The sequence below is a fragment of the Aequorivita sp. CIP111184 genome, assembly GCF_900489465.1.
Taxonomy (GTDB): Bacteria; Bacteroidota; Bacteroidia; order Flavobacteriales; family Flavobacteriaceae; genus Aequorivita.
The window spans coordinates 1-96882 of the sequence record NZ_UEFQ01000032.1; the positions used below are offsets into that span (position 1 = coordinate 1).

The following is a 96882-nucleotide window of genomic DNA, read 5'->3' on the forward strand; positions in this document are numbered from 1 at the left end:
TAATCACTATGATTAGAAACTCTTCTAACATAATTTTCGTTACGATTATTAGTATCAGATATTGATAATATGGGTTTATTAGTCCCAGAACTAAATGAGATACTTAAATATTGACCCCTGCTTATTCCGTTATATGCCTTAATCAACATGGCATCAAAAAAAGACTTAATTTCTCTATTACCTGCATTTGGTACTATTGGTATTGTACCTTGCCCAAATAGATTATTGTATGTAATAAACTCTGTTATATTACTTGGCACCCAAGAATATTGTATAGTTTGATAGTTCTGGTTTACTGGAACCATTACAAGATCATTTGGGTGGGCACTATTCCAAGCAATAACCTGATTTCTTATATATGATATTCCGCGATAATTAGTTGTATCAATGGCAATAGCAACTTTCTCATTATCTAAAAATTTATAAGCCGCATCAATATTTTTTTTCCAATTCCAAATATCTTCAGATGAAGCAACAATGAATGCTTCTGCGCTTTGTGTTTTTAATAGTATTTTCCCGTTATTTGCGATAATTGTATTGCCAAGTGGAGTACTTTGAAAATTAGGAGCTATGTTCAATATATCTCCTAAATTATCTATACTACCATAATTATCAATTTGTACCATTCCCAAACCCTTTGGAAAACCAAATGTTGGAAAGCCTGTCGCCCTTAACTGAGTAGTACCATTCTCATTAATCCATTTAACACCATAAGAAGTATTAAGATTATTTTCAGTCTCTTGAAAATTTAGAAATGGATAATCATCTCCAGTTCCTTCACCCGATCCAGATTCTTCCCTAATCAATCTTATAAAAAACCAAAATCTTTCCAAATAGCTTATTGTTTGGCCACCTTCAATTCTATCTCTGTTTAAATACCATATAACATCATCGTAACTTGGGTTTTCTCCTTGAATGTAAAAATTAAATCCATGTATTTCATTTTCATTCATTGGGATATTTTGAATTGGTCCAGGAACAAATTCAAGAATTCCCTTTCCACCTCGAATTTTAACACCAAAATCTATTTCTCTTGATTGTAAAGGATCGATTGCAATTGTATGGTCATCTTCATACGGAGTGCTTAATATTTCACCTTCTTCAGGAAAGTATTCTTGGTCTTTTCTATTGAGTCCAATAGTCTCTAATGTGCCATTTTCATTAATATCAAAACTTTCCTGAGGCCCATACTGTGAATCAGTTCTCGTAGAAAAATTTTCATATACAACTTTTAACCTCAATCTCACAGGAACATTTGAATTGTTATAAACAGTTATAGCAGGCATGATAGGGCTTCGATACTCATCCATAGTATCATCTGCTGTAGTATTAAGCATAATTGTAGAAATCCGACTGTGTTCTTTCCTTGTATTAAAAAGAATTGAAGTGTTGTCTCGGATATATTGTACTGTGATGTAATGTAGTTTTCTTAATCCTGTATCTGCAAACGCCCTAATATTGTTTGCCTTTAAAGCCCAATCATTGTCAACACTCACAAAAGCATTTCTAGCGATATCTTTAAAATTATTATAGGTGTGCAATTTGTCAATTATGCGAGTCGTGCCTATATTTAATGCATCATCCGCGATAGAAAAGGTTAATATACTCCCGTTATATTTAAATCCAATTGAAAGAAACATAGCACTAATATTTTGAACAACCTCTGCTGGTTGAAAGAAAATCGTTCCTGTTTGATCTTGAGTTTCATTAATAATCTGAATTAATAAATCCTTAAAAGCAGATGTAATTGAAGAGTTAACAAATTCACTTGCGCCAATAAGTAATTGAATTTCGGCTTCTTTAGGCAAAATAGATGGGCTGTTTTCTTCTAAAAACTCCACACCTGAATAACCGCTAGTGTCTGTTATCGCTATCATCTCAATTTATATTATTAATTAGCACTATTTTTTTTAATAGGTCATTTTCAAAAAAGAACCAGTGGTTACTTCCTCCATCTTCATCAGAAATTTCCTGTGTATCACATATTTTGGGATCAATATTGAAAGCTTTCTCAATCGTGGCTTTTAAATAACCAATTCTAATTGTGCCATCTTCTGTTTAGATTTTAAAAGGAGTCAAACCATTATTTATCCGTGTTTTTTACATTGGTGTTATTAACTCCGTTATTTTTTTGCATCCTCCTGCTATATAGGAATTTTCTAAATTTAGTTGAGCTTTCTCTGAGATAGGAATGAAAACAATATAACTACCTTCTTCAAAATCAATCTTTAATTCATAATTTAATCTGTCATCGAAACGACCCGTAATAAAAACCAACATAACTTCATTTTTTTTATTTTTTCCGGTTATTTGTAAAGCTATTGTTTCGTAAAATTGCTTGCCTTTTAATTTTATATTATTCTTATCATTTTGGAAAGAAATAAAATTTATTTTGTCATAACTCACACCTCTAATCTCCTCAGTATTCAATTTTAATTTTTCATTATTTTCTAAACTATTATTATCAATCCCATAAGCTGTAATGTCATAATGGCTTCTGTCATAGGTTAAATAGAAATTACCTCCATAGACTTGTGCCTTCACACCACAAGCCCCTCCTAAAAACCATATGAATAAAATTATTTTATAAACCTTGTATTGCATCTTCAATTATTTTTGTCATTTCAGTAATAAAAGTCACAGCTTCACTATAATCATTATTTACAGGTACAGCCAGAATAGGAACGTGTAAATGGCCTGAATTTAATGTTGTATTAAGATTTAGATAGTTTCTCATTACACAAACCCGATAGAAAATCTCATTAGATAAATAATTTGAACCAGAACCTTCAATAGCTATCTCTCCAACAGCAGGTCCAGGTAATTTAGTTATTCCTGATTCTGGGGGTGAATAGGGTAAAGATGATAAATTACTTAAATAGGATTGATTATATACAACTTTGGTATTCCCTAATGTTCCTGGTATCATTGAGGATAATGGCAAAGTGGATTCTAAAAATTCTGATAGTGAGGAGGAATCGATAACTTGAATGGTAGTATTATTTATTGGAAGATAGTATGTTGGTGCAATTCCGGAAACATTTAAATTGTCCGTCAATGTAGCTGATCTTTTTTTACCTGCAAATCTTTCTATATCAAACCTGTTTCGACCTTGACTAATAGTTATAATCATATCGACATATTGAATATGAGGATTAATATAATTCTCCACAAATCCTAAATCAAAATCTTTGAACCTGACTGGAAATATCATTGACTGTATTAAAGCATTATTTTTTATTTTTCCATGTAAAGCCAAAATAGCAATCCCGCTTGGATTCCATTGTTCTTCATTTGAGTCTAAATTAAACGGATCAAACCCAGTAATCAAAATCTTCTTGGCACCGGAAGGAGCATTGGAGAAATTAACACCTGTGTAGTTTCTACTTTTCTCTTCAAATAATGTAAGCATCTCATCAAGTTCAGAATTAACAATGACTTGAGAATTTGCATCAATATCCCCTAAAAAATAAGGGTGTTTTTTTAAGGCAACTTCCATTTTCAGACGTGCCCAATAAAGAGGTCTATCATCGGGGTTAGAATTGTTGGGAGGAGGTGCTTGAACCGTATCGACCGCATTGGTCCAAAGTAGAGATGCTGAATCTTTAATCAATGATTTTATTGCTCCTAATATATAGGTAGTAGAGGCATTGATATTATTTAAATTATCAATAAATTCATTTGCGACATATTTAATATCTGGTTGTTTTGCGATAAAATAATCTTCATATCTGATATTTCCAGATTGAAAATTTTCATAACCTATTTTCTCCTCATAATTGCGTACATACTCACTTCCTTTAATTTTAGTATCAGTATATAATACAATAGGTGTGGAAGGACTTGCCGAATGAACTTCTATTTCACCTGCATTTTCGACAAGACCTGTTAACTTGCACTCAAATTTGGAATAACTGACTCCATTATCATCAATAGCATTTTCTATATTTTCTATGGAAAGATATACTTTATAGTCTTCAGGAAATTCTTGCTGCTTTAACTGGAAAAGGGTTTGATATTGCTGGTTTGAAAGGGAAATAATAGTTACATCTTTGAATGTAAATTTTTCGATTTGTTTTTCAACTTCCTGTTCAATAAATTTTAAAAAACCATATTCTATACCTCCAATTAAAAAATTACTTCTTACTAATTTAACGGAATCTACAAGCTTATCCAGCTCTAATAAAAAGAGGCTATCAGTTGATCCCTCTAGACTGCTAAGAGTAATTTTGTCATCAATATTTGCCTTAATGTTTAAATTATATTTATTTGGATAAGCAATAAAAGTAAAAGAATTATTGTCTTTTGCAATGCCAATATTTGTGGTGTAATTGGAAGAGTTAATTCTTGCTTTATCAATAAAATTAGCGTCATAATATACTTTCAAATAACTTTTCCCCGTACTATCGTCAAATGGGATTACTAAATCAAAAAGCGGAAAAAGAGTGTCTAGATAAACCTCTTGATTCAAAGAATAACCTATTGGGTTTGGATTGTTTTCGAGTCTCAATTTTTTAAATACCCTTATTTGATAATAATTGGAGATTAATCTGTCTGAGGACTTTGGTACAATTAAATCTTCAATTCTAATAATATCCTCTTGAATAAGAGGAGTCAAAAATGAGTCAGTTCCCTCTGGAAATTCAAATCCCAATTTTTCTTTATATGCTTTTTTATAATAAAATAAGGGCGAGGTATTGTCCCCTGAAACAATAGCAAGTTTTATAATTTTTTCAGTATTTAAGGGGTCAAATTCACTATTTGGAGCTCCATCATTAATTATCAAACAAGGCCAATCAAAGTTTCTATAGTAATCTATATCTGTGAAAACATCTGTATTATCCAAGCTCCATTTAATGACATCATCATAATTTTCATAATAATTAAAGGAATCATTGGTTTCATTTCGAATATCAATATATATCTTGTTTTTATTAAAAAATTTGGAAATCACATCGGTATATAATTCATCCTCCACACGGTTTATAAAATCATTTCCATCATATACGATCAAGCCCAAGTTAAAGAATGAGCCGAAAAAAGCTGCTCCATCGATAAAACTGAGAATATCCTCTTTGTGATGCTTCCGCCTAAAAATATCTGCATTTGATGAATTGCCTGGGAGTGCAGTAAAGCTCAAAATAGAGTCCAATTCTCTAGCCAACTTAAATTTAGGTTCAAAACCTATTTTTTCGAATATAATCACTATACCAAAATCTCCACTTTTATCAAAATCCCCAATATAGTTTCCTGAATAAACTAACGGAAGTGTAACCGGATTGGTTGAATAGAATGCTTTATTTAGGCTATCGGTATTTTCTAATTTATATTCCTGCTCAGAGGCATTTGAGGCATAGATGAGACCTAAGGAAGTATCAGCCACAGGTTCCGAAGAGGGCATTGTTTCCCCCTCATTCTGATACCATAAGATTGCATTTTCGTGGATTATTCTTGTTAAGTCATTGTTGGTAGAGACGGCAACCTTAGTGCCATTTATAATGCTTTCCTTTTTAATTCCTTTATAGATAATATAATCGATTTTAGGAAGGTTTAAATCTGGTTGATTTGTAGGTTTTAAAACTATATTATATTTCTCGACCCCATCAATTTTTTGAACCAAAATTAATCCATCAGAAACTGCGAAAGCCTTTGGATCCACGCTTGCACTAGAAGTGAACATGTTGCCCAAACGAAATTGATTATCATCTATCGCCCCAAACTCCTGTCCTGAAGTTTGTGAATTTAGTTTTGAGGGTTCTGTGAAAAAATGAAAATCACTCATACGATATATGTTTAACGATTGATATGAATCAACAGTCTAAAGACTATATTATAAAACGAGATAAGAAAATATTTCCTTATCAATTTTTTGGTTGATAATAAGAAAGCTTCTGTCTTGACAAAAACTTATTAAGGGGGGAGTTATTTAGCTATACAAAATCAAATATGCTGATTTCGTACATTATAAAGAACCGAAATAAATCAATAAGTTGTATAACTCAGTACATAAAATAATTGTTAAATAAAAAACAATTTCAATTAAAATATTGAAAATCAATAAACTAAAATTTTTGTTATATGTCAAAAGACCCGGATAGTTACTAAGCATAGAGAATAATAGTCAATTGATATTGTATTAGGTAATTTCCCTACATTTGTAACAAACTAACTCTCCATCTCATTTTAATGTTTTAACCATAGATATCAATAATCTGTTGATAATAATCTCTATTGCTATGAATAAAAAATTACTAGTTGCTTTCTTTCTAATAAATATAAGTTTGAATGCACAAACCACTTTTGTCCCGGATGATATTTTTGAACAAGCATTAATAGATATGGGATATGACAATCCTCCTCTGAACAATTATGTGCCCACTGCCAATATTGAAAATATAACCACACTAAACCTTTCAAGCTTAAGTATTTTTGACCTAACAGGAATAGAGGATTTTAGTGCTCTTGAAATACTTTATGCTACGAACAATAATTTGACTAGCATAGATATATCACAGAATTTCAATTTGGAAAAAATTATTGTCAGCAATAACCTTTTAGCTTCATTGGATGTAAGTAACAATACATTGCTTGAGTATTTGATTTGCGAAAACAATTCAATTGGTTCAATAAATCTTTCACAGAATATTATATTAAAAGAGTTTTACTGTGGCCAAAATGATCTTTTTCAATTGGATGTATCAAATAATCCAGAATTACAAATTATTGATTGCTCAAGCAATGCATTAACTTCATTAGATACTTCAGCAAATAATAATTTGATAGCATTATATTGTTATGGTAATAATATAAGCAGTTTAAATGTCACACAAAATGCGGAATTGGAAATGCTTTATTGTTATGCAAATAATTTAATTGAGTTGGATGTTTCCCAAAATACGTATCTAAGATTTTTGTTAGCCCCATTTAACCAAATTTCTATTATAAATCTAACTAATAATATTAATTTGACACATTTAGATCTATCAGAGAATAATCTTAACTCAATTGATATTACAAACAATTTAAGCTTAGAATATCTCTACTTATTCTCCAATAATCTTTTGGAATTAGATGTCACTTTAAATAATCAATTGGAGGAGGTTGTCGTTTTCAACAATCAAATTGATTCTTTGGATTTTTCTAATGCATCCCAATTAATTTATCTAATGTGTGATACTAATAACTTGGAATCCCTGAATGTTAGAAATGGGAACAATACAAATATTTCTGGTTTTTTTGCTCAAAATAACCCAAATTTAGAATGTATAGAAGTGGACGATCCCCAATATAGCGAAGCAAATTGGACCGATGTGGATCCACAGGTAGTGTTTAGTGAGGATTGCAATCCACTCGCTATAATTGATAATGAAATTGACAATTTAACCATTTATCCCAATCCATTTAATGACAAAATATTTATAGAATACTCTGAAAATATTAAGATTATCCAGTTGTATGATATGTTAGGAAAGCTGGAGTTGGAAACCACACAAAAAATATTGGAATTAAATCATTTAGCGCAAGGAGTTTATATTCTAAAAGTTATTCACAAGAATGGTGCTTTTCAAAATTTTAAGATTATAAAAAATTAATGGAAGATATGGGAAGGATTTTTACAACTCTGGTATTTGTATTCTTAATTTGCAAAACTACTGCACAGACAACCTATGTACCTGATGATAATTTTGAACAAGCGCTCATTGACTTAGGGTACGATTCACCCCCTTTGGATAATTTTGTATTGACTGCAAATATTGAAAATGTGGTTATGCTAAATCTAAATGGAGCTGGAATTAATGATCTTACGGGAATTGAGGGTTTTGACGCTTTGGAGATTTTATATTGCAACGACAATAATTTATTGAGCATCAATGTTGGTCAAAATATCAACTTATTGGAGTTGTTTGTAAATCTTAATAATTTAACTGAATTAGATGTTGCTAATAATGGTGCGTTAAGAAAGCTATCGTGCAATTTTAATAATCTCCTTTCTTTAGATATGACCCAAAACCCAGATTTAAGATATTTAGCTTGTACAGAGAATAATTTGAGTTCTCTGGATGTTACAAATAATGCTCTCTTAGAAGAATTATATATTATTAATAATGAGATAACAGCGATTGATTTTTCACAGAATGTAGAGTTAATTTCTATTTTATTATCTCAAAACCAATTGAATGAATTGGATGTTTCCCATAATTCAAAATTAGAAATTTTAGGCTGCGATTTTAATTCCTTAAGTTCATTAGATATTTCACAAAATTTGAATCTAGAGCGAATGTCTTGTACAGGAAATGAAATCAATGTTCTTGATATTTCACTAAATAACAATTTGCAGTATTTGGATTTTAATTCAAATAATCTCTTAGCAATTGATGTAAGTAACAATCCTAATTTAATCTCGTTAAGATGTGGAAGTAATCAAATTTCAAGTCTTAATGTTTCACAAAATACAATGCTACAATATCTTGTTACGGACTATGGCGTCCTTGAGCAATTGGATGTATCGTTAAATCCAAACCTTAAACAACTGTCCTGCAGAGGAAATCAATTGGAATCACTAAATGTGAAAAACGGAAATAATACGAATTTCCAATATTTTAATGCACTGGAGAATCCTAGCCTAACTTGTATTGAGGTTGATGATGTAACTTATAGTGAGGCAAATTGGCCAGATGTAGATCCCCAAGCAGAATTCAGTGAAGATTGTAATCCGCTGGGTATAGTTGATAAAGAGATAGATATTGTGACTATTTATCCAAACCCTTTTAGTGACGAAATATATATGGAAACCGACCAAACATTTTCTTCTATTGAAATACGAAATGTTTTAGGGGTTATTGTGTATAGATCCAATGCGATTGTTAATTCAATCAATTTGACTGGTTTATCCCAAGGGGTTTATATTTTGAAAGTTACCTTTAAAAATAGGACAAGTCTCGTGACTCGAATTATAAAGAATTAAATTCAATTTTGATAAAATTAAGGTTAGGGCTTGAATTTTTTTAAAAAATTCACTGCATTATCCAGAGCATCATCTGCATCCTTGCGGATTAAATTTGCTTGATAATTTAAGGTCGTTTCCTACATATTTCTTCTCGGTTCAATTATTTTACTCTATAATTTAGATTGACCATTATATGGAAAATTCTTGTGTTTTTTCCGTGTTTGGAAGAGCCTACTTTAATTCCAGTTACGTTATATCCAAACCTTTTTGTTAGCTCTTTCCATTTGGTTTTTTTTAAGTCAAAATCCACGGGGTAAGATATATCCGGCAATACATCATCTTTATAGCTTATCCAGCTAGAATTAAAATTTTTATATTGTCTCTTGTCATAAATTAAGATTATGAAATTTTTTCGTTTATGATGATAATTAAAAATCTTTTTGATATGGCTCTCAGCGGTACGTCTATCTTTCCATATAAACGCTTCGCAAACAATTAAAGCATCGCTATTGGAATCACATACAATAATATCTCTCTCGCCAGGATTGTATTCTTTCTTATTAGCTGAAAAACCTCCTCTGGTTTGATCTTTGACCTGCCATCCCCATTGAGCTACTCTTGCCTCTAAAGCTAGTTGTACCAAATCATTGTATTTATCTTCTAACCCAACATCACGAACTGAGTTAATTTTATCAAGCATTTTGCTACTGGCTAGTGCCACTTCTTTAGTAATAAAACTTCCCAATTTATTTTCTGCATTTAATCTATCTGGGAATATTTGAATGAGGGTTTTGGGTTGGGATGCAAAGATTTCATTGAAGTTATTTTGAAGGAACTTAATATCTGTTTCATCATCAAGTTTAGCTTTTAACCTTCTAATAAATTTTGGAATCCTTCCAGCAGAGTCTTTGTGGTAATTGGTGGCTCTAAACAAAACTTTCTTTGCATCTTCTCGTAATTGATTCTTCAATAACATTTCTATTTTTAGCTCAACCATATCTTCTTTCATTTGATAAGGGAAAGGAATGGATAAGTAAAGTTTATCAAATTCAGTATTATCATCTAGATGATAATATGCCGTAAGTTGGTTTGTCCAGATGCTATCTTTAATGTTTTCTAAATAGGTTTCGGGTAAATTCGGTTCCATTTGTTTCCATTCATCAAGGGCTTCTTCAAAAAGTACATTTGTATGGGTTTTTGATGCCCAATTTACTTTAGCAGCGAAACGATTTAATGCAATGGTAGAATGTTCGGGAAACTGATGATGTAAATTGTCAAATATTTGATATGCCGATTCTGGATTTGTCTCAAAACGAATCAATCCTCTAAAGAATTGTTTGTAACTATCCACTTCAAATTCTTTATGTACTTTATAATAGGTATGTTCGGGGGCTTCAATGTTATCAAGGACAACTTCATTTTTATCATTATAAGCCAGCATTAACTCTACCAAGTAGGTTACCTTTTCTAAATCCTTCTTACCGTGAGTGGTCACATTCTTCTTCCAATAGTCCAAAGCTTCTTTTGTCTGTTTTACCAGTTTTTGATGATAGGTAAGCTTTGTAATGATTAACTCAATTTCTGGAATCCATCTTTTCGACTTTATGAATTCCGTGATTTTAGATTTCTTAATCTTTTTGATTAACTCTTTTTTCAGTCCTTCGGCTGTAATCCAATCTACTATTATAAGTAGCCTTGTTAAATCACTCGTTTTAGTAAGAACATTTATTATCTCTTTTTTATCTGTAAACCAATTGATGCTATTGGCTATTTGCGGGATCAATTCACTTATATTGGAACTTTTAAAACTACGTTCAAAAAATTCATCGAGAATATCTATTTTATTTTTTCCGTGCTGAATGGCGTTTTCCTTCAGAATATTCACAATTCCAGTTTCTAAACTGTTTTTAATCTTTTGGGTTTCCTTATTCAATCTGAAAAGATTTGGATTTTGATTGTTGATTGAATTTAAGGCAGATAGGTAAATAAATAAATGTGAGCGTAGTCGTTTTGCCGAATACCTGTTGAAATCGTCATAGATATCTTCTTCTGAATTAAATTCTATCAAGGGATTTAAAAATTTTGAAAACATATTATTCCGCTTTAAAAGAATAAAAGGAAAAATCCAATTGATATTTTCCAAGTGTTCATTATCCAAATACCAAGACGGAACTGCATCTTTTAATTTTAAACTAGGATAATCTGTTTTAGTAATAGAAACTTTTTCAATAGCGGACAGATATGTTTCTAAAAAAACTTCTGCAATTTGTTGGTCAATATTTTTTTCAAGTTTCTCTTTTATCAATTGGGAATTAATAGCAATCTGTGATAACCAACTTAAATAATTTAGCTTATTTAATGGTAAATGCCAAATGCCATTTGATAATTTTTGGGTGGGTTCATAGGAGTGGACACACTCTAAAAGTAATGTTAGGTGTTGTGAAATAATAGAGAGCCTTGCTTTTCTTGGATAACTGTTGACATCTTGAGAATATATCTCAATTGTGCTCAATAATATTTTTTCCCTTTCTTTTTCATCAGCAATACCTTGCTCATACCTTTCAATAGTTCTATAATTTTGTGTCAATTGAAACTTATCCCTGTTGATTTCCTTGAATAGTTGAAAAATTATTTCGGCGAACCTTCCTTTATCAAAATTATAAGTAGAAGTCATTTCATCAAAAATCAACTGAATTGCAATCTTTAGCATCTTCGTTCTTACTTGAGAGACAGTTTCATCTGTTAAAACTTCAATTTCCGTATTGTCTAATAATCTGAAGGATAAGCATGCTAAATTTTCCTCTATAAAAAGATATGGCAATCGGGTAAGACCTTTGGTTTTTAAAAAGCGGGCAGTTTTCCATAGCAGATATGGCTTGGAAAGACCTTCTAATAATAGTTGTTTTGTGATAGGGTAGTGCGGATATTGAAAATTATTTAAGTTATTATTTTTAGGATAATCGTTATCCAAGACGAGCAGCTCATTAACTAAATGGGATATATCTGCTCGACTTCCTTGCATATAGAATAGATTTCCGTTATAACTGTCTGAAATCTCAAGCATCTGGGTATAAAGCTCATAAATATCATCTGTGGATTTTAAATTGTCCTCGTTTGGTTTAATGTAGTAGTTCCAACTATTCCTAGAATGAATTTCATCTTCTAAAAACACCTTATCAAATTCCTGCTCAATGGAAGATAGGTCTGGTTCGTTTAAAACCATTTCCAACACAGCTTTTTTAAACCTGGTTTTTGCTTCCATCGAAAGATGTGAAGCAATGTCATGTCTATGGCCATCGTATTGCGAATAAGACAAGAATTTTAAAACCCGTTGAGTGTCGTTTTTAAAAGTCCTATCATCAATTAGTTTCTGCCAAATAATAGCTTTGATTGGACCCGCTAATTCAAAAATATAATTTGGATTTCCTGAACGTGTGGAGAAAACGTAACCTTTTGGCGTATCTGCGATTATCTTATTCTCAATTAAATTCTTACTATCTGGTGTTTTGGGATAGAGATCTTTGTGTTTTTTAAAAATTTTATTGAAGGCAGCCTTTTTAACTAAAATGGTATCCTTGTATTTTGTCTGCTTATATTCTAGAAGCTCATTAATAAATTTAAAAGTTGCCCAATAATCTAATAATTTCGTGTGGTATTCAATACCAGCAACTTTTATAATTAAATTATCTTTTTCTGCTTTAAAATATTGGGAATGGAATAGCCAATCTTTATCTAATTTAAGTTTATGGCTGGACTCGTAGGACTTAATTTGCTTATCAATTTCGTTAGATGTTGCCTCATCAATTTTTAATTTAGTTTTTAGATGCCTAATAAAAAGTAGTTCGTTGTACTTATCTTTTTTATCTTCATAATTCCTTCCCGTTTTTCTAACTAAACTGGGGATGTAAATATTTCCAAAAATATTACGAAGCCAAAATTTTGAAAGCAATTCTTCTAGGTCAATTGTTTCTTTATTTTGAACTTCGTATTCGGCAGTAAATTTATTTAGTTCTTTATCTGAAATATCAGGTCCGGAATAATCGCTTGCTATAATAAGGTTAGCAAAAAACAAGGATGAATTCCAGAGTTTCTCTGCATCTTCTATTGCAGAATTTCGATGGTTATAGAGTGGCTTTTTATAGTGCTGTAATAGCAGTTTTAACTTTTTTAGATTTTCTTCAATAATGTATTTCATTTATAGTTTAATGGCTATGCTTAAATAAGCTATAAAGTTACTATAAATGTTAATAAATAGGGCAAATACAGAATTTTGAAATTTCTGAAAATTAAAATTTACTGTGCTATCTAGGGTATCATCACTGTCTTTGTGGAGAAAGTTTGTAATTACTTTAATTAGTTTAGGGTTTAGGAAAATGACAATCCTTTAGAGGTTTCCCGCTCTTACAAGGACAGGGGTCATCTGGAGACATAAACATTTCCTTCACAACAAAATCAGCTTCCCCTTCAAATTTACCTTCTGTGCCAGATTCCGCAATTTTGAGAATTTCTTCTAATTCAGCTTCCTTCCTTTTTAATTCATCAGCGGATGGTTTAAGTTTTCTCGTAAGTTCCAAATTAAAGACTTTATCCCATATGAGATATGTTTCTGAATCTTTTACTGGCGGCTCATCAAATACATTCACTTCATCATTTACTGCTCTGAATTTTTGGAAATCATCTTTCAGTTCTTGTAATGTGACAAAAAAAGTATCAGCAGGTTGAACAGCGAAGAAAAGGTTTTTTAAAAATTTGTCATTCGTACTAAATACTCTCGCAAAAGGTGCGTAGAACAAGTATTCTAAATCCAAGAGATTCGTCAATCTTTTGCCACATAAAGAATTATTTATCCCAATATGGTAGAGGCAGACGACTTCATAACAATACATTGCATAACTTGCCAAGTTTTCTAAATTTGGATGAGATTCATTTTTCCATCGAGCTTGAATATTATCTCGTAAATTGGAATTTACTTTAAAGTAATCCATTACAAGATTCAATGTTTCTTCAGGTTCAAGTTCAACATATAGCCGTTCTTGTAATCTTTCTTTTAAAGCTTGAAATTTTTCTTCATTTGAAGGTTTGTGATCTTTTATTTTGATGTCTTTGAGATGGTCAAATTTTGCTTTGAATCCTTCAACTGCATTTTTATCCATGGATTCTGTCCTCCAAACTTCAGAAATGATTTCATCCATTGTATCAAACTCGCCTTTTTTCCAACGCTTTATCGATAATTCTTCTGGTGTTTCAACAAATGTCAGCCCTTTTTTGGTTGGGGTATTTATAGATTTTTTAGCGTTAAGAAAAGGTCTGTTATCAGCATTCGTAAATTCGCCAGTTAAGGATTTTTCAACCAGTACCCTAAAATCCATATTTACATAAGCATTGTAAGGGAACATTTTTTTAGCTAAGTCAGTAACTTGGTCTTTGGGTGCTTTCTTTCCTTTCTTTTCTTCTTTTGCAAGGTCGCCCAAAATTTCTGAAACCAACAGGGGTGTTATATTGACAATATAGTATTTATGAAGTTCGATTATATCTTCATAATTAAGACCTTGAAAAGTTGATTTATCTAGTACTATTGGTATTGACATAATTTTATTTTAAACCGAGATATTCCATATATTCATCGAAAGTAAACACTACATTTCTTGAATTGTTAGAAAGTGCGTTTTCAATCATTGCTTTATCAGATGTTACAAATATAATTTTTAAATTCCCAATTGAGTTTTGGCCAACGCAATACATCATTTATAAATCCCAAATAAAATTAACTCTATTTTCCTCATATAAGTTAAGCTCACTATTGACTGTATTTTCCTTAATCAAGGGGGAGTATAAGACTCTCTACTCTAATACTTACCTTGGCGCAGAAGAAGCAGAGATGTATACAGATGAGTTGATTAGAGCGATTATGAAAACTCCAACTATTTATTTTCATATAAAATTATACGCCCTCTGATGAACTAACGGTATTGGAATAACTTGCCAATTTAACTTTAAGCGCCAGCATATCATCGCTAACTTTTCTGTCTAAAATTTTAGCATAATGTTGCGTTGTCTTAAGAGATTTATGCCCCAACATTTTACTTACTGATTCTATGGGAACACCATTAGAGAGGGTTACAGTTGTTGCGAAAGTATGACGCGCTAAATGGAAGGTTAAATTTTTGTTGATTTTGCACAAATCTGCTATCTCTTTCAAATAGGCATTCATTTTTTGATTGCTTAGCACTGGCAATAGAAGTTGGTTTCTTTGAATTTCTGAATCTTCAGCGTACTTTTCTAAAATAGCTTCAGCTGTAGGCAAAATTGGAATATTGCTTCGTGTGTCGGTTTTTGATCTATTAATTTTTATCCATTTTCCACCATCAATACCGATTACAACATTATTTGCAGAGAGCTTTTTTACATCCGAGTAGGCTAAACCAGTAAAACAGCAGAATATAAAAATGTCTTTAACTTGATCCAGCCTTTCAGTGTGTAGTTCTTTTTCAACCATCGTCTGAATTTCCCCGACAGTTAAAAACTCTCTATCAACTATTTTAAGTCTAGCTTTCCAACTTGTAAATGGATCTTTGGAAATCCAATCGTTAGCAAACGCAATACGGATTATTTTTTTAAAATTAGTAATATACTTTATAGCAGTATTGTGTGAGCAATTCCGTATAGTTTTAAGATAATACTCAAATCCAGAAATAAATTTATGGTCAACATCTTTAACGGGGATGTCGCTTAACAAATATTCCAATTTTATATAATCCCTAACGTGCTTTAGGGCGGTTTTATAACGTTCTGCTGTACCAGCGGCAAAATCTTTACCAATTAGTTTTTCAACTTTATTATTGTGTTCTTGAAAAATCTCTAAAAGCATCTTGTGCTTAATAGTTTTCCCCAAGTAAGTATTTTTAATTTTTTGAGCCGTAACTAAAGTCTCTTTTTCCGATAGTTGCTCTTGAATTTTATTAATCTTGCTTCGTATTGAGGTCATATATTTGTTTAATTCACGAACATCTGAAGTGGTGCCTCTTATTTTTCCCGCATCAGAATTCCATTTAGTTAACAACACTTTACGCTTTATACTAAACTCGCTTCTCTTGCCATTTACAGTTATTCTTGCGTAAATAGGGGTGTTGCCGTTTCTATCTATATCATTTCCTCTTGGGTAAAATAGGATGGAGAATGTAGGTTGCATCGGTGCGTACTTTTTGCTATCCTTAAAGATACAAAAAATAATTATTCGAAAGCCACATAAAAGGTTATATAGCAACATTTAACAAATAATTCGGTGCGTAAATTCAACTAAAAATTTACACACCGAATCCCGCACTTTTTATTTGATATTAGATGATTTTGTTCGATATTGAAGAAAATGTAAAAACCCGATAAACATAATGTTTATCAGGTTTTGGTGAGATTTGATAATCTCTAAGCGGAGAAAGAGGGATTCGAACCCCCGGAGGTGTGACCCTCAACAGTTTTCAAGACTGCCGCATTCGACCACTCTGCCATTTCTCCAGTGGTATGCGTGCCTAAAACAAACAGATAGTTTGCGTAAGCGGGTGCAAATATATAAAGCTTTTTTTAATATTCCTTTTCTTTTTTAATGTTTTTATTCAAATATCATATCAATTAATCTGTCTAAAAACACTGTATTAGTATTGATAAAATTTCTATAGATATTTTAGTGGCTTCAACTATTAAATTTATAGTACTTTTAATTACCCAACTAATTTTTAATGAAACCTTTAAATCTACTTTTCCTTTTATTGTTTCCCTTACTTGCTTTTTCACAAACTAATAAACAGGTAGCTTTTCGGGAACTTACTGTAGCACATGGCTTATCCCAAAACAGTGTGGTGAGTATTAAACAAGACAGTACAGGTTTTATGTGGTTTGCCACCCAGGATGGTTTAAACAAATATGACGGACGGGATTTTACACATTATGATATTCAGTTTGAAGACGTAACACGCCCAACATATAGTAAATTGGGTAAAATATATTTAAGTAAATCAGGTCAACTGTGGATTGTTTCCAACTCAGGAAAGTTGCAAAAATACAATCAGGAAAATGAAAACTTCGAAACCGTTTTAAATATTAGTCCTATAAGCACGCTTATTCAAAACAAAGACTCAGACTATTATTTGGGCACGTATGAAGAAGGGATATATAAAATTCTCCATCAAAGCAAGGACACCGTACAGTTTTTAAAACCAAAAGATGCAAACCGTACAGTATATAATTTTTTTGAAACGAATGATAATGTCATTTTAGCTACAACGAATAATGGTTTTTTCGAAATTAAGAATGACAACTATAAATTTAATGAAGTTTATCAGAATACAAACTTCAGCACAATTTCGCAATCAAAAAACAATACACTCTATTTGGGAAGCTTTGGTGAAGGTCTTTTTATAAAGCATCAAAATGAAGCCAATTTTTCAAAATTTAGTGGATTTGTTTCGGCCTCTTTGCCTAAAAATTTAATTATTCAAGATCTTTTGGTTGATAAAAGAAATAATCTATGGGTTGCAACCTACGGGCAGGGAGTATATTTAATAAATTTTGAAAAACAAACAATCCAGAATTTCACAGAAAACAAAAATAACCCATATGCCCTGCACTATAACGATGTTCTTTGTTTGTTTGAAGACAATACTGGAACCATTTGGTTAGGAACTGACGGCACGGGAATCAGTTATTATGATGAATATTTGGTGAAGTTTAATGTGCTAACTAATGATCAGGTTCCGCTTAATGTAAATGTGGACGTTATCAGGGCGATAACTAAAGATGCTGATAACAATATTTGGGTGGGAACTTCCGGAAAAGGATTGACCCGTTTAAATATAGACAAGCAGAATTTTTATACCTACACCACCCAAAACTCCAATCTTTTGGGAGATAGAATAATGAGCTTATTGATTGATGGTGGCAGGCTTTGGATTGGCCATCAAACCCACGGTCTTCAGTTAATGGATTCTAAGGGGAAAATCACTTCCTTTAAAGAAACAGCTTCATTTACTATTTGGAAAATTTATAAAGATGAAAATGACATGCTTTGGTTTGGAACCAGGGATCACGGACTTATCCAATTTGATAAGAAACATGGAATTATTCAACAGTTCACAACGGAGAATTCAAATCTTACTACAAATAATATAAGAACCATTGAGAAGGGGAAAACAGGTGAGTTATGGATTGGAACAGAAACCGATGGGCTGTTTAAACTCAACATAAACAAGCATTCTGTTGAAAAAGTAAATAATATAAACAGTAATATAAAATCACTATACTTTAACGATTCGGTTCTTTTAATTGGAACAAATGGCGATGGGTTGCAAGTTTTTAATCCGATGAAAAAAACTGTTCAAAATTTCACAACCAAAGAAGGGCTGCCCAATAATGTTATTTACGGAATTCTTCCCGATAATGAAGGTTTTTTATGGATTAGCAGTAATAAGGGTATTTCTAAATTGAAATTTAAGGACAATACAATTTCTGTTATTGACAATTACAGCAATTACGATGGCCTGCAAGCATTTGAGTTCAACACGGGAGCGTATTATAAAGACAAAAATGGGATGCTCTATTTTGGTGGATTGGAAGGGATTAATTGGTTTAACCCAAACCTATTATCGTTTAACCCTATAAAACCTAAAACGGTTATTTCAGGTTTTAAAGTGTTCAATAAAGACCAAAAACTTACGCCAAACCAAAATCTTAAATACAATGAAAATACGGTGACCTTTACATTTTCATCCCTACATTTTTCACAGCCAGAACGTAATCAATACAAATATAAATTGGTAAATAATGATGTAGATTGGATTGCTGCAGGAAACAACAACGTTGCCCATTACACAAATCTACCGCCCCGCGACTATAAATTTCAGGTTATTTCCAGTAATTATGATGGCGTTTGGAATACAGAACCAGCAACGTATTCATTTACAATTTTAAAACCTTGGTACGCTACTAATTTGGCAAAAGTTTTATACTTGGTTTTGTTTCTTTTGTTGGCGTTTTATCTCTATAAATATTTAAAATGGCGGTGGGAAATAAAAAACCAGCTGAGGTTGGAGCATGAGGAAACTGCCCGTCTAAAAAAATTGGATGAATTTAAAACAAAGCTTTATACCAATATTTCACACGAATTCCGCACACCATTGACGCTCATTTTAGGGCCTATTGAGAACCAGCTTGTGAAAACTAAAATTTCCAAAGAAGATAAAAAAGAATTGTCGTTGGTAAAACAAAATGCAGATAGATTGCTGATTTTGGTTGATCAAATGCTCGATTTATCCATAATAGATTCTGGGCAACGAAAATTAGCTATAAAACAAGGAAATCTCTCTGTTGTATTAAAACAATTAATTAGTGCATTTCAATATAAGGCTTCTGATAAAAAAATAACTATTTCAAGTAGCATCAAAAATTTGAAAAGTGTTTGGTTTGATAGGGACGTTATTGAAAAAGTGACTTCAAACCTTTTGTCGAACGCTATAAAATATTCGCCTAAAGGCAGCACAATTGTTTTTGAAGCAAATAAACAAGAATCGAATTTAGTATTGTCAACAATTAATAAAAGTGATCATGTTGGGAAAAAGGATCTAAGCAAGCTCTTTCAACGATTTTATCAGGATAATAAACTCTCAGAAGGCGTAGGGGTAGGATTGGCATTGGTAAGGGAGTTGGTTACACTTTCAAAAGGAACCATTATTGCCAATAATATTGATAATGACAAAATTCAGTTTACTGTTTCGCTTCCAATCAATAAAGATGCTTTCGAAGATGAGGATTTAATTATAAATGAAGAAATTTCAATAGCTGAATTCGAAACAGAACACAAAATAGAAGGTTCAAATAAAGAAAAACCACTCTTGTTGGTAGTTGAGGACGAAGTAGATATTCGAGCCTTTATTATTTCAATTTTGAAAAATGATTATCAAATTATTGAAGCTGCAAATGGAAATATAGGAATAGAAAACGCATTAAAAGAAATGCCAGACTTAATTATAAGCGACATTATGATGCCAGAAATTAACGGTATTCAGCTTTGCAACACACTTAAAACGAACGAGCTTACCAGCCACATTCCCATAATCCTCCTCACGGCAAAAGTGGGTGATGAAAACGAAATTGAAGGGATTAAAACTGGCGCTGATGCTTATATAACAAAACCTTTCAATAGTGAAAAACTGAAAATTAGGGTTGAAAAACTTATTGAGAACAGAAGGCAACTACAAAAACATTTCAGCAAAACGTTAAGTATAAATCCAGAATTGGCTATTACTTCCACAGAAAGTGATTTTTTAAAACGTCTACAGGCAGTTTTAAACGAAAACGTTACAGATCCTGAATTTTCTAGTGACCGTTTTGGCAAAATGATGTTTATGAGCCGTACACAACTTCACCGAAAACTTAAGGCTATTACAGGAATGTCTGCCAGTGAGTTTATACGTTCACAGCGTTTAAAACTGGCTATAGGTTTGTTAAAAGAGTCTGATGCTTCAATCTCTGAAATAGCGTATCAAGTTGGTTTCAATACGCCTTCATATTTCAGTAAATGTTTTAAAGAAGTATACAATTGCACCCCCAACGAATATCTTTCAAAAAACCTTTAAAAACTCTAAATCAAATTAATTTTTATTGCTGAAACATATCTTCTATGTTTTGGAACATTGATGCTATCCATTTATCGTCTTTCCTTATAATTTCGTTAGCTGTAAAAGGTGTACCAATGAAAAATTCCCTTGATAGCAATAAAAAAGACGATGTAATTTATATGAGCATCGATCACCTGAAACAGGGGAAGTATGAATTGAAAATCCTATTGAATAACAAAGTAATGAAATCCATAAAAATTTTAAAGGAATGAAAACAGCAGAAACAAAACCAATTACACCTGAAACAAACAATTCAACAGCGGAAGGAAAAACCACTGCAACAATAGCTTATTTAACCATTATTGGTTTAATAATAGCTTTTGTGATGAACGGCGAAAAGAAAAACGAATTTGCCCAATACCACATTCGGCAATCATTGGGCCTTGCGCTAACGGGCTTAGCACTTGGAGTCATAGGAATGATACCTATTTTGGGTTGGATCATCAATATAGTTGGCTTTTTTATAATAATCTATATGTGGGTAATGGGACTTATGAACGCTATCAACGAAAAACAAAGCCCAGTACCACTCTTGGGTAAAAAATATGAAGAGTGGCTTAAGAATATTTAAAAAAAAAATAATTAATCCTACAATTTAAATTTATGAAAACTACAATGAAATTCGTCTGTTTGCTTTTTCTCTCTCTCTTTTTAAGTTGCTCCTCAGAAGACAATGATCCAGCACCACAACAGTATAGTCTTGACAATATTCAAGGAAATTGGTATAGAGTAGGAGGAAACAACCCTGATTATAATGGTATGTTAGTAAATGTAGCTAATAATATTGGTACCGTAAATATACCATCCGGATCGGCTTTTAGCATCGGAGATATTAAGTGGAAAGACATAATCGGACAAGAAGATAAATCGTTTAATTATAAAGAATTAGGAAGCGATTCTAATTATTATGATGCTTCTATGAAATTGGGGATAGATGACACACTCCGAATATCCGTAGGTAACAGTGGCGTGGGAAATGAACAGAAATGGGTTCGCGTATATACTGAATGGAACGAATGCAACCCATATCAAGTTGGAGATTTTTCTAACTTTAAGAATGGAACTTGGCAAGCTGTAAATGATTCGGATTCATACCCAGGATTGCTTACTTCAGTTACAGATGCTGGCGGTGGGTATTATACTGTAACTTTAACTAACGACAGTGGGATTATTCCTGGTTTAATAATAAAATCCTCTAATGATAATTCTGGCGCTATTTCCAGTGGCACCGCAGCAGGCACTAATACACCAACAGTAAGAAAATCAAGTTTTCTAGTATACCCAGGTGTAAGTTATGATGTTGAGGCAATTTATTCATCATACATAAACGTTAATCATCCTGTTAACTATACCATTGATTATAAATTCACGGGAAGAATGGATTGTTACGAACCAAACGATTATATAGAAGAAGCAAAAGCTATTCCTAAAAATGAAGTTATTGAAGCTTATGCAATTACTGGATATATATTGAATTCAAATCAATCGGGATCATCTCCAACTTTCGATTACTACAAAGTACAGGTTTTTGAACCAGCAAAATTAAAAATGGAACTGATGCAAGTGCCAACTTCCGTTAAATTAAGAGTAAATCTATTAAAGCCTGATGGTGTAATTTTAGGAGTAAATTATGAAGTGATTTCTGGTGATTTAAATCAAGATGGTGGTGTATTTAGTACTACTTCAAATTTAGTATTACAACCAGGAATTTATTTTGTAAAAGTTGATGTCGATGGAACGAGAGATACTGTGATAAATCAAGATGACTCTATTCCAGATCATTGGGACACTCCTTATAAATTTAAAGTGACTACAGTAAATTAATTAACTTACGGCAATTGCTTAGTGTTTCAACTTATTAAAATAAACTGTTTTAACCTAAAGCTTGGTGCCAATGAGTAATTTTTAGATGTTTAATTAGTAGCAAAAGTATAGCGATAAGAAGTTCAAACTTTTTATCGCTATTTTTGCATCTAATACTAATTTATTTTCCTAAATGCCTTCAAAAACAATTGAAAAACTACAATGGCGATACGCTACTAAAAAGTTTGACTCTTCAAAAAATCTATCAGCAGCAAAACTGAACATTTTAAAGGAAACGTTCAACCTTACCGCAACTTCTTATGGTCTGCAGCCTTTAAAGCTTGTAATTGTAAGCAATACCGATCTAAAGGCACAATTAATGCCACTTACCTACAATCAGCCACAAGTTCGCGATGCTTCGCACGTTTTGGTTTTGTGTATTGAAAAAAATATTGATGAAGATTTTATTGTAGATCATTTTAAAAGAGTGGCGAACACTCGCAATACACCGCGAAATATTTTGGAGCCATTCGAGAAAAACCTTATTGCATCTTTTACCGAAAAAGATACCTTAGAAATAAGAGATTGGATGATAAATCAACTTTACTTGACACTGGGATCCCTTTTAACCGTCTGCGCGGTTGAAAATATTGATGCCTGCCCCATAGAAGGTTTTGAACCAAAAAAATATGATGAACTTCTCGGTTTGGATGCAAAGAATTTAGCGTCTATAATTGTATTACCTGTAGGTTATCGCGACGAATCAGATTTTTTCATCAATTTAAAAAAAGTGCGTCGGGGTGTTGATGAACTTATTGTGGAGATAAACTAATTTTTTAAAATTAATCAGCAGACTTTTTAACTGTACACGCAACTCTTACCTTTGGAAACCATCTTCAGTAAAGCCCCAATAGATAATTATAAATAATAATAAACAATAAAAAATGCCTGGATTTGAAATTTTCGGCGCCGAAGAGCGCAAACAAGTAAATGAAGTATTAGAAACAGGTGTTTTGATGCGCTACGGTTTTGACGGAATGCGTAACACCCATTGGAAAGCAAAAGAATTTGAAACCGCTTTTGCTAAAAGAATGGGTGCAGAATATTGTCAATTAGTTTCCAGCGGAACAGCTGCTTTAACAGTTGCTTTGGCTTCTGCGGGAATTGGCGCAGGTGATGAGGTTATAATGCCAACTTTCACTTTCGTGGCGAGTTTTGAATCTATTTTGGCCTTGGGCGCTATTCCAATTTTGGTAGATATTGACGATACTTTAACCCTAGATCCAAAAGCGGTTGAAATAGCAATCACTCCAAAAACCAAATGTGTAATGCCAGTGCATATGTGCGGCTCTATGGCCGATTTAAGAGCGTTAAAAACAATTTGCGACAAACACGGCTTAATTCTTTTAGAAGATGCCTGCCAAGCAATAGGCGGTACTTACGAAGGAAAACCTTTGGGAAGCTATGGCGATTTGGGCTGTTTTTCATTCGATTACGTAAAAACCATTACCTGCGGGGAAGGCGGTGGCATTATTACCAATACTGAAAAATATGCACTCCATGCAGATCATTACCAAGACCATGGCCACGACCATGTGGGCAAGGATCGCGGAGCAGAAACCCATCCTTTTTTGGGCTATAATTTTAGAATTTCAGAATTGAATGCGGCTGTTGGTTTGGCACAGCTTGAAAAATTAGAAGGAATTTTAAAAACGCAAAAAGAAAACTATACAATTCTTAGAGAGGCCCTGCAAAGTCTTGAGGGTGTTACTTTCAGAAGAGTTCCAGAAGGCGGTGAGGAAAATTATTCGTTTTTAAATTTCTTTCTTCCTACCAAAGAATTGACACAAAAAGTGCACAAAGCTTTATCAGAAGCGGGCATAGATGCTTGTTTTTATTGGTACACCAATAATTGGCACTACATAAACGGCTGGGAGCACTTGCATAATTTGAAATCTTTGGGCAATCTTTCCTCCGAAGTAAAAAATCAAATGCAGGATTTAAATGCTACAGATTTCTCAAAAAGTGATGCTTGGATGAGCCGAACAATTTCTTCACTCATAAAAATTGGCTGGACCGAAAAGCAAGTTAAAGATAGGGCAAGACTAATGTCTGAAATAATTAAAAAAGTTTTAAATAAATAGTATTCAGATTTATGAGTTTTAAAAGAAGTGTTCTACTTGCTTTTACGGTAATTTGTTTTTTTCAAAATTCCTTTTGTCAGGATATAAAGGTTGCAACCCTCTCTTTAAAACCGGAAAAATCTGAAGCTATTGAAGGTGTAAATTTTTATGTTGAAAATATTATTGACAATAGATTTTCCAAAAGTTATCTTGGCATTGTTCAAATAGGTTTTAATAACACGAGAACGCCTCTTGTTTTCGAGCAAAGTTTTTCTAAAGAATTAAAAGATTATTTTGACGTTATTTTCCCAAATAAAACAACATCAAAACCTATTACAATTCGCATTGATGAACTGAAAATATCTGAAAATCCAGAGAATTTTACAGAAGAAGGAAAGGCAAAAGTGGTGCTTGAAGTTTTAAAACCAAAAGGAAACAATATGTATGAATTGCTTGGTAGGTACAGCAGTGTTTCTATAAAAACTACAATTGATGCAACAGGCAGTCACTCCAAAAGAATTCAAGATGTTCTAAAGGAAAGCTTGCTTTCTTTTTTTAAAGAAAATCCAAATTTTGAATCGAAAGGGATGTTAAATCTTCAGAGTGAACCTAATGGCACTCCAATTCTAAAGGAGCCTATTCAGAAAGGTTTTTTCTATACTTTTTTTGAATTGCAACATAATAGAGCAATAAATGACGATAAAGTTGTAATAACTAAACCTGAAGAAAGAAATAAAACGGATAAGCTTATTATAAAAAAAGAAGATGGTTTACCTTCTAATTATATGGCATATTACGACGGAAGTAATATTTATGTAAATTCTAACTTGTATTCTAGTGAAGATTATTTTGTAAAAACGTATAAAATTGACAATTTTTTATTGTTCAACGAAAAGTTTTTGAAAGATATATCTTATCTGAATGATCTCAGTATTGTATTGGGAAAATCTGAATTCCCTTATATGCAAGCCAGAAATTGCTTCATTTTAGATTTATCTACTGGAATATTTCACGGAATTACAAAAGATAAAATGAAGATACTTTTAGATGAAAAATTTCCTGATCTATATAAATTGTATAAAAGATATGGCCAAAAAGACGATGAAAAGGTTTTCGATATTTTAAAGGAATTATTTGAAAAAGAAAACCCGGAAAGGATTAGGGAAATTCTTGCTCCTAAATTTCTTAATAACTAACATACTCCATAATCTCCAATCCATATCCAATCATTCCAACACGTTTGGTCTGTTCGCTATTTGAAACAAGTCGAATTTTGTGGATTCCCAAATCGTGGAGAATCTGCGCCCCAATCCCGAAATCTTTACTGTCCATTTCAATTCGGGATGCTTTAGCAATTTCATTAGGTTTTTGAGCTTCTTTCAAGTCTTTTAAGCGATTTAAAAGGTTTAGTGATTGGCTCTGTTGGTTTATGAAAACAATGGCGCCCTTCCCTTCATTATTGATTACATTGAACATATCATCAAGTTTCTGTTCAGTATTATTGGTAAGGGTTCCCAAAATATCACCATTTACCAAGGTTGCGTTTACGCGAACCATAACGGCTTCATTTTCTTTCCAACTTCCTTTTGTGAGCGCAATATGAATTTGATCGTTTGTAGTTTGTTTGTATGCGCGAAGTCTGAAATCTCCAAACTTTGTATTTATTTTGAAATCTTCCTTTTTCTCAATTAAAGAATCATGCTCCATTCGGTATTTTACCAAATCTTCAATGGAGATAATTTTTAGATCAAACTTTTTGGCAACCTTCATTAATTGTGGAAGCCTTGCCATGGTTCCATCTTCATTTAAAATTTCAACTAAAATCCCAGCAGGTTTCAATCCTGCAAGTCGCGCTAAATCTATAGCAGCCTCGGTGTGGCCTGTTCTTCTTAATACGCCACCTTCTTTTGCACGCAATGGAAAAATGTGTCCAGGTCTTCCTAAATCAGAAGCCTTGGTTTCATCGTTTACAAGTGCTTTTATGGTTTTTGAACGGTCGTGAACAGAAATTCCGGTAGTACAGCCGTGGCCAATCAAATCTACAGACACAGTGAACTGTGTGTGGTGCAGCACGGTGTTGTTTTCTACCATCATATTTAAATCAAGGTCGTTACAGCGTTCTTCGGTCAATGGCGCACATATAAGTCCTCGACCGTGAGTAGCCATGAAATTGATCATTTCTGGTGTAACCATTTCGGCTGCAGCGATAAAATCTCCTTCATTCTCTCGGTTTTCATCGTCAACTACAATAATTATTTTTCCATTGCTGATATCTTCAATGGCTTCTTCAATTGTATTAAGTTGAACGAATTTTTCTTTTTGTGTGGAAATCATAGCTATAAATATGTGTTGCAAAGATATAAAATGTACAGTTGGAATTGGCTAAAACAGGATTTGGATTATAGATTTCCTATTTGGATTTCTTTTTTCTTTTTATTCCAAATAATCTTCCAATTCGCTGCATAAAGGAATCAAAATCAAAAAGTCCTTGGTCTGTCGTAGCGCGATAAGTGAGCCAAATACTAAGAGGAAGCATAATTCCGGTACTTAGCCAAGTAGCAATAAAAGGGTGCATCGTACCATCCTCGGCACTGTTTTTTGCAAAAATACCTATAAAATGATATGTTAGAAAAAGCATAATTGCAACAACCATAGGTAAGCCCATTCCTCCTTTGCGAATAATTGCTCCCAATGGTGCCCCAACAAAAAAGAGAATAATACAGGCAATGCCGAGTGCATATTTTTCGTGCAATGCAATCTCTGTTTTATTTAATCTTTTGGTTTTATTTTTAAATTCTTCCTTTTTTGCATCAACAGTCTGAAGTGTTCCTTTAGCGTTGTTTAATGCTAATTTAACAATCTGTAACTGTTGGGTTGGATTGTAAATGTCAAGAATTGTAGCAACAGTGGGTGATTTAATAGTATCACTAATTTTATTCTCTTTAAATTTTTCTACACCGCTTCGGTAATACATGTTTTTGGTGTAGGATTCAATATCGGTGGAATAACTCTGTGAAAGCGAATCTATTTCTACTCGTAATTCACTGATATTGTACATGTTTTGGTTGTTCAGATTGTTTTCTTTATCAACATCTTTATTGTTCAATTCAGTAAGGTCAATATTTATGGAATATTCGTCAAAGTAGCTTTTTGCAAAGGGCTCACTCTTTTGTTTTACAGGATTCTTGTTTTGGATTTCCTCGTAATAATTTCCTTCTTTTAAAATAAGTGATAGTGTATTGCTTCCCTCTTCACTGGCAAGTTCCCCATTATTTGCTATGATTACTGTGAAATTTCCATTGGGTTTGTTTTCATTCTTTTTATGGATCACCACATCTTTCAAATATTGGTCGCGGTCACCACTTTTCTCTTCAACCTTAATATTGAACATATCTCCAATTTGGCTAAACTGCCCTTCGGAAATAACCATGGAAGGTTGAAACTGCGAAATATTCCGCCGCAGGTTCTGCCATTTGTATTCGGAATAGGGGATAACGTTATTTGCGAAAAAGAATGCTGTAATGGAAAGTACTACAATAAAACCTATTACACTGCCCATAGCGCGCTGTAATGAAATTCCAGTAGATTTCATCGCAGCAAATTCGTACTTTTCAGCAAAACTCCCGAAAACCATTAATGAAGTAACCAAAATAGTGAGTGGAAGTACTAGGGGAATCAATCTTGGGGAAACATACCAAAGAAACTTAAGGACTATCCAGACGTCAAGATCCTTTCCGGCAAGTTCAGATATGTAGAGCCAAATTGTCTGCAAGACAAATATGAACATTAAAATAATGAAGACGCTCAAGAACGTCTTCAAATAACTAACTAATATATACCTGTCCAGTATTTTCACTTGCGTGCGGCTAGATTTTGTTTATGTAATAACCGCTTTTTTTATATTTAGCCTCGTCAAAAGTAAACAAGGTTTTGGAAACGGGTTGGTTTGTTTTGAAAGAATTTACGGTAAGGGTATATTTTGTGCCTTTGGCGTCCGTCTGAATTAATTTGTAAATGTGCTTTGTTTGGACGTCAATACCCAAAAGAATGTCTTTTATCTCTGCTTTTGAATCGATTGGGATAAGCTTTATAAACTGAATTTTTCTTCCTTTTACATTTTGTTCAATGTCCATTTTGTAAGTGTAACCCTTTTCATAAAAAGTCAACATTTTTGAAGGTGTAATTTCTTTGTCGTCACTGGGATTGTAAGCAGAAACTGTAACTTCTTCATCCTCGGGAACGATGGTGTAAATATTTTTTCCATCGAAAATACGAGTAGTGCCAAGCATATTTAAAACATATTTATCGCCTTGCAGCGTAACATCGCCACGCGTTTCTTGGTTTACATTTTCTTTGGTATTGTTCAAATTATATTTGAAATCTATTGAAATGTTATCATAACTTTTTGCCTTCGCGGAAACTTCTTTAAGCATAGACTTTGCATCTTGTGCTTGTGAAAAGGAAGTAACAAAAAGTGCAAATAAAATAATACTGAATTTTTTCATTTTAATAATCATTAGTTTGATCTGTAGTTATTATTGAATAAATAAGAAGATTGGAATGCCACATATGCAGTTGCATTTGTCTTTCTAGTTATCATTTGGCGTTTCATTATCTAAAAGTTGGTTTAATGCATCTATTGTTGGAACCAAAACTTGCCGTGCCTTGCTGCCCTCAAAGGGCCCAACAATACCGGCCGCTTCCAATTGGTCAACTATACGTCCTGCACGGTTATACCCCAATTTAAGCTTTCGCTGTAATAAAGAAGCAGAGCCTTGTTGTGCAATTACCAATACTTCTGCGGCTTCACGAAACATTTTGTCCCGTTCCTCGATGTTAATATCAACATTTGTGCCACCTTCTTCGCCCACATATTCAGGAAGCAAATGCGCATCGGGATATGCTTTTTGGGAGCCTATAAATTCTGTAATATCAGCAACTTCCGGCGTATCAACAAAAGCACATTGAATTCGTGTCAATTCGTTTCCTTGTGTATAAAGCATGTCTCCACGACCAATAAGTTGATCTGCTCCGGAACTGTCCAAAATGGTACGGGAATCAATTTTGCTTGTTACCCTAAAAGCAATCCGCGCAGGGAAATTTGCTTTTATAATACCTGTAATTACATTTACCGAAGGTCGTTGTGTAGCGATTATTAAATGGATTCCAATAGCACGTGCTAGCTGAGCCAATCGAGCTATAGGTGTTTCTACTTCTTTGCCGGCAGTCATAATTAAATCGGCAAATTCGTCAATTACCAAAATAATATATGGCAAATAACGGTGCCCATCATTCGGGTTCAGTTTTCTATTTTTAAATTTAGTGTTGTATTCTTTAATATTACGGACCATTGCATCCTTTAGCAAATCATATCGCGCGTCCATTTCAATACAAAGCGAGTTCAAAGTATGGATTACTTTTGTAGTATCGGTAATAATAGCTTCTTCGGTATCAGGAAGTTTTGCCAAATAGTGGCGTTCAATTTTGTTGAATAGCGTAAGTTCCACCTTCTTTGGATCTACTAATACGAATTTTACTTCCGCGGGATGTTTTTTATACAAAAGCGAAGTAAGTACAGCATTTAAACCAACAGATTTTCCTTGACCGGTAGCACCTGCCATAAGCATGTGTGGCATTTTAGCGAGATCAACAACGAAAGTTTCGTTACTAATTGTTTTTCCGAAAGCTATGGGTAGCTCCATTTCTGCATTTTGAAATTTTGCAGAAGCAATTACCGAGCGCATGGAAACGATCTTTGCATTTTTGTTTGGTACTTCAATACCAATTGTACCGCGACCCGGAATTGGCGCTATAATACGAATGCCCAAAGCCGAGAGGGAAAGTGCAATATCATCCTCTAGGTTTTTTATTTTTGAGATACGGATACCGGCATCAGGTACAATTTCGTAAAGCGTAACAGTTGGTCCAACGGTTGCCTTAATATTTGCAATCCCAATTTTATAATTGTTAAGTGTTTCAACAATCCGGTTTTTGTTTTCCTCAAGTTCTTCTTGATCTATTGTTATTCCAGCGCCTACAGTGTGGTCTCGAAGCAGCTCAATACTTGGAAATTTATAGTTGCTTAATTCCAATCTTGGGTCGAATTCGCCATAATCTTTAACCAACTTGTCGCTCAGGTTTTCAATTTCCTCTTCCTCATCTGGAGCTTGTTCTACTTCCATTTCCACATCGCCCTCTATGTCAGATTTCAAAATTAATTTTTCAACAATAGGAGGAGGGGTAGTTTTAACTTTTTCTTCAATAAAAGGCTCAGGAATTTCTTCTTCTTCTTCAACATCACTTACAGAAAAACTTTGGGAACTTGTGTCTGTTTTTTCTTTTGCAACAAATTCTGAAGCAATTTGTTTTTTAGAGCTTCTAAAAGCATCAATGGCCATTTCGGGGGTTAGTTTTAATCTAACTACCAAGTAGATTATCAATATAAAAATCATAATAAGCATTGCGCCCACCAATCCTATATAATCTTGTAAAAGATCGTTGGTTTCATAGCCAATAATTCCGCTAAAAAGGGTTGTTTTTTTTCCGAAAAAGCCGAAAAATACTGAAATCCAAAGCATTAAAAGTATTCCCCAAAACCAAAACTTGGACAATTGTTTCTTGGCATAATCAAAGAAGTAGTAAATTCCCGTTAGGGTAACAAGAAATGCAAAAATAAAGGCGGAGATTCCAAAACCGTCGTAAATGAAGAAATGAGCCACATTGGCGCCAAATTTATTAAGCCAATTTTTAGCCTGTATTTCCCTTTCAGCCAAATTACCAATTTCGCTTTGGTCTGCCTGCCAGGTGAAATAGTAGGAAACAAAAGAAAATAAAAGTGCCAGCCCCAACAAAAACAAAAAGCTACCCAAAAGAATTTTTTGTTGTTTGGATAGCGAAAAGCTTATTTTTTTGCGCGGTGTTTTAGTGGTTGTTTTTTTCTTTTTGGCCATTAATGGAGCGGTTGTCTTTTCAGCAAAAATACAAATATCAACGTGTAAAATTTCAAATTACAAAAAACAAATTCCAAATAAGTTTTAATTGCTTTAAAACTTAGGAATGTAGATGATGCAACCTACAATAACAGCAGTAACCGCCGCAAAAAAAACTGCCCCGGCTGCAATATCTTTTATAAAACCTATTTTGTTATGAAAATCTGGATGTACAAAGTCTGCGATTTCCTCGGCTGCGGTATTTAGTCCTTCAATGCTTATAACCAAACCAATTGCAAAAATTTGAAGGATCCATTCCGTAGCAGAAATTTCAAAATAAAATCCAGCAATAGTCATTATTACCGCAATGAGGGCTTGCACTTGAATGCTTGCTTCGTGGCGCAATAAAAGCAAAGCGCCCTTGAACGCGTAGCCGCATCCTTTAAGGCGCTTTCCTAAAAATGAATTCCACATTATAAAAGTGGTTTTAATGCAGAAAGATAGTCTGGTTCTTCTCCTATTTCTGGTACTTGCTGGCTGTGGATTACTTTTCCGTTTTCGTCCAAAACAACGACTGCGCGAGAGTGAAGACCTCTCAATGCTCCAGTGTTCATTTCTACCCCATAGGTTTTTCCAAAGTTCCCGTCGCGAAAATCTGACAGGTTGGTAACGTTGTTTATTTCTTCATCGCTTACAAACCGTTTTTGGGCAAAAGGAAGATCTTTAGAAATGCAGAGCACTTTTGTATTCTTCAAACCGGTTGCTTTCTCATTGAATTTACGTACCGATGTTGCACAAACATTTGTGTCGATACTTGGAAAAATATTCATCACCACTCGCGACCCTCTGTAATCTGATAATTTTTTTGAACTTAAATCTTGTGCAGTTAAATCGAAATCTGGAGCTGTATCGCCTACTTTTGGAAGTGTTCCAATAGTTTCAATATTATTTCCTCCTAGTTTTATTGTTGCCATTATCTTGTTTTTAAAATGAAGTATAAAGATACGGATTCAGATTTGCTTAAAATGCAAACAACTTCTTAAAGAAAATGTTTTGAAAGTAAAAATCCCTTAACAATAAATTGCAAAGGGACTTTTTATAATGTAGTTTAAATTTCTATCGGTCTATGGAGCCAATAACTTTCTGCGCAAAAGTATTTGCAGCATCGCGCTCCGGCATACCGTCCTCAATCATTTTGTGAACTTCCACTGCACCGCAAAGGTTGGTGATTAGCTCGCCAATGATGTCCATCTCATCTTCCGTAATCCGGTTGTATTCACTAAACGATTCCAAAACTTCGATACAGTTTTCAATCTGTGCCGTAGAATTGTTTCGTTGAATATGTCTAATTACTGGCAACTTCATTTACTAGATCTTTTAAAAGTTCAAATTTGTTGGTCTGCACTTGGTTTACCAATTCACCATTCTTGAAGGTTGCAAAGGTTGGCAAATTGTCAACATTTGCCATTTTTCTACTTTCAGGAAATTTTTCGGCATCTACCAAAACAAATTTATAACCTTCAGTTTCCGAAGCCAACTTTTTGAATTTCGGTTTCATCACTCTGCAATTGCCGCACCATCCTGCTGAAAACTGAACAATTACGTTCTTTTCTTCAGAAATTAGCTGTTGCAGACTATCGTCTTTTAATTCAAGTAACATAATTAATTTCTTAAATAAGTTGCTACTGCTTCGCGAGTTGCTTTCATCGCATCTTTTCCTTCTTCCCAGTTTGCTGGACAAACTTCACCGTTTTTCTGAACGTGCGTGTAAGCATCAACCAATCTAAGGAATTCATTTACGTTTCTTCCCAATGGCATATCGTTCACGCCTTCGTGGAAAATTTTTCCTTCCTCGTCAATTAAATATGTTGCACGGTAAGTAACGTTATCGCCATCTACCATGAGAATTCCGGTTTCTTCATCGTAACGCTCGTTTGTGATATCAAGAATTCCTAACGCGTTTGAAAGATTGCGGTTGGTATCAGCCAATAGAGGGTATGTTACACCTTCAATTCCGCCATTGTCTTTTGGTGTGTTCAGCCAAGCAAAATGTACTTCAGGAGTATCGCATGAAGCACCTATAACCATTGTGTTTCTATCTTCAAATTTTGAAAGCGCCTCTTGAAAAGAGTGAATTTCGGTTGGACAAACAAAAGTGAAATCTTTTGGATACCAGAAAAGTAATACTTTTTTGTTGTTTTTTTTTGCTTCTTCAAGCACGTTTAGTTTAAAAGTATCCCCCATTTCGTTCATTGCATCTACTGAAATGTTTGGGAATTTTTTTCCTACTAATGACATAGTTTAATTTATTTTATAAGTTAATAATTTTCTGCTGCAAAGATAAAAACTCCTTATGGACAAAGGAAAATTACCGAATGGATTAATCTATAAACCAATAGATTTATACAATAGGTTAAATTTTTAACGATAAATAAAAACTATAGATGTGGATCATGCTTTTTCTGGAGAAGCCAACTGTCTGATTTTGATTCGGAAAGCAGCGAAAAGAAGAGTCATAAAGGGGCTGAGCCAGTTAAAAATTGCGTAACCTGCATAATGAAGGGTATCAACTCCTAAAACCCCACTTTGGTATGCTCCGCAGGTATTCCACGGAACTAATACTGATGTTACGGTACCGGAATCCTCCAGCGTTCTTGATAGATTTTCAGGAGCTAGCCCTTTATCTTTGAAAGCTTTGGCATACATTTTTCCAGGAATTACAATTGCAAGATATTGGTCGCTTGCCGTTACGTTTAAAGCCAAACAGCTAATAACTGTACTTGCAAAAAGGCCAAAAACCGTGTGAAACATTTTTAGCAATGCTTTACTTATTGTAGCCAATGCACCAATAGCATCCATTATTCCTCCAAAAGTCATCGCACAAAGTATAAGCCAGATAGTACCCATCATTTTACTCATTCCACCGGCTGTGAAAAGGCCTTTTAATGCTTCATTGTCGGTTGGGATGGAAGTTTCAACCGTAATTGCATTCATAATTCCTTTATAGGCAGTTTGAAAATCTAAATGCGTTCCTCCACCAATTGCGGTCACAATCTCTGGCTGAAATATTAATGCAGCTATACCACCTAAAAGAGTTCCTATTAACAACGCTATTAAAGGCGAAGTTTTCATAATTATAAGACCGATTACAATAACTGGCACAACAAATAACCACGGACTAACATTTAGGGCGTCATTTACGGCAGCTAATATTAAATGAGTATCTGCTTTGCCCGTAGTATCCAAATTGAGCCCTATAATTATGAATACGATTAAAGTAATTATAATTGTGGGAGTAGTTGTGTAAAGCATATACCGTATGTGCGTAAACAAATCTGTTCCCGCCATGGCAGGCGCAAGGTTTGTTGTGTCGCTCATTGGCGAAATTTTATCTCCGAAATAAGCTCCCGAAAGCACGGCACCGGCAGTCATTCCTAAAGGAACATGTAATGCGTCAGCAATACCTATTAGAGCAATACCAACAGTTGCAGAAGTTGTCCAGCTACTTCCAGTTGCAACCGAAATAATGGCACAAATAATAACACACGCTGCTAGAAAAATTGTGGGATTTAACACTTGAAGGCCATAATAAATCATCGTTGGGATTATGCCACTAATAAGCCAAGTTCCTGCCAATGCGCCCACCATTAATAAAATTAAAATAGCACTTGCGGTAGATTTTATATTTACAGCTACCTCTTCCAGCATTTGCTCAAAACTTACTTTATTGAAAAACCCAACTATAGCAGCTACGGCACCCCCCAATAAAAGCACAAACTGGTTAGAGCCACTTAAAGCATCGCTACCATATGTATAAACATTATAAGCAAGCATTCCTATAAGCGCAAAGACAGGGATCAATGCCTCCCAAATATTCAGTTCTACATTTTCTACAACTTGATCATCTTTGGGTTCGGTTGGCTTTATATCTTGGCTTTGCATAGGGAAATTTTAAAATGGAATGTAATGTTACGATTTTGTGAAAAGCTATGCAAATTAAAAATAGGTTGTAAACTAAGTTGCATAATCAAATTCGTATATCTGTCAATTTTGAAGATAAGTGGTTTTTAAAAATAGTAGAAAATTAAAATTATGTATTACAACGAGTATATAATTGGTTATATCGAAAACAGTTAAGGGTATCGAAAATGCATCTTACGTTTGCACACCCAAATCAATTAAATCTTATGAAAACCTACTTTTTTCTTGCCTTTTCCCTTTATTCATTTTTAAGTTTTTCCCAAGTTGGTATTAATACCACTTCTCCAGATCCATCCAGTATTCTTGATGTTTCGGCTACCAATAAAGGTATGCTGCTTCCGCGGGTGGCTTTAAATGGTTCAGGAGATAATAGCACAATTTCAAATCCCGCAATTAGCCTGCTTGTTTATAATACCTCATCAAACGGAGGTCTTACTCCTGGATTTTATTTTTGGAGTGGTAATAAATGGAATACCATTTCTGACACTTCTGGTGGAGGTGGGGGAGGTAATAGCGATGGCTGGTCCTTGGCTGGAAATAGTATTGATAACTCAAAATTCTTAGGTACCACAAATTATAATGCCCTCAAACTTAAAGTAAATAATAGCCAAATGGCTTTATTTGATCCACATGGTGGATTGGCTATTGGGTACGGAGCTGTGGCGAACGAAAATAATTCTGTAGCTATAGGAACAAATGCAAGCGCATCAAACAGCAATCAAGCAACCGCAATTGGTGCTTCTGCAACAGCTTCTGGATTTCAGTCGGCAGCGCTAGGTTATAATGCAAAAGCAATAACAAGCAATAGCACCTTAGCTTTGGGAAATTCATCAACTGCATCGAGTTTTCAGGCTACTGCAATTGGTGTTAACTCCAAAGCAACTACTAGTAATAATACGTTGGCAGTTGGTACAAATAGTGAAGCTACAGGAGAAAATAGCTCGGCCATTGGACAAAGAGCTAAGGCCGAAGCACAAAATTCTACGGCAATTGGTAATAGTTCTTTAGCAAAAAACTATAATTCAACTGCTATAGGTAATGGTGCAGTAGCATCCCAAAATAATGCGGTGGTACTTGGAAATATTACTGACGCCAACGTTGGTATTGGAACGAGTACTCCAAATATCAATACTAAGTTAGATGTTAATGGAAATTACAAATTGGGAAATAAAGGCTCTATTCAAAAAAACCTTATGAGCTTTAGTAAAGAAATGAATTTCGGTACTATTCAACCAAACGGTAGTGTTATTTTAACAATTAACATTCCTAGTGATTTACAACCTTCCACAGTGGCAGCAAGTTTAATAGTTACGCCTGATAATTCTATGTCAGATGATCTTTCTATTGCTTGGTCTAAATTAAATGGAACCCAGACAGTGCGAATTAAATTGATAAATACAACCTCTCAAACATTCAATAGTCCATCTCATAAATTCTATATTTCCATTATTGAATTTAAGGAATACTAAAAATTTGTCCAAGAAAAACTCCTGACTGTTAATCAGGAGTTTTTTTTTTGAAGAAATTTCAAATTATAAAATACCAACCTCTTTCATACATTCGTTCATCATTGCATAGGTACGGGCAATATCATTGTCCAAACCAATACTAAAACGAATCAATCCATCACTAAGTCCCATTTCCTTTTGTTCCTCTTCCGGAATTTCTGAAGAAGTGGATGAGCCCGGTGCGCTGAAAAGAGTTTTGTAGAAACCAAGACTCACGGCCAAATAACCAAGATTGCGTTCTTGCATCATTTCCATCAATTCATTGGCTTTATCAATTCCACCTACATCAACTGTAAGCATTCCGCCAAAACCGTATTCCTCATTCATCATTTTTTTGAAAAGTGCGTGCCCCGAATGCGATTTCAATCCTGGGTAAACAGTTTTTAAACCATCTGCCTCAAACTTTTCAGCTAAATACAAAGCATTTTCACTGTGTTGTTTTATACGAATATGAAGGGTTCGTAAATTTTTAAGAATAGAAGCCGCTCGCAAACTGTCCATCGCGGGTCCCAAAAGCATATTGGCGCCATCATTTACACTTCTAAGGCTATCAATGAATTCCTGACTACCACAAGTTACGCCACCCATAGTGTCGCTGCTTCCATTTATGAATTTTGTTAAACTGTGCAATACAACATCTGCTCCCAATTCCGCTGGAGAAATGCTCAAGGGCGAAAACGTATTGTCAACCAATAATTGTAATCCGTGTTTTTTTGCAATTTTTGAAAGAGCTTTAATGTCCGCAATTTCCATAAGTGGATTGCTTACGGTTTCGCAGTAAATGATTTTTGTGTTTTCAGAAATAGCTGCTTCAACTTCGTCAATTTTTGTAATATCTACAAATGAAGTCTCAATATTAAAACGCGGCGCGAAGTTTTTCAGAAAAGCATAGGTTCCTCCGTAAATCGTTCGGCTAGAAACTATGTGGTCGCCAGCTTTACAAAGTTGAAGAATAGCTGGAGTTATAGCGCCCATTCCACTTGCGGCAACATTTGCGGTCTCGGTACCTTCCATTGCAGCCAGAGCTTGACCCAAATAAAGGTTGGAAGGGGTAGAGTGGCGTGAATATAAATAACAGCCATCAGCGTTTCCTTCAAAAGTATCGAACATAGTTTTTGCTGAAAGAAAAGTATATGTGGAAGAATCGGAAATGGAAGGATTAACGCCTCCAAATTCTCCGAAGTACTGTAAATCCTGAATTTTGTCTGCTGGTTTAAAAGCCATAATTATATTTTGTGTTTGATTGGCAAATTTGCGAAAATTTAAATGAGTGGTCAAATTATAAACGCTTTCCTTTTAAAAGTTTTGTTTTCTGATTAGCAAAAACTTTATTGATTATAACTTTTACTATCTAAGCTTTAACTGTTAAATTTGCACTTCAATTTAAAAGAAATAATTTATGAGCACTTATGATGTAGCAGTAATTGGTTCGGGTCCCGGCGGGTATGTGGCGGCAATCCGTTGCGCACAGTTGGGAATGAAAACCGCAATCATTGAAAAATATGATGTTTTGGGCGGAACTTGCCTAAATGTAGGCTGTATTCCAAGCAAAGCGTTGTTGGATTCTTCACATCATTATGAAGATGCCATGAAGCATTTTGAGGAGCACGGTATTGAAATACCAGGTGAAATAAAATTGAATTTCAAAAAAATGATAGAACGCAAAGCTTCAGTAGTGGATCAAACTACTAAAGGAATTGCTTTTTTGATGGATAAAAATAAAATTGACGTTTTCACGGGAATAGGTGCTTTTAAGGATGCCACCCATATTGAAATCACCAATGGCAAAAAGAAAGAGACCATTGAAGCCAAAAACACAATCATTGCTACTGGTAGTAAACCTGCAACGCTTCCTTTTATAAAATTGGACAAAGACAGAGTGATTACTTCAACCGAAGCCTTAAGTTTAAAAGAAGTTCCCAAACATCTTGTTGTTATTGGCGGTGGTGTTATTGGATTGGAACTTGGCCAAGTTTACCACCGTTTGGGCTCTGAAGTTTCTGTGGTGGAATATATGGACCGAATCATTCCAACAATGGATTCCGCACAAAGCAAGGAATTATTGAAAGTGATGAAGAAACAAGGCATTAAATTCTATGTATCACATAAAGTTTCTGCAGTTTCCAAAAAAGGAAAAGAAGTTACTGTTACAGCAACTGATAAAAATGATAAAGAAGTAACTTTCAAAGGAGATTATTGCTTAGTTTCAGTTGGAAGAAAACCTTATACCGATGGTTTAAAAGCAGAAAATGCGGGCGTTAAAATTACCGAACGTGGAATGATTGACGTAAATGATCACCTGCAAACAAACATTAAAAACATATACGCCATTGGCGATGTGGTTCGCGGCGCCATGCTTGCGCACAAAGCTTCGGAAGAAGGGGTTTTGGTTGCTGAGATTATCGCTGGACAAAAACCTCATATTGATTATAACCTTATTCCTGGAGTAGTTTACACTTGGCCAGAAGTTGCTTCTGTTGGAAAAACGGAGGAGCAACTAAAAGATGCCAATGTTGAATATAAAGTAGGTCAATTCCCCATGCGTGCTTTGGGAAGAAGCCGAGCCAGTGGCGATACCGATGGTTTTGTAAAAATACTTTCCGACAAGAATACCGATGAGGTATTGGGAGTACATATGGTAGGCGCCCGAGTTGCCGATTTAATTGCTGAAGCTGTTGTTGCAATGGAATTCCGAGCAAGTGCGGAAGATATTGCCAGAATGAGCCACGCACATCCAACGTATGCAGAAGCTGTGAAAGAAGCCGCTCTTGCTGCCACCGATAATAGATCTTTGCACGTTTAGAAAATAATTTCTTAAATATAAAAAAGTCCCGCTTTTGCGGGACTTTTTATTTTAACTAAATTATAATTTTATTTTATAATTCCACCACAGCTCACTCTTCCTCCGGCATCACCAGTAGGTTGGGTCGTGAAATCGTCTGTTCCTTCGTGAACAATTAATCCTTTCCCAAGAATATCTTTATTCTCATCGCCACAACCTATACACCATTCATCTGTTTGCATTGAAATTTTTCCATTTCCATCAGCATCGGCTTCAAAGTTACCTATATCACCTTTATGGTATCCTTCGGCATCGCCCCACTTACCGTGTTTTTGATGGGTTGGATTCCAGTGACCACCTGCAGATTTTCCGTCTTCGGAACTACAATCTGCTTTTTCGTGAATATGTATGGCATGCATCCCTGGTTTTAAACCTTTAAATTTACCATCCATTTTTACCATTCCGTTTTCTTCGGTAAAATAAACTTCGCCTAAAACAGTGCTTCCGCTTTTAGACTGCATGGAAACAGTAACCGTTTTCGGAGCTTCTTTCATATTGTCTTGTTCCGAATTGGAATCCATTTGGATGGAATCACTCATTCCGTCCGTTTTGTCCATGTCCTTTTTTTCATTTTTACAGCCTACAAATGCAGTAATTGTAATAGCTGCAATCAATATTCCTAATTTTTTCATTTTATAAAGTTTTAATAGTTAATGTTGGTTCTAGTTTGATTTTTAAAGGTAAGATTTCAATTCGCCGTTAGCAAAATTTTAAACAAATCTTAGCATTTCAAATAACTATCAATCATTTACAAATTAACTGAAGCTATTCAATAAGCTTAGTAATTACTTGTGTTTTGGAATGCAATGTTTTGTGTACGGGACATTTATCAGCAATTACAAGCAGTTTATTTTTCTGTTCTTCGGAAAGGTTTCCTTCTAATTTAATTTCACGTGTAAAGGTGTCAATCTTTGCAGAATCCTTTTCACAGTGCTCACAATCAAATGCATGATCTTTTGAATAATTGATGTGGCAAACAACATTCTCAACTTCCCACTTTTTCCTTTTAGCATACATTTGAATGGTCATCACAGTGCAAGCGGCAAGGCCTCCGGAAAGAAATTCATAGGGCGAAGGTCCAAAATTGTTTCCCCCGAATTCAGTTGGTTCATCAGCAATAAAATAATGGTCTCCCAATTTTAAATTTGTTGAAAATTTATCATCACTATTTAAACTTGCTGCAACTTTGCTATTGCTTTTTATTTCTTCAGGTGCTGGTATTTCAACATAGCGTGCTGCCCAACCAGCAATAACTTGTCCAACGTAACTCGAATCTTTTTTTTCCGAAAGCATATGGTCCACACCATCCAAGGAAACAAAACTCTTTGGGTGGTGTGCTGCTTTATAAATTTCTTCCGCGTTATTTATACTTACTATAGTGTCTTGAGGCGAATGTAAAATTAAAAGTGCTTTATCAAAATTACTAATAATATCAATTAGTGAATTGTTTTCAAGATCGTCCAAAAACTGTTTTTTAATTGTAAAATCTATTCCCCCTAAATTCACTTTTGCTTTTCCATTTTTATTAATTTCCTGAGTGCTATCTTTTAAAAGATTCATCACGTGTAGAGGATGGCTAGGCGAATTAATTACTGACACTGCTTTTATTGAGGGAATTTTTGATGCTGCAAATATAGCTGCAGCACCTCCCAAAGAGTGGCCAATCAACAGGGTGGGAGCCATATATTTTTCCTTTAGAAAGTTTGCGGCTTCAACAAGATCTTCAACATTTCCGGAAAAATTTGTGTTTTCAAAATCACCTTCACTTTCACCCAAACCTGTAAAATCAAAACGGAGTACTCCAAAACCGGCAGCGGTTAAAGCACGTCCAATATTTTTTACGGCTGTCAAGTTTTTGGTACACGTAAAACAATGTGAAAAAATTGCAAAGTTATGTGGTTTTTGATCTAAGGGAAGTTCCAACCGGCCCGCCAATTTTTCTTCGTCTTTATTTGTAAAGGTTACTTTATGAATGTTCATATTTATTGTTTGTTATGCAATCTACAGAAAGAATGTGGCAATGCCACCAAAAGCTTTTCTGTCTCTATATTTACCGTGGCCTTATTGATTTCACCAAGAAACTCTCCGTCTATTTGAAAAGGCACTTTTTTTCTTGAGCTAATTACAGCTTTATCTGTTGAAATAACACGCACAAAATCTGGTGACATTTCAGGTTGGTCGTTTATTGTCTTAAAAATTTCAATGAAATCAAGATCTTTGAAAATAAGAATTTCAAACTTACCATCGTTTATTTTGCCGTTGGGGTTAATGTTAGCGCCAGTTCCATATTTATTAGCATTTGCAATGGCTAACAGAATTCCAGTTTCTTCAATAGTGCCCTCATCAGTTTCAACACTAAATTGAAAAGGCGATTCTGATTTAAAAAGTGTGGGGATAGATTGTAAAAAATACCCAAGTTTTCCACGAATACCAGCACTCTCATAATTTTTGATGAGTTCTGCGTTAATACCCATATCTGCAATGTGAAGACAAATTTTCTCGTTGATAAAAAGTACATCTAGTTTCATGGTGAAATCTGATAATGCAATTTCTATTTGTTCTGAAAGGATTTCGGGAAGGTTGAAATTTACCGCCATACCATTAGCCGAACCTGCGGGAATTATTCCCAAACAGATATCGGTTCCCAAAATACACTGTGCTACCAACGATATTGTTCCGTCGCCACCTGCGACCAAAATTCGCAATGGTTTTAATTCTTTTATTAGCGACTCAATGCTTTCCTTGTCTTTTTTTCCGCTAGTTTCGAAAAGTTTAAACTTAAATTTTCTCTTTTTAACTTCATCTTTTACGGATGATATTATGGGAGATTTATCGCAATCGCCTGAAATAGGGTTCACTACAAGTAAAATATAATTTTCTGAATTCATTGGTATAGATTGTTTTTAAAATTAAGTAATTTGGAAATGCTAAACCGTTAACGAAATCTCAATAAGTGAAGCTTGATTTAAATCTTTACCGTGGTTATGTAAATGACGAGGAACTAGTTGTTTTTGGCCATGTGTTTAAATCCTGGGCACCAGATAAATATCGATTGGATCGTAAAGGAATTCGTCATGCGGTTTCAGTAATTCATATGTTTCGCATTAAACCGCTGGAAAATGTGGAAGTGAAGCTGAAATTTAAAAATATAGAAGTTACTACCAAAACTTTGGCCGATGGTTACTTTCGTTTTACGATTCCTTATTCTGAAAAGCTTGAAAGTGGCTGGCATCCTTACGAAGTGAGTTGTAAAATCTACGAATACGGCATTGTTGAAAATTCTGAATTATTAAAACCTTTTGAGAGTAAAGTTGGTGTTATTTCAGATATTGATGATACCTTTTTAGTTTCACACAGCGGAAATTTTTTAAAAAAATTATACGTGCTTCTTCTAAAAAACATCAACAAGCGTAAGGTTTTTGAAGATGTAGTGCCATATTACCAAGCCTTGAGCAGGGCAGGGCAGGAGAATGAGATGGCTTCAAATTCATTCTTCTATGTTTCCAGCAGCGAATGGAATTTATATGAATTTATTGATTCTTTTGCGCGACTGCATAAACTTCCAAAAGCTGTTGTAAAATTAAAAAAAATTAAAACGGGAATTTCTGATTTTCTTTTTACCGGAAGGGGAAGCCACGACCATAAGTTCGAAAAGATTAAGGATATAATTATGTTCTACCCAAAACTTGAATATATTCTATTAGGCGATGATTCGCAGAAGGATCCGCATTTATACGAAAGAATCGTTAAGATTTTTCCGCAAAATATTAAAGCCATTTACATTAGACAAACTTCCCGAAGAAAGAAACAACAAACCACAGTGATTCTTAAAAATATTGAATCCATGAATGTATCAACTTGCTATTTCAGCAAAAGTGAAGAAGCGATTGCACATTCTGAAAAAATCGGAATTTTGTAAAACCGCACTATTTTACTTCTGTCGATTCCATTTTGTTATTATCTAATGAGGTCTGCCCTTCACCCTTTAAGTATTGGTCTAAAAAATGCAGGATTTTTCCATAAGCTACAATTTCATTTTCCTTTTTTACGAAGCCATGCCCTTCATCTTCAAAAACAACATACTCCACAGGAACACCGTTCTTTTTAACACCTTCAACAATTTCGTCTGATTCAATTTTAAGAACTCTTGGATCTTGGGCTCCTTGCAAAACCATTAAGGGTTTGGTTACGTTTTCGGTATGAAACAATGGTGAAATTTGCTTTAAGCGAACAGAATCCGCGGTATTTGGATTACCCATTTCTGTGTAAAGTGCATCTTTAAAAGATTCCCACCAGGGTGGAATGCTTTTTAAAGTTCGCATCCAGTTGGTCACGCCGAAAATATTAACGCCAACCTTAAATTCCTCCGGAGCAGATGTCAAGGCGGCCATTGTCATAAATCCGCCATAAGAACCACCTAAAATTCCAATCTTATCTTTATCAATGATGTCTTGACTTGCCAACCAATCTTTCCCAGCAATACAATCTTTCAAATCTTTATCTCCGTGGTTTTGATCATCCATCTTATAGAAACTTTTTCCGTACCCACTACTTCCGCGGTTATTGACAGCCAGAATTGCATAACCGTGATTTACCAAATATTGAATCAAAGAATTAAAACCTTGCCTTGATTGGCCGCCTGGACCACCGTGAACCCATACAAGAGCGGGAGCTTTATTATCTAGATTGGCTTGCTTTGGTTGGTAATATATTGCAGGAATTTCCAAACCATCAAATGATTTGAACCTAACAACAGTTGCTTCCACTAAATCGTCAGGATTTATTTCTTTGTTCAAAACATCAGTAAGTTTGTTATATTTTCCAGATGCAATATTATATGAGTAAGTGTTTGTGGGAAGTTGTGAGCTGCCAACGGTTAACAACGCCATTGTTTCGTCTTTTGAAAAGCTAGCGGCATCAATTGCTTGTCCATCAATTTCAGGAAAATTCAATTCTTTTCCTGTGGCAACTTCCGTTACGTACATCTTTGTTTTGGCGTCTTCATTGGAAAAAAGAACCTGATACTTTCCGTTGTGGGTAAAATAGAAAGCATTAATGTCCCAATCTTTTTCCATAACCTTCTCTTTTGAGCCATCTTCAATATTGTATTTCATTAAATAGCTATACTCAGAATTATCATCGGTAGTGTAATAGAATGATTTTCCATCTGGAGAAAAATCCTGAGGAGTATTTTTGCACACAGACTCATTTATTTTCGTTTTTACATTCGTTTTTCTGTTTAATAAATACATATCGTTGTCATTCGTATTTATGTCTTTCGATAATAGCAAATAATTTTTATCTGCTGAAATCCCTCCAAAATCCATATTATCCTCATTCTTTAAGATAAGTTTCGGTTTGAAAGTCGCAATGTCCATTTCATAAACATCCATCATTTGTGGGCTGCGTTCATTGCTGTTGTAATAAAAACTTTTACCATCTTTTGCCCAACCTTGAAATAATGCCCTAACATTTTTTTCAGGAGTCAATCTTTTGATTCCGTTGCTGTCTTTCACAAAAATTTTAAAAATCTCATCCCCATTCCCGTCAATTCTAAAGAGAATTCTATCGTCATCAGGAAAATAGGAAATACCATAAATTGAAGCACTGTCAGACTGAGTGATAGGCATAAATTCACCCCCTTCTGCAGAAACGTTGTACATATTGTAAACCCCGGAGCGATTGCTGGTTATTAAAACCTTGGATTTGTCTGAAGAAAAACCATTTGCCGAAGCCTTTTCATTACCCATAAATTGCTCTATATTGTAGGTTTTTACTTCAGCGACTTCTTTAGTCTCGTCTTTTGGTTTGTCTTTGCAGGCAACGAAAAGTAATAATGCGATACCGATTAAACTAAGATTTTTCATAAAGGTATATTTTGGCGGTTATCTTGTTGATTTTCAAAACAAATCTATGAAATTTTGTTTTATTTGAATGGATTATTTTTTTGGTATTAGTTTAACGTTTCGGTTTTTTTTTTAAACAAGGAATGTTTTAATTTTAAATTATGAATAAGAAAGATGCCAAAAGCGGATTTATCTTCACTAAGCACACTCCCAAAGACCAATCACCATTCGAAAAACTTTTTGATGTTTTTCAAGAATTGATAACCCATACTTCTGGTGATTTCGATGAAGCAATGGACTGGTTGAAACAGATAGATGAAGAATATAAGCTTACTACAGAAGATTATACCTTAGATGATTTTGTGGAAGACCTTAAAAAGAAAGGGTACCTCCGTGAAGAAATAAAGATGGATGGTTCAAACGGATTGGTCATTACTGAAAAAACAGAAAGAGCACTTCGGAAGCGAGCTTTAGAACAGATCTTTGGAAAACTAAGGAAAAATGGCGCAGGCAATCATCGAACCAAACAAACGGGTAGGGGTGATGAGCAAGCTGGAGAATTTCGCGATTATCGTTTTGGCGATTCGCTAGAACAAATCTCGATGACTGAGAGTTTCAAGAACGCGCAGATTAATCACGGTATGGGAGATTTTACACTCTCTGAAAACGATTTGGTGGTTGAAGAAACCATGTACAAAACCCAGATGAGCACCGTGTTAATGATTGATATTAGTCATAGTATGATTCTCTATGGTGAAGACCGAATTACTCCCGCCAAAAAAGTAGCCATGGCTCTTTCAGAATTTATTACAACCCGTTATCCAAAGGATACATTAGATATATTGGTGTTCGGAAATGATGCTTGGCCCATTAAAATTAAAGATTTACCATATTTAAATGTTGGACCCTACCACACTAACACAGTTGCGGGACTTCAATTAGCGATGGATTTATTGCGAAGAAAAAGAAACACGAACAAACAGATTTTTATGATTACCGATGGAAAACCTAGCTGCGTGCGGCTTCCGGATGGACGTTATTATAAAAACAGTAACGGTCTTGACAGTTATATTGTAAATAAATGTTACGCAATGGCTTCTCAGGCACGAAAACTTCATATACCTATTACAACTTTTATGATTGCTGAGGATCCATATTTAATGCAGTTTATAGAGCATTTTACCGCAGCAAATCAAGGGAAGGCATTTTATACTGGCCTTAAAGGTTTGGGCGAAATGATTTTTAGCGATTACGAAACAAATAGAAAGAAAAGAATTAGATAAATGATGAATATAGAAAAAATCAAAACATTCGGCGAACTCAAAAAAGCGGGTTACGAACCTAAATCAATAAAAGAAGAATTACGAAGAAACCTGCTTCAGAAAATAATGAAGAAGGAAACACCTTTTGTGGGTATTCATGGTTACGAACTTACAGTGATCCCTGAATTGGAACGCGCTATTCTTTCAAAACACAACATTAACCTTTTAGGACTTCGCGGACAAGCAAAAACCCGATTGGCGAGGCAAATGATTGGCCTTTTAGATGAATATATACCAGTGGTGGAAGGCAGTGAGATAAATGATGATCCTTTTAGCCCTATTTCCCGCTTTGCTAAAAACTTGATGCACGAAAAAGGTGATGATACACCTATTAGTTGGTTGCATCGCGATGATCGTTTTTCTGAAAAACTTGCAACGCCAGATGTAACGGTTGCCGATTTAATTGGCGACGTTGACCCGATAAAAGCGGCAAATTTAAAACTGACTTATGCGGATGACCGTGTAATTCATTTTGGTATGATTCCCCGAAGTAACCGATGTATTTTCGTGATTAACGAATTGCCAGATTTACAGCCGCGTATTCAAGTTGCACTTTTTAATATTTTGCAGGAAGGCGATATACAGATTCGTGGTTTTGCTGTGCGTTTGCCATTGGATATACAATTTGTTTTCACGGCAAACCCAGAAGATTACACAAATCGAGGCAGCATTGTAACTCCGCTGAAAGATAGAATTGGCTCTCAAATTTTAACGCATTATCCCGAAAATATTCAAACCGCTCGCACAATTACCGAGCAAGAAACGGCAGAAGCGATTAAAGCAAAATCGAATATTTACGTACCCGAATTGGCGAAAGATGTTTTGGAGCAAATAAGTTTTGAAGCACGTGAAAATGATTTTATAGATGCCAAAAGTGGCGTAAGTGCACGTTTAAGTATTACCGCTTTTGAAAACCTTTTGAGTACCGCAGAAAGACGTGCATTGCACAGTGGAGATAAAAAAACCAGTGTACGTTTGGGAGATTTTATAGGTATTATTCCTTCTATTACTGGGAAAGTAGAATTGGTTTACGAAGGTGAGCAGGAAGGCGTTTCCCAAGTTGCTCAGCAACTGATTGTGGATGCAGTAAATACAACTTTTAAGGAACGATTTCCAAAAATTGAAAAACTCACCAAAGATGGCGACGCAGATCCATATGCTGAAATAGTAGCTTGGTTCTTTGAAGAAAATGATTTTGAATTGCTGGATTCATATACTGATGAAGAATATAAAAATGAATTGGATCGAATTATCCCACTGCAACAATTGATTGAAAAATACCAACCGGAAATTTCTAAAATGGATAGTTATTTTTTAAAAGAGGTAATTCTTTGGTCATTGGCTGAGAACAAAAAACTGAGCAAATTCAGTTTGGGGAATGGACTTCATTTTAAAGACATGTACGGAAGCTATATTAGCGGACTTTAAATTTTATTCAATAAAAAAACCGTCAGTTTATATAAAAGCTGACGGTTTTTTAATTATTAATTGATTTTAGATGTTTGGAATCACCAATTCATCACCTGGGTGAATCAAGTCTGCGGATTTCAATTTTCCTTTGTTCGCTTCATAAATAGCATTGTATTTATTCGCATCACCATAGTAATGCTTAGCAATCTTACTTAAAGATTCTCCACTTTGTACAGTATGGTGTGCAAACACAGAAGAATCGGCTACTTTTATGTCGGCCATAATATCGGTTGGGTTTTCACCGCCAACCTTTTTTATCTCGTCCCATAAAAGGTTTTTTTCATATTGGTTCTTTGCAGTTCCCCAAACTTTTAATTGCCCATTTTCTTCTTTTACATCACCGTCTTGAATGTTTAGTTTTTCACCTAAATCCAGAACGCTTTGGTATTTTGACTTTATCATTTTACGAAATTTTAAAAATTTATTTTTAAAGATACAATTTTATGGCAATTCGATTTTGGGATTAATAAAATTTTAATATTAAAGGGTTGAATAATGATAATATGTAAAAAAATTATCAAAAATTTAACTAAAGATTAATTACAATTAATAAAAACTTCACAGCACTTAGAATATCTTTGATGCAAACATTTAAATCAACGAAAACTATTATGAAACTAAAAACAATTGTAATGTCTCTAGCAGTAGTAGCAATGCTTTTTGCAAGCTGTGAGGACTCTAAGAAGAAAGAAGCTGAAGCGCAAGCACAAGCTGAACAAATGCGTATGGAACGCGAAAAAGATTCTTTAATGAAAGTTGAAGAAACTAATGCAAACAAAATGGCCGAGATGGAAGCTAATTCAATTGCTGCAAAAGCAATGGGTAATTCAGATCTTTCTACTTTGGTAAGTGCTCTTCAAGCTGCTGATATGGCTCAAACTTTGAAAGGAGAAGGCGATTATACTGTTTTCGCTCCAACAAACGAAGCCTTTAGCAAAGTGCCAAAAGCAACTATGGATAATTTAATGAAGCCTGAAAACAAAACTCAACTTCAAAAAGTACTTCAATATCACGTGCTTCAAGGTAAAATGAATGCTGCCGATGTTGTAACAAAAATTAAAGCTGCTAATAACAAGCTTGATGTAACAACAATGAATGGAGAAACTTTAACCTTATCTGAAAAAGATGGTAAAGTAATGATAAAAGATGCTAAAGGAAATACAGCTACTGTTACAAGTGCTGATATGGACGCATCAAATGGTGTTGTACACGTAATTGACAAAGTGCTAATGCCAAAAATGTAATTCATTTTTAGAATGAATTAAAAGAAAAAGCTCCAGAAATGGAGCTTTTTTTATATAGAATTGTTACTTAAATATTCAAGTTTCCGCAAGTCTTCTTTATTTTTTACAATATGACTGATGCCGTTTTTTAATAACAGGTTGTTGTTAGTTATTTCAAGAACATCCTCATAATAATGATCGGTTATTAGTATTCCTTTTTTAACTTTAATATTGTTTAATAATTTCTTTATTTCAATTTTATATAAAGGTTCAACCATAGAGAAAGGCTCATCTAGCATTATAAATTGATGATCTAGATTTCCCACTAATAAAACTTCCAAATAACGAACTTGACCTAAAGATAATTCTCCAATTTTTTTTGCTGTAAGTTTCGCAATCAAAGCGTCATAGAAAATGATGTCCTGCTTTTTTTCTTCAGAAAAGTATATAGGAATTACATCGCGAACCTTCAAGTTTTTAGGTAAAAAAGAATTTTGTGGCAAGTAAGCAATACTTTTCAGGGAAACATTTCTTGAAGGATTAAACTCTACTTCATCAATCGAAACTTTTATTGAACCCTTCGTCTGTGTTCCAAATATCATTTTAAGTAATGTAGATTTTCCACAGCCATTACGCCCAAAAATTCCAACGATATCAGTAGTTTTTAAAGAAAAAGAAATCTCTTTAAGAATTTCTTTTTCCCCAAAGTTTATGGTGGCGTTATGTAATTTGAAAATTGCCAAATAAGAAAAAGATGAAAATAATTAAAACTGAAAACATGGGAATACCTACTAAAAGATTGATAATAAAAGAAGTCTGAACAAGCTTCCATTTTGTTAACCCGATATTGTAATAAAAATAAAATTGATCGTTATAAAATGTTCGAAACCCAATAAAACCGAACAACAAGCCAATTGTTGCAAAAAGAACAAACCCCCACAGCAACCCCAAAACCAATACGCTTAAAATTGAAAAAACTGTAATGAAAGGAAATATTGATTTATAAAATTGCCAGTAAGCTCGGTACATTTCTATTCTCTATTATTGACAGCTACAGCCACCGTCCATAAATCCGTGTGTTTCTTGGTGCCAAGGAAAAGCCTGATTGTATTTGTCCATTTCCCAGAAAAAGGGAAGTCGCTCTTTTGGGTTGTTTCCTATTTCATTCATTGTTTCGGTGTCATACAATCGGCCATTAACCATTACCATTTTAATGGTTTGAGTATTTTCAATATTTTCTAATGGATTTTTATCCATTATAATCAAATCAGCAAGCTTTCCTTCTTTTAATGATCCAATGTCTTCTCCAGCTCCAATGTATTCCGCAGAATTAATAGTAGCTGCTTTTAAAGCTTCCAAATTACTCATTCCACCTTGTTTCAACATCCAAGTTTCCCAATGTGCGCCCAAGCCTTGTAACTGTCCGTGTGCTCCCATATTTACTTTTACTCCAGCATCACTTAAACTTTTTGCGGTTTCAGAAACCAAAATATGCCCATTCTTGTATTCTTCCTGTGGCGTTTTCATTCTGTGGCGTGAACGGCTATCTACAATACTTCGAGGTGTGAATGTGAGTAGTTTTTTATTTTCCCAAACATTGTCGCGTTCATAATAATAGAATTCACCATTCATTCCACCATAGTTTACGATAAGAGTAGGAGTGTAGCCAGAATTGCTATGGCCCCACAATTCAAGAACATCTTTATAAACGGGAGCCACGGGAATGTTATGTTCTACGCCCGTGTGTCCATCAATAACCATCGTTAAATTATGATAGAATGTGGAACCACCTTCGGGAACCACATTAATACCCATTTCCCGGGCAGCTTGCAGCACTTGTTGACGCTGATCTCGACGTGGTTGGTTGTAGCTTTTCACGCTTTTTGCTCCAAATGCCTTTGTACGGCGAATACTGCTTCTAGCATCTTCTAAGTTATTTATAACGGCTTTAAAATCGCCATCGGCACCGTAAAGAATGAATCCTGTTGAAAACAATCTTGGCCCAACTAATTCCCCACTTTTTTGAAGTTCAGAAAGCGTAAAAACAGTTTCGGTATTTGCTGAAGGATCGTGCGATGTAGTTACACCGAACGCTAAGTTTGCCATAAAAGGCCAATATTGTTGTGAGGGAAGTCCATCGCGGAAAGCTCCTACGTGAGCGTGAGCATCTACCATTCCTGGCATTATAGTTTTTCCTTCAGCGGAATAAATTTTTGTTCCCGAAGGAACAGAAACCTTGTCGGCTTCGCCCATCGCTTCTATTTTATTGCCGTTAATGACGATAGTTCCGTTTTCAATTACGTTGTCATTTTCCATAGTAATAATACGTGCATTGGTGAATGCGATTCTTCCACTAGGCTTATCCATGGGAGCTTGCAGACCAATTTTTGTTCCAGCCAATGTCATTTCGGGTACTTTTTCTGGGGAACCATTTAAAAAAGTAAATCTGTTTTTTAACTCATTACTGAAATATTCATCACCCAATGTCCACATTACTTTTTGACTGTTCGGTGACCAATGTATATTTATTCCAGCATCCTTGGCTAATTGTGAAACCGGTAGCGCTTTTGTTTTATTATCTAAATCAATGGTTTGTCCGTTAAGTACCAAGGGAGCCACAAATAGTTTGTGAAGATTGGTAAAAGCGATCCATTCGTTATCTGGGCTTGGGATTAATCTATTGGCGTATTTTGAAGTTATATGTATTTTTTCATCATTTCCGTCAAGGTTTACACTTATCAATTTTTTCTCAATATCCCCAAAATAGGTTCCGCCAGTTTGTAGAAAAATTCGTTTTCCGTCTTTACTAAACATTGGATACTCTCCTTTATCAACAACAAACTTTTCATTGTTCCCATTGGCATCCATTACATAAATACCGTCATTTTTTGTAAAAGTGAAACCTTGATCGGTGTTTCCACTTTCTTTTCTATAGGTTATTTGGGATCCGATGGGAGAAAAGGAAGGAGTTCTATAAATACCTTTTTTTGATGTTAATTTTACTGAATTTCCACCGCTAGCAGCAATTTTATAAATCGCGCCTTTTTCCAAATCATTCCAAGTAACGTAAACTATTTCAGAACCATTTGGCGAAAAGGTTGGTTCAAATTCAAAATCTTTGCTGTTGGTCAATCGTTGTGGTTTACCGTCGGGCAACTTTTTTTTGTACAAATGGCCCAAAGCACTGAAAACAATATATTTTCCGTCAGGTGAAGTCACTGCGTGGCGAATCATTTTTGGGGTAAAAGTTTCAGTTTCAATTTTATTATTGAAATGAACAGTTTCCGCTAAATCAATATTTACGTTTGCAGTAAAAGGAATGTTGGTTACAGCTAAAGATTTAACATCAATCGTATTGATTTTTCCACCACTCCAAAAAACGATTTCATTGTTATTGGGCATCCAACTAAAATTTGGATAAACCCCGAAAAGAGCCCAAGCCTCCTGTTGGTCTTTGTTTAATTGATCGTAAATAGGCCATTCCTCACCCGTTTCCAAGTCTTGAATAAATAATACACTTTTGGTACGAACCCTTTTTACAAATGCCATTTTTTTTCCGTCACGAGAAACGGTAGGTCTTGCTGCGCCGCCTGGACCACCTGTTATCGTTTCGGTTTTTCCGGTTGCAAACTCATATCGTTTTATTACATAGATTTGATCGTTGGGGTCTTTGTTGTATTGAAAATAACCACCGGGATACATATCTTCGCTGTAATAAAGATACTTTCCATCGGGAGAAGTAAAGGGTTCATTTACGTCCTGTTGATCGTTTTTCTTTTTTGTAAGTTGTAAACCTGTGCCACCAGATTTGTGATACTGCCACATTTCGCCAGCTCCCAAACTTCTTTCTGATGAAAAATGCTTTCGTGCAATCAAATAATTACCATCTGCACTCCAAACAGCATTGTTTAGCAGTCTAAAATCTTCTTCGGTAACTTGTTTTGCATCGCTCCCATCTATATTCATTACCCAAATATTGTCGCCACCACCGGCATCACTAGTAAACGAAATTTTTGTTCCATCTGGGCTGAACCTTGGTTGCACTTCAAAAGGAATTCCTGTTCTGATTGCTTTTGCTGTTCCTCCCGAAATGGGCATAGTGTAAATATCACCGATCATATCAAAGACAATGGTTTTGCCATCCGGATTCACGTCTAAGTTCATCCAAGTGCCTTCATTTGTGGTGAAGGAATGGGTTTTATAGTTGAAATCTTTCCCGGGGTTGGCAACTTCCCATTTTGGCTCTTCTTTTTCTTTGTCCTTTTTTTCTTTTTTTTGGGCTGCTATTGTCAGTGTAAACGTTAAAAGAACTAGTGTTGATAGTATTTTCATATTTAATTTGTTTCTAAATCTGAGTATTAAAGTATGTGGAGTAATTATTTTATTGAGCTTGTTCGGTATTCACATAGAAGTCTTTTTTTATCTGAAAAGTTTGAATTGGCGAAGAAGTCGTTTTTATTTTCCACTCTGAAGTAGGAGAGATCCATTCTTCTTTGCCATTAATTATAGCAATTATTGGCATATTAAAGTTCTCGACAATGTCAACATAACGGAATTTTAAATTTTCTCCCTGAATTTTATATTCCACTTTTGGAATCATTGTGGTTCGGAGATATTGATTAAAGAATTGGGAAAGATCAATGCCACTTTTTTCACTTATGTAACCTTCTACTTGTTTGGTAGTAACGGTTTGGTGATAGAATTCTTTATTTAAACCACGAAGAATCTGGCGCCATTTTTCATCATCTTCAATAAGTTGACGAATCATGTGAAGCGTGTTCCCGCCTTTGTAATACATATCACTGCTTCCAGAATTGTCAACATTGTACTGCCCGATAATTGGACGATCATTCAATATCTTTTTTCGGGTACCGATAACATATTCTGAGGAAGCTTTTTTTCCGAAGTAATAATCCAAATACAGATTTTCGGAATAATTTGTAAACCCTTCGTGAACCCACATATCTGCCACATCTTTACTGGTTATATTGTTAGCAAACCATTCGTGGCCGCTTTCGTGAATAATTATAAAATCAAACTTCATTCCCCAACCGGTTGCTGAAAGATCGCGACCCAAATAACCGTTCTCAAACTTGTTTCCGTAAGTCACGCTGCTTTGATGTTCCATTCCTAAATAAGGAGCTTCAATCAATTTATAGCCATCTTCGTAAAAAGGGTAGGAACCAAACCAGTGCTCAAAAGCTTCCATCATCATGGGTGCTTGTTTGAACTGTTTTTTTGCTTTGGCTTCATTTTCACGGAGCACATAGTAATCCATATCTAAAATTCCTTTTTCGCCTTTGTATTTTTCGCTCCAATATACGTAATCGCCAATATTTATATCAACACCGTAAGCGTTTATGGGGTTTACAACTTGCCACACCCAGGTTTTTGTTTTGTCGTTTTCAATTACTTCTTTTAACCTTCCGTTGCTTACGTCCATTAAATCTTTTGGAGCAGTTACAGAAATTGTAATGCCATTATCAGGCTCATCAGAAGGATGATCTTTTAATGGCCACCAAACGCTGGAGCCAATACCCTCGTTAGAAGTTGCGATAAAATCATTACCATTACTGTCTTTGGACCAAGTGAAACCACCATCCCAGGGCGGACGTCTAGCTACAATTGGTTTTCCTGAGAAGTAAATTGTTAGTTTTTGTTCCGTGTTTTCTATCTGTTTTTTTTGAAGTTTTAAAAAGTGTGCATTTCCTTCAGAAGTATATGAAATTTCTTTTCCGTCTTGAATAATTTTATCAATCTTCATTGGGGCTTGCAGATCTATCTGCATAATTTCATTTGGCTCCAAAACTTTGTATGAAATGGTATTGCTGCCTTCAATGGTTTTTTCGGAAGGATTTACTGCAACTTTTAAATCGTAATATGTAACGTCCCACCAAGCCCTTTCAGGAGTTATGCTACCGCGAAGGGTGTCTGCACGAGTAAATTCTTGGGAAAACACAGAAAAAGTAAGAAGCAATAAAACTACAATGCAAATTTTTTCTTTCATAATTTATAGTTTTATCTAAATACCGAATTTGGAAAAACCACCACACTCTCAAAACCATTTTTTCCAACTGAAGCTACTCCGAAAAATGAATTATCAATTACAATTCCTTCTAAAGTAAATTCTGAAACATCGCCCACAAAACGGCTGTGGTCCCAAGTGGGCGAAGTGGTGTCTCGCCAATAAATTTTATAGCCCGTAGCACCATCCACTTTGTCCCATTTCAATTTTGCTGAAGCTTCCACAACGCCACCAATGGCAACATTATTTGGTTCGGGAGGGGCGGAGGCAATGCTCGCTAAATTTATAGCGTTTACAGCGGTTAGTTTTGCAGCATAATCAAAGTTTACAAATTCTAATTTATCGCCGTATTCAATACCATTTTCAGTTCTTATATCTTGATGTTGGTGGTTGTAATCTTCGTGCGATTCCATTATTCTAATTCCAGCCCAACCTAAATCATTAAATGGCCTGTGATGACCACCGCGACCAAAACGATCCAGTCTGTAAACCATCATAGGGTTCATTTCAGGCATATAGGTTTTTGTGGTTTTAAAAATGTAACGTGCGAGTTGGCGAGAAACGCCGTCCACTTCGCCACCGTAAAAACGGCGCATTTCACGTTCGCGCTCTGTTTCTGTTGGCGGAACTGGCTCAGAAAAAATCCTAAAATCACGGTTGCTGATTACACCGTCCACGCCTTTTATATTGCCTATCATATCATTATTTAAAACTCCTATAATTTCCCAACCGTTCTTTTTTGCATATTCCGCAAAACCTTTACCGCCGAAAAGGCCTTGTTCTTCTCCGCTTAACCCTAAATAAATAATGCTATTTTCAAATTTATATTTTGAAAGAACCCTGGCAGCTTCAATGGTTCCGGACAAGCCACTGGCATTATCATTTGCTCCGGGAGCATCTTTGGTGAAATCGCTGCCATCACTGTTTCGCGAATCTATATCGCCACTCATAATGATATAACGGTTTGGATATTTTGTACCTTTCTGAATTGCTGCCACATTCACAATCCACGTATCGGTTGGAACACGATCATTTCCTTCAGCTTTTACCAAATCCTTTTGGTAAATAACACGTAAGCAGTTACTACAATTTTGGGAAATATTTTCAAATTCATTTTTAACCCATCGTCGCGCAGCGCCAATTCCACGGGTATTGCTAATAGTATCGCTAAAAGTATTCCGGGTTCCGAAATTTGCAAGTGTAGTTATATCGGTCTTAATTCTTTCCGAAGAAACGGAATTAATAATGTCGTAGATTTTTTGATCTGTTTGGGAATAACTAAAAGAAAATATCAATAATGCTACTAAAAGGGATAATGTTTTCATTTTAAAAAAAGTTTCCCTAAAAATACTCAAAAGAAGCTACAACGTCTAAAAACTTTTAAACTTTGTAAAAATGGAATTACATCGGCTCTGCTACTACAGCAAGTTTTTTTCCATTAGGACTTATAGCCATGCGGGTTATGCTTTTTAGGCCATATTCCTCCAAAGATGCTACTCTGTTCCATTCCGTTTCACCCAAGGTGTCGTACATATAAAGTTTATTGCCGCTCCCAACAAGAATTTGTGTGTCGTTGATCCAAACACAGTCTTTAATTCCGATAGGCAGTTCGGTTACAAAAAAGCTTTCATAGGAGTTCATGTCCAAAAGATAGAGGTCTAAATTTCCTTCATCATTCACCAAAGAATAACTCAAGGAATTGGTGTTTGGTATTTTTTGGAGAGATCTTCCAGCATTATAAAACAAGGTATCTACTTTTTTTGAGGGTAAATCAATCATTACTAAATCCATATTATCACCGTCTAAAACTGTAGAAAGAATTTTTTTGTCATCATAAAAGGTGAAATAGGCTACTTGTAGATTTTCAATTAGTTCGGTTGAATTGCCCTTTTCTGAATTATAGCGATAGAAACGTTGCAAACCATCTTTGTCAAGCCGAACGGCAGCTAAATCATTATTAGAAGGAAATTTTTGTGGGGAATATTCACCACCTTCGGTTTTATTATTAACCCATTTTTGAATTTTTGAAGTCAGGTTATATTCTGAAATGTCTGTTTGCCCGTCATTGTTTCCCGCAAAAACAAGGGTTTCATTTGAGATGAAGGATGGTTGGTTATCGTAACCTTCGTTATTTGAAATATTTTGGACGTTCATTAATTCTAGACCTTCGTAAGCCGGGCCGAAATCAAAAACATATATTTCGGTGTTTTCTTGGGCAAAACTAAAAATGGTTGTTGTAAGTGTGAAAAGGAAAAGGAGTTTTTTCATTGTAAATAGTTTTCTTCAAAAATAGCAAACTCTGCGCCATAAATTGAGAAATGTGAATGCGCTAAAATTTTTGTATTATTCAACCTCTAAAAAAGCCGTTGTATGGAACGGTATGCCCGTATCGGTAATTCCTTCAATTTCTATTTGAAAACTTCCTTTTTCATCACTCGTGTAAAAATTAACCTCGGCATTTTTATAGCCGTTGCTAACAACATTCGGCGTCCAGTAAAGTGTTGTGCGCTTGTCTTCACGGCTTCTGTTTCTATCTACCAAAGAATAATCTGGCGCATAAAACTCTCTCGCTAAATAAAATCCTTCAGATTTAAAGTTGATAGAGCCTGGTTTTCTATCAGTTATAAATCTATTTCTTGCACCTTTTTTTGTATATATAGCAATAACACCTTGAGCCTTTAACCCATACGCTGCTGCTGCGGGCCCAATGTTTAAAACATCTATAAAGTCAATATCTGCTTGATGGATTGAACGTGCAATTCCTAAGTCCACCTCAACATTGTCAACATAATATGTAGGTTTTAAACCTCTGAGATTTACTTCGTAATCCTGTGAAGTCTCGGCCCCGTATTTACTGCCCACTCGAACGCCAGGAACATTCATAATTAAATCCATAAAATTACCAGCTCCATTATCTCCGAATTCATCAACCACAATTCGATGTGAAGGGGCAAAGGATCGCGTTCTTTTTTCTCTTTTAATTTCTTCAACTTCTTCTTTTGTTGCTGCTTTTCCACTAATGTTCACCTCTTCCAATACTTCTCTTTCTTTGTCAAATTGAAAATCACTATAAACATTATTTCGTGTTTTTTTTCTATAATTCTCAACATTGGCAATTTCAAGATTTTGATTAAATGGATTTACAATTCTATCAGGAATAATTGTTGGTCTTTGGGCAGGTGGATCCAATTTAATGTTAGTATCGCTATAATTTGGTTTTTCTGAAGTAAGTCCTGACCCTGCTTGTAAAAACACATCTATGGTATCAGTAAAAACAAAAGGACCATATGCAAAGTGGCCAATATTATTGGTGCTATTGGTTTCTTGATAAAATCCTTTTTTTCTGAACGTGAGTTTAGTTTCACTCACTTTATTTTGAAAGGGAGATTGTGCATTAATAGTGTTGCCGCTTATGTAAATTCCATCTTCCGGTTGAAATTGCTGAGGCGTACCTTTCTCTAAAAACTCTTGCCATGTAAAGCGTCGCCAGCCGTGGGTAAGCATTATTAAATCTAATTGTAGATTTTTTTTAATAGTATCTCCCGCAGTGAAGAAATAGTTTGGGGATTTAATTTTGCCCCTCAAATCTGAGTTCAACAATAAATAGGTTTTAATATTTTCAGCATTGGGATTTGTTTTGATCAGTTCGGCATCAATTACTGAAAGGGAAAGCGTATTTGCTATCAATTTTCCTGATTTGTTCTTTACTTCAATTTCCAAGTTTACGCGATCGCGAATGCCTGCGGAAGAGCCATTTGTTTTTTTGACCGCTATAGAAATATTCGCCTCTTTTTTGATATAAACCAATCGTTCCGCTACAGGTTTTTCAGATTCATTGAAAACCACTATATCCAAAACACCTTCAATCAAATTTACCGTTGGTATTTTTACCAACATTGTATTTGTCTCTTTGGAATGTGTGTAATCAAAAGCGGCCACTCCTCTTTGTTGGCCAATTATTAGCACATTTTTTAAACCTTCTTTTTTGTTTGTGGATACGTTTATTAATACTTCTTTATCAGTTACAGAAGTATTTAAAACATAACCTTCTGAAAGTGGGGTGGGGAGTGGATAGAGAATATTCTCATCACCATTTGTGATTACTGCGCGGTATTCTTTACCCTGTTCTGGTTTTAAATAGAACGTGCCGAGACCAAACTCAAAGGTTTTAAAATCGGTTACTTTGTTTCCTTCGGTATCTTCAATAATTCCTACTATGGGACTTGCTGATAATGCCGCATCCTTAACTTTTACAGCAATTTTATTACTGATACCTTCAACCAAATATCCTCCTTCTGGATAAAACCCAATTTCGGGCAATTCAGAATTTTCCGCTACCTTGGAATTCTTCTCTCCATCTGAATCTGGAATTTCTGAATTAATCGCAAAAACAGGAATCTCTTTATTAAAAAAATAATCCCTTGGCTGATTGCGCATATAATTTGTGAAAGCACGCAACAGATAAGTACCTTCTGGCAGATCAATGGGTAATTTGAAATCTCCGTTGATACTCATTGATTCTGTAAAAAGTTTTCTATCGCTTATTACTTCGTTCTGTTCATTTATGAGTTCTACATAAATTATTTTGCTTTTTTCACTTTTTCTATGAGTCACACCATTAACGAGGTATGTATTAAACCAAATATTTTCACCGGCGGTATAGTAAGGCCTGTCTGTATGAATGTATATTTTTTCTGGATATTTCTCTGTAGTGTATTCGTTGAGTCGATTGAGAATTAAAATCTTCAAACCAGAATTGAAAGAAAATGCGATACACAAAACTAAAATTGATAGTATCCCTAAAATTTTCTTCATCATTAAAAAAAGATTGATTTTAAAGGTAATAATTAATTTAAAAAAAAAAGACCTGACAGATATTAGAAATCTGTCAGGTCAAATATTTGTAAAATCCAGTATATTTATTGGAATTTGTTTCTACTCAATATTAAAAGGGATAATTGTTTTCCGAAATTACCTTGGCAGCAATAGTCTTTCTTAATTCGCCAATATTAGGCATGTTTTGGTATTTGGTGAAACGTTTAAGACCCATCAACATTGCGCGTTGTTCGTCACCTTCAGAAAACGAAAGAATTGCTTCTTTTGCCTTTACGGTAATGATATCAACGGCGTGATAAAGGTATAACTGCGACATTGCAATTTGTTCTTTTTGGGAGTCTTCGCCAAAACGTTTTGCATTTTTCTCGGTTCTCAAAATTCCACTTTCAGCCATATATATTTCAATCAAAATATCTGCAGCAGCTAAAAGTGTTTGTTGATGTTCATCAAGCTCAGTTCCATATTTTTGAACGGCGCTACCAGCAACCATTAAAAATACTTTTTTCAACTTGGCCACCATCGCTTTTTCTTCGGAAAGTAATTCGGAAAAATCTGGAGTTTCAAAAGAAGGGATTCCCATCAATTCTGAAGCTACGGCTTGTGCAGGTCCCAAAAGATCTACGTGACCTTTCATTGCTTTTTTAACCAGCATCCCCACGGCAAGCATTCTGTTTATTTCGTTGGTACCTTCATAAATACGTGCAATACGGGCATCACGCCAAGCAGATTCCATTGGAGTATCTGCACTATAACCCATTCCGCCATAAATCTGTATTCCTTCATCAGCACAATTTTGAACATCTTCGGAAACAGCTACTTTTAATATAGAGCACTCAATAGCATATTCCTCAACACCTTTCAATTCAGCTTCTTGATGGCTGTTGCCCTCTTTAATACGAAGCGCGATTCTATCTTCAATATTTTTTGCTCCACGGTAACTAGCACTTTCGCTTACATAAGCATTGGTAGCCATTTCCGCAAGCTTCAATTTTATTGCTCCAAAAGAAGAAATAGGGACATTAAATTGAATACGTTCATTTGCGTATTGAACAGCGTTTGCAATAACGCGACGTTGCGCATCAAGACTTGCTGCAGCAAGTTTAATACGACCAACATTAAGGGCATTCATTGCAATTTTAAATCCTTCGCCACGACCTGCTAACATATTTTCAACAGGAACTTTGGTATCGCTAAAGAAAACCTGACGGGTAGAGGAGGAGTGAATACCTAATTTCTTTTCTTCCTCGCCCATTGAGATTCCATTTTCAGGATCGTTTTCAACAATAAATCCAGTAATGTATTTATCGTCTTCAATTCTGGCAAAAACAATCATAGTGTGACAAAAACCTGAATTTGAAATCCACATTTTCTGACCGCTTATTAAATAATGCTTACCATCTTCAGAAAGAATTGCCTTTGTTTTTCCGCTGTTAGCGTCACTTCCAGCTCCTGGTTCAGTTAATGCATAAGCTCCAAACCATTCGCCAGTGGCAAGTTTTGGAACATATTTTTTCTTTTGTTCCTCTGTTCCGTATAAAGTAATTGGAAGCGTTCCGATACCTGTATGTGCTCCAAAAGCTGTAGCCACAGAACCTGTTGCACCAGAGATATAATCACAAACCAACATAGTGGTAACGAAACCCATTCCTAGTCCGCCATATTCCTCTGGCACGGCAACACCAAGCAGACCCATTTCGCCTGCCTTTCTCATTACTTCTTCCGTTAATGCATAATCTTTGTGCTCAAAACGTTCTTTGTTTGGCCAGATTTCACGATCTACAAATTCCTTCACAGAATCGCGCATCATTTTTTGTTCTTCGGAAAAGTCTTCGGGGGTGAATACGTCTTCAGCTTTTGTTTCTTTTACTAAAAATTGACCGCCTCTTAGAAGTTCGTTTTTATTTGTTTCTGTTGTGCTCATATTTTTTAAAATTTGACTTAGGACGGTAGGACATAAGACGTAGGACTTAAAACGCCGTCACTATTTATTATTTTGATTTGGTTTAAAATTATTTTTAAGATATATTCTTTTCTATATTTTCTATAAATCGAGTAATCATTCCTTGAATTGATTGGACCTTTCGTTCCAAATGTTTAAACGTTTCTTTTGAAACATAACCAATTTCAAAAGCAATAATAAGTTGAGTTTCCCATTCGAAGGCTGAACCCAAAGAATTATCTAAGTATTGTAAAAAATGTTTGCCTGTTCTTTTAGCGGTTCCTTCGGCTATATTTGAAGGAATAGAAACTGCACACATTTGCATTTGACTGGTTAAGGAATAGGTTTCAGATGTTGGAAATATTTTTGTTGTTGAATAGGTTTCTTTTGCCAATTCAATACCTTCTTTCCAAATTGTAAGTTTTCTAAAATTATGTCTTGCCGCCATATTATTTGGTTTAATAATTAAAGAATTTGGTCTTATGTCCTACGTCCTATCGTCTTAATTCCCTTATTTCAAAAATTCATAAACCCCTGCAGCTCCTTGCCCAGTTCCCACGCACATTGTTACCATACCATATTTTCCTTGCATGTTTCGCTTGCGCATTTCATCAAAAAGTTGAACTGATAGTTTGGCTCCGGTACAACCTAGTGGGTGACCCATAGCAATTGCACCTCCGTTTACATTAACGATTTCCTTATCTAATCCCAATTCACGAATAACCGCAAGGGATTGCGAGGCAAAGGCTTCATTCAATTCAATTAGTTCCATTTGGTCTTGTTTCAACCCAGCTTGTTTCAATGCTTTTGGAATTGCGTGAAGTGGACCTATACCCATTATTCTAGGTTCCACACCAACGGCGGTATAACTTACTAATCTGGCGATAGGCTCAAGATTTAATTCTTTTACCATCTCTTCACTCATAATCACAGCAAAAGCAGCACCATCACTCATTTGTGAAGAATTACCTGCAGTTACGCTCCCGCCATTAGCAAAAACTGGACGAAGCTTTGAAAGTGCTTCAACATTGGTTCCCTTTCTTGGGCCTTCGTCTTTATTCACCGTATATTTTTCGGTAACTTTTTTACCGGCATCGTTTACAAAAGTGTGTTCCACATCAATAGGAACTATTTGATCATCAAAGCGACCTTCGTCTTGAGCTTTCAGCGCTCTCATTTGACTAGTATACGCGAACTCATCTTGATCTTCACGAGAGACGTTGTATTTTTTTGCAACTGCTTCAGCAGTTAAACCCATATTCCAGTAATAATCTTCGTGGCCTTCTTTCGCCATTTTATAATCTGGTACAGGTTTATAACCACCCATCGGAATATAGCTCATACTTTCAGCGCCACCAGCAATGATGCAATCTGCCATTCCACTTTGAATTTTTGCTGTTGCAATAGCAATAGTCTCTAATCCCGAAGCGCAATAACGGTTCACCGTCATACCAGGAATTTCAACAATATCCAGTGCCATTAACGAAATCAAGCGACCCATGTTTAGGCCTTGCTCCGCTTCAGGCATTGCGTTACCAACGATTACGTCGTCAATTCGTTTTTTGTCGAGTTGCGGTAATTCGTTCAAAATATATTTAATGGTTTCCGCAGCCAATTCATCTGGGCGTTTGAAGCGGAAAACTCCGCGAGGGGCTTTACCTACTGCGGTTCTGTATGCTTTTACTATATATGCTGTTTTCATTTTTATTTAGAATTTAGATGTTAGTATTGAGTATTGAGATGCTCATTTTTCTAACGATTTTATTAATGCGTAACTCATTTTTTGTAATTCAATAACTTTAGATAAAATTGGATTTACTAATGATTCTGGTCTAAGATTCAATTTAATTGATAATAATAATTGAGTATAAAGTTCATATGAAGAACCATTTGAAATTCCGAGAAAGTTTCTAAATTCACCATTGGTATTTCTACCTGCTCCTTCGGCAATATTGGAAGGAATTGACACAGCGCTTCTTCGAAGTTGACTAATTAATCCAAACTTTTCTTCCTTTGGAAAATTTTCTGTTAGTAGATAGACTTCTTCAGCAACTTCCATCGCTTTATTCCAAATCTTTAAATCTTCTAACTTGTGCATTTTCTCAATACTCAATACTAACTACTCAATTCTAATTTCTAAGAGGTTTCCCTTTTTGAATCATATGCTGAAGTCTTTCCAAAGTCTTTCTTTCTCCAGTTAAACTTAAGAATGCTTCTCTTTCAAGGTCAAGCAAATATTGCTCACTCACGTAGCTTGCTTCACTTAAATCTCCACCGGACATAACATAAGCCAGTTTATTTGCAATTTTAAGGTCGTGTTCGCTGATGTAGTTTCCAGCCTTCATTTGGTCGGTTCCAACAAGGAACATTCCCAAGGCTTGTTTTCCAAGTACCTTAATATCAGTTCTTGGAATTGGTTTTGTATAACCTTGATCAGCCATAAAACGAGCCATCGCTTTCGCGGCCGCAATTTGTCTTGCTTCGTTTACAATTACAATATCTTTTCCTTTCTGAAGAATTCCAGTGTCGTATGCTTCATAGGCTGAAGTAGATACCTTTGCCATAGCGATAGTTAAGAAATATTCTTGAAGTGTGTTGAGTTCAACATCATCTTTTCTAAATAGATCACTTGCACGCATTGCCATTTCCTTGGAACCACCACCGCCAGGAATTACTCCAACGCCGAATTCTACCAAACCAATATAACTTTCAGCAGCTGCAACAACTCTGTCTGCGTGAAGCGTAAATTCGCAACCGCCACCCAAGGTCATTCCGTGCGGTGCAACCACAACTGGAATAGAGGAATAGCGAATACGCATGCTAGTATCTTGAAAATATTTTATGGCAGCGTTCAGTTCTTCGTATTCCTGCTCTACGGCCATCATAAAAATCATTCCGATGTTGGCGCCTACTGAGAAATTTTTACCGTTGTTGGCAATAACCAAACCATCGTAATCTTTTTCCGCCATATCAATGGCTTTATTGATTCCGGCCAAAACATCACCGCCTACGGAATTCATTTTACTGATGAATTCTACATTTAAAATACCATCGCCAAGATCTTCAACTACAACCCCGTTATTTCTGAAAACTTCAGAAGTTTTGCGGATGTTGTCTAAAATTATAAATGAATCCTGTCCAGGAACTTTTACGTGCTTTTTCTGAGGAATATCGTAGTAATAGGTATTTCCGTCTTTTATAGTGTAGAAAGAATCAACGCCAGCTTCAAGCATTTCATTTACCCAAGCTGCGGGTTCTTTTCCTAAATCTTTTATTAGTTCAATTCCTTTTTTAACACCAACGGCATCCCAGATTTCGAAGGGACCATTATCCCAGCCGAAACCTGCTTTCATTGCATCATCAATCTTATAAAGCTCGTCTGTTATTTCAGGAATTCTTTTTGAAACGTAAGCGAACATCGCTCCGAAGTTTTTTCGGTAGAATTCGCCAGCTTTGTCTTCACCCTTTATAAGAATTGGAAAACGATCCGTTACTTTATCAACGGATTTTGTTTTTTCTAACGTACCAAAAGATGCTTTTTTACTTTTTCTATAGTCCAAAGAATCTAAGTCGAGCGTGAGGATTTCACTGCTGCCATCATCATTTTTTACTTTCTTGTAAAAACCTTGGCCGCTTTTACTTCCCAACCATTTCTTTTCCATCATGGTATCGATGAAACCTGGAATTTGGAAAATACCGTGTTCTTCATCATCGGGAACGTTATCGTAAATTCCTTTTGCAACGTGAACCAAAGTATCTAAACCAACCACATCTACAGTTCTAAAGGTTGCAGATTTTGGACGGCCAATTACTGGGCCTGTTAGCTTATCAACTTCTTCAACAGTAAGTCCCATTTCTTTCACTTGGTGGAAAAGGCTTTGGATGCCAAAGATTCCAATTCTGTTTCCTATAAATGCAGGAGTATCTTTTGCAACCACGGAAGTTTTTCCGAGGAATTTCTCACCATAACCATTTAAAAAGTCTAATACTTCAGTTGAAGTTTTTGGACCGGGAATAATTTCAAAAAGCTTTAAGTATCGCGGCGGATTGAAAAAGTGGGTTCCGCAGAAGTGTTTTTGAAAATCCTCACTGCGGCCTTCACTCATAAATTTAATAGGAATACCGGAAGTATTCGAGGTAATAAGCGTTCCGGGCTTTCTGTGCTTGTCAAGGTTTTCAAACACCTGTTTTTTAATATCCAAGCGTTCCACCACAACTTCAATAATCCAGTCGGCAGTTTTTACTTTTGAAATATCATCTTCTAAATTTCCAGTGGAAATTCGTTTTGCAAAATCTTTGTGATAGAGTGGGGCAGGGTTGCTTTTAATAGCTTTTTGAAGATCGCCGTTCACAATTCTATTCCGGACTACTTTATCTTCTAGAGTGAGTCCTTTTTTCTTTTCATCATCAGTAAGTTCGCGGGGAACAATGTCCAGCAATAGCACTTCCACGCCAATGTTGGCGAAATGACAAGCAATACCGCTTCCCATAATTCCGGAACCGATTACTGCTACTTTGTTAATTCTTCTTTTTGACATATTATATTATTTTTCTGAATCGTATATTTTTTTTGAGTTTATTAACTCATTAATGGTATTTGCCACTTTTCTAAATGTGTGTAACTCTTCTTCGGAAACATTTTTTTGGACGGCTTCATCAAATCCCAACACTACGCCTTTTGAAAATTCGCGCATCTCCTTACCGAAAGGTGTTAGGTGAATTAAAACACCGCGACCGTCTTCCGGATTCCGTTTGCGCTCTATTAACCCTTTTTGCTCCATAGTTTTTAATGTGCGGGAAAGACTAGTAGCTTCCATTCCCATTTTAGGCCCAAGAGCCGTAGATGGAGTTCCTTCCTCAGGATCAATACTTATAAGCGCAAAGCCTGTGGCCATTGTGCTTCCTTTTTTTCCGGCTTCTTCATTGTACATTTTTGTTACGTTCATCCAAGTGGATCGCAACATATAATCTATTGTCTTTTCTTTCATTAATATATTTTGAAAAAGTAGAATATCAAAGATACAAAATTTTATTATGCGTGCATAGTATATAGGCGTGTTTTTTGACTAATGATTTATGACTGTAGGACATAGGATATAAGACGTAGGATATAGGACTTAGGACTTAAAAGTTTTACGTCATTAAATCTTACGTCTTTTTATTATTTTTTAGAATAACATAACTTTCCATCCACCACATTTGCTGGAGCAGTATAAGGATGTTCGGTTGCGGTATTTTCACCCATAATATGCAGTACTGCCCAACCATCAACTTTCAGAACATCTGCAATTAGCGAGCGGTGGCAACTCCACCAAACGGCTTCGGCACACATAATTGCGGTACGATTTTCCTTCGCCTTTTTCTTAAGAATTTTTAAAGCTTCTTGAAATTGTTCTGTTTCCATATAGTCAGCATATCCTTTAAAGGAATCAAGCCGCCATGCATCGTTCTTTGAATTTGGCTCCGGTTTTCTGCGGCCTCCTAAATCTACTAGATGTTTGTATTTAATTCCGTTGTTGGGAAGTGAAGTTTCCAAACTATCTTTATTGAATTGGGGAAATTTTTTAGAACCCGGATAATGCCGTACATCTACGAGTGTTTGTATGTTGAAGGAATTCAACAGTTTTATAAATTCGTCAAATGTTCGGGTAGAATGACCTATGGTCCAAATAGTCTTCATTTTTAAATGAATAAATTACATTTAAAGATAAGGAATAAGAACTGCTTAAAGATGGATAGCTATTGCTTTAACGGAACTTTAATTAGCTACAAATTTTAAACCTACTATGGAAAATATAAGGGTTGAAAGAAAAAAGACCCGCCAAAAAGTAGCAGGTTCGTTAAAATAGAAGATACCGACAAGGACGGTGCCCACCGCGCCAATGCCCGTCCAAACTGCATAAGCCGTACCGATGGGAAGTGTTTTTGAAGCTTTGATGAGCAAAAACATGCTGATAAAAAGGCAAATTAGAAAACCACCAAACCAGAGTTTTGCTTCCCAGCCAGTGGTTTCTTTTACTTTCCCCAAGCAAGCTGCGAAGCCAACTTCAAAAAGACCGCCGATTATAAGTAGAATCCAATTCACTTTATGTTTTTATAAGCTGTTTTGTAATGGAAGCCTTTTCAGAAGTAATTTTTACGAAATAGATTCCGGAAGATAATTCTGAAATTGAATAGCTATTTTCAGTCGGAACTATCTGTTTAACGGTTCTGCCTTGGCTGTCAATGATTTCAATAATTCCATCTTTTAATCCTGAAATTTCAAAAGTGCCGTTGGTTGGGTTTGGATAGATTTTAAGTTCAGCAACTTGGTTTTCTTCAGTGCCAAGGATGCAGGCTGCTTCTATTTCTTGACGTGTTTCACATCCAGGATTATTAAAGAAAATATTAGTATTTGCGGGATTTATTTGCAGAAAATCACACACACATTTAACGGCACATTCTGAAAGTAAATCATTATTAATTATACTGAGATTTGTAATCGTTGTAGCATCTATATTCCTGATTCCTTCAATATTGGAAAGTTGAAAATTTGAATTAATGTTTAAAGTTCCATTAATTGAGGTCAATCCCTCCAAACCTGTTAAAGATTGAATTGCATAATTACTGCTAAAGTAAAAATTCCCATTAATGGTAGTTAAATTTGATAAGCTATTAATATCCATAAGATTGGGATTGCTAATAATACATTGGCCATCAATAGTGCTTATTTCATTAAGGCCAGACAATGACAATAATGATTGGTTTTCGGTAATAATAAGTTCCCAACCGACCGCATTTAGATTATTTAACCCTCCCAAATTTAATAAAGAATCGTTTCTCGCAATGAGCAACCTGCCTTCAATTGTAATTAAACTTTCTAAACCATAAAGATTTTCTAATGTAGAATTTTCTATAGTAACATTTCCGAAAACAGTTGTAAGATTTTCTAGACCGCTTAGAGAATTCAAAACATTATTACCACGTATGCTCAAATCGATATTAATTTCAGTAATATTACTTAAAGCTAAAATATTTTCGAGACTACTATTTGATTCTATAATTACGTAGCTCGCTACGGATGAGAGGTTTTCCAATCCGTCAAGACTAATTAGATCATCATTTCCCGCGATTTTTAAAAAACCTCCAATAGTATGTAGGTTAACCAATCCCGATAAATCTATTAAATTATCAGTTTCTTGAATTAATAAATCTCCCTGAATTTCCTGAATTTGAAAAAGTCCATCTAAATTAGTAATGTTGCTGAAACCATTTAATGTTACCCCTCCCTCAATAGAAGTGCAACCTGGATAATTTGAGGCAAAATTATCTATAGAAGCTTGGTTGTTGAAAAAAATACCATTCGGCAAACAGGACTGTGCCTCTATAGATGACGATGATATAAAAATAAGATTTAAGAGAATTCCTATTTTGAATAAAGTTTTAAATGATAATTGTAATTTCATAAATTCTTTTTAAAACGCGCAATATAGAAAAAGGAAAATTTATTCACCACTATGCTCATAAATCTTATTATACAAATCTTTATACTGCTCCTTAATAACCTTACGTTTCATTTTCATTGTTGGGGTTAACTGTCCACCTTCAATGCTCCAAGCATCAGGAGTCAATTCAAATCTTTTCACTTTTTCCCATTGCCCGAAACGCTCGTTATAAAAATCTATTTCCTTTTGTATCCTGTCTATTACCGCTTGATTTTTCACCATTTCCTTTGGATCTGCAGGAATGTTTCTTCCTTTTTTGTTTCCCCATTCCTTAATAAAATCAAAGTCTGGCTGGATAAAGGCTGCGGGCATTTTTTCACCTTCGCCAATCACCATTATTTGGTCAATAAAACGGGATTGTTTCATGGCATTTTCCAAAAGCTGGGGCGCCACATATTTTCCGCCACTGGTTTTAAACATTTCCTTTTTCCGGTCTGTGATTTTTAAGAAACCTTCACTGTCAATCTCACCAATATCGCCAGTGTGGAAATACCCATTTTTCAATACTTCATCAGTTTGTTCTTGATTTTTGTAATACCCTAACATTACCTGTGGGCCTTTTATTAATATCTCACCGTCTTCAGCTATTTTTATTTCAGTTTCATTTAATGCCTTTCCTACAGTGCCAATTTTAAATCCGTGATTGCGCATATCATTTACTGAAACTACAGGAGAAGTTTCAGTAAGTCCATAGCCTTCCATTACAGGAATTTCGGCAGCATTAAATACACGTGCCAAGCGCGGTTGCAACGCTGCGCTACCAGAAGCAATAGCCTTTAAATTACCACCTAAGGCTTCTCTCCATTTGTTGAATATTAACTTATTGGCAAGTTTTAATTGGGTTTCGTACCACCAGCCATTTTGGCCGTAGGGTTCATACTTAAGCCCTAAATCTATGGCCCAAAAGAAAAGGTTTTTCTTAATGCCTGTAAGTTCGGCACCTTTTGCGTAAATTTTATCGTACACTTTTTCCAGCAAACGTGGAACGGCACTCATTACCTCGGGCTTAACTTCTTTTAAGTTTTCGCTTATAGTATCCAAACTTTCGGCAAAATGAATTTCCACACCACAAAACTGGTACATATACAGAAGCATCCGTTCGTAAATATGGCAAACGGGAAGAAAGCTAAGCGCTTTCGATTTTCCTAAATCAATAGGTAAACGCTCTGCACTGTGCTTAGCGTTTGATGCAATATTTTTATGGGAAAGCATCACGCCTTTCGGTTTCCCGGTAGTTCCGGAAGTATATATTAAGGTAGCAAGATCATCTTCATGAATGGCTTCTTTTCTTTTTTCAACTTCATCTTGATTACTATCATCTTTTCCTTCTTCAAGAACTTCACTCCAGTTTTTCACACCTTCTATTTCATCAAAAGTATATACTTCTTTTAACGAAGGGACATTACTCCGTATCTGGTTAACTTTATCATACACTTCTTTACAGGAAGCAAAACAATATATAGCTTCGCTGTGGTTTAGCACAAATTCGTATTCTTCTTCAGAAATTGTGGGATAAATTGGCACATCTTGTGCGCCTGTTTGCATAATCCCGATATCGCAAATGTTCCATTCGGTGCGATTGGTCATGGAAATAATCGCAATTTTATCATTTGGTTTAACGCCCATGCGCAGTAAAGCGCGGCTTATGGCATTGGCTTTATCTATATATTCTTGTGTAGAAATAGCTTTCCAATTACCGTTATATTTGGTTACTAGCGCTTTTTCCTGTGGGTATTTTTCAAGTTGAAAATAGGGGAAGTCAAAGAGTCTTTTTGGATCTGTCATCATAGTATTGTTAAGGAAGTGAAAATAGCAAAATTATTTTAGTTTCCTTCTGAAAAGAAATTAGGAATGACCCTAAATGCCATTTTTATAAATTTAAAGATTTATTTTATTTTTTAATTGAATCATTTGGCTTCTTTTTCTAAATTTATTTAAAACTTAAAAGTATTTGTTACTACCAATCCTACTCACTAATCATCAAAAGGTAATTTTGAAAATAATCATTTTTTTTATATCTTAGTCTTCTCCCCTTAAGTAAATCCGTATTGTTATGTCTGAAAAGCCTATTCAAAATAGGGCTAAAGACCCTAGAAAAGTACGCCTACTAAAAGATGAACATATTATGGAGCTCTTTGGTATAAGCAGATCTTGTTTATACCGCTGGCGAATAAATGGATTCATTCCATTTAAAAAAATTGGACATACTAATTACTATGTGGAACATGTAATTCTTAAAATGCTCTATTTAGGTGCAGGGAAACTCCCCAATGATTTTGACGGCGAAGATGATTTGGATGATTGGAATGATTTGGTTATCTAATGTAAATCCTTACCAATATCTACCAATAAAAAACCAACTCCAGTGCAAACACCAAAGTTGGTTTTTCTTAGCTCTTGAAACTAAGCTAAAGCTGAAATAAAGTGAACAGCCATTAAACTGTAGCCAACACTTATGGCACAGTAACAGCGCCCACATAGCTACTAATAGCAGCATACTTTTGATCAGCTGTCACAAAAGTGATCCATACCTCTGCCAGCGTTCCATTTAAATAGGCTGGAATTCTAAGTGCAGTAGCTGCATCGCCACGCGTAGCGGCCGGGTTCACAATTACAAACTCGTTCATTTCTGTACAGTACACTACCGCAATTAAAACATCGGTAGCGCTGGCGGAACCTTGTCCGCTGTTATCTGTCCAGCTCAAGTTAAGTTCATTAGGCCCTCCGGCGGTAACCATTGCATTATCCGCACCGCGTAGTGGCCCTCGGCTAATGAGTACTTTTGGATAGTCTATTAACCAAGTGTCGTCCGGCCCGGGCAATAAGCCTTCATTTAAAAGATAGCCCGTAGCCAGATTGAATGGCGACTTGGAGTTCTGTTCCTTTCCAAAGTAAGTGCCTACCACTTCCTTAATAGGTGTTAAAAATTTAATTACCGTGCGGAATTTTGCACGTTGTTCCAGCTGCGCGTCTGTTGCGGCAGTAGTTGTCTCTTTTGGCAGTCCACGCATCAGGTCTTTCCCTCTCCAGGAATACCCAATTACGCTACCAACCTTCCCTCTAAAAGGGCCAAGGATACCTTTGTTGTAAGATCCCATAATTTTTGATTTAAATTAAACATTTATTTGAACTAATCATAGCCAAAGTAATACGCAAAATACTGTTATACAAATACTTGACCGCAACTGACCGAGATTAATCGAAACTACTTCCGCTCGCATATAAATGACCGAAATAGCCTTAAAAACACCACCACCCACGGCAAATGCACACATATAACCGCAAATAACCCATGTTGACCGAAGATGACCGCAAATGACCATGTGAAGCACTTTTTTAGTGATTTTGTTCTAGTGTTGGTTTGGTGTTGTTCAGTTGTGGTTTCCGAAAAAGGGGTTTTTGAGAAGGAGGGTAGTGGGTAACTTGAAGAATATACAATTTACAAAATATGATCAACCACCCACAGTTCTTATATTTACGCTTTATCGATAAAAGTTTTTTTTTGGGTGAGGTGATTTAAATTTTAATATATTTACTGCTCTCCCCTTTTAATTTGTTTCCCAATGCGGAATCCCGTAATGGGATGAATTACTATTATTTTATATTTGAGAAAATTTAAAAATCCCCGCTAGTGCCCCGCTAGGGCGCGATTACTCCGCTAGTGCGCGATTGCATCGCGTTCCTATGCTAGTGCGCGATTACATCGCGTTCCTATGCTAGTGCGCGATTGCATCGCGTTCCTATACGGTAATCTCGGTACTATTTTTTCAACAAGGAAAAATAAACAACTTTAAAACGTGAGTCGAAATTATAAATTCCATAATCTTGAGGGCTTGTATTTTGTAAGTTTTGCAGTAATTGAATGGCTTGATGTTTTTACAAGAAATGAATACAAGGACATCTTGGTTAAAAGCTTGTCTTTTTGCCAGAGAGAAAAAGGAATGGAAATAGTATCTTGGTGCATCATGACCAATCACGTCCATCTGGTTTTCAGGAGTGTAAAAGGCCAACTACCTTCTTTGCTATTGGGCGATTTTAAACGTTTTACGAGCAAAGCAATTGTAAAAGCCATACAAGAGAACCCCCGCGAAAGCAGAAAGGAATTTTTAATGGAACGTTTTGAGAAAGCAGCCCAAAAGTCCTCTAATGTAAACGACTATCAATTTTGGAGGCATGATAACAAACCAATAGAACTTTGGAGCAATAAGGTGATACAGGAAAAAATAAGTTACATACACAATAACCCGGTAGCGGCAGGTTTGGTATTTAGAGCGGAAGATTATGTTTACAGCAGTGCCGTGGATTATGCTGATGAAAAGGGGTTGTTGGATAATATTGTAATTTTCTAGTATTTTGGTTAAGGGATATTGCGTTTTAAGGAAGTTTGGGAAGACCGAAGACCACGCGATGCAATCGCGCGGTAGCGGGGTAGCTAAGATAAGACATATTTTTAAATTAATAAACAGGAAAAACCCTGTAAGTTAATGTTTTAGGGTAATTTGTTTTTTGTTGTTTAAGTCTTGAGCTTTGCTTTTATTGACTTTTAATCGAGAAAAGCTGTTTTAAAGAGCAAGTAGCTTGGAGATTTGATATATTTGGTTCTATCCCCTAGGTCACCATAGCTATCAATTATAGCAAAGGTGAACCACAAAATTTACTCCAAATGCGGAATCCCACAATGGGATGCGTTTGTATTGTTTTATATTTGAAGATTAACCAACCCAATATTTCAAGATTAATGAATTCCAGTTTCTCCTTCCTCCAAAAAGACTACCCGGAAGTATTCACTATCTGTGAAATAGCAGAAGAACTTATTCAAATTGATCCGAGCTCCACGCTTTCCAAGACACGGCTATTTTCCGAAAAGGTCAGTTTGTTAATCTGGGATTTCGAGCAAATGGGCGATTTACATGGAACACAGGTTGACAGAATCAATCAACTTTATTACAAAAACATACTTCCAGAAATTGTAAAAGGGATTCTACATACTATCCGTACATCAGGGAATAAAGCTAGTCACGATGGAATAGGTTCTAAAGAAGAAGCATTATTTATTCTGAAGAAGTGCTTCCAGCTAGCTAAATGGTTTTTTGAAACGTATAATAACGATTATGTTGAACAAAAAGAATATAAGCTACCAGAGGCCTCACAAAACAATGTAGATGAACTTACAGCTCAACTAGAAATACTTTCAAAGCAAGTTGTAGATTACGAAAACAAAATACAAGCTTTAAACCAAAGCAAAGAAGTAACCGAAGCCCGTAAACGAAGAGGAGAAAGTATCGCGAAAAATCTTGATCTCAGTGAAAAGGATACGCGACTCATTTTAATAGACCCTCAACTACGTGCATCAGGTTGGGACTGTGATACCGAAGTTTTAAATTATAAATCCAATAAAACATTACCTGAAAAAGGTAGAATGATGGCGATTGCTGAATGGCCTTGTGATGGCAAATGGGCAGATTATGCTTTGTTTATTGGTAAAACGCTTTATGCAGTAGTGGAAGCCAAAAAATATGCAAGTGATATTTCTACCGATTTAAGACAGTCTAAAATCTATGCAGAACGACTTCAAGAAAATGATGCTATTGGTTTTTTAGGGGAATGGCATAGGTATAAAGCGCCCTTTCTTTTTTCAACAAATGGTCGGGAATATTTGGAACAAATTAAAACCAAAAGTGGCATTTGGTTTTTAGATGTTCGAAAAGAGCGAAATCGAGCAACCGCATTAAAGGGTTGGTTTTCACCACAAGGTTTGAAGGATCTTTATGAAAAAGATTTAGATAAAATAAATACGCGTCTTGAAGAAAGTGATTATGAATACCTGAAAGATAAAAATGGCCTTGGCTTACGTGATTATCAAATAGAGGCGATTCAGGAAATAGAGAGCAAACTAATAAATGAACCTGAAGAAAAACGTTCCCTTGTTGTTATGGCTACTGGAACGGGAAAAACAAGAACTGTTATTGGCCTTACGTATCGTCTCATAAAAGCAGACCGTTTTAAAAGGATATTATTTCTCACAGATAGAAGATTGTTGGCTATTCAAGCCTTAGGAAATTACAAGGACAATAAAATTGAACGCCTAAACACCTTTGGAGAAGTTTACCAGATAGACGAGCTAAAAACAAAAAACCCAGATTCTGAAGCACGTTTGCATTTCGCCACTGTGCAGAGTATGGTAAAGCGCTTATTTTATTCAGAAGACAACACTTTGCCTATTGATACATACGATTGTATAATTATAGATGAAGCCCACCGAGGGTATAATTTAGATAGGGAAATTGATGACGAAGACCTCCATTTCAAAGATCAAGACGATTATGTAAGCCAATACAAAAGAGTAATTGAATATTTTAATGCTTACATCATTGGTTTAACGGCTACACCTGCATTGCACACCACACAAATTTTTGGAAAACCTGTGTTTAGTTACTCCTATAGAAAAGCTGTTTTGGAAGGTTGGTTAGCAGACCACGAGCCACCTTACCGTATAAAAACGCGTTTGAGTGAAGAAGGAATTCTTTGGAAAAAGGGAGAGCGTCCTAAAGTGTTTAATCCTGAAACCAATAAAATTGAAGAACTCGCTGAACTGGAGGACGATCTTTTAATAGAAATTGAACAATTCAATAAATTAGTGCTTACGGAATCTTTCAACAGAACAGTTTGTAAAGAATTAGTAAAACATTTAGACCCGGATAGTGATGAAAAGACACTCATCTTCGCAGTTAGGGATTCACATGCAGATACCATTGTAAAAATCTTAAAAGAGGAATTTGCAGTAATCGGAATGGATGTGCACCAAGACGCTATCCAAAAAATAACAGGTGCGGTGTACGATCCTGAACAACTTACAAAAGAGTATAAAAACGAAAAATACCCAAACATTGCCGTAACTGTAGATTTGTTGACCACAGGCATAGACGTACCAAAAATATGCAATCTTGTTTTTTTAAGAAGAGTAGGTTCTCGTATTCTATATGAACAAATGATAGGCCGCGCCACCAGGAAATGCGATGAAATAGGGAAGGAGTATTTCAGTATCTATGATGCCGTTCGTGTTCACGAGGCATTGGGCGATTATACGCAAATGACTTCTGTTGAAAAACCTTCTACTTCTTTTGCTCAACTTGCTGAGGAATTCGAACATATAGAAAGTGAAGAACGCATTCAAAGTCAGATAGAACAGATTATAGCGAAACTACAACGCAAGAGAAGAAAGATAGAAGAAGAGGATATAGAACGTTTTATGTATGCAGCAGATGGTCTTGACCCAACTGCGTTTATAGAAAAATTAAAAGAAATAAAAGCAAACGAAGCAAAGCAAATAATACAAAGTTATGGTACACTTTGGAACTATTTAGATACTAAAGTATATCGTCCAAAAAGCCAATTAGTTTCTGATCATGAAGACCAATTTTACGGAATAGAACGCGATTACGGAAAGGCAAATAAACCTGAAGATTATATTGAGAACTTTAAGAAATTCATAGAGGAAAACAGAAACAAAATAGCCGCTATTCAAGTAATTTGTAACAGACCAACATCATTAGACAGGCAATCTCTAAAAGAACTAAAATTATTGTTAGACCAAGAGGGCTTTAATGCAAGAACGCTACAAACAGCTTGGAAGAGTGCCAAAAATGAGGATATTGCCGCAGATATTATATCATACATTCGCACCCTTGCCTTGGATGTCCATTTGGTAGCCCATAGAGATAGAATTGACAACGCCTTTCAAAAGGTCTACGCAATGAGAACGTGGAACAAAATCCAACAAAAATGGCTAGAGCGCTTCCACGCTCAATTAATTGCCGAAACAGTTCTTACAAAAGAAGATCTGGACAAAGACCCTTTCAAAGAAGAAGGCGGCTTTAAAAGAATAGACAAAATATTTGAAAATAACCTAGAAGAGATATTGAAAGCAATAAATGATAATTTGTATTCGGCATAAGCATTTTAACTAACGAGCACTTCGACTGCGCTCAGTGTGACAGTAGGTTGCTAATTAAAAGTCCAAATGTCAGGGTGAGCCCTTCGACAAGCTCAGGATAAACTAAAGTCGAACCCTTTATGAAAATAAAAGCAGAATGTCAGCCTGAGCGCAGTCGAAGGCCTTAGTTAGTACAAAACCTTAATAAAAAATAACAATAAAAAATAAACAATATTTAAATGAGCGCAGACCAAATTGCCCAAAAACTATGGAACCTATGCAACGTATTGCGGGACGATGGCGTAACCTATCACCAATACCTCAACGAGCTTACCTTTATACTATTCCTAAAGCTAAGCGAGGTAAAAGACTTTGAAGAACACATCCCCGAACGCTACCGGTGGCAAAGTTTTGTTACCGAACACGATAACAACGAAGCCTTTTTGCGTTACCGCAAATTCCTTGCAGAAATTAGCGCCGAAACCACCAGCGACAGCATTAAAGAAATATATGCAGATGCCTCCACAAGCTTACGCAAACCAGTAAACTTTAATACGCTTGTTCAGGCAATAGACAAACTGGACTGGTACGAAGAAAGCGACCGCGATGTAATGGGTGATATTTACGAAAGCCTATTGGAGAAAAACGCAGGTGAAAAAAAGAGTGGAGCAGGACAGTATTTTACACCACGACCTCTTATTAATATTATGGTAAGCTTGATGGCACCAAAACTTAAAGAACGCTGGAACGACCCAGCGGCAGGAACATTTGGGTTTATGATTGCGGCAGATGAATACCTGCGCAATAAATACGACAACTATTACCAACTAAACGAAAAAGACCGCAAGTTCCAAAAGGAAGAAGCCTTTAGCGGTGTAGAATTAGTAGGCGATGCCCATCGTTTGGCCTTGATGAATGCACGATTGCACGGCATGGAAAGCCGTATTTATTTGGCAGATACCTTAACCGAGTTTGGGAAAAGCCTAAACAATTTTGATGGCGTACTGGCCAATCCACCTTTCGGAACTAAAAAAGGAGGCGAACGCCCCACGCGAGACGATTTTACATTTCCCACAAGCAACAAACAGTTAAACTTTTTACAACATATTTACCGAAGCCTTAAAAAAGATGGCAAAGCAAGAGCCGCAGTAGTATTGCCAGACAACGTACTCTTTGAAGATGGCGACGGCCAAAAAATACGCCGCGACCTTATGGACAAATGCAATCTGCACACTGTACTGAGATTGCCCACGGGTATCTTTTACGCAGCGGGTGTAAAGACTAATGTACTGTTCTTTACGCGTGGTGCTACTGAAACAGACAACACTAAAAACGTCTGGTTTTACGATATGCGCACCAATACCCCCAACTACGGCAAGCGCACCCCTTTTATAGAAAATGCTTTTGAAGGTTTTGTAAAAGCCTACACAGGAGGAATAACTGTGGATAAAGTGGAGAAGGAATATAACGGCGAAATAAGTGATGAAAAACGAAAAGCCATAAAAGACGAACGCTGGCAATGCATTAGCAGGGAAACCATAGCTAAAAAGAATGACAGTTTAGATTTAGGCCTTATTGCAGATGATAGCATTAGCAATGCTGAAGATATGGGCGAACCAATAGACATTGCTAAAGAGGCTTTGAAAGAAATTAACAGCATTACAGCACAGCTAAATGCGATGATAAAGGAGTTGGAATAATGGGGAAAGAGTTACCGAAGAATTGGGTTTTACCTAAGCTAAAACAAATAGTTAAGTATCAGAAAGGAAAAAAACCAAAAATTCTATCTGAAGTAGAATTTGAAGGTTCAGTACCATATTTAGATATTAGGGCATTTGAAAAAGATGAAATAAGAAGATATGCAGATAAAGAATCATCTACACTAATTGAAAAAGATGAAATAGGAATAGTTTGGGATGGAGCTCGAAGTGGATGGGTTTCTAAAAACAAAAAAGGCGCGGTGGGTTCAACTATTGCAATACTGAAGCCTCAAATAGTTAGTTCGGAATTATTATATAGGTTTCTTGAATCTAAGTTTGATTATTTAAATACTAATACAAGAGGGATAGGAATACCACACGTTGACCCAACAGTTTTGTGGGATCTTGATTTTCCACTTCCCCCATTACCCGAGCAAACCCGAATCGTTGCCAAACTAGACCAATTATTTGGGCAGTTGGAACAGATAAACGAAAGCTTGGATAAAATCCCCCAACTCTTAAAAGATTTTAGGCAGCAGGTTTTGACGCAGGCGGTTACGGGGAAGTTGACGGAGGAGTGGAGAGAGGGGCGTAATCTTGATAAATGGAGCCCTAGTTTACTTGGAAAATGCTGTAAAATTACAATGGGTCAAAGCCCTCCAGGTTCAACATATAATGATATTGGAGAAGGAGTTCCATTAATTAATGGACCTGTTGAATTTGGAGGAATAGATCCTTTCTCTAAAACTAAAAAAGTAAAATTCACTACTAAACCTACAAAGTTTTGTGAGTTGAATGATTTACTAATATGCGTAAGAGGAAGTACCACAGGAAGAATAAATATCTCTGGTTTTAGAGCTTGTATAGGAAGGGGAGTAGCGGCTATAAAAGCTGAAAAAGTTCTGCAGGATTATGTTAATGTTTTTATGCGTTTGCAGTATGCAAAAATCTTAAGTATGGGAACAGGAAGCACCTTTCCAAGTATTTCAGGCGATTTTCTTAAAAAATATGAGATAAGCATCCCTCCACAATTAGAACAACAAGAAATTATAAAGAGAGTAGAATCCCTCTTTGTCAAAGCAGACGCCATCGAGCAACAATACCAAACCCTAAAACAAAAAATAGATAACTTGCCACAAGCCATTTTGCACAAAGCCTTTAAAGGAGAGCTTGTCCCTCAATTGGAGAGTGATGGGGATGCGAGGGAGTTGTTGGAGGAGATTGAGGGGTTGAGGAAGCAGAGTTTAAAGCCAAAAGGTAAAAAGTCGAAAACATATAAAGTTGAAGATGAAATGCTGGGTAGGGTTGCTGAGGATAGCGTTAACTATAAAAAAGAATAGAAATGGAGTTACTAGCATTTTTTATAAAAGATCATTTTTTATTTGGACAGCCGGAGTATTTCAATTTTGGCGGAGCCTTTATTTTTGAGTTTAAATTAAAGGATAATGTATTAAACATTGAGAAAGCGGAAAATCCCAAATTCATAAAGAATTTTTACGGAGGTAATATATCTAACATCAGTGCTATTGTAGGTAATAACGGTGTGGGTAAATCTTCTATAATGAGAGTTTTGAATCAAGAACCAAATCACGAAATTGTTAGTATATATATCGATGGGCAAACCATCATAATAAGAAGTCAATCGGAAATCCAAATTAGTGCTCAATTTGATTATAAGAAATATGACAAGAAAAATGAATTATATCCATTATACTATTCTACCCACGTTGATTATAATTTAAAAACCTTCCATAGTCCAATCAGTCAGTCTAATTTAATTGATGACAGCATTAAAGATTATTATTACAATACTATTCTTCGACAGGTGTTTTTCCTAAATCAAAAAGCACAATTTCTTCAGAAAAATTTTAAAGATTTACCTTTTTATGAAAACCTAACTATTAAGGTAAATCAGGTTGATAAATCAAAGTTTCTTGGGTCAGATTTTTATAAGGATGCGACAATTGGTAAGTCCATCAAAGAACAATTAGGAATGCTTTGGAATCATTATGCCGTATCTAATGAGCCAACTATTCACGGTGACTTCAATTTTATTAATAATTTTGAAATATTCATTCTTTCATTATTAGTCTCCGATGACACTTTCGCCAAAACAAACTCGAACGGTTATACTATAAGTTTTAAAGATGTTCTAAATGAAGATAAGTTTAAAGATAAATTAGAAGTTTTTCTAAAGAAACGATTAGGCAATATTGATGGCGCATTATATGAAATATTAGAAGATTCAATTGGAGTTAGATTTGAGAATGCTAATAAGCTAATTAAAAAAATAAAAGAAAATAAGATATCCAAAATTGCTGGAGGATTTGATTTTGATCAAATGAAAAATCATTCAATACTAACAATAATTCGATATTTAAGTATATGGGAACTTTACGATTTTATAAGTTCTAATGCAGATAAAACATTCATTTTTGAGAAACCAAATGAAATTAAGATATCCGTTAAACAGGATACATCAAAAAGATTCTTAGAAACATTTTTCAGATTATACCAGGATGTTCAGGAATCATTACAATATATCACATTTGAATTCCGGCTACTCAATATATTTCCTGAAAAAAGGCTTTCTACAGGAGAGCAATCCCTTTTAAACTTTTATAGTGCTATCTATGCGTTTGCTAGAAAGGGTGAAAATCATCTACGGAAATACAATCAATATCTACTCATACTTGATGAACCAGAGACAGGATACCATGCTGTATGGAAAAAGAAATTTATAAAGTCTATAACGGAAATACTACCTGAATTATTCAATGAATTAAAGCAAAGTCCTTCGATCCAAATAATATTTTCAACTCACGATGCATTAACGTTATCGGACATACCGAATGATAATATTACATATTTGCAAAGGCTAGAGGATTCCAGTGTAAAAGTTTTTAAGGTAAATGAAAAAGGCAGGCCAAATAGATCTTTTGGAGCTAACATAATAGATTTACTAGCAGATTCCTTTTTTGTTGATAATGGTCTTGTTGGTGACTTTGCTAAAGAGAAAATTAATAGGGCAATTAAATGGATTAATGCGGAAGCCTTATTTAAAGAAATTAATAACCGTGAAAATTCACTAGAAAAATTTACAGGAAATTTAAATAAGCAAGAAATAAAGGCAAAACAAATTTTACTTGATGAGCTTAGAAATGAAGTAGGAGTGTATAATAAAGAAGATTATGAGAGTATCTTAAAAATAGTGGACGAACCAGTTCTTAAAGCAAAAATGTATTCAATGTTTGAAAATGTTTTTTCAATATATGTAAAAGATCAGGCCATCAAAGAGGAAATTCAGAAGTTAGCTTCACAAATTGGTCAAGATGTTGAATTTAAGGATAAGAAAAGATGATTTTTATAGATAGTTCTTTCAAAAACATAGATAAGGCGAAAAAAGAACATTCAAAAATCGTCTTAAAATATCTTAATATTCATCGTTCAAAAGACACACCGATTTCACGATTTATAATAAAAAACAAGGAAGTTCTTATTAATGGGAGCCCTCAAGAAATTTATGATTTGAACCTTAAGTTTTATGCTGCAATTCCAAATTCAACAAGACGAGGGTTTATTGATTACTTACGAATATGCTCTCTCAAACCTTCTAAAAGGACAGATGCAGAACAAACAAAATATTTAAAGTATAAAAGTTTAAATAGTAAAATAGAACCTATTGTAAATTATGATAATTGGTTTACTTCTTCATATAAACAGTATGATTATACTTTAGCAAAGAATCTCGATCGAAGCACTTGTACTTATTGCAACAGGATTTATACAAATACAATGGTTTCAAAAGAAGGAAGAAAATTAATGAGGCCTCAGTTTGACCATTGGTTTCCAAAAAGTATTTTTCCTTTACTGGCATTATCCTTTTATAATTTAATTCCAAGTTGTTCGATTTGTAATAGTACAGCTAAGAGTAATACGATTTTTTTGCTCAATACTCATTTACACCCCTATAATTCCCTAGACGCTTTAAATAACTTCACATTTAGTTATAAGCAAGATAAGTCAACTAATACTTATAGAGTTGAGATAAATTTTGCCTTAGGAAACTCGAAATCAATTAAAACTTATACCGATTTAAATATTAAGGAAATCTATAATGCGCATTTGTCTGAACTATCTGATCTATTAGAAATAAAAAATTCATATTCAGTCAATTATATAAAAAGTCTTATGAGTGCATATCCTAATGCAAACCTTTCATATGAGGAAACTTATAGATTAGTTTTCGGAACTGAATATGATATTCGTGATTTTCATAAGAGACCTTTCAGTAAATTCAAAAAGGATATTTTAGCTGAGCTTAAACTAATCTCGTAGACATTCAAATTAAAAAAACATCAAGATATGAACGTCAATTATTGGCATATACAAATGAGTAAGCCCGAAGGGCGCAGTGGAAGAAAGCGGATTGATGCTAAAGAGATGCTTCAACTAGCTAAACCTGTAATAGGTACTGGAGATTGGGTTGATTATCAATGTCGCTATTTTTTAGAAAAGCTCAATGATAATTCTATTGTATGCGTTAAAGATGGAGGAAGCCCTATTGCTTTATGTAGGGTAAAAAGCGATCCATTTAAGGACAAATTTCTTCAACAAAAATTTTACAATGAACATTATAGATATGTAGATGTTCTAGAATTTTATAATGGCTCTGAGGCATTTCCGCAACCTCAAGGAACATTAAACAGGTCTGTTGGAAAACATACAGACACGTATAAATTTATTGACACTTGGTACAAAAACTTTTTAAAGAACAGCAGCATGAACGATTCTATAGATATACTCAAATACAAAAAGCAAATCATACTTCAAGGCCCTCCAGGTACAGGAAAAACCTATACTGCTAAAAAAATGGCAGAAGTACTAACGGGATATACTGAAAAAACTATAACGAAGGAATTAATAAAAAGCAAAGTGAAGGTTGAAGGAACGCTTAAGAATGCAAGTGGAAAAGCGGATTTTTATACGATAACAAAAATTGATGATAATGGCATAACGCTTCAGTCAGAAAAAAGCCAACCGTGGGTCGCTAAATATGATAAGATAATTGAGAAATATAAGCAATTTGAAAACAATCACAAACCTACTAACGTAAATGGTACTGACCCTTATGAAATAGCAGTTGCTAAATTCCTTTTTGAGAAAAAAGATCAACTGTTACACGCTGATAAGCCTTACACATTAATCCAATTCCATCCATCCTACTCGTACGAAGATTTTGTTAGAGGGATTGTTGCTGAATCTAATGGGGAGAGTATAGAATATAAAAATGTGAATAAGACGTTCGGATTATTTGCAGAAGAAGCTTTAAAGAATTATCGAGATAGTAAAAAAGATACTAAAACGGTTTCAACTGAAATTCTTTTGGATAATTATTTTGATGAATTTAAAGAATTTATATTCGATAAAATTGAAGAATCAAACGGGTTCTATGAATTGACAGAGAATGTAGGATTAATTTCAACGGATGACCAATCGGCATTTAGATATAAAGGTAAAAATGACGGATGGTTGAAGAATGGAAATAGAATGCTGTTTAAAGATATCATTCAAGCTTATAACGATAGTAATGAAGTTCGTCAAGATATCAAAAAAAATGATAAAGTATCTGGATTGGCAAGACAGCATGCAAGTTATTTTATCAGGGTAGTTAATCAATTTCAAGAGTTTATCAAGGAAAAAGGATATGGTTTTAATGAAAGTCAGGAAGTTAAAATAGAACTTAAGAATTTCGTTTTAATTATCGACGAAATAAATCGAGCAAATTTATCGTCCGTTTTAGGTGAATTAATTTATGCTTTAGAATATAGGAATGAAGCTGTGGAAAGTATGTATGCCGTAGAAAACTCAATTTTACAAAATAAAAATCAACTAATTCTACCTCCAAATCTTTACATTATAGGAACGATGAATACTGCTGATCGAAGTGTAGGGCATATTGATTATGCAATACGTAGACGATTTGCATTTGTAGATGTTCTACCAAAAAGCTTAGTAGAAGACGATGAAATTTACTTTAATACAGAAGGGTTTAATACCATTGCGAAATTGTTTAATGAAGCCAATGTAAGTTCAGAGTTTGACGTTAATGATGTTCAAATTGGGCACAGCTACTTTATAGCAAAGAAATCTGAGGCTAAAAATGAGTCAGAACGAGATGCTATCTTCAAAATGAAAATGGACTACGAAGTTGTTCCTATTTTAGAAGAATATGTGAAAGATGGTATATTGATTGGAAAAGTAGATGGTTTGAGTATTAAAGATTACGTGAAATCCTTGAAATAAACGTATGAAACTTCTACTCTCTGAGCATCAATCGTGTCGGATATCACTCACTGAAGGATCTGAATTAAAAAATCATTTTCATTTTTCAGAAGATGCCTTTACTAAAATTAATCCGGAAAAAATCCGAGTTATTAAGAAGGATCGTTCTGGTAAAGAGCTGTTTCCTTTTAAACTTCAATCCAAGGAAAATGCATATGTGTTAAATGCAGATTATTACGTCGGTATTGATTGGTTAGTTAAAGATGAGAAGTTTGTACAGGTTGAACCTAAGATCAATAGAGCAGTTGTAAAGGCCTTTCTTGCCCAAGCTGAAGTTTCAGTAGAAGATATAAAAGAAAGTAAAGACATCGCTTCAAAAGCGAAAGACGAGATTAAAGAAGAAAGCAGTTTAATCGAAATCGATTATCTGAAAATCTTGCTTGAAATATCTTCTAATCCTCTAATTACTGATGAAATTCCAAAAATACTCACAATAGATTGGGAGGCTTCACAAATTCCTATTGAACAAAAGGATGATCGTTTAACACCTTTCCTTATTGTTCAATTTTTGAAATTACTAAAAACAATAGTACGCAAAGGGTTGCGGAAATCGTATTATAAAGTACAAGAGAATCTTCAAAACAGAGTAAAGGGGAAAATTCTTGTTGGTCAGCATATCAAGCAAAACGTTTTTAAAAATCGTTTTACTCAAACCTATTGTGAATACCAAGAGTTTGGAGTTGACCATATAGAAAATAGATTCTTGAAAAAAGTTTTCCTCTTTGCTATTGAGTATGTGCAAAATGACAAAGTGCTTTTGACAGCCCACAAGGATGCTTTAATGGAAATTATTAATTATTGCCGTCCTGCCTTTGAACATGTTTCGAATGCAATTAAAGAGCAGGAAGTAAAAAACATGAAGTACAACCCATTTTTTAAAGAATATAAATCTGCCGTTAAAATAGGAAGTTATATACTTAAAAAATTTGCTTATAATATTTCTAACACGTCAAAAAATCAAGTAACAACGCCTCCTTTCTGGATTGATATGCCTATTTTATTTGAGCTTTATTTTTATCATCAACTTATAAAACATAATCCAAGTCAGGCAAAATGTATTCATTATCAATTATCAACCTATGGCAATTCACTTGATATTTTGATCTCTCATCCAGATTACCAAATGATTGTGGATACAAAGTATAAGTTACAATACAAACATTCACGTGTTCATAAAGACATCCGTCAGGTTTCAGGTTATGCTAGATTAAATAAAATTAGGAAAGAATTAAAACTAGGAGATGATAAAGATAAAATTATTGATTGTTTAATTGTGTATCCTAATTTGGAATCCTCATTGGATTTTGATTTCTCTTTGGAGAATGTAAATAAAAGTATGCGTGAGAGTCCAATAAATGACTATTATAAAGTATTTAAATTAGGGATTTCATTGCCATTGATTAAAACAGAATCTCCCCCAAGCTCGCATACATTTCCAACGTGTGACCAACAACCAATATAACCCCCAATATTTTTAAAACTACCAAACTAATAAATAATGCAGCCAGAGTCATTTAAAAAAGGAGATTTATTCGAAAAGTTTGTTGAAACTGAATTATTTAAAGCTACGGTTTACGTTCTAGTATCTAGAACAAATAATTATGATCAAAATAAAGTTAGGTATGCGGAAGATACTTTAAGACCAGACTTTAAATTTAGATGTAAAAAAACAGAGCAAGAGTTTTATGTAGAAGCCAAATACCGTTCCCGGTTTAAAGCAGATAAAAAGATTGAGGTAATAAGTTACGGTCAAATAGAACGGTTTAAGGTTTTCCAAAAAGAAGAAAACATTCCTATTTTTATAGCAATTGGCTATGGAGGTGTGCCTGACAATCCTAAGAATGTAAGTTTAATTCCTTTAGACCAGTTAAGCTATTTAGAGCTTTACCCAACATTTTTAAAGCGTTTCAATATTAATAAGGGACTGATTGCTAGCAATACTTTAAACCTTCAAATGAAACAAACTGAAGAAGAATCTGAAAAGCCTTTGGAAAACGAGCCTGCAAAACAAGAAACACCAGCTAAAGAAACTTCAATCACATTTTTCAAAAATAAAAAAGTATTAGCTGCCTCTGGTATTGGCATGATTTTATTGGCTTTTTTATTGTTTAATGCATATAATACTTCCATAGAAGAAACATTAAAACAAAAAACAACAGAATATTACAGCACCCTTCATTCAGGAAATATAGATGCTTTAGAAAATTTTATTAATCCGAGGGTGGATAAATGGTACAGTCAATCTGAACTTACATTAGAGGAAATAAAAGAAGACACTAAAAGATACATTAAAAAGTATCCAGCAACAAGTACAGCTATTCAGTGGGATACTTTTACAGTTACACCTTTGAATGATAGCTATTCCGTAACCTACAATATGATTTATAAATTGCTAAAAGAAAACAAAGGCAAAGACATCATTTATCATTTAAAAATACACGCTGTTTGGGATAAAGACTTAAAAATAAAGAGTCTTTATGAGGAGAAAATATAAAAATTAGACATTAAAACCTATGAAAAATCTACTTGCAACATTTACATTGCTTACCATAGCTCTCAACTCCTTTGCCCAAAACCAGATTAGCTATGAAAAAGGGAAGCTCTTTCAAGAAAATCAATTAGTTATTGATAAATTTTACTTTGTGCATCAAACATTTGCAGATGCTTTTTATATGACAGATTTATACAAGCAACTTAGTGATGATGAAATGTATGCAATTTTACACAATGCATATTATTCAGTTACAAAAGATGAAAAAGTATTGGTGATGATAGAACAGCCAAGTGGGCCCCCTGCACGTTTAGCCTTCAATTTTATGGGCAATACAGAAAAGTTGGGAGACATACTGGTGCTTGCTACCAATTTTAATAAAAAGAGTCGCGTTTTTGAAGAAAAAGTTGATTCGGAAGAATCGATTTATAGATGGTATAAAATAGACCACGGGAAATTGGTTTATCGAAAGGATTTATACTCAAAAAAAGCAGAAATGGAAAACCGGGAAAGCAATTCGTATTCCTTAATAGGAATGTATCTCTTTGATGACAATTTTGAAAATGACGACAAAGTAAAACCACTTCTAGATGAACTGCTTGCATCTAATAAAGAAGACATAGAGAAACTTTACGGTTATCTATATTTAGGGGAATATTGGCTGTTGCAAAATGATTTGATAAAGGCAGAAGCAGCACTTGAAGAACTTAAGGAACTATTAAAGAATAGTGAGTCAATACCAAAAGGGTATTCTTTAATTGCCAATATGGCAACTACAGAATTAGCGATGATGAAAAGATTCAATAACTAGCTTTCGCTGAGGTGCGTTTGCAATTCGTGCATTTCGCAATCTTGTCAAAAACCGAGGAAACCACAGTATAATTTTAGAACGCAACCTTTTAGTTAAAATAACATCTACCAATAAATAAAGATTATGAAAAATGGAATTTATAAAGTAATTGTAATTGCAATAGCGGTTTTAGCATTCAACGCTTGCAACAAGAGCGATGACACTACTGCAAATGAAAATCTTCAGGGCACCTACAGTGGCATGTTTACAGTTGAATATTTAAACGGAGATAGCTTTTCAAGACCCGTAACAGTTATTTTTAACGAAAATAACAAGTATCAAAGTAGCGGAAACGCCGATAGAATTCCTGCCGGAGGAAGTGGAACTTATGAAAAAGGCACGACCAAGATAAACTTCTCTGACATTAATATATGGACAGCAGATTTTGATTGGAATTTAATATTAAATGAAGAATATGATTATTCCATAAATGGAAACCAATTAGTGCTTTCTGCAAATAAAAACAACATTGGATTCTATAAATATGAATTGGTGAAAGAATAATACTTTCTGCCCTTCACTGGCGAGGGAATTCGGCCTGTGTACAGTAAGAATTTCTTTAAAAAAAACAAATAAATAAAATAAATTATCTTGTTTTCTCAAGCCATTCACGGGCATTAACTAATGCCTGAACCCAAGGCGAAACCACATCATCCTTTCTATCTTTTGGGTAATACGCCCAGTTCCATGGAAACGTAGAGCGTTCCAGGTGCGGCATCATAACCAAATGACGTCCAGTTTTATCAGTCATCATTGCAGTGTTGAAATCGCTTCCGTTAGGGTTTGCTGGCAAAGCATTATAGCCGTATTTCGCCACGATGTTATAATGCGATTCCTTGTTTGGAAAACTAAATTTTCCCTCACCGTGTGCAGACCAAATTCCCAACGTACTTCCCGCCAAAGAGGAAAGCATCACTGAATTGTTTTCCTGAATTTTCACCGAAGTAAATACACATTCAAACTTTCCGGTATCGTTATGAAGCATTTTCGGCTTTTCTTCGTCTTCGGGATTAAGTAAACCAAGTTCTACAAAAAGTTGGCAACCATTGCAAACACCCAATGAAAGTGTATCTTCTTTTGCGAAGAAATTCTTTAGCGCCTTGTTTGCTTTTTCATTGTATAAAAATGAACCAGCCCAACCTTTTGCGCTTCCTAAAACGTCGCTATTACTGAAACCACCAACGGCAACAATCAATTTTATATCTTCCAATGTTTCGCGACCTTCCACAAGATCAGTCATATGCACATCTTTCACATCAAAACCTGCCAAGTGCAGCATATAAGCCATTTCGCGTTCGCTGTTGCTTCCTTTTTCGCGGATTACTGCGGCTTTTATCTTTGGCTCATCAGCCCTTCGACTGCGCTCAGGGTGACATTCCAATTTTCCAGTGAAATTAATAGGGAACTCAAACTTCAGCGGTTGGTTTTTATAGTTGTTGAAACGTTCTTTTGCTGAAGTTTCACCGCTTTGGTTTCTATCCAATAAATACGAAGTTTTATACCAAACATCACGCATTTCAGGAATACTAAAGCTAAGTTCTTCGGAATTGTTTTTTATTTGAAGCGTTTCGTTTTCTGAAACCGTGCCAATCTTTTTGAAGTCGATATTTTTTGAAGAAAGCATTTTTTCTACAGAAATATCTTCCGAGGCTTGAAGCACAACGCCAGCATTTTCAGCGAATAATACTTTCACCATATCACTTTCGCCTAAACTTGAAAGATCCAGATTTGCACCTAAGTTAACATCGGCAAAACACATTTCCAACAATGTTGTAATCAAACCTCCTGACGCCACATCGTGCCCCGCAAGGATTTTTCCTTCTCTAATGAGTTCCTGTAAAGTGTTGAAAACAGTTTTTACATAGTCTGCGCTTTTTACATCTGGAGCTACATTTCCTATGGAATTCAGAACCTGTCCAAAAGAGGAGCCGCCTAATTTAAACGCATCCTGCGAAATATTGATGTAATAAATACTTCCGCCAGTTCTTTGTAAAACGGGCTCCACAACCTTTTTAATATCATTACAATTTCCAGCGGCAGAAATAATAACGGTTCCGGGAGAAATCACTTCCCCATCCTTGTATTTCTGCTTCATTGAAAGTGAATCTTTCCCCGTGGGAACGTTGATTCCCAAATCGATTGAAAACTCGGAAACTGCTTTCACTGCTTCATAAAGTCTAGCATCTTCGCCTTCATTATTACAAGGCCACATCCAGTTTGCGGAAAGCGAAACGCTTTTCAAACCATCTTTCAACGGAGCCCAAACAATATTAGTCAAGGATTCAGTAATGGCATTTCGCGAACCTGCAGCAGGATCAATTAAAGCCGATAATGGTGAATGCCCTATAGAAGTGGCAACGCCTTCTTTTCCGTTGTAATCAAGCGCCATTACCCCGCAGTTATTCAACGGAAGTTGTAACGGTCCTGCGGTTTGTTGTTTAGCAACACGACCAGTTACGCAACGGTCCACTTTGTTGGTAAGCCAATCTTTACAAGCCACGGCTTCCAATTGAAGCACTTGCTCTACATATTCTTTTATTTTTGAAACCTCATAATCAGGGTTTTTATACTTCCTGTTAATGGTTTTGTCTTTCATTATTGTTTTTGGCGAGCTGCCAAACATATCCTCCAAGGCGAAATCCATTGGTTTTTCACCTTTTTTATTTTCAAAACAGAAACGTTGATCGCCAGTAACCACACCAACTTCATACATTGGGGAACGTTCACGATCGGCAACTTTTTTTAGCTTTTGGATATTTTCTTGGTTTATAATCAAGCCCATGCGTTCTTGGCTCTCGTTACCCATAATTTCTTTTGCAGAAAGGGTAGGGTCACCAATAGGAAGTTTATCCAATTCAATTCTACCTCCAGTATCTTCCACCAATTCACTCAAGCAGTTCAAGTGTCCCCCTGCACCGTGATCGTGGATGGAAACGATTGGATTTTCATCACTTTCAACCATTGCGCGAATGGCGTTTGCGGCACGTTTTTGCATTTCTGGGTTACTTCGCTGGATTGCATTCAGCTCAATTCCGCTGTGAAATTCACCGGTATCTGCTGAAGAAACTGCAGCACCACCCATCCCAATTCGGTAATTATCGCCACCAAGAACTACTATTTTATCACCTTCCTGCGGTTTGCCTTTAATGGCTTGGCTCGCTTTTCCGTAGCCAATTCCGCCTGCAAGCATTATTACTTTATCGAAGCCAAGTTTTCTCGCATTTGTCATGCTGAGCTTGTCGAAGCATTCATCGTGTTCAAATGTTAAAACGGAACCAGCAATTAATGGTTGCCCAAATTTATTTCCAAAATCTGAAGCGCCATTACTAGCTTTTATTAAAATATCGAGTGGCGTTTGGTATAACCATTCGCGTTCTTTCATTCCTTTTTCCCATGGTCTTTCGTCGTTTAATCTTGAATAGGAGGTCATATAAACCGCAGTTCCCGCCAATGGCAACGAACCTTTTCCACCAGCCAAACGGTCGCGTATTTCACCACCACTACCAGTTGCTGCTCCGTTAAATGGCTCAACGGTGGTTGGGAAGTTGTGTGTTTCAGCTTTTATTGAAATTACACTTTCAAAATCCTTTTCTTCGTAATAATCGGGCTTATCACCACTTTTTGGGGCCCATTGTTTTACATTTGGACCTTTTACAAAAGCCACGTTGTCTTTGTATGCCGAAACAATATCGTTTGGATTTTCGGCAGCAGTCTTTTTAATAAGTTTGAATAGGGAAGAGGGCATTTCCTTGCCGTCAATTTCAAATACGCCGTTGAAAATTTTGTGACGGCAGTGTTCGCTATTCACTTGGCTAAAGCCAAAAACTTCACTGTCTGTAAGTTTTCTTCCCAGTTTTTTGGATAGATTTTCCAGATATTCAACTTCTTCAGCGTTTAAGGCCAAGCCTTCTTTTTGATTGTATTCTGAAATATTTTCAATCTCCAAAATGGCTTCCGGTTGCACATGAATATCAAAAATATCTTGATTCAATTCTGTAAATTTCTGCAAAAGCATCGGATCAAAAGTTCCTTTTTCAAAAGTGCTATTATGAAATTCCTCAATACGGACTATTCCTTCCACAGCCATATTTTGAGTGATTTCAACAGCATTTGTGCTCCAAGGTGTAACCATTGCGGCACGAGGGCCAATAAAAAAATCCGTCGCATTTGGTGACAGGACGGATTGATTTATTTTAGGTTGGTTGCCAAAAAGCCACTCCAACTTTCTACTATTTTCTTCTGAAATATTTCCGTGGGTTTGGACTGCGAAAATTGTGTTTTCAACGTTCCCAAAAAAGTGAATCATCCTTTAAAGTATTAGTTCATTTTTAAAGATTCACCTTCGCTAAGGCTTGGGTGAATAAAGGTGCAAAGGTAACCAATTTTGAAGATATTTTAAATTTCAAAATCGCTATTAAAGAAAAGTAAATAATTTTTTTTAACTACTTTATTTTAAGCTTAAAAGCTAAAATTTAATAGTACCTTGTGGAACTTTATTCACTAATTCCTAAACGCTAAAAAAATGAAGCAAACAAAATTACTTTCGGCAATTCTATTATTGCTGAGTATTGGTCTATTTGCACAAGAAAAGTTTCCGCCCGAAGAAATTATAACGGGAACTCTTGTTAGACAAACAATGCCTTTAAGAGATTTTCCAACCCTGCCAGAAAATCTTAATTTAGATCCAAAGACATTAACGGTTGTTCCAAACGAATCTACTACACAAATTGAAATTAATGAAGGCCCTCCAACAATCATTGATAACATTCAAACTAAACTTGGAGGAGTAAGAACTCGAGCCATAGAACAAAATTTTATTGGAGCATCTTCTTCCGAATCTGGGTATTATCCGCCTGATCCCACAGGTGCTGTTGGGCCAAATCATTATGTTCACTCGGTAAATTCACTTGTTAAGATTTTTGATAAAACAGGAAATCTATTAGTGGGCCCCGTTTCATTAGGTACCTTTTTAGGTTTTGGTGGAAATAGTGGTGACCCCATAGTTCTTTACGATCAATTGGCAGACAGATGGTTGGTTAGTGAATTTGGTAGTATTAATGGAGGAAACTCATTAGCCGTTGGTGTATCGGTAACAAATGATCCTACAGGAGCATACAATGTTTATCAATATTCTTTCAGCGGTTTTCCAGATTATCCACACTATGCTGTTTGGCCGGATGCATATTATGGAACTATAAATCTTGACGGCCAAACAACCAGAGCGTTTGCAATGGATAGAGATGAAATAATTGCAGGTGGTCCAAACCCACAAATAATAATATTTTCACTGCCTGGAGTTGTGGTAAACCCGAACCAAGTAAAGAGTCCTGAGGCAGCAAACCTTTTAGGAACTACAATTCCACCCAATACACCAGGTTATATAACGTATCTTCAAGATGATGCTTGGGCAGGAGTTTCTTTTGATCATTTAAAGATTTGGGAAATTGAAACAGATTGGACTACTCCAGGAAACTCAACTATATCTGCACCTCTTGAGATTGCAACAGTTCCTTTTAATGCAGGGGAGATATTTGGCCAAGGTGCCATAAGTCAACCAGGAACGAACCAAAAGCTTGCTGGTCATGGAGGAATTGTTTCTTTCGCAGCAAATTATAGAAGTTTCGCAGACCACAATTCTTGGTTAATTACTTTTAACACTTTTATCGATAATAATGATACCGGTGGGATTCGTTGGATAGAATTAAGAAATGATGCATCAAACCCTTGGACTATTTATCAAGAAGGAACCTATGCTCCTGCAGATGGACAAAGTCGTTTTATGAGCAGTTCAGCAATGGATGCTGCCGGAAATATTGGTTTGGCTTATAGTATTGGAAGTTCTACACTTCCAGTAGGTATTAGATATACAGGCCGCTTTGATGGGGACCCATTGGGAACGATGACCGTTGCCGAAGAAACTATTGTTAATGGAGTTGGAGTAAGAACAAATAGTTACAGATATGGCGATTATGGGCATACTACCATGGATCCTGATAACTTTACTTTTTGGCATACAGCAGATTTCTTTTCTTCTAATAATGCTTGGAGAACACAAATAGCATCTTATAGACTTTCGGGAGGCTTTGCAAATGATGTGGGAGTAAATGCAATAATTCAACCTGAAAATGGAATTTTGACGAATGCAGAAACTGTTGAAGTTAGTATTCGTAATTTTGGCTCTGCTTCACAATCTAATATTCCTTTAGAATTGCGGGTAGATGGAAATCTTGTTGCAAGCGAAACCTTTACAGGTACGTTATTAGAAAATGAAACTGGCACCTATACATTTACTCAAACTGTAGATTTATCTGCGTCTGGGCAAACTTATTCCATTGAAGCAAAAACAGCTTTAGTAGGGGATGAATTTACTCCTAATGACCCATTTACTAAAGAAGTTACAAATCTACTGTCAAACGATGTGGGTGCAATTGAAATAACTGCTCCGGTATCTGGCACTGGTCTAGGTAATGAAACAGTATCTGTTGTCTTAAAAAACTTCGGCGCTCTGCCACAGTCTAATTTTGATGTTCAATATGTAGTTAATGGCAATACACCAATTGTTGAAACCTTTACGAATACAATTAACTCAGAGGAAGAGGTTACTTATAGCTTCACACAAACTGCTGATTTGTCTACTTTAGGTACATATAACTTAACAGTTTCTACTTTATTGGTGGGTGATGAAGACCCGTCAAATAACTCTGTGTCAGCAGTTGTTGAAAACTTACTTTGCCAACCAGTTTTAGACTGTTCATTTGGAGATGGATTTAGATTAGTATCTATTGCTGAAATAAACAACGTTTCTCAATGCGAAGGGTATGGAGATTTTACAGACCAAATAGCAAACTTGGCTCCAGGGAGCACGAATAGTATCACATTTACAACAGGTTATGGAGATCAAAACATAAAAGTTTGGATAGATTTTAATGATGATTCTACTTTTTCAAATGATGAGATTGTTGTTCCAAACTTTGTTATAGCTCCTGGTCAAGGTGCCGGAACATATACTCAAACTGTAAATTTGGTAATTCCTTCTGGCGCAGCCATTGGTGAACATAGAATGAGGGCCAAAAGCAATTGGCAAGCACCAGTTCCTGCAGATGCTTGTGAAGAAACCGATTTTGGCGAAACTGAAGACTATACTGCAAACGTTGGTACTTTAGGAGTGGATGATCTATCAATTAGAAACTCTCAGCTAATTATTACAAGTGCAGATAACAAACATTTTGATATTTCTCTTGTTTCAGATTACGATGGAATGGGTTATATATCTGTTTATAATATGCTGGGTCAGGAGTTAGGTATCAAGCCTGTGGGAAAAGTTGACGGTTCTTATAATTTAAAACTTGATATGTCTTACGCTGCAAGCGGAGTGTATATCGTAAAAGCTGGAGGTCAGTTTACGAAAGCAATAAAAACAGCGAGAATTATTGTTAAATAACATTAATTAAATAATTATTTAAAAGCGGGCAGTGCCCGCTTTTTTTATTTAAAATAATCAAAAAATCAAAATTTATTTGCGTTCAAATTAGTTTAAACTTCTGGTTTTAAGCTTTTAAAAATCAGATTATATCAACTACCTTTAAAATTCAGAAATTTTAAAAAACAAATCATGAAAT

General features: G+C 35.2%; 68 protein-coding genes and 1 tRNA gene. 28 read left to right on the top strand and 41 right to left on the bottom strand.

Annotated features, from left to right (window positions below; translation table 11 throughout):
• The 3 genes from AEQU1_RS15355 to AEQU1_RS15365 all read right to left on the bottom strand — a co-directional run.
• Positions 1-1877: hypothetical protein (locus AEQU1_RS15355; protein WP_146743766.1), on the bottom strand; the 1877-nt coding region annotated here is incomplete at its 3' end.
• A 223-nt stretch (positions 1878-2100) separates the two neighbouring features.
• A complete protein-coding gene (locus AEQU1_RS15360; RefSeq protein WP_111882521.1) occupies positions 2101-2604 on the bottom strand; it encodes a hypothetical protein in 504 nt (167 codons plus the stop codon).
• Positions 2585-5782, bottom strand: a complete 3198-nt coding sequence (locus tag AEQU1_RS15365) for a hypothetical protein (protein WP_111882523.1) — start codon at positions 5780-5782, stop codon at positions 2585-2587. The genes AEQU1_RS15360 and AEQU1_RS15365 overlap by 20 nt, the downstream gene beginning before the upstream one ends.
• Before the next feature lie 454 nt (positions 5783-6236).
• On the opposite strand from AEQU1_RS15365, the gene AEQU1_RS15370 reads away from it, so the two are divergent.
• On the top strand, positions 6237-7592 hold the full coding sequence (locus AEQU1_RS15370; protein WP_146743767.1) for a leucine-rich repeat domain-containing protein: 1356 nt from the start codon (positions 6237-6239) through the stop codon (positions 7590-7592).
• Positions 7592-8965, top strand: a complete 1374-nt coding sequence (locus AEQU1_RS15375; protein WP_111882526.1) for a T9SS type A sorting domain-containing protein — start codon at positions 7592-7594, stop codon at positions 8963-8965. The genes AEQU1_RS15370 and AEQU1_RS15375 overlap by 1 nt, the downstream gene beginning before the upstream one ends.
• Before the next feature lie 142 nt (positions 8966-9107).
• Here AEQU1_RS15375 and AEQU1_RS15380 read toward each other — a convergent pair whose 3' ends face one another.
• The 4 genes from AEQU1_RS15380 to AEQU1_RS15395 all read right to left on the bottom strand — a co-directional run bounded on the left by AEQU1_RS15380 (position 9108) and on the right by AEQU1_RS15395 (position 16459).
• Entirely contained in the window at positions 9108-13142 is a 4035-nt protein-coding gene (locus tag AEQU1_RS15380; RefSeq protein WP_111882528.1) for a hypothetical protein, read from the bottom strand.
• A gap of 163 nt (positions 13143-13305) precedes the next feature.
• Entirely contained in the window at positions 13306-14535 is a 1230-nt protein-coding gene (locus tag AEQU1_RS15385; RefSeq protein ID WP_111882529.1) for an SEC-C metal-binding domain-containing protein, read from the bottom strand.
• Between the two features lie 353 nt (positions 14536-14888).
• The gene (locus tag AEQU1_RS15390) at positions 14889-16136 is read right to left on the bottom strand and encodes a site-specific integrase (protein WP_111882531.1); all 1248 of its coding nucleotides are present in this window, start codon (positions 16134-16136) and stop codon (positions 14889-14891) included.
• A 238-nt stretch (positions 16137-16374) separates the two neighbouring features.
• Positions 16375-16459, bottom strand: a tRNA-Ser gene (locus tag AEQU1_RS15395).
• A 221-nt stretch (positions 16460-16680) separates the two neighbouring features.
• Between AEQU1_RS15395 and AEQU1_RS15400 the strand changes: the two genes are divergently transcribed.
• The 7 genes from AEQU1_RS15400 (at position 16681) to AEQU1_RS15430 (ending at position 25735) form a co-directional block, all read left to right on the top strand.
• Complete coding sequence (locus tag AEQU1_RS15400) at positions 16681-20571, top strand: hybrid sensor histidine kinase/response regulator transcription factor (RefSeq protein ID WP_111882533.1); 3891 nt, start codon at positions 16681-16683, stop codon at positions 20569-20571.
• Positions 20572-20615: 44 nt separating this feature from the next.
• Positions 20616-20825, top strand: coding sequence for a hypothetical protein (locus AEQU1_RS15405; protein ID WP_111882534.1), 210 nt, complete (start codon positions 20616-20618; stop codon positions 20823-20825).
• Entirely contained in the window at positions 20822-21184 is a 363-nt protein-coding gene (locus AEQU1_RS15410) for a DUF4870 domain-containing protein (protein ID WP_111882536.1), read from the top strand. Before AEQU1_RS15405 ends, AEQU1_RS15410 begins: the two co-directional genes overlap by 4 nt.
• A 32-nt stretch (positions 21185-21216) precedes the next feature.
• On the top strand, positions 21217-22437 hold the full coding sequence (locus tag AEQU1_RS15415) for a hypothetical protein (protein WP_111882538.1): 1221 nt from the start codon (positions 21217-21219) through the stop codon (positions 22435-22437).
• Positions 22438-22609: 172 nt separating this feature from the next.
• On the top strand, positions 22610-23248 hold the full coding sequence (locus tag AEQU1_RS15420; protein WP_111882540.1) for an NAD(P)H-dependent oxidoreductase: 639 nt from the start codon (positions 22610-22612) through the stop codon (positions 23246-23248).
• Positions 23249-23360: 112 nt separating this feature from the next.
• Entirely contained in the window at positions 23361-24560 is a 1200-nt protein-coding gene (locus tag AEQU1_RS15425; protein WP_111882541.1) for a DegT/DnrJ/EryC1/StrS aminotransferase family protein, read from the top strand.
• Positions 24561-24571: 11 nt separating this feature from the next.
• Positions 24572-25735, top strand: coding sequence for a hypothetical protein (locus tag AEQU1_RS15430; RefSeq protein WP_111882543.1), 1164 nt, complete (start codon positions 24572-24574; stop codon positions 25733-25735).
• Here the strand turns inward: AEQU1_RS15430 and ribB are convergent.
• The 10 genes from ribB to nhaC form a co-directional block, all read right to left on the bottom strand.
• A complete protein-coding gene (gene ribB / locus AEQU1_RS15435) occupies positions 25725-26873 on the bottom strand; it encodes a 3,4-dihydroxy-2-butanone-4-phosphate synthase (RefSeq protein ID WP_111882544.1) in 1149 nt (382 codons plus the stop codon). The two genes, AEQU1_RS15430 and ribB, sit on opposite strands and share 11 nt — an antisense overlap.
• A 76-nt stretch (positions 26874-26949) precedes the next feature.
• The gene (locus AEQU1_RS15440; RefSeq protein WP_111882546.1) at positions 26950-28395 is read right to left on the bottom strand and encodes an LptF/LptG family permease; all 1446 of its coding nucleotides are present in this window, start codon (positions 28393-28395) and stop codon (positions 26950-26952) included.
• A 10-nt stretch (positions 28396-28405) separates the two neighbouring features.
• Complete coding sequence (locus tag AEQU1_RS15445) at positions 28406-29044, bottom strand: outer membrane lipoprotein carrier protein LolA (RefSeq protein WP_111882622.1); 639 nt, start codon at positions 29042-29044, stop codon at positions 28406-28408.
• A gap of 84 nt (positions 29045-29128) precedes the next feature.
• Positions 29129-31489 carry a DNA translocase FtsK gene (locus AEQU1_RS15450; protein WP_111882547.1) on the bottom strand — a complete coding sequence of 787 codons (2361 nt, stop codon included), beginning with the start codon at positions 31487-31489 and terminating at the stop codon, positions 29129-29131.
• Positions 31490-31582: 93 nt separating this feature from the next.
• Positions 31583-31942: a diacylglycerol kinase gene (locus AEQU1_RS15455; protein ID WP_111882549.1), complete on the bottom strand. Its 360-nt coding sequence runs from the start codon at positions 31940-31942 to the stop codon at positions 31583-31585.
• Entirely contained in the window at positions 31942-32442 is a 501-nt protein-coding gene (gene tpx / locus AEQU1_RS15460; protein ID WP_111882551.1) for a thiol peroxidase, read from the bottom strand. The genes AEQU1_RS15455 and tpx overlap by 1 nt, the downstream gene beginning before the upstream one ends.
• Positions 32443-32584: 142 nt before the next feature.
• Entirely contained in the window at positions 32585-32833 is a 249-nt protein-coding gene (locus AEQU1_RS15465; RefSeq protein WP_111882552.1) for a DUF6952 family protein, read from the bottom strand.
• Entirely contained in the window at positions 32814-33128 is a 315-nt protein-coding gene (locus AEQU1_RS15470; RefSeq protein ID WP_111882554.1) for a co-chaperone YbbN, read from the bottom strand. The genes AEQU1_RS15465 and AEQU1_RS15470 overlap by 20 nt, the downstream gene beginning before the upstream one ends.
• Before the next feature lie 2 nt (positions 33129-33130).
• Positions 33131-33766, bottom strand: coding sequence for a peroxiredoxin (locus AEQU1_RS15475; RefSeq protein ID WP_111882556.1), 636 nt, complete (start codon positions 33764-33766; stop codon positions 33131-33133).
• Between the two features lie 153 nt (positions 33767-33919).
• Positions 33920-35410, bottom strand: coding sequence for a Na+/H+ antiporter NhaC (gene nhaC, locus AEQU1_RS15480; protein WP_111882557.1), 1491 nt, complete (start codon positions 35408-35410; stop codon positions 33920-33922).
• A 245-nt stretch (positions 35411-35655) separates the two neighbouring features.
• On the opposite strand from nhaC, the gene AEQU1_RS15485 reads away from it, so the two are divergent.
• Positions 35656-36918, top strand: coding sequence for a hypothetical protein (locus AEQU1_RS15485; protein ID WP_181566799.1), 1263 nt, complete (start codon positions 35656-35658; stop codon positions 36916-36918).
• Between the two features lie 63 nt (positions 36919-36981).
• On the opposite strand, the gene AEQU1_RS15490 is transcribed toward AEQU1_RS15485, so the two are convergent.
• Positions 36982-38181, bottom strand: a complete 1200-nt coding sequence (locus tag AEQU1_RS15490; protein WP_111882624.1) for an aminotransferase class I/II-fold pyridoxal phosphate-dependent enzyme — start codon at positions 38179-38181, stop codon at positions 36982-36984.
• 175 nt (positions 38182-38356) lie between these two features.
• Between AEQU1_RS15490 and lpdA the strand changes: the two genes are divergently transcribed.
• Positions 38357-39760, top strand: a complete 1404-nt coding sequence (lpdA, locus tag AEQU1_RS15495; protein WP_111882560.1) for a dihydrolipoyl dehydrogenase — start codon at positions 38357-38359, stop codon at positions 39758-39760.
• 68 nt (positions 39761-39828) lie between these two features.
• On the opposite strand, the gene AEQU1_RS15500 is transcribed toward lpdA, so the two are convergent.
• From AEQU1_RS15500 to AEQU1_RS15510, 3 genes are all read right to left on the bottom strand, one after another.
• Complete coding sequence (locus AEQU1_RS15500; protein WP_111882562.1) at positions 39829-40431, bottom strand: superoxide dismutase family protein; 603 nt, start codon at positions 40429-40431, stop codon at positions 39829-39831.
• Positions 40432-40564: 133 nt separating this feature from the next.
• Complete coding sequence (locus tag AEQU1_RS15505; RefSeq protein WP_111882563.1) at positions 40565-41779, bottom strand: bifunctional alpha/beta hydrolase/OsmC family protein; 1215 nt, start codon at positions 41777-41779, stop codon at positions 40565-40567.
• Positions 41780-41781: 2 nt separating this feature from the next.
• Complete coding sequence (locus tag AEQU1_RS15510; RefSeq protein WP_111882565.1) at positions 41782-42687, bottom strand: diacylglycerol kinase family protein; 906 nt, start codon at positions 42685-42687, stop codon at positions 41782-41784.
• A gap of 65 nt (positions 42688-42752) precedes the next feature.
• Between AEQU1_RS15510 and AEQU1_RS15515 the strand changes: the two genes are divergently transcribed.
• The gene (locus AEQU1_RS15515) at positions 42753-43718 is read left to right on the top strand and encodes an App1 family protein (protein ID WP_111882566.1); all 966 of its coding nucleotides are present in this window, start codon (positions 42753-42755) and stop codon (positions 43716-43718) included.
• Between the two features lie 7 nt (positions 43719-43725).
• On the opposite strand, the gene AEQU1_RS15520 is transcribed toward AEQU1_RS15515, so the two are convergent.
• Positions 43726-45666, bottom strand: coding sequence for a S9 family peptidase (locus AEQU1_RS15520; RefSeq protein ID WP_111882568.1), 1941 nt, complete (start codon positions 45664-45666; stop codon positions 43726-43728).
• A 140-nt stretch (positions 45667-45806) separates the two neighbouring features.
• Between AEQU1_RS15520 and AEQU1_RS15525 the strand changes: the two genes are divergently transcribed.
• Both AEQU1_RS15525 and AEQU1_RS15530 read left to right on the top strand, forming a co-directional pair.
• Positions 45807-46928, top strand: a complete 1122-nt coding sequence (locus tag AEQU1_RS15525; protein WP_111882569.1) for a VWA domain-containing protein — start codon at positions 45807-45809, stop codon at positions 46926-46928.
• Between the two features lie 3 nt (positions 46929-46931).
• The gene (locus AEQU1_RS15530) at positions 46932-48395 is read left to right on the top strand and encodes a magnesium chelatase (protein WP_111882625.1); all 1464 of its coding nucleotides are present in this window, start codon (positions 46932-46934) and stop codon (positions 48393-48395) included.
• Positions 48396-48461: 66 nt separating this feature from the next.
• Here AEQU1_RS15530 and AEQU1_RS15535 read toward each other — a convergent pair whose 3' ends face one another.
• A complete protein-coding gene (locus tag AEQU1_RS15535) occupies positions 48462-48839 on the bottom strand; it encodes a LysM peptidoglycan-binding domain-containing protein (RefSeq protein ID WP_111882571.1) in 378 nt (125 codons plus the stop codon).
• A gap of 209 nt (positions 48840-49048) precedes the next feature.
• Here AEQU1_RS15535 and AEQU1_RS15540 point away from each other — a divergent pair, with 209 nt between their 5' ends.
• Positions 49049-49681, top strand: coding sequence for a fasciclin domain-containing protein (locus AEQU1_RS15540; protein ID WP_258455307.1), 633 nt, complete (start codon positions 49049-49051; stop codon positions 49679-49681).
• Positions 49682-49731: 50 nt separating this feature from the next.
• On the opposite strand, the gene AEQU1_RS15545 is transcribed toward AEQU1_RS15540, so the two are convergent.
• The 16 genes from AEQU1_RS15545 to AEQU1_RS15620 form a co-directional block, all read right to left on the bottom strand.
• Positions 49732-50403: an ATP-binding cassette domain-containing protein gene (locus AEQU1_RS15545; RefSeq protein ID WP_111882572.1), complete on the bottom strand. Its 672-nt coding sequence runs from the start codon at positions 50401-50403 to the stop codon at positions 49732-49734.
• 298 nt (positions 50404-50701) lie between these two features.
• The gene (locus tag AEQU1_RS15550; RefSeq protein WP_111882575.1) at positions 50702-53992 is read right to left on the bottom strand and encodes an amidohydrolase family protein; all 3291 of its coding nucleotides are present in this window, start codon (positions 53990-53992) and stop codon (positions 50702-50704) included.
• Positions 53993-54041: 49 nt separating this feature from the next.
• Positions 54042-55667 (bottom strand): M1 family metallopeptidase, encoded by a 1626-nt coding sequence (locus tag AEQU1_RS15555; protein WP_111882577.1) that lies wholly within the window; start codon positions 55665-55667, stop codon positions 54042-54044.
• A gap of 11 nt (positions 55668-55678) precedes the next feature.
• Positions 55679-57010 carry a M28 family metallopeptidase gene (locus AEQU1_RS15560; protein ID WP_111882579.1) on the bottom strand — a complete coding sequence of 444 codons (1332 nt, stop codon included), beginning with the start codon at positions 57008-57010 and terminating at the stop codon, positions 55679-55681.
• Positions 57011-57086: 76 nt separating this feature from the next.
• A complete protein-coding gene (locus AEQU1_RS15565) occupies positions 57087-57953 on the bottom strand; it encodes a hypothetical protein (RefSeq protein WP_111882580.1) in 867 nt (288 codons plus the stop codon).
• Positions 57954-58028: 75 nt separating this feature from the next.
• The gene (locus AEQU1_RS15570; RefSeq protein ID WP_111882582.1) at positions 58029-60503 is read right to left on the bottom strand and encodes a TonB-dependent receptor plug domain-containing protein; all 2475 of its coding nucleotides are present in this window, start codon (positions 60501-60503) and stop codon (positions 58029-58031) included.
• 127 nt (positions 60504-60630) lie between these two features.
• Positions 60631-62442 carry an acyl-CoA dehydrogenase family protein gene (locus tag AEQU1_RS15575; RefSeq protein ID WP_111882584.1) on the bottom strand — a complete coding sequence of 604 codons (1812 nt, stop codon included), beginning with the start codon at positions 62440-62442 and terminating at the stop codon, positions 60631-60633.
• A gap of 94 nt (positions 62443-62536) precedes the next feature.
• On the bottom strand, positions 62537-62908 hold the full coding sequence (locus tag AEQU1_RS15580) for a four helix bundle protein (protein WP_111882585.1): 372 nt from the start codon (positions 62906-62908) through the stop codon (positions 62537-62539).
• A 63-nt stretch (positions 62909-62971) separates the two neighbouring features.
• Positions 62972-64162 (bottom strand): acetyl-CoA C-acyltransferase, encoded by a 1191-nt coding sequence (locus AEQU1_RS15585; protein ID WP_111882587.1) that lies wholly within the window; start codon positions 64160-64162, stop codon positions 62972-62974.
• Positions 64163-64204: 42 nt separating this feature from the next.
• Complete coding sequence (locus AEQU1_RS15590; RefSeq protein WP_111882589.1) at positions 64205-64558, bottom strand: four helix bundle protein; 354 nt, start codon at positions 64556-64558, stop codon at positions 64205-64207.
• A gap of 31 nt (positions 64559-64589) precedes the next feature.
• Positions 64590-66998, bottom strand: a complete 2409-nt coding sequence (locus AEQU1_RS15595; RefSeq protein ID WP_111882590.1) for a 3-hydroxyacyl-CoA dehydrogenase/enoyl-CoA hydratase family protein — start codon at positions 66996-66998, stop codon at positions 64590-64592.
• Between the two features lie 6 nt (positions 66999-67004).
• Positions 67005-67448, bottom strand: a complete 444-nt coding sequence (locus AEQU1_RS15600; protein ID WP_111882592.1) for a MarR family winged helix-turn-helix transcriptional regulator — start codon at positions 67446-67448, stop codon at positions 67005-67007.
• A gap of 173 nt (positions 67449-67621) precedes the next feature.
• The gene (locus tag AEQU1_RS15605; RefSeq protein ID WP_111882593.1) at positions 67622-68140 is read right to left on the bottom strand and encodes a DUF488 family protein; all 519 of its coding nucleotides are present in this window, start codon (positions 68138-68140) and stop codon (positions 67622-67624) included.
• A 78-nt stretch (positions 68141-68218) separates the two neighbouring features.
• Entirely contained in the window at positions 68219-68545 is a 327-nt protein-coding gene (locus AEQU1_RS15610) for a multidrug efflux SMR transporter (protein WP_111882595.1), read from the bottom strand.
• A 1-nt stretch (position 68546) separates the two neighbouring features.
• A complete protein-coding gene (locus tag AEQU1_RS15615; protein ID WP_111882597.1) occupies positions 68547-69905 on the bottom strand; it encodes a T9SS type A sorting domain-containing protein in 1359 nt (452 codons plus the stop codon).
• Between the two features lie 39 nt (positions 69906-69944).
• Complete coding sequence (locus tag AEQU1_RS15620) at positions 69945-71729, bottom strand: long-chain fatty acid--CoA ligase (RefSeq protein WP_111882598.1); 1785 nt, start codon at positions 71727-71729, stop codon at positions 69945-69947.
• A 268-nt stretch (positions 71730-71997) separates the two neighbouring features.
• Between AEQU1_RS15620 and AEQU1_RS15625 the strand changes: the two genes are divergently transcribed.
• Positions 71998-72267 (top strand): helix-turn-helix domain-containing protein, encoded by a 270-nt coding sequence (locus AEQU1_RS15625; RefSeq protein ID WP_111882600.1) that lies wholly within the window; start codon positions 71998-72000, stop codon positions 72265-72267.
• A gap of 130 nt (positions 72268-72397) precedes the next feature.
• On the opposite strand, the gene AEQU1_RS15630 is transcribed toward AEQU1_RS15625, so the two are convergent.
• Positions 72398-73042 carry a DUF6266 family protein gene (locus tag AEQU1_RS15630; RefSeq protein WP_111882601.1) on the bottom strand — a complete coding sequence of 215 codons (645 nt, stop codon included), beginning with the start codon at positions 73040-73042 and terminating at the stop codon, positions 72398-72400.
• 699 nt (positions 73043-73741) lie between these two features.
• On the opposite strand from AEQU1_RS15630, the gene AEQU1_RS15635 reads away from it, so the two are divergent.
• From AEQU1_RS15635 to AEQU1_RS15685, 11 genes are all read left to right on the top strand, one after another.
• Positions 73742-74293, top strand: coding sequence for an REP-associated tyrosine transposase (locus AEQU1_RS15635; protein ID WP_111882603.1), 552 nt, complete (start codon positions 73742-73744; stop codon positions 74291-74293).
• A gap of 389 nt (positions 74294-74682) precedes the next feature.
• The gene (gene hsdR / locus AEQU1_RS15640; protein WP_111882604.1) at positions 74683-77898 is read left to right on the top strand and encodes a type I restriction-modification system endonuclease; all 3216 of its coding nucleotides are present in this window, start codon (positions 74683-74685) and stop codon (positions 77896-77898) included.
• Positions 77899-78116: 218 nt separating this feature from the next.
• Positions 78117-79577 carry an N-6 DNA methylase gene (locus AEQU1_RS15645; protein ID WP_111882606.1) on the top strand — a complete coding sequence of 487 codons (1461 nt, stop codon included), beginning with the start codon at positions 78117-78119 and terminating at the stop codon, positions 79575-79577.
• Positions 79577-80917 (top strand): restriction endonuclease subunit S, encoded by a 1341-nt coding sequence (locus AEQU1_RS15650; protein ID WP_111882607.1) that lies wholly within the window; start codon positions 79577-79579, stop codon positions 80915-80917. The genes AEQU1_RS15645 and AEQU1_RS15650 overlap by 1 nt, the downstream gene beginning before the upstream one ends.
• A 2-nt stretch (positions 80918-80919) precedes the next feature.
• Positions 80920-82938 (top strand): AAA family ATPase, encoded by a 2019-nt coding sequence (locus tag AEQU1_RS15655; RefSeq protein WP_111882609.1) that lies wholly within the window; start codon positions 80920-80922, stop codon positions 82936-82938.
• The gene (locus AEQU1_RS15660; RefSeq protein ID WP_111882610.1) at positions 82935-83915 is read left to right on the top strand and encodes a hypothetical protein; all 981 of its coding nucleotides are present in this window, start codon (positions 82935-82937) and stop codon (positions 83913-83915) included. The genes AEQU1_RS15655 and AEQU1_RS15660 overlap by 4 nt, the downstream gene beginning before the upstream one ends.
• Positions 83916-83942: 27 nt before the next feature.
• Positions 83943-85883 (top strand): AAA family ATPase, encoded by a 1941-nt coding sequence (locus AEQU1_RS16350; protein ID WP_258455308.1) that lies wholly within the window; start codon positions 83943-83945, stop codon positions 85881-85883.
• A 4-nt stretch (positions 85884-85887) separates the two neighbouring features.
• On the top strand, positions 85888-87384 hold the full coding sequence (locus tag AEQU1_RS15670; RefSeq protein WP_111882612.1) for a 5-methylcytosine restriction system specificity protein McrC: 1497 nt from the start codon (positions 85888-85890) through the stop codon (positions 87382-87384).
• A 36-nt stretch (positions 87385-87420) separates the two neighbouring features.
• Positions 87421-88416 (top strand): hypothetical protein, encoded by a 996-nt coding sequence (locus AEQU1_RS15675; protein ID WP_111882614.1) that lies wholly within the window; start codon positions 87421-87423, stop codon positions 88414-88416.
• 19 nt (positions 88417-88435) lie between these two features.
• Complete coding sequence (locus AEQU1_RS15680) at positions 88436-89224, top strand: hypothetical protein (RefSeq protein ID WP_111882615.1); 789 nt, start codon at positions 88436-88438, stop codon at positions 89222-89224.
• A gap of 123 nt (positions 89225-89347) precedes the next feature.
• Positions 89348-89767 (top strand): hypothetical protein, encoded by a 420-nt coding sequence (locus tag AEQU1_RS15685; RefSeq protein WP_111882617.1) that lies wholly within the window; start codon positions 89348-89350, stop codon positions 89765-89767.
• An 82-nt stretch (positions 89768-89849) separates the two neighbouring features.
• On the opposite strand, the gene purL is transcribed toward AEQU1_RS15685, so the two are convergent.
• On the bottom strand, positions 89850-93569 hold the full coding sequence (purL, locus tag AEQU1_RS15690) for a phosphoribosylformylglycinamidine synthase (protein WP_111882619.1): 3720 nt from the start codon (positions 93567-93569) through the stop codon (positions 89850-89852).
• Between the two features lie 216 nt (positions 93570-93785).
• On the opposite strand from purL, the gene AEQU1_RS15695 reads away from it, so the two are divergent.
• Complete coding sequence (locus tag AEQU1_RS15695; RefSeq protein ID WP_111882620.1) at positions 93786-96704, top strand: GEVED domain-containing protein; 2919 nt, start codon at positions 93786-93788, stop codon at positions 96702-96704.
• Positions 96705-96882: the final 178 nt, after the last annotated feature.

Excerpts from the sequence above, each read along its gene's own strand:
- AEQU1_RS15670 (WP_111882612.1), top strand. The coding sequence starts at position 85,888 with ATGAAACTTCTACTCTCTGAGCATCAATCGTGTCGGATATCACTCACT.
- AEQU1_RS15570 (WP_111882582.1), bottom strand. The coding sequence starts at position 60,503 with ATGATGAAGAAAATTTTAGGGATACTATCAATTTTAGTTTTGTGTATC.
- AEQU1_RS15430 (WP_111882543.1), top strand. The coding sequence starts at position 24,572 with ATGAGTTTTAAAAGAAGTGTTCTACTTGCTTTTACGGTAATTTGTTTT.
- AEQU1_RS15380 (WP_111882528.1), bottom strand. The coding sequence starts at position 13,142 with ATGAAATACATTATTGAAGAAAATCTAAAAAAGTTAAAACTGCTATTA.
- AEQU1_RS15580 (WP_111882585.1), bottom strand. The coding sequence starts at position 62,908 with ATGGCGGCAAGACATAATTTTAGAAAACTTACAATTTGGAAAGAAGGT.
- purL (WP_111882619.1), bottom strand. The coding sequence starts at position 93,569 with ATGATTCACTTTTTTGGGAACGTTGAAAACACAATTTTCGCAGTCCAA.
- AEQU1_RS15560 (WP_111882579.1), bottom strand. The coding sequence starts at position 57,010 with ATGAAAACATTATCCCTTTTAGTAGCATTATTGATATTTTCTTTTAGT.
- AEQU1_RS15555 (WP_111882577.1), bottom strand. The coding sequence starts at position 55,667 with ATGAAAGAAAAAATTTGCATTGTAGTTTTATTGCTTCTTACTTTTTCT.
- hsdR (WP_111882604.1), top strand. The coding sequence starts at position 74,683 with ATGAATTCCAGTTTCTCCTTCCTCCAAAAAGACTACCCGGAAGTATTC.
- AEQU1_RS15360 (WP_111882521.1), bottom strand. The coding sequence starts at position 2,604 with ATGCAATACAAGGTTTATAAAATAATTTTATTCATATGGTTTTTAGGA.
- AEQU1_RS15590 (WP_111882589.1), bottom strand. The coding sequence starts at position 64,558 with ATGCACAAGTTAGAAGATTTAAAGATTTGGAATAAAGCGATGGAAGTT.
- AEQU1_RS15550 (WP_111882575.1), bottom strand. The coding sequence starts at position 53,992 with ATGAAAATACTATCAACACTAGTTCTTTTAACGTTTACACTGACAATA.
- AEQU1_RS15420 (WP_111882540.1), top strand. The coding sequence starts at position 22,610 with ATGCCTTCAAAAACAATTGAAAAACTACAATGGCGATACGCTACTAAA.
- AEQU1_RS15465 (WP_111882552.1), bottom strand. The coding sequence starts at position 32,833 with ATGAAGTTGCCAGTAATTAGACATATTCAACGAAACAATTCTACGGCA.
- AEQU1_RS15405 (WP_111882534.1), top strand. The coding sequence starts at position 20,616 with ATGTTTTGGAACATTGATGCTATCCATTTATCGTCTTTCCTTATAATT.
- AEQU1_RS15490 (WP_111882624.1), bottom strand. The coding sequence starts at position 38,181 with ATGGCTTTTAAACCAGCAGACAAAATTCAGGATTTACAGTACTTCGGA.
- AEQU1_RS15535 (WP_111882571.1), bottom strand. The coding sequence starts at position 48,839 with ATGATAAAGTCAAAATACCAAAGCGTTCTGGATTTAGGTGAAAAACTA.
- AEQU1_RS15605 (WP_111882593.1), bottom strand. The coding sequence starts at position 68,140 with ATGAAGACTATTTGGACCATAGGTCATTCTACCCGAACATTTGACGAA.
- AEQU1_RS15510 (WP_111882565.1), bottom strand. The coding sequence starts at position 42,687 with ATGAATTCAGAAAATTATATTTTACTTGTAGTGAACCCTATTTCAGGC.
- AEQU1_RS15505 (WP_111882563.1), bottom strand. The coding sequence starts at position 41,779 with ATGAACATTCATAAAGTAACCTTTACAAATAAAGACGAAGAAAAATTG.
- AEQU1_RS15485 (WP_181566799.1), top strand. The coding sequence starts at position 35,656 with ATGAAAACCTACTTTTTTCTTGCCTTTTCCCTTTATTCATTTTTAAGT.
- AEQU1_RS15425 (WP_111882541.1), top strand. The coding sequence starts at position 23,361 with ATGCCTGGATTTGAAATTTTCGGCGCCGAAGAGCGCAAACAAGTAAAT.
- AEQU1_RS15475 (WP_111882556.1), bottom strand. The coding sequence starts at position 33,766 with ATGTCATTAGTAGGAAAAAAATTCCCAAACATTTCAGTAGATGCAATG.
- AEQU1_RS15455 (WP_111882549.1), bottom strand. The coding sequence starts at position 31,942 with ATGTGGAATTCATTTTTAGGAAAGCGCCTTAAAGGATGCGGCTACGCG.
- AEQU1_RS15445 (WP_111882622.1), bottom strand. The coding sequence starts at position 29,044 with ATGAAAAAATTCAGTATTATTTTATTTGCACTTTTTGTTACTTCCTTT.
- AEQU1_RS15620 (WP_111882598.1), bottom strand. The coding sequence starts at position 71,729 with ATGACAGATCCAAAAAGACTCTTTGACTTCCCCTATTTTCAACTTGAA.
- AEQU1_RS15600 (WP_111882592.1), bottom strand. The coding sequence starts at position 67,448 with ATGAAAGAAAAGACAATAGATTATATGTTGCGATCCACTTGGATGAAC.
- AEQU1_RS15540 (WP_258455307.1), top strand. The coding sequence starts at position 49,049 with ATGAAACTAAAAACAATTGTAATGTCTCTAGCAGTAGTAGCAATGCTT.
- AEQU1_RS15595 (WP_111882590.1), bottom strand. The coding sequence starts at position 66,998 with ATGTCAAAAAGAAGAATTAACAAAGTAGCAGTAATCGGTTCCGGAATT.
- AEQU1_RS15525 (WP_111882569.1), top strand. The coding sequence starts at position 45,807 with ATGAATAAGAAAGATGCCAAAAGCGGATTTATCTTCACTAAGCACACT.
- AEQU1_RS15685 (WP_111882617.1), top strand. The coding sequence starts at position 89,348 with ATGAAAAATGGAATTTATAAAGTAATTGTAATTGCAATAGCGGTTTTA.
- AEQU1_RS15385 (WP_111882529.1), bottom strand. The coding sequence starts at position 14,535 with ATGTCAATACCAATAGTACTAGATAAATCAACTTTTCAAGGTCTTAAT.
- tpx (WP_111882551.1), bottom strand. The coding sequence starts at position 32,442 with ATGGCAACAATAAAACTAGGAGGAAATAATATTGAAACTATTGGAACA.
- lpdA (WP_111882560.1), top strand. The coding sequence starts at position 38,357 with ATGAGCACTTATGATGTAGCAGTAATTGGTTCGGGTCCCGGCGGGTAT.
- ribB (WP_111882544.1), bottom strand. The coding sequence starts at position 26,873 with ATGATTTCCACACAAAAAGAAAAATTCGTTCAACTTAATACAATTGAA.
- AEQU1_RS15695 (WP_111882620.1), top strand. The coding sequence starts at position 93,786 with ATGAAGCAAACAAAATTACTTTCGGCAATTCTATTATTGCTGAGTATT.
- AEQU1_RS15585 (WP_111882587.1), bottom strand. The coding sequence starts at position 64,162 with ATGAAAACAGCATATATAGTAAAAGCATACAGAACCGCAGTAGGTAAA.
- AEQU1_RS15650 (WP_111882607.1), top strand. The coding sequence starts at position 79,577 with ATGGGGAAAGAGTTACCGAAGAATTGGGTTTTACCTAAGCTAAAACAA.
- AEQU1_RS15630 (WP_111882601.1), bottom strand. The coding sequence starts at position 73,042 with ATGGGATCTTACAACAAAGGTATCCTTGGCCCTTTTAGAGGGAAGGTT.
- AEQU1_RS15390 (WP_111882531.1), bottom strand. The coding sequence starts at position 16,136 with ATGCAACCTACATTCTCCATCCTATTTTACCCAAGAGGAAATGATATA.
- AEQU1_RS15530 (WP_111882625.1), top strand. The coding sequence starts at position 46,932 with ATGAATATAGAAAAAATCAAAACATTCGGCGAACTCAAAAAAGCGGGT.
- AEQU1_RS15520 (WP_111882568.1), bottom strand. The coding sequence starts at position 45,666 with ATGAAAAATCTTAGTTTAATCGGTATCGCATTATTACTTTTCGTTGCC.
- AEQU1_RS15680 (WP_111882615.1), top strand. The coding sequence starts at position 88,436 with ATGAAAAATCTACTTGCAACATTTACATTGCTTACCATAGCTCTCAAC.
- AEQU1_RS15575 (WP_111882584.1), bottom strand. The coding sequence starts at position 62,442 with ATGAGCACAACAGAAACAAATAAAAACGAACTTCTAAGAGGCGGTCAA.
- AEQU1_RS15400 (WP_111882533.1), top strand. The coding sequence starts at position 16,681 with ATGAAACCTTTAAATCTACTTTTCCTTTTATTGTTTCCCTTACTTGCT.
- AEQU1_RS15675 (WP_111882614.1), top strand. The coding sequence starts at position 87,421 with ATGCAGCCAGAGTCATTTAAAAAAGGAGATTTATTCGAAAAGTTTGTT.
- AEQU1_RS15370 (WP_146743767.1), top strand. The coding sequence starts at position 6,237 with ATGAATAAAAAATTACTAGTTGCTTTCTTTCTAATAAATATAAGTTTG.
- AEQU1_RS15410 (WP_111882536.1), top strand. The coding sequence starts at position 20,822 with ATGAAAACAGCAGAAACAAAACCAATTACACCTGAAACAAACAATTCA.
- AEQU1_RS15450 (WP_111882547.1), bottom strand. The coding sequence starts at position 31,489 with ATGGCCAAAAAGAAAAAAACAACCACTAAAACACCGCGCAAAAAAATA.
- AEQU1_RS15500 (WP_111882562.1), bottom strand. The coding sequence starts at position 40,431 with ATGAAAAAATTAGGAATATTGATTGCAGCTATTACAATTACTGCATTT.
- AEQU1_RS15660 (WP_111882610.1), top strand. The coding sequence starts at position 82,935 with ATGATTTTTATAGATAGTTCTTTCAAAAACATAGATAAGGCGAAAAAA.
- AEQU1_RS15625 (WP_111882600.1), top strand. The coding sequence starts at position 71,998 with ATGTCTGAAAAGCCTATTCAAAATAGGGCTAAAGACCCTAGAAAAGTA.
- AEQU1_RS15615 (WP_111882597.1), bottom strand. The coding sequence starts at position 69,905 with ATGAAATTACAATTATCATTTAAAACTTTATTCAAAATAGGAATTCTC.
- AEQU1_RS15415 (WP_111882538.1), top strand. The coding sequence starts at position 21,217 with ATGAAAACTACAATGAAATTCGTCTGTTTGCTTTTTCTCTCTCTCTTT.
- AEQU1_RS15375 (WP_111882526.1), top strand. The coding sequence starts at position 7,592 with ATGGAAGATATGGGAAGGATTTTTACAACTCTGGTATTTGTATTCTTA.
- AEQU1_RS15565 (WP_111882580.1), bottom strand. The coding sequence starts at position 57,953 with ATGAAAAAACTCCTTTTCCTTTTCACACTTACAACAACCATTTTTAGT.
- AEQU1_RS15655 (WP_111882609.1), top strand. The coding sequence starts at position 80,920 with ATGGAGTTACTAGCATTTTTTATAAAAGATCATTTTTTATTTGGACAG.
- nhaC (WP_111882557.1), bottom strand. The coding sequence starts at position 35,410 with ATGCAAAGCCAAGATATAAAGCCAACCGAACCCAAAGATGATCAAGTT.
- AEQU1_RS15645 (WP_111882606.1), top strand. The coding sequence starts at position 78,117 with ATGAGCGCAGACCAAATTGCCCAAAAACTATGGAACCTATGCAACGTA.
- AEQU1_RS16350 (WP_258455308.1), top strand. The coding sequence starts at position 83,943 with ATGAACGTCAATTATTGGCATATACAAATGAGTAAGCCCGAAGGGCGC.
- AEQU1_RS15470 (WP_111882554.1), bottom strand. The coding sequence starts at position 33,128 with ATGTTACTTGAATTAAAAGACGATAGTCTGCAACAGCTAATTTCTGAA.
- AEQU1_RS15365 (WP_111882523.1), bottom strand. The coding sequence starts at position 5,782 with ATGAGTGATTTTCATTTTTTCACAGAACCCTCAAAACTAAATTCACAA.